This window comes from Streptomyces sp. NPDC059452, from assembly GCF_042750035.1.
In the GTDB taxonomy this organism is placed as follows: domain Bacteria; phylum Actinomycetota; class Actinomycetes; order Streptomycetales; family Streptomycetaceae; genus Streptomyces.
This window is the reverse complement of sequence record NZ_JBHYVE010000014.1, coordinates 1-112,943: the sequence shown is the minus strand read 5'-3', so window position 1 is coordinate 112,943 and position 112,943 is coordinate 1. Positions and strand designations below refer to the sequence as shown.

At 72.3% G+C, this 112,943-nt stretch carries 98 protein-coding genes, 1 tRNA gene and 1 riboswitch (1 of these 100 running past the window's edge); of the genes, 38 read left to right on the top strand and 61 right to left on the bottom strand.

Features of this window, described 5'->3' with window-relative positions; translation table 11 throughout:
• Both ACFW9Z_RS19935 and ACFW9Z_RS19930 read right to left on the bottom strand, forming a co-directional pair.
• Window positions 1–1,060, bottom strand: partial view of an MFS transporter gene (locus ACFW9Z_RS19935; protein ID WP_384642353.1) — the 5' portion only. It extends 263 nt beyond the left edge of the window; the window shows 1,060 of its 1,323 coding nt (coding positions 1–1,060); it begins with the start codon at window positions 1,058–1,060; its stop codon lies off the left edge, out of view.
• 42 nt (window positions 1,061–1,102) lie between these two features.
• Window positions 1,103–1,996: a tyrosine-protein phosphatase gene (locus ACFW9Z_RS19930; RefSeq protein ID WP_384642351.1), complete on the bottom strand. Its 894-nt coding sequence runs from the start codon at window positions 1,994–1,996 to the stop codon at window positions 1,103–1,105.
• Between the two features lie 159 nt (window positions 1,997–2,155).
• Between ACFW9Z_RS19930 and ACFW9Z_RS19925 the strand changes: the two genes are divergently transcribed.
• Entirely contained in the window at window positions 2,156–2,938 is a 783-nt protein-coding gene (locus tag ACFW9Z_RS19925; protein WP_384642348.1) for a GntR family transcriptional regulator, read from the top strand.
• A gap of 158 nt (window positions 2,939–3,096) precedes the next feature.
• On the opposite strand, the gene ACFW9Z_RS19920 is transcribed toward ACFW9Z_RS19925, so the two are convergent.
• Window positions 3,097–3,306 carry a DUF397 domain-containing protein gene (locus ACFW9Z_RS19920; protein ID WP_384642345.1) on the bottom strand — a complete coding sequence of 70 codons (210 nt, stop codon included), beginning with the start codon at window positions 3,304–3,306 and terminating at the stop codon, window positions 3,097–3,099.
• On the bottom strand, window positions 3,303–4,160 hold the full coding sequence (locus tag ACFW9Z_RS19915) for a helix-turn-helix domain-containing protein (protein WP_384642342.1): 858 nt from the start codon (window positions 4,158–4,160) through the stop codon (window positions 3,303–3,305). Before ACFW9Z_RS19915 ends, ACFW9Z_RS19920 begins: the two co-directional genes overlap by 4 nt.
• A gap of 227 nt (window positions 4,161–4,387) precedes the next feature.
• Here ACFW9Z_RS19915 and ACFW9Z_RS19910 point away from each other — a divergent pair, with 227 nt between their 5' ends.
• Entirely contained in the window at window positions 4,388–4,828 is a 441-nt protein-coding gene (locus ACFW9Z_RS19910) for an ATP-binding protein (protein WP_384642339.1), read from the top strand.
• A complete protein-coding gene (locus tag ACFW9Z_RS19905; RefSeq protein WP_384642336.1) occupies window positions 4,825–5,160 on the top strand; it encodes a hypothetical protein in 336 nt (111 codons plus the stop codon). The genes ACFW9Z_RS19910 and ACFW9Z_RS19905 overlap by 4 nt, the downstream gene beginning before the upstream one ends.
• A gap of 78 nt (window positions 5,161–5,238) precedes the next feature.
• Here ACFW9Z_RS19905 and ACFW9Z_RS19900 read toward each other — a convergent pair whose 3' ends face one another.
• The 13 genes from ACFW9Z_RS19900 to ACFW9Z_RS19840 all read right to left on the bottom strand — a co-directional run bounded on the left by ACFW9Z_RS19900 (window position 5,239) and on the right by ACFW9Z_RS19840 (window position 20,857).
• Complete coding sequence (locus tag ACFW9Z_RS19900; RefSeq protein WP_384642333.1) at window positions 5,239–6,210, bottom strand: exopolyphosphatase; 972 nt, start codon at window positions 6,208–6,210, stop codon at window positions 5,239–5,241.
• A complete protein-coding gene (locus tag ACFW9Z_RS19895) occupies window positions 6,207–6,818 on the bottom strand; it encodes a DUF501 domain-containing protein (protein ID WP_384642331.1) in 612 nt (203 codons plus the stop codon). Before ACFW9Z_RS19895 ends, ACFW9Z_RS19900 begins: the two co-directional genes overlap by 4 nt.
• 138 nt (window positions 6,819–6,956) lie before the next feature.
• On the bottom strand, window positions 6,957–7,436 hold the full coding sequence (locus tag ACFW9Z_RS19890; protein WP_384642328.1) for a septum formation initiator family protein: 480 nt from the start codon (window positions 7,434–7,436) through the stop codon (window positions 6,957–6,959).
• A gap of 117 nt (window positions 7,437–7,553) precedes the next feature.
• Window positions 7,554–8,834, bottom strand: a complete 1,281-nt coding sequence (gene eno, locus ACFW9Z_RS19885; RefSeq protein WP_384642325.1) for a phosphopyruvate hydratase — start codon at window positions 8,832–8,834, stop codon at window positions 7,554–7,556.
• Window positions 8,835–9,192: 358 nt separating this feature from the next.
• Window positions 9,193–9,918, bottom strand: a complete 726-nt coding sequence (locus tag ACFW9Z_RS19880; protein ID WP_384642322.1) for a transglycosylase family protein — start codon at window positions 9,916–9,918, stop codon at window positions 9,193–9,195.
• Between the two features lie 4 nt (window positions 9,919–9,922).
• A riboswitch (cyclic di-AMP (ydaO/yuaA leader) is annotated at window positions 9,923–10,122 on the bottom strand.
• A 292-nt stretch (window positions 10,123–10,414) separates the two neighbouring features.
• Window positions 10,415–11,542, bottom strand: a complete 1,128-nt coding sequence (locus ACFW9Z_RS19875) for a transglycosylase family protein (RefSeq protein ID WP_384642320.1) — start codon at window positions 11,540–11,542, stop codon at window positions 10,415–10,417.
• 223 nt (window positions 11,543–11,765) lie between these two features.
• A complete protein-coding gene (locus ACFW9Z_RS19870) occupies window positions 11,766–13,073 on the bottom strand; it encodes a cytochrome P450 (protein ID WP_384642318.1) in 1,308 nt (435 codons plus the stop codon).
• A gap of 64 nt (window positions 13,074–13,137) precedes the next feature.
• The gene (locus tag ACFW9Z_RS19865; protein ID WP_384642315.1) at window positions 13,138–14,106 is read right to left on the bottom strand and encodes a nucleoside triphosphate pyrophosphohydrolase; all 969 of its coding nucleotides are present in this window, start codon (window positions 14,104–14,106) and stop codon (window positions 13,138–13,140) included.
• 197 nt (window positions 14,107–14,303) lie between these two features.
• Entirely contained in the window at window positions 14,304–15,119 is an 816-nt protein-coding gene (locus tag ACFW9Z_RS19860; protein WP_384642312.1) for a DUF6042 family protein, read from the bottom strand.
• Window positions 15,120–15,241: 122 nt separating this feature from the next.
• Window positions 15,242–15,898 (bottom strand): SurA N-terminal domain-containing protein, encoded by a 657-nt coding sequence (locus ACFW9Z_RS19855; protein ID WP_384642309.1) that lies wholly within the window; start codon window positions 15,896–15,898, stop codon window positions 15,242–15,244.
• Window positions 15,899–16,139: 241 nt separating this feature from the next.
• On the bottom strand, window positions 16,140–17,711 hold the full coding sequence (locus ACFW9Z_RS19850) for a protein kinase (RefSeq protein WP_384642561.1): 1,572 nt from the start codon (window positions 17,709–17,711) through the stop codon (window positions 16,140–16,142).
• A 56-nt stretch (window positions 17,712–17,767) separates the two neighbouring features.
• The gene (locus ACFW9Z_RS19845) at window positions 17,768–18,406 is read right to left on the bottom strand and encodes a hypothetical protein (protein WP_384642306.1); all 639 of its coding nucleotides are present in this window, start codon (window positions 18,404–18,406) and stop codon (window positions 17,768–17,770) included.
• A 102-nt stretch (window positions 18,407–18,508) separates the two neighbouring features.
• Entirely contained in the window at window positions 18,509–20,857 is a 2,349-nt protein-coding gene (locus ACFW9Z_RS19840; protein WP_384642303.1) for an N-6 DNA methylase, read from the bottom strand.
• Window positions 20,858–21,056: 199 nt separating this feature from the next.
• Between ACFW9Z_RS19840 and ACFW9Z_RS19835 the strand changes: the two genes are divergently transcribed.
• Window positions 21,057–21,776, top strand: a complete 720-nt coding sequence (locus ACFW9Z_RS19835; protein ID WP_384642300.1) for a hypothetical protein — start codon at window positions 21,057–21,059, stop codon at window positions 21,774–21,776.
• 124 nt (window positions 21,777–21,900) lie between these two features.
• On the opposite strand, the gene ACFW9Z_RS19830 is transcribed toward ACFW9Z_RS19835, so the two are convergent.
• Window positions 21,901–22,647 carry an N-acetyltransferase gene (locus tag ACFW9Z_RS19830; RefSeq protein WP_384642298.1) on the bottom strand — a complete coding sequence of 249 codons (747 nt, stop codon included), beginning with the start codon at window positions 22,645–22,647 and terminating at the stop codon, window positions 21,901–21,903.
• A 191-nt stretch (window positions 22,648–22,838) separates the two neighbouring features.
• Between ACFW9Z_RS19830 and ACFW9Z_RS19825 the strand changes: the two genes are divergently transcribed.
• The gene (locus tag ACFW9Z_RS19825; RefSeq protein ID WP_384642295.1) at window positions 22,839–23,510 is read left to right on the top strand and encodes a hypothetical protein; all 672 of its coding nucleotides are present in this window, start codon (window positions 22,839–22,841) and stop codon (window positions 23,508–23,510) included.
• Between the two features lie 15 nt (window positions 23,511–23,525).
• On the opposite strand, the gene ACFW9Z_RS19820 is transcribed toward ACFW9Z_RS19825, so the two are convergent.
• The 4 genes from ACFW9Z_RS19820 to mfd form a co-directional block, all read right to left on the bottom strand.
• Window positions 23,526–24,293, bottom strand: a complete 768-nt coding sequence (locus tag ACFW9Z_RS19820) for an HNH endonuclease family protein (RefSeq protein ID WP_384642292.1) — start codon at window positions 24,291–24,293, stop codon at window positions 23,526–23,528.
• Between the two features lie 116 nt (window positions 24,294–24,409).
• A complete protein-coding gene (locus tag ACFW9Z_RS19815; protein ID WP_384642290.1) occupies window positions 24,410–25,195 on the bottom strand; it encodes a GntR family transcriptional regulator in 786 nt (261 codons plus the stop codon).
• Window positions 25,192–25,728, bottom strand: a complete 537-nt coding sequence (locus ACFW9Z_RS19810; RefSeq protein ID WP_384642287.1) for a GntR family transcriptional regulator — start codon at window positions 25,726–25,728, stop codon at window positions 25,192–25,194. Before ACFW9Z_RS19810 ends, ACFW9Z_RS19815 begins: the two co-directional genes overlap by 4 nt.
• A 113-nt stretch (window positions 25,729–25,841) precedes the next feature.
• Window positions 25,842–29,375 carry a transcription-repair coupling factor gene (mfd, locus tag ACFW9Z_RS19805; RefSeq protein ID WP_384642284.1) on the bottom strand — a complete coding sequence of 1,178 codons (3,534 nt, stop codon included), beginning with the start codon at window positions 29,373–29,375 and terminating at the stop codon, window positions 25,842–25,844.
• A 344-nt stretch (window positions 29,376–29,719) separates the two neighbouring features.
• On the opposite strand from mfd, the gene ACFW9Z_RS19800 reads away from it, so the two are divergent.
• Complete coding sequence (locus ACFW9Z_RS19800) at window positions 29,720–30,715, top strand: helix-turn-helix transcriptional regulator (protein ID WP_384642281.1); 996 nt, start codon at window positions 29,720–29,722, stop codon at window positions 30,713–30,715.
• Between the two features lie 149 nt (window positions 30,716–30,864).
• On the opposite strand, the gene ACFW9Z_RS19795 is transcribed toward ACFW9Z_RS19800, so the two are convergent.
• Together ACFW9Z_RS19795 and ACFW9Z_RS19790 are read right to left on the bottom strand one after the other, a co-directional pair.
• Entirely contained in the window at window positions 30,865–31,119 is a 255-nt protein-coding gene (locus ACFW9Z_RS19795; RefSeq protein ID WP_384642278.1) for a hypothetical protein, read from the bottom strand.
• A complete protein-coding gene (locus ACFW9Z_RS19790; protein ID WP_384642276.1) occupies window positions 31,116–32,528 on the bottom strand; it encodes an amidohydrolase in 1,413 nt (470 codons plus the stop codon). Before ACFW9Z_RS19790 ends, ACFW9Z_RS19795 begins: the two co-directional genes overlap by 4 nt.
• A 243-nt stretch (window positions 32,529–32,771) precedes the next feature.
• Here ACFW9Z_RS19790 and ACFW9Z_RS19785 point away from each other — a divergent pair, with 243 nt between their 5' ends.
• Complete coding sequence (locus ACFW9Z_RS19785) at window positions 32,772–32,948, top strand: thiazolylpeptide-type bacteriocin (protein ID WP_384642273.1); 177 nt, start codon at window positions 32,772–32,774, stop codon at window positions 32,946–32,948.
• A 95-nt stretch (window positions 32,949–33,043) separates the two neighbouring features.
• Here ACFW9Z_RS19785 and ACFW9Z_RS19780 read toward each other — a convergent pair whose 3' ends face one another.
• From ACFW9Z_RS19780 to ACFW9Z_RS19720, 13 genes are all read right to left on the bottom strand, one after another.
• Window positions 33,044–35,020, bottom strand: a complete 1,977-nt coding sequence (locus ACFW9Z_RS19780; protein ID WP_384642558.1) for a TOMM precursor leader peptide-binding protein — start codon at window positions 35,018–35,020, stop codon at window positions 33,044–33,046.
• 5 nt (window positions 35,021–35,025) lie between these two features.
• Window positions 35,026–35,781 (bottom strand): ABC transporter permease, encoded by a 756-nt coding sequence (locus tag ACFW9Z_RS19775; RefSeq protein WP_384642270.1) that lies wholly within the window; start codon window positions 35,779–35,781, stop codon window positions 35,026–35,028.
• Between the two features lie 133 nt (window positions 35,782–35,914).
• A complete protein-coding gene (locus ACFW9Z_RS19770; protein WP_384642267.1) occupies window positions 35,915–36,871 on the bottom strand; it encodes an ABC transporter ATP-binding protein in 957 nt (318 codons plus the stop codon).
• Between the two features lie 62 nt (window positions 36,872–36,933).
• Window positions 36,934–38,064: a site-2 protease family protein gene (locus ACFW9Z_RS19765; protein ID WP_384642264.1), complete on the bottom strand. Its 1,131-nt coding sequence runs from the start codon at window positions 38,062–38,064 to the stop codon at window positions 36,934–36,936.
• On the bottom strand, window positions 38,061–39,164 hold the full coding sequence (locus ACFW9Z_RS19760) for a lantibiotic dehydratase C-terminal domain-containing protein (RefSeq protein WP_384642260.1): 1,104 nt from the start codon (window positions 39,162–39,164) through the stop codon (window positions 38,061–38,063). Before ACFW9Z_RS19760 ends, ACFW9Z_RS19765 begins: the two co-directional genes overlap by 4 nt.
• Window positions 39,161–41,986, bottom strand: a complete 2,826-nt coding sequence (locus ACFW9Z_RS19755) for a lantibiotic dehydratase (RefSeq protein ID WP_384642257.1) — start codon at window positions 41,984–41,986, stop codon at window positions 39,161–39,163. Before ACFW9Z_RS19755 ends, ACFW9Z_RS19760 begins: the two co-directional genes overlap by 4 nt.
• 14 nt (window positions 41,987–42,000) lie before the next feature.
• Window positions 42,001–43,653, bottom strand: coding sequence for a nitroreductase family protein (locus tag ACFW9Z_RS19750; protein ID WP_384642254.1), 1,653 nt, complete (start codon window positions 43,651–43,653; stop codon window positions 42,001–42,003).
• A gap of 108 nt (window positions 43,654–43,761) precedes the next feature.
• Complete coding sequence (locus ACFW9Z_RS19745) at window positions 43,762–45,738, bottom strand: TOMM precursor leader peptide-binding protein (RefSeq protein WP_384642251.1); 1,977 nt, start codon at window positions 45,736–45,738, stop codon at window positions 43,762–43,764.
• A gap of 85 nt (window positions 45,739–45,823) precedes the next feature.
• Entirely contained in the window at window positions 45,824–48,124 is a 2,301-nt protein-coding gene (locus ACFW9Z_RS19740; RefSeq protein ID WP_384642248.1) for a TOMM precursor leader peptide-binding protein, read from the bottom strand.
• A gap of 5 nt (window positions 48,125–48,129) precedes the next feature.
• Window positions 48,130–50,136 carry a BTAD domain-containing putative transcriptional regulator gene (locus ACFW9Z_RS19735; protein ID WP_384642554.1) on the bottom strand — a complete coding sequence of 669 codons (2,007 nt, stop codon included), beginning with the start codon at window positions 50,134–50,136 and terminating at the stop codon, window positions 48,130–48,132.
• Between the two features lie 18 nt (window positions 50,137–50,154).
• Window positions 50,155–50,421: a hypothetical protein gene (locus tag ACFW9Z_RS19730; RefSeq protein ID WP_384642246.1), complete on the bottom strand. Its 267-nt coding sequence runs from the start codon at window positions 50,419–50,421 to the stop codon at window positions 50,155–50,157.
• A 401-nt stretch (window positions 50,422–50,822) separates the two neighbouring features.
• Window positions 50,823–53,408 carry an ABC transporter permease gene (locus ACFW9Z_RS19725; RefSeq protein ID WP_384642243.1) on the bottom strand — a complete coding sequence of 862 codons (2,586 nt, stop codon included), beginning with the start codon at window positions 53,406–53,408 and terminating at the stop codon, window positions 50,823–50,825.
• The gene (locus ACFW9Z_RS19720) at window positions 53,405–54,193 is read right to left on the bottom strand and encodes an ABC transporter ATP-binding protein (protein WP_384642240.1); all 789 of its coding nucleotides are present in this window, start codon (window positions 54,191–54,193) and stop codon (window positions 53,405–53,407) included. The genes ACFW9Z_RS19725 and ACFW9Z_RS19720 overlap by 4 nt, the downstream gene beginning before the upstream one ends.
• A gap of 470 nt (window positions 54,194–54,663) precedes the next feature.
• Here ACFW9Z_RS19720 and ACFW9Z_RS19715 point away from each other — a divergent pair, with 470 nt between their 5' ends.
• Both ACFW9Z_RS19715 and ACFW9Z_RS19710 read left to right on the top strand, forming a co-directional pair.
• Window positions 54,664–55,287 carry a histidine phosphatase family protein gene (locus ACFW9Z_RS19715; RefSeq protein ID WP_384642238.1) on the top strand — a complete coding sequence of 208 codons (624 nt, stop codon included), beginning with the start codon at window positions 54,664–54,666 and terminating at the stop codon, window positions 55,285–55,287.
• Window positions 55,288–55,371: 84 nt separating this feature from the next.
• Window positions 55,372–57,045, top strand: a complete 1,674-nt coding sequence (locus ACFW9Z_RS19710) for an MFS transporter (RefSeq protein ID WP_384642235.1) — start codon at window positions 55,372–55,374, stop codon at window positions 57,043–57,045.
• 30 nt (window positions 57,046–57,075) lie between these two features.
• Here ACFW9Z_RS19710 and ACFW9Z_RS19705 read toward each other — a convergent pair whose 3' ends face one another.
• Window positions 57,076–57,423: a VOC family protein gene (locus tag ACFW9Z_RS19705; protein WP_384642232.1), complete on the bottom strand. Its 348-nt coding sequence runs from the start codon at window positions 57,421–57,423 to the stop codon at window positions 57,076–57,078.
• A gap of 169 nt (window positions 57,424–57,592) precedes the next feature.
• Here ACFW9Z_RS19705 and ACFW9Z_RS19700 point away from each other — a divergent pair, with 169 nt between their 5' ends.
• The 3 genes from ACFW9Z_RS19700 to ACFW9Z_RS19690 are packed head-to-tail and all read left to right on the top strand — an operon-like array spanning window position 57,593 to window position 59,122.
• Window positions 57,593–57,982, top strand: coding sequence for a VOC family protein (locus ACFW9Z_RS19700; RefSeq protein ID WP_384642228.1), 390 nt, complete (start codon window positions 57,593–57,595; stop codon window positions 57,980–57,982).
• A gap of 55 nt (window positions 57,983–58,037) precedes the next feature.
• Complete coding sequence (locus ACFW9Z_RS19695) at window positions 58,038–58,853, top strand: phosphotransferase (RefSeq protein WP_384642225.1); 816 nt, start codon at window positions 58,038–58,040, stop codon at window positions 58,851–58,853.
• Entirely contained in the window at window positions 58,805–59,122 is a 318-nt protein-coding gene (locus tag ACFW9Z_RS19690; RefSeq protein WP_384642222.1) for a hypothetical protein, read from the top strand. Before ACFW9Z_RS19695 ends, ACFW9Z_RS19690 begins: the two co-directional genes overlap by 49 nt.
• 36 nt (window positions 59,123–59,158) lie before the next feature.
• Here the strand turns inward: ACFW9Z_RS19690 and ACFW9Z_RS19685 are convergent, their stop codons facing one another.
• The 3 genes from ACFW9Z_RS19685 to ACFW9Z_RS19675 form a co-directional block, all read right to left on the bottom strand.
• Window positions 59,159–60,058: a cellulose-binding protein gene (locus ACFW9Z_RS19685; protein ID WP_384642219.1), complete on the bottom strand. Its 900-nt coding sequence runs from the start codon at window positions 60,056–60,058 to the stop codon at window positions 59,159–59,161.
• A gap of 239 nt (window positions 60,059–60,297) precedes the next feature.
• Window positions 60,298–63,051 (bottom strand): SUKH-4 family immunity protein, encoded by a 2,754-nt coding sequence (locus ACFW9Z_RS19680; RefSeq protein ID WP_384642216.1) that lies wholly within the window; start codon window positions 63,049–63,051, stop codon window positions 60,298–60,300.
• Between the two features lie 5 nt (window positions 63,052–63,056).
• Complete coding sequence (locus ACFW9Z_RS19675; RefSeq protein WP_384642213.1) at window positions 63,057–64,034, bottom strand: SMI1/KNR4 family protein; 978 nt, start codon at window positions 64,032–64,034, stop codon at window positions 63,057–63,059.
• Between the two features lie 236 nt (window positions 64,035–64,270).
• On the opposite strand from ACFW9Z_RS19675, the gene ACFW9Z_RS19670 reads away from it, so the two are divergent.
• Together ACFW9Z_RS19670 and ACFW9Z_RS19665 are read left to right on the top strand one after the other, a co-directional pair.
• The gene (locus ACFW9Z_RS19670) at window positions 64,271–64,894 is read left to right on the top strand and encodes a YwqJ-related putative deaminase (protein ID WP_384642211.1); all 624 of its coding nucleotides are present in this window, start codon (window positions 64,271–64,273) and stop codon (window positions 64,892–64,894) included.
• A gap of 10 nt (window positions 64,895–64,904) precedes the next feature.
• Window positions 64,905–65,429 (top strand): SUKH-3 domain-containing protein, encoded by a 525-nt coding sequence (locus ACFW9Z_RS19665; RefSeq protein WP_384642208.1) that lies wholly within the window; start codon window positions 64,905–64,907, stop codon window positions 65,427–65,429.
• Between the two features lie 362 nt (window positions 65,430–65,791).
• Here ACFW9Z_RS19665 and ACFW9Z_RS19660 read toward each other — a convergent pair whose 3' ends face one another.
• Entirely contained in the window at window positions 65,792–67,141 is a 1,350-nt protein-coding gene (locus ACFW9Z_RS19660) for a sensor histidine kinase (RefSeq protein WP_384642206.1), read from the bottom strand.
• Between the two features lie 156 nt (window positions 67,142–67,297).
• On the opposite strand from ACFW9Z_RS19660, the gene ACFW9Z_RS19655 reads away from it, so the two are divergent.
• The 7 genes from ACFW9Z_RS19655 to ACFW9Z_RS19625 all read left to right on the top strand — a co-directional run bounded on the left by ACFW9Z_RS19655 (window position 67,298) and on the right by ACFW9Z_RS19625 (window position 73,041).
• Entirely contained in the window at window positions 67,298–68,170 is an 873-nt protein-coding gene (locus ACFW9Z_RS19655; protein WP_384642203.1) for a hypothetical protein, read from the top strand.
• 11 nt (window positions 68,171–68,181) lie between these two features.
• Window positions 68,182–68,252 (top strand) — tRNA-Gln (locus tag ACFW9Z_RS19650).
• Window positions 68,253–68,360: 108 nt separating this feature from the next.
• On the top strand, window positions 68,361–69,809 hold the full coding sequence (gene glmU, locus ACFW9Z_RS19645) for a bifunctional UDP-N-acetylglucosamine diphosphorylase/glucosamine-1-phosphate N-acetyltransferase GlmU (RefSeq protein ID WP_384642200.1): 1,449 nt from the start codon (window positions 68,361–68,363) through the stop codon (window positions 69,807–69,809).
• Between the two features lie 119 nt (window positions 69,810–69,928).
• Window positions 69,929–70,906: a ribose-phosphate diphosphokinase gene (locus ACFW9Z_RS19640; protein WP_018492778.1), complete on the top strand. Its 978-nt coding sequence runs from the start codon at window positions 69,929–69,931 to the stop codon at window positions 70,904–70,906.
• 207 nt (window positions 70,907–71,113) lie between these two features.
• Entirely contained in the window at window positions 71,114–71,698 is a 585-nt protein-coding gene (locus ACFW9Z_RS19635) for a 50S ribosomal protein L25/general stress protein Ctc (protein WP_384642197.1), read from the top strand.
• 194 nt (window positions 71,699–71,892) lie between these two features.
• Window positions 71,893–72,486, top strand: a complete 594-nt coding sequence (pth, locus tag ACFW9Z_RS19630; protein WP_384642194.1) for an aminoacyl-tRNA hydrolase — start codon at window positions 71,893–71,895, stop codon at window positions 72,484–72,486.
• An 84-nt stretch (window positions 72,487–72,570) separates the two neighbouring features.
• Complete coding sequence (locus tag ACFW9Z_RS19625; RefSeq protein ID WP_384642551.1) at window positions 72,571–73,041, top strand: hypothetical protein; 471 nt, start codon at window positions 72,571–72,573, stop codon at window positions 73,039–73,041.
• Between the two features lie 73 nt (window positions 73,042–73,114).
• On the opposite strand, the gene ppc is transcribed toward ACFW9Z_RS19625, so the two are convergent.
• Entirely contained in the window at window positions 73,115–75,844 is a 2,730-nt protein-coding gene (gene ppc / locus ACFW9Z_RS19620) for a phosphoenolpyruvate carboxylase (protein ID WP_384642191.1), read from the bottom strand.
• Window positions 75,845–76,240: 396 nt separating this feature from the next.
• Here ppc and ACFW9Z_RS19615 point away from each other — a divergent pair, with 396 nt between their 5' ends.
• The 3 genes from ACFW9Z_RS19615 to ACFW9Z_RS19605 all read left to right on the top strand — a co-directional run bounded on the left by ACFW9Z_RS19615 (window position 76,241) and on the right by ACFW9Z_RS19605 (window position 78,604).
• The gene (locus ACFW9Z_RS19615) at window positions 76,241–77,224 is read left to right on the top strand and encodes an acyl-CoA desaturase (RefSeq protein WP_384642189.1); all 984 of its coding nucleotides are present in this window, start codon (window positions 76,241–76,243) and stop codon (window positions 77,222–77,224) included.
• The gene (locus tag ACFW9Z_RS19610) at window positions 77,221–77,901 is read left to right on the top strand and encodes a TetR family transcriptional regulator (protein ID WP_384642186.1); all 681 of its coding nucleotides are present in this window, start codon (window positions 77,221–77,223) and stop codon (window positions 77,899–77,901) included. Before ACFW9Z_RS19615 ends, ACFW9Z_RS19610 begins: the two co-directional genes overlap by 4 nt.
• A gap of 100 nt (window positions 77,902–78,001) precedes the next feature.
• On the top strand, window positions 78,002–78,604 hold the full coding sequence (locus ACFW9Z_RS19605; RefSeq protein WP_384642184.1) for a Uma2 family endonuclease: 603 nt from the start codon (window positions 78,002–78,004) through the stop codon (window positions 78,602–78,604).
• A gap of 3 nt (window positions 78,605–78,607) precedes the next feature.
• Here ACFW9Z_RS19605 and ACFW9Z_RS19600 read toward each other — a convergent pair whose 3' ends face one another.
• Together ACFW9Z_RS19600 and ACFW9Z_RS19595 are read right to left on the bottom strand one after the other, a co-directional pair.
• Window positions 78,608–78,994 carry a VOC family protein gene (locus ACFW9Z_RS19600; protein WP_384642181.1) on the bottom strand — a complete coding sequence of 129 codons (387 nt, stop codon included), beginning with the start codon at window positions 78,992–78,994 and terminating at the stop codon, window positions 78,608–78,610.
• Window positions 78,991–79,803, bottom strand: a complete 813-nt coding sequence (locus ACFW9Z_RS19595; protein WP_384642178.1) for a trans-aconitate 2-methyltransferase — start codon at window positions 79,801–79,803, stop codon at window positions 78,991–78,993. The genes ACFW9Z_RS19600 and ACFW9Z_RS19595 overlap by 4 nt, the downstream gene beginning before the upstream one ends.
• A gap of 89 nt (window positions 79,804–79,892) precedes the next feature.
• On the opposite strand from ACFW9Z_RS19595, the gene ACFW9Z_RS19590 reads away from it, so the two are divergent.
• Window positions 79,893–80,390, top strand: coding sequence for a MarR family winged helix-turn-helix transcriptional regulator (locus tag ACFW9Z_RS19590; protein WP_384642175.1), 498 nt, complete (start codon window positions 79,893–79,895; stop codon window positions 80,388–80,390).
• Here the strand turns inward: ACFW9Z_RS19590 and ACFW9Z_RS19585 are convergent.
• Window positions 80,349–81,137, bottom strand: a complete 789-nt coding sequence (locus ACFW9Z_RS19585) for a LuxR C-terminal-related transcriptional regulator (RefSeq protein ID WP_384642172.1) — start codon at window positions 81,135–81,137, stop codon at window positions 80,349–80,351. The two genes, ACFW9Z_RS19590 and ACFW9Z_RS19585, sit on opposite strands and share 42 nt — an antisense overlap.
• A gap of 258 nt (window positions 81,138–81,395) precedes the next feature.
• Between ACFW9Z_RS19585 and ACFW9Z_RS19580 the strand changes: the two genes are divergently transcribed.
• Window positions 81,396–81,836 (top strand): GNAT family N-acetyltransferase, encoded by a 441-nt coding sequence (locus tag ACFW9Z_RS19580; RefSeq protein WP_384642169.1) that lies wholly within the window; start codon window positions 81,396–81,398, stop codon window positions 81,834–81,836.
• A 121-nt stretch (window positions 81,837–81,957) separates the two neighbouring features.
• Here ACFW9Z_RS19580 and galK read toward each other — a convergent pair whose 3' ends face one another.
• From galK to ACFW9Z_RS19545, 7 genes are all read right to left on the bottom strand, one after another.
• Window positions 81,958–83,139 (bottom strand): galactokinase, encoded by a 1,182-nt coding sequence (gene galK, locus ACFW9Z_RS19575; RefSeq protein ID WP_384642167.1) that lies wholly within the window; start codon window positions 83,137–83,139, stop codon window positions 81,958–81,960.
• Window positions 83,136–84,116 carry a UDP-glucose 4-epimerase GalE gene (gene galE, locus ACFW9Z_RS19570; protein ID WP_384642548.1) on the bottom strand — a complete coding sequence of 327 codons (981 nt, stop codon included), beginning with the start codon at window positions 84,114–84,116 and terminating at the stop codon, window positions 83,136–83,138. Before galE ends, galK begins: the two co-directional genes overlap by 4 nt.
• Before the next feature lie 50 nt (window positions 84,117–84,166).
• Window positions 84,167–85,213 carry a galactose-1-phosphate uridylyltransferase gene (gene galT / locus ACFW9Z_RS19565; protein WP_384642164.1) on the bottom strand — a complete coding sequence of 349 codons (1,047 nt, stop codon included), beginning with the start codon at window positions 85,211–85,213 and terminating at the stop codon, window positions 84,167–84,169.
• A gap of 165 nt (window positions 85,214–85,378) precedes the next feature.
• Window positions 85,379–86,086: a LuxR C-terminal-related transcriptional regulator gene (locus ACFW9Z_RS19560; RefSeq protein ID WP_384642162.1), complete on the bottom strand. Its 708-nt coding sequence runs from the start codon at window positions 86,084–86,086 to the stop codon at window positions 85,379–85,381.
• Window positions 86,087–86,499: 413 nt separating this feature from the next.
• A complete protein-coding gene (locus tag ACFW9Z_RS19555; protein ID WP_384642159.1) occupies window positions 86,500–88,587 on the bottom strand; it encodes a PQQ-binding-like beta-propeller repeat protein in 2,088 nt (695 codons plus the stop codon).
• Window positions 88,588–88,717: 130 nt separating this feature from the next.
• Complete coding sequence (locus ACFW9Z_RS19550) at window positions 88,718–90,718, bottom strand: PQQ-binding-like beta-propeller repeat protein (RefSeq protein ID WP_384642157.1); 2,001 nt, start codon at window positions 90,716–90,718, stop codon at window positions 88,718–88,720.
• 408 nt (window positions 90,719–91,126) lie between these two features.
• Complete coding sequence (locus ACFW9Z_RS19545; protein ID WP_384642154.1) at window positions 91,127–92,950, bottom strand: ABC-F family ATP-binding cassette domain-containing protein; 1,824 nt, start codon at window positions 92,948–92,950, stop codon at window positions 91,127–91,129.
• A gap of 196 nt (window positions 92,951–93,146) precedes the next feature.
• On the opposite strand from ACFW9Z_RS19545, the gene ACFW9Z_RS19540 reads away from it, so the two are divergent.
• From ACFW9Z_RS19540 to ACFW9Z_RS19525, 4 genes are all read left to right on the top strand, one after another.
• Complete coding sequence (locus ACFW9Z_RS19540) at window positions 93,147–94,310, top strand: hypothetical protein (protein ID WP_384642151.1); 1,164 nt, start codon at window positions 93,147–93,149, stop codon at window positions 94,308–94,310.
• The gene (locus ACFW9Z_RS19535) at window positions 94,307–95,389 is read left to right on the top strand and encodes a hypothetical protein (protein ID WP_384642149.1); all 1,083 of its coding nucleotides are present in this window, start codon (window positions 94,307–94,309) and stop codon (window positions 95,387–95,389) included. The genes ACFW9Z_RS19540 and ACFW9Z_RS19535 overlap by 4 nt, the downstream gene beginning before the upstream one ends.
• Window positions 95,390–95,519: 130 nt before the next feature.
• Window positions 95,520–95,771, top strand: a complete 252-nt coding sequence (locus ACFW9Z_RS19530) for a type II toxin-antitoxin system Phd/YefM family antitoxin (RefSeq protein ID WP_384642146.1) — start codon at window positions 95,520–95,522, stop codon at window positions 95,769–95,771.
• Window positions 95,768–96,028 carry a Txe/YoeB family addiction module toxin gene (locus tag ACFW9Z_RS19525; protein WP_097869852.1) on the top strand — a complete coding sequence of 87 codons (261 nt, stop codon included), beginning with the start codon at window positions 95,768–95,770 and terminating at the stop codon, window positions 96,026–96,028. The genes ACFW9Z_RS19530 and ACFW9Z_RS19525 overlap by 4 nt, the downstream gene beginning before the upstream one ends.
• Here ACFW9Z_RS19525 and ACFW9Z_RS19520 read toward each other — a convergent pair.
• Window positions 96,022–97,473: an acyltransferase family protein gene (locus ACFW9Z_RS19520; protein WP_384642143.1), complete on the bottom strand. Its 1,452-nt coding sequence runs from the start codon at window positions 97,471–97,473 to the stop codon at window positions 96,022–96,024. The genes ACFW9Z_RS19525 and ACFW9Z_RS19520 overlap by 7 nt on opposite strands.
• Before the next feature lie 336 nt (window positions 97,474–97,809).
• Here ACFW9Z_RS19520 and ACFW9Z_RS19515 point away from each other — a divergent pair, with 336 nt between their 5' ends.
• A complete protein-coding gene (locus tag ACFW9Z_RS19515; protein ID WP_384642141.1) occupies window positions 97,810–98,550 on the top strand; it encodes a hypothetical protein in 741 nt (246 codons plus the stop codon).
• On the opposite strand, the gene ACFW9Z_RS19510 is transcribed toward ACFW9Z_RS19515, so the two are convergent.
• From ACFW9Z_RS19510 to ACFW9Z_RS19490, 5 genes are all read right to left on the bottom strand, one after another.
• Window positions 98,528–99,514 (bottom strand): 4-(cytidine 5'-diphospho)-2-C-methyl-D-erythritol kinase, encoded by a 987-nt coding sequence (locus tag ACFW9Z_RS19510; protein ID WP_384642138.1) that lies wholly within the window; start codon window positions 99,512–99,514, stop codon window positions 98,528–98,530. The genes ACFW9Z_RS19515 and ACFW9Z_RS19510 overlap by 23 nt on opposite strands.
• Entirely contained in the window at window positions 99,511–100,413 is a 903-nt protein-coding gene (gene rsmA / locus ACFW9Z_RS19505; RefSeq protein ID WP_384642135.1) for a 16S rRNA (adenine(1518)-N(6)/adenine(1519)-N(6))-dimethyltransferase RsmA, read from the bottom strand. Before rsmA ends, ACFW9Z_RS19510 begins: the two co-directional genes overlap by 4 nt.
• Entirely contained in the window at window positions 100,410–101,681 is a 1,272-nt protein-coding gene (locus ACFW9Z_RS19500; protein WP_384642545.1) for a ubiquitin-like domain-containing protein, read from the bottom strand. The genes rsmA and ACFW9Z_RS19500 overlap by 4 nt, the downstream gene beginning before the upstream one ends.
• Before the next feature lie 251 nt (window positions 101,682–101,932).
• Complete coding sequence (locus ACFW9Z_RS19495; RefSeq protein ID WP_384642132.1) at window positions 101,933–102,799, bottom strand: TatD family hydrolase; 867 nt, start codon at window positions 102,797–102,799, stop codon at window positions 101,933–101,935.
• Between the two features lie 114 nt (window positions 102,800–102,913).
• Window positions 102,914–103,279, bottom strand: coding sequence for a hypothetical protein (locus ACFW9Z_RS19490; protein ID WP_384642129.1), 366 nt, complete (start codon window positions 103,277–103,279; stop codon window positions 102,914–102,916).
• Window positions 103,280–103,799: 520 nt separating this feature from the next.
• Between ACFW9Z_RS19490 and ACFW9Z_RS19485 the strand changes: the two genes are divergently transcribed.
• The 5 genes from ACFW9Z_RS19485 to ACFW9Z_RS19465 are packed head-to-tail and all read left to right on the top strand — an operon-like array spanning window position 103,800 to window position 107,739.
• Entirely contained in the window at window positions 103,800–103,976 is a 177-nt protein-coding gene (locus ACFW9Z_RS19485) for a hypothetical protein (RefSeq protein WP_019762097.1), read from the top strand.
• Window positions 103,977–103,986: 10 nt separating this feature from the next.
• Window positions 103,987–104,691, top strand: a complete 705-nt coding sequence (locus ACFW9Z_RS19480) for a hypothetical protein (protein ID WP_384642126.1) — start codon at window positions 103,987–103,989, stop codon at window positions 104,689–104,691.
• Window positions 104,688–105,749: a DUF6895 family protein gene (locus tag ACFW9Z_RS19475; protein WP_384642124.1), complete on the top strand. Its 1,062-nt coding sequence runs from the start codon at window positions 104,688–104,690 to the stop codon at window positions 105,747–105,749. The genes ACFW9Z_RS19480 and ACFW9Z_RS19475 overlap by 4 nt, the downstream gene beginning before the upstream one ends.
• The gene (locus tag ACFW9Z_RS19470; RefSeq protein WP_384642121.1) at window positions 105,746–106,687 is read left to right on the top strand and encodes a DUF6895 family protein; all 942 of its coding nucleotides are present in this window, start codon (window positions 105,746–105,748) and stop codon (window positions 106,685–106,687) included. Before ACFW9Z_RS19475 ends, ACFW9Z_RS19470 begins: the two co-directional genes overlap by 4 nt.
• Window positions 106,684–107,739, top strand: a complete 1,056-nt coding sequence (locus ACFW9Z_RS19465; RefSeq protein ID WP_384642119.1) for a serine hydrolase domain-containing protein — start codon at window positions 106,684–106,686, stop codon at window positions 107,737–107,739. The genes ACFW9Z_RS19470 and ACFW9Z_RS19465 overlap by 4 nt, the downstream gene beginning before the upstream one ends.
• A 28-nt stretch (window positions 107,740–107,767) precedes the next feature.
• Here the strand turns inward: ACFW9Z_RS19465 and rsmI are convergent, their stop codons facing one another.
• Entirely contained in the window at window positions 107,768–108,640 is an 873-nt protein-coding gene (rsmI, locus tag ACFW9Z_RS19460) for a 16S rRNA (cytidine(1402)-2'-O)-methyltransferase (RefSeq protein ID WP_384642116.1), read from the bottom strand.
• Window positions 108,641–108,693: 53 nt separating this feature from the next.
• On the opposite strand from rsmI, the gene ACFW9Z_RS19455 reads away from it, so the two are divergent.
• Window positions 108,694–110,463 carry a dolichyl-phosphate-mannose--protein mannosyltransferase gene (locus ACFW9Z_RS19455; RefSeq protein ID WP_384642113.1) on the top strand — a complete coding sequence of 590 codons (1,770 nt, stop codon included), beginning with the start codon at window positions 108,694–108,696 and terminating at the stop codon, window positions 110,461–110,463.
• A gap of 188 nt (window positions 110,464–110,651) precedes the next feature.
• Window positions 110,652–112,289: a penicillin-binding transpeptidase domain-containing protein gene (locus ACFW9Z_RS19450; RefSeq protein ID WP_384642110.1), complete on the top strand. Its 1,638-nt coding sequence runs from the start codon at window positions 110,652–110,654 to the stop codon at window positions 112,287–112,289.
• A gap of 48 nt (window positions 112,290–112,337) precedes the next feature.
• On the opposite strand, the gene ACFW9Z_RS19445 is transcribed toward ACFW9Z_RS19450, so the two are convergent.
• Window positions 112,338–112,661: a hypothetical protein gene (locus ACFW9Z_RS19445; RefSeq protein WP_384642108.1), complete on the bottom strand. Its 324-nt coding sequence runs from the start codon at window positions 112,659–112,661 to the stop codon at window positions 112,338–112,340.
• Between the last annotated feature and the right edge of the window lie 282 nt (window positions 112,662–112,943).

The window sequence follows — 112,943 nt, the reverse complement described above, 5'->3', positions numbered from 1 at the left end:
CGTAGAAGGCGCCGAGCCCGATCCCGGCCAGCGCCGACGCCACGTAGACGGGCCACACCGACGCAGCGGTCATCTTGATGAGCATGGACCCGGTCAGGAGCAGCCCGGAGCCGATGATGAAGGCCCGGTACGCCCCCGTACGGGAGGCGAGCTTGCCGCACACCGCCGCCGACACCACGTTGCCGACCAGGGAGAACAGCCCGGTGACCGACAGCAGGGCGGCTGCCTCGGAGGTCGACATGCCGAGGCGGGCCATGAAGAAGTAGAGGCCGAACGCGCCGATGAGGGAGTTGGCGAACTGGAGCAGGAAGCGCTGGCCCCAGACGATGGTGAAGGCCGGTGACTTCCGCGGGTCGAAGGTCAGGCTGGTGAAGACGGAACGCACGCTGACCGGCTCCCGCTCGGCCGGGTCCAGCGGCCGTTCGCCCCGCAGCAGATACCAGGCGAGCGCTCCCCCGACGGCGGCCACCGCGGCCGGAAGCAGGAACAGCAGCACGGTACGGCCCGGCAGCAGGCCGACCAGGACGAGACCGGGGACCACCCCGGCGAACCCGGCGGCCCCGAACAGCCCGGAGGCGGTCGCCTGGCGGTCGGGCGGGATCCGGTCGGCGATGACGGCGGAGAGCGCGGCGAGCGCGGCGTTGTACGCGGCCTGGGCGAGGAGCCAGCCGATGGTGAGCTGGGCCGTGGTGGTGGCGGTCGCCATGACCAGGGCGGCGGGGAAGCCGGCGAGCAGCCCGCCGATGATCCACGGCCGACGGCGGCCGAACCGGCTGACCGTGCGGTCGGAGAGGTGCCCGAACACCGGGTTCAGCAGAAAGGCGGCGACCGACCCGACGGCCGCCACCAGGCTCAGCACGCTCGTGCGCTGGTCGGGGGCGATCTCGTTGACCTTCAGGCTCAGCGTGGCGACCAGCGGGGTGGCGAGCGCGAAGGACAGCAGCAGCTCGGTGACGACGAGGGCCGCGAGCGTACGGCGTGGGGCCCGGTCGTTCTCCGTACCACCGGAAACCACGGGGCCAGGCGGGGCCGGGACCGCCGCTGCGGGGGCTTCGGACATGGACGTACTCCTGGGGAGGGAGAGGAAGAAAAGGGAGCGGGGTCAGCGGCTGGGGGTGGCGGCCGGGGCCCGGCCCGCCTTGGCCCGGAACTCCTCGATCACGCCGTCGAGGACCCCGCATCCGCGCAGGAACGCGCCCGCGCCACCGTGGCGTTCGCCGGTCAGGCGGAGGAAGGTCAGGATCGCGACGCGCGGCGCGGCCAGCAGCGGAGCGGGGATCACCGGGCCGTCGGGCATACCGGCGCCACCGCCCGGCGTACCGACACCCTCCTGTGTGCCGCCGCCCGGCAGCCGGTTGAGCGGCCCGGCGCCGACGCGCTCGGCGAGGGCGGCCAGGATCAGCGGCAGTTCGTCCGCCGTGCGTACGTAGTCGTCGGCGATGGACTCGTCGGGTACGCCGAGCAGTTCGAGCAGCAGGGCGGTCAGCAGGCCGGTACGGTCCTTGCCCGCCGCGCAGTGGACGAGCGCCGCACCGGGACGGGCCGCCGCGCCCACCGCCGCCACGAGGGCGTCGGGTGCCGCCTCGGCCAGGGAAGCGTAGAACCGGCCCAGATCGGCATCCGTACGCAGCGCGGCCAGCTCACCCGCGACCGCCTCCCCGACCGCTTCGAGGGGCGCTTCGACGATCTCGATCCCGGCGCCCCGCAGGGCCTGCCAGTCCTCGGGGCGGCGCTCCTCGGCGCTGCGGAGGTCGATGACCGTCCGTACGTCGGCCGCGCGCAGCCCGTCGGCCGTATGGGAGTCGGCGGCGGGGAAGGGCTGGGCCGACCGGTAGAGGACACCGCGCCGGACCCGGGTGCCGCCGGGGTCGGCGGCCAGGGCGGCATCACGGAAGTTGAGCAGACCTACGGCAAGCGGATTCAACGACTTGAGCGGATCCAGCGGATTCGGCGGGTTCGGCGGGTTCAGCGGGTTCAGCGGGTTCAGCGGATTCATGGGACGGAACCTCGGTTCGATCGGAACACCTGCACAGACATCTAGATGTTTAGATGTCTGTGCGGCGCCGTCCGGACCGCCCGCAGGCCGGTCGGTGTACGCGAAATGAACAACATCTCCTCGCTCCGGCGGGCCCGTCGAACTCCCTAGGATCGAGCAGTGCCGAGAAACCAGAGATCCGCCCCGGTCTACCTCCAGCTCGCCCGCAGCCTCCAGCGCAGGATCGACGCCGGAGAGCTGCCGGCCGGGACGCGTCTGCCCAGCGAGCCGGAGCTGTCGGCGGAGTTCGGGGTCAACCGGCTCACCGTGCGGCAGGCGATGGCCGAGCTGGAGCGGGCGGCGTCCATCGAGGTCAGACGGGGCATCGGCACCTTCGTCCGACCCCCCGTCACCCGGGTGTCCATCACTGTCGATCCGCGCAGCCAGCGGGTGGACATAGGCAGCACCCAGTCCATCCCTCTCGGCGACGGCCCCGTGGCGGGGACCGACTTCGACAGTGAACGGATCGTGGCGGTCCGGCCGGGCCCGTCGGGCCGGTACGACCAGGAGGCCTCGGCCCATCTGCGCCGCCCGGTGGACGAACTCAGCCGGGTGGACTCGGTGTTCCTCCAGGGCTCGTCGGCCTGGGTGGTCAGCTCCTACTGGCTGCTGTCGGCCAGGCTCCCCGCCGACCTGGGCCCCTCCGACCGGATGGGCAACGTGGTGCGCAGGCTGAGCGACGCCATGGGCATCACCCTCGAATACGACTGGCGCGCCTTCTCGGCGGTGGGCGCGGACGTGGACGACGCGGACGCCCTCGGGGTGCCGACGGGCAGCCCGCTGCTGGTGCGCGAGGGCGTGAGCTGCGACGCGACGGGCGCGCCCGTGCTCTACGTACGCCGCCGGATCAGGGGCGAGAGCGCACGGTTCGTCCTACGCTTCCGCGACCAGGCGGAGGCCTAGACGGAGAGCCAGGAGGGCAGCAACCGGGGCACGACCCTGACGTAGAGCACCATCCCAAGAACCTCCACCAGGGTCGCGACCATCAGCAGCTCGCCCGGATGTGAACGCGCCCTCTCCCGCACGGCGCGGAAGAGGGCGCGTTCGTCGCGTCCGGGGACCTACAGCGTGCCGCCCGCGACCGCACCGACCATGGCGGTGAGCGCGTCACGGCCGAAGACCAGGGCAGGACCGGTGGGCATCTTGCTGTCGCGGACGGCAACCGCGTCGCCGCCGAGGAGGCCGCACTCCACACACTGCGCGCCCGTGTCGCTGCGCGACGACTTCCACCAGGTCACGGGGAGGGTCGAGGCATCGAGGATCGTGGTCATTTGCTATCCCTTATCTCTGCAATGAGTTTCGTGGATTCACCAGGTGGCAGAGCAGCGGCACGCAGCCGCGCGACCGCGTCGTGGTACACAGCCACGTCGCTCTGGTCTTCCACGTAGAGGGCCGAGGTCAGCGACTCGATGTGTGCCACGGCCAGCCCGGAGTGCGCACCGTAACCGAGGAGCGAGAAGGCTCCCATCTGCCCCACGTGCGGCGCAGCCGTGACCGGCAGCACCTGGATCGTGATGTTGGGAAGCCTGGCCAGCGAGAGCAGCCGGGCAAGTTGGTCGGTCATGATCCGTTCGTCTGCGCAGCGGGCACGCAGGGCGACCTCACCGATGATGGCCCAGAGAGTCAACGGGGTCTCGCGGGTGAGCACCATCTGCCGGGCGAGGCGCACCTCCACCAAGGCGTCCACACGGTCTTCGGCCGCCTCGGTCATCGCGGTGGCAGTGATGATCTCTCGCGCGTACTCGGCTGTGTGGAGCAGACCCGGAATGGCGCTCGGCTGCCACGTACTGATCGTGTCGGCCTCGCTCTCCAGGCTGATCAGGTCCTCGTACGCGGGCGAGAGGACGGACCGGTACGACTGCCACCAGCCACGCCTTGCCCCCTCGCGTGTGAGCTTCAGCAGACCGGACCGGAGGGCTTCGTCACTGACGCCTATGGCATCGAGGATGAGCGTCACGTCGGCCGCGCTCGCCGCAACCTTCGCGTTCTCGACTCGGCTGACCTTGGCCCCGTTGAGCCTTCCGCCGGACCGAGCGGCGACATCCTCCTGCTTGAGCCCGAGAGACTCGCGGAGGGCCCGCAGCGTACGGCCGAGCTGCCGCCGTCTCACCGTGGGTGCGCTCACGTATCCCGTCCCTCTCGCCTGGTGGTCAGGATCAGTCTGCCGCGCGTGCCGCCCCGATGTCACCTTTGGGTCCCCTCCCTACAGCCGCTTTCCTCAACATGTGTAAATTTACATTTTAGTTTCGATCCACTTGCAGAGTGCTCAGCAATTTGGGCACTCTACTTCCTACGTTTACATCGCCGTACCAACGCGAGTGATGAGTACGGCCATAGGGTCAAGGGGTCCGCATGACGACCGTGCGTCCACACGCCTTACCGTCCGCGCAGCACAGCGAGCGCCCCGCTGTGCCGCCACAGCTGATCTGCGCCGCCGAGCCCGAAGCGGTTCGCCCCGCGCGCCGCTTCGTACGCGAGGCGACCGCCCACCAGGAACCGGGCACCACCGGCGACGCGCTCGACACGTTGGAGCTTCTCGCCAGCGAGCTGGTGACCAACGCCGTGCGTTACGGCACGGAGCCGGGCGACTCCATCCGGGTGGTGGTCGACGCCGGTCCGGGCCGGTGCCGGATCGAGGTGCACGACACTCGTCGGAAGCGGCCGGTGGTCCGACCGGCCTCGGACGAGCGTGGGCGGGGCCGCGGCCTGCACCTGGTCGGCCTGTTGGCCGAGTCCTGGGGCACCGCCGACCGCGAGTTCGGCAAAATCGTGTGGGCGGTGGTGACGTGGTGACCGGACCCGTCACGCGGTGGCGCCCCGTCACGGACGACATGGTGTTGTACCGGGCGGTGACAGACCACACGGCGGCATGCGAGGTATGCCGGGCCCAGGCAGGCAACTGCCCCTACAGCTCCCGCCTGTCGGAGATGGCCAGGGTGGCGCGGGACATCGTCCGCGAGGAGCGCTCGATCGGCGTCAGGGTGGGCGCGGACACCGGTCGGCCGACGGGCCCCCACTGCCGCGCCGCCGTCCTCGACCACCGGACGGCACTGCACATGGAGTGCGTCCGCCCCTCAGGGGGCTGCGCGTGCTACTGCCACCAGGACGGGCCACCCACGCAGTAGGGCGGCCACAACAGCGCGCCCCCGGAGCGGCCAAGGCTCCGGGGGCGCGTGCTTCAACAGGCTATGCCACGCCGCTGATCAGGCGAGCGGTCCGTCTTCCGCCAAGTTCTGCGCCGCGCTCCAGGCGATCCCGTCCAGGATGTCGTGCTCGCTGACGACGACCTCGTGCGCGCCCGTCCGTTCCATGATGGCCAGCAGGACGAGGGCGCCCGCGGCGATCACGTCGACGCGGCCCGGGTGCATCACCGGGATCGCGGCGCGTTCCTCGTGGGTGGACTGGAGGAGGTGTTCGGTGATCGCGCGGGCCTGGCCCCGGGAGACCCGGGAGTGATGGATGGCCTCGGAGTCGTACTCCGCCAGCTCCAGCGCGATCCCCGCGATCGTGGTGACCGTGCCCGCCAGGCCGACGAGCGTCGCCGCCTCGGTCAGGGGTACGGTCGCGGCGGCCGCGTCCAGGGCGGCTTCGATGTCCTTGCGGATCGCGGCGACCCGGTCGTGGGTGGGCGGGTCCACCACGGTCCCGTCCGCGGTCAGGTGACGCTCGGTCATGCGGACGCAGCCGATGTCCACGGAGCGGGCCGCCTCCACCCTCTCCGAGCCGAGGACGAACTCGGTGGAGCCGCCGCCGATGTCGACGACCAGGTACGGCTTGGCCAGGTGGTCGCTGCCGGTCAGCTCCTTGGTGGCGCCGTCGAAGGAGAGCTGCGCCTCCTGGTCGCCGGTGATCACCTCGGGCTCGACGCCCAGGATCTCCCGGACCCCGGCCACGAAGTCCGCGCTGTTCTCGGCGTCGCGGGAGGCGGAGGTGGCGACGAAGCGGACGCGTTCGGCGCCCAGTTCCGCGATCGCGGCGGCGTACTCACGGCAGGCCGCGAACGTCCGCTCCAGCGCCTCGGGGGCGAGCCGGCCGGTGCGGTCGACGCCCTGGCCGAGGCGGACGATCGTCATCCGCCGGTCCAGCTCGGTGAAGGAGCCGGTGGCGGGGTCCGCGTCGGCGACGAGGAGCCGGATCGAGTTCGTACCGCAGTCGATCGCGGCGACCCGGGTCATGCGCCGGTCCCGTCGGCGGGGCCGTCGAGCGGGCGGAAGGCGAAGTGACCCCCGTCGCCCTCGTCCACGGTCCAGCCGTCCTCCTCCTTCGGCGCGCACGGCGTCACGCACGCGCCCTTGGCCCACCACTCCGGCAGCATCGCGATGGCCTCGTCGCCCAGCGGGTTCACTCCGGGACCGGCGGCCAGCGAGTGGCCGACCAGGACGTGCAGGCACTTCACCCGGTCCGGCATACCGCCCGCGCTCGGGAAGCCCTCCAGGACCTCGATGGCGTCGCGGCGGGTGATGTAGTCCTCGTGCGCGGCCCGGTAGGCGGCGGCCAGCTCCGGGTCGGTCTCCAGACGGGCCGTCATCTCCTTCATGACCCCGTTCGCCTCCAGCGTGCCGATCGCCGAGGCCGCCCGGGGGCAGGTCAGGTAGTACGTCGTCGGGAACGGCGTGCCGTCCTCCAGACGGGGCTGGGTCTCCACCACGTCCGGGTTGCCGCACGGGCAGCGGTGCGCGATGGCGCGCAGGCCGCGCGGCGGGCGGCCGAGCTGCTGCTCGAACGCGGCGATGTCCGCGTCGGTGGGCTTGGTGGACTCGGTCTGCGGAGGGGGCGTTTCCATGCCTGCCTTGGTTCTGCTCGGAAGCTCGTGGAAGTGGACGGGACGGGACGGGTCGGGGTGGGGTCGGGTCGGGTCGGGTCGGGTCGGGGTGGACGTACGGGGAGTCGTGGAGGTGGACCGTACAGGGGGCGGTCCCGGTCAGTCGCGGTCGTTCCGGTCGGCGCCGTCCACGCCGTCCCAGAGGTTGGAGTGCCAGGGCCGGTGGTTCGCGCCTGGCTCCCCGCGGCGCTCCCGCGCCGCGTCGGGGTCGGCCACCGTGTAGCCGGTCTCCCCGGGGAGGACGTAATGGAGGTGCTGGCGGGCCAGCCGCATGATGTACGCGTCGTCCTGGAGCCGCGCCTTCTCGTCCCGCAGCTCCTCGGTGCGCCGCTCCGCCTGCTGCGAGAGCCGCTCCTGCTCGGCGATCTCGTCGCGCTGGGAGACGTACTGGCGCATCGGGTAGGCGAGCGCGACGACCAGGGAGCAGACGACCAGTGCCAGGAACGCGGCCCGGCCGGTGAGCCGGGAGCGGCGGGCCTGGCGGCGGTTCTGGGAGCGGTAGACGCGGGCGGCGGTCTGCTCGCCGAGCAGTCGCAGCCTGGTCGCGGTGGAGAACCGGTCCCGGTCCTTCCCGGCCATGTCTCCCGCCTCCCCATCACGCACGTCCGTCCCCGCACACGGTACGGGACCGAGTGCGGGGACGGACGGAGGCCACCGTCTTGACGGCTACGGGTCAGCCTTTGAAGCGGCTACGGGTCAGCCCTTGAAGCGCGGGAAGGCGGAGCGGCCCGCGTACACCGCGGCGTCGTCGAGGATCTCCTCGATGCGCAGCAGCTGGTTGTACTTGGCGACGCGGTCCGAGCGGGCCGGGGCGCCGGTCTTGATCTGGCCGCAGTTCACGGCGACGGCGAGGTCGGCGATGGTGACGTCCTCGGTCTCGCCGGAGCGGTGCGACATCATGCACTTGAGACCGTTGCGCTGGGCCAGCTCGACGGCGTCCAGGGCCTCGGTCAGCGAACCGATCTGGTTGACCTTGACGAGCAGGGCGTTGGCGGAGCCCTCCTCGATGCCACGGACCAGGCGCTCGGGGTTGGTGACGAAGAGGTCGTCGCCGACGATCTGGACCTTGGCGCCGATGCGGTCGGTGATGGTCTTCCAGCCGTCCCAGTCGTCCTCGTACAGCGGGTCCTCGATGGAGACCAGCGGGTACGCGGAGACGAGCTCCTCGTAGTACTCGGTCATCTCGGCGGCCGAGCGGGACTTGCCCTCGAACTCGTAGACGCCGTCCTTGTAGAACTCGGACGCGGCGGCGTCGAGCGCGAGCGCGATGTCACGGCCCGGGACGTAACCGGCCTCCTTGATGGCCTCGACGATGAGGTCCAGGGCGGCGCGGTTGGACTCCAGGTTCGGGGCGAAGCCGCCCTCGTCGCCGAGTCCGGTGGACAGGCCCTTGGCCTTGAGGACCTTCTTCAGCGTGTGGTAGACCTCCGCGCCCCAGCGCAGGGCCTCGGAGAAGGACTCCGCGCCGATCGGCGCGATCATGAACTCCTGGATGTCCACGTTGGAGTCGGCGTGCGAGCCGCCGTTCACGATGTTCATCATCGGAACGGGCAGCAGGTGCGCGTTCGGGCCACCGAGGTAGCGGAAGAGCGGCAGGTCGGACGCCTCGGAGGCGGCGTGCGCGACGGCGAGCGAGACACCGAGGATGGCGTTCGCGCCGAGCGAGGCCTTGTTCTCGGTGGCGTCCAGGTCGAACATCGCCTGGTCGATGAGGCGCTGCTCGGTGGCGTCGTACCCGACGAGCTCCGGGCCGATCTGCTCGATGACGGCGAGGACGGCCTTCTCGACGCCCTTGCCCTGGTAGCGGTTGGGGTCACCGTCGCGAAGCTCAACGGCCTCGAACGCTCCGGTGGAGGCGCCGGACGGAACGGCAGCACGGCCCGTGCTGCCGTCGTCGAGGCCAACCTCGACCTCGACCGTGGGGTTGCCCCGGGAGTCGAGGATTTCCCTGGCTACGACGACGTCGATGGACGGCACGAGGCATCTCCTTCTGGGATCTGACACTGGTTGTGCAGGGTCACTGTGGCCTTGCGACACGAGCCTAACCGGCCCGGCCGCATCAGTCGGACGACCGCCCGTCTCCTGGGACGAAAAAGGACCCAAGGGCCTGCATGACGGGACAAAACTCCAAAAATCTACTGGCCGGTAACACGCGCTGGCGACAAGAGGTGAACGAATCCCCCCTCATTCTCATCCGCCGGTGAACGCATCCCCCTGGGCTTCCTCGCGGAAAGACCCCGGCCCGGCGCGCACGGGGGGTGAGCGCGCCGGGCCGGGGAGCCGTGCGAGGGAGGGAGCCGCCGGACCCCCTCCCTCCGGGGAGGAGAGCCGGCTGCTACTTCAGGTGGAGCTGCTGACCCGGGAAGATCAGGTCCGCGTCTTTGACGATGTCGTCGTTGAGCTCGAAGAGCTTGGCCCAGCCGCCCTTGACGCCCTCCTTCTCAGCGATCTTGCTGAGGGTGTCGCCGGCCTTGACCTTGTACTCGCCGTCGCCCTTCTGGACCTTCTCACCGGTCGGGGTGGTGACGGTCTTCTTGGAGCTCTCGGCCTTGGGGGCGGCCGGGGCGGTGCGCTGCTCGCTGCGCGTGGTGGGCTGCTCGGCCTTGCGCTCGGGCTGCGCCTGCGGGGCCTGCTGCGGCTTGCTCGCGGACTGGCCGGAGCCGGTGTTCACACCCGGGTCCACACCGTCGTTGGTGAGACCGCCGGCACCGGCACAGGCCCAGGCGCCCGGACCCTGCATGTCGAGAAGCCGCTCGGCGGTGGCGATCTGCTGGTCCTTGGAGGCCAGGTCGGCGCGGGGGGCGTACTGCGTACCACCGGCGGCGGCCCAGCTGGACTGCGAGAACTGGAGCCCGCCGTAGTAGCCGTTGCCGGTGTTGATGGACCAGTTGCCGCCGGACTCGCACTGGGCGACGGCGTCCCACGTGGAGACGGAGGCGGCGGAAGCGCCGGTCGCGCCCATCAGCGGGATGGCGACGGCGGCACCCGTGACGCCCGCCAGGGTGGCAAGACGGGTGGCCTTGGACGGGCGGCGGTGCTTGCCCTTGCTGTTCAGCAGCATGGAACGATCTCCTCACCGACGCCTGCGAGGTGAGCTGTCGGGTTCGGGCCAATGAGTTGCCCGGCCGCGTGACCTTGCACGCGGCTTCACCCCTAGCCGGTCCCGTACGTCCCCGTCTTCGACTTCGACTTCGACTTCGAAGGGGCCGTGCGGACCCGGCGGCTTACCTGGGTCCCCCGCTCCTGCCTACGGCGCTTTACGCGTCTGTTCCCTTCGACCGACGGCAGGATTCGGCGTGACGGTCGACGGGGCCCGCGGTGCGAGCGGTTCCGACCGTAAACACAGGCGACCCCCACATTCAAAGACGGACATACTGGGCCAATCGGCGCTTACTTGCTTACCCTGACGGATCGTTTCCGCAGGTCGGAGGGGATCTGCGCCGATCGAGCGGACGCAACACGCCAGTTGAAGCAAAGAGACCCATGTCTCACTTACGCATAAGTGGACATAGGCCTCTGAACTACCCGTGATTTTGGGGGTGTTTTTCCTAATTGAATCAGTTGGCGGAAGGCTCCTCGACGCTCTCCGCAGCACCCTTCCCGGCACCCTCGCCCGCGCCCTCACCCGTGCCCTTGTCCGCACCCTTTTCCGCGTCCTGACCCAGACCCAGATCCAGGCTCTGACCGGGCAGGATCAGGTCCGGATCGGAGCCCAGAAGGTCCTTGTTGGCCTCGTACAGGCCGGTCCAGCCCTGGGGGAGCTCCTGGGCGTCGGCGATCGCCCAGAGGTTGTCCCCGGGCTGCACGGTGTACCCGCCCGCCGTGACCGCGCCGGAGTCCCGCGCATCGCCTTCGCCGCGCGAGGCGTGCCGGCCGGACTCCCGGGGGCCGTCCTCCTGGCCCACCGCACCGGCCTCCTCGGGGGCGGGGGCGCCCCGGTGCTTGCCGCCGGTGCGGTCGGCGCCCTGGGAGGCGGAGGGCTGCGAGGCGTCGGGGGAGCCGGTCCCGCCGCTCTTCCCGGCGGTGGGTGACGCGGAGGGCTTCGCCGAGGGGTCGACCGTGTCACCCTTGCCGGACTTGCCGGACTTGCCGGACTTGCCACCCTTGTCGACTCCGCCGGTCTCGCCTGCCTCGCCGGACTTACCTACCCCACCCGTCTTACCTACCTCGCCCGTCTTGCCCGACTTATCCGCCTCGCCCGAAACCTTCGACTCGCCCTTTTCATCCGCCTCGTCCGCCGGGGCGGTCGTCGGAGCCTGGGTGGGGTCGGTGGAGGGTGCGGTGCCGGGGTCGACGCCGGGCAGGCTGCCGTCCACCGCGAGGCCCGAGATCACCGCACAGCTCGGCCACGCCTGCGGCCCCTGGTCGGCCAGGACCTTCTCGGCCACGGCTATCTGCTGCGACCGGCTGGCCAGGTCGGCCCGGGTCGCGAAGTCGGTGCCGCCGTACGCCGACCAGGTCTCCTGCGAGAACTGGAGCCCGCCGTAGTAGCCGTTGCCGAGGTCGGCGCTCCACATGCCGCCGCTCTCGCATTCCGCGACCCGGTCCCAGGTGGTGGCCTCGGCCGCGCTCGCGCCTGTCGCGCCGAGGAGCGGGATGGCGATGGCCGATCCGGTCACGCCTGCGGCGACGACGATGGCGGGTGCCTGACGAGGGCGGCGGTGTCTGCCGTTCGCGGAGCCCATGGGGTTTGCCTTCCGTGCGACTGACAAGCAGGAACTGAGGAGCATGAAGCTGTTGAGCACTCAACGTGACGCTGCCGGGCGCAGGAAACTCCGTCGCGCCCAGGAAGCCGTTGAGCAAGTGACGTGTGAGCAACCGGTGAAGCGGCGGCCGACGCGTCGAACCGTGAACCTAGCGGGACTCGAACGCATGTCACAAGTCGATGCAGCGCAGATCACGTGAAAGTCACAGAGGTGACAGCGTGTCACCTTCCCCAAGGCGTCGTCCGGGCTCGAACTCCACCGGCAAGGTGCGCAATCCGCGCATGATCAGCCCGCCGCGCCAGCGCAAATCGGCAGATTCTCCGGCAAGTCGCAGGCCAGGAAGGCGTTTCAGCAGCGTCGCCACGGCGGCCTGACCCTCCAGCCGGGCGAGCGGTGCTCCCAGGCAGTAGTGGATTCCGTGACCGTAACCGAGGTGCTGATTGTCACTCCGGGAGAGGTCGAGCGCGTCCGGGTCCGTGAACCGTTCCGGGTCCCGGTCGGCCGCCGCCAGCACCACCAGCACCGGGTCCCCGGCCGCGATCTCCTGCCCGCCGAGCGTCAGCGCCTCGGTGGCGTACCGCCAGGTCGCGAGCTCGACCGGGCCGTCGAACCGGAGCAGTTCCTCGATCCCGGTGGCCAGCAGCGCGCTCTCCCCCGCCGCCAGGGACGCCTCCAGCCGGGCGCGCTGTTCGGGGTGGCGCAGCAGGGCATACGTACCGTTGCCGATGAGGTTGACCGTCGTCTCGAACCCGGCGAACAGGAGGATGAACGCCATCGCCGCCGCCTCGTTCTCCGTGAGGTGCTCGCCGTGGTCGCTGGCCTTGATCAGCCCGGAGATCAGGTCATCGCCCGGATTCTCCCTTTTACGGTGGATGAGTTCGGCGAGATAGCCGCGCATCTTCTTCACCGAACGGGCCACCCCGCCGCGCGGCCCGCCACCGTGGCGGATCATCATGCCCGCCCAGTCCCGGAAGTCGTCCTGGTCCTCGCGCGGGACGCCGAGCAGGTCGCAGATGGCGTAGATGGGGAGCGGGAAGGCGAAGTCGTGGATCAGGTCCGCCTCCCCCTTCTCGATGAAGTCGTCGATGAGGCGGTCCGTCAGCTCCTGCACGCGGGGCGCGAACTCCGCGACCCGGCGCGGGGTGAACGCCTTGGAGACGAGCCGGCGCAGCCGGGTGTGGTCCGGCGGGTCGATGTTGAGCAGATGAGTCATCAGCTCCGCCTTGCGCTCCCCCGGGATGCCCGTCTTCCCCTTGGCGGCCGCGGAGCCCGCGTGGTGCGCCGGGTTCTTGGAGAGCCGGGCGTCGGCGAGCGCCTGCCGGGCGTCCCCGTACCGGGTCACGAGCCAGGCCTCGACCCCGCTGGGCAGCTCGGTGCGGTGCACGGGGCTGTGCTCGCGGAGCCAGGCGTACGCGGGGTACGGGTCGGTGGCGAACTCCCAGGTGAAGAGTTCGGGGGCACCTTCGGAGGAGGAGGCGGCGGCGTGGGGGCAGGCCGGGCTGTCGTTCACTCCTCGACGTTACCGGGCGGCGTGCGCCGGTCCGTACGCGGTGCGGGACCGGCGCACCCCCCGCCTACCGGCCCTCCGCCGCCACGATCGCGTCGCGGTAGGCGCGGGCCGCCGCGCGCAGGGCGGCCTCCGGGTCGGTGCCCGCCGCCTCGGCGCGTACGGCGAGGGCGAGGAGCTCGTAACCGATGGTGTCGCCGGACGGGAGGGGGACGTCGAGTCCGGCCGTACGGACGCGGCTGCCGAGCTTCGCCGCGAGGGCCAGGCCCGGCTGGCCGAGGGGGACGCCCTCGGTGACCGAGGTGCGCTGCTTCTCGATCGCCTTCGTGCGCAGCCAGTGCGCGTGGACGTCCTCCGGGGTCTCGGCGGTCTCGTCGCCGAAGACGTGCGGGTGGCGGTGGATCAGCTTCTCGACGAGCCCGCCCGCCACATCGTCCACGTCGAAGGGCTCCTCGGGATCCTCCTCCGCGATGCGCGCGTGGAAGACGACTTGGAGCAGTACGTCCCCGAGCTCCTCGCGCAGCTCGTCCCGGTCGCCGTCCTCGATCGCCTCGACCAGCTCGTACGCCTCCTCGATGGCGTACTTGGCGAGGCCCTTGTGCGTCCGCCGCGAGGTCCAGGGGCACTCACGGCGGATCCGGTCCATGACCTGGACCAGGTCCAGGAGGCGGGCGCCGGGCAGGTCGTACGAGCCCGGGAGCAGCTCCAGGTCCGGCATGGCCACCCGGCCGGAGCCGCCGAGCCGGGCCAGCCCGTCGGTCAGCCGGCTGTCGCCCTCGCCGCCGACCAGGACAACGACCGTGCGGCCGCCCGCGCAGGCGTCCACCAACTCGTCGGCGGAGGGCGCCGCGTGCTCGGCGCGGACGCCCGCCTCGCGGAGGTAGGGCAGTTGCGGGTGGTCCGGGTCGGCGGTCAGGACCTGGTCGGCGGCGTGCAGCGTCTGCCAGGCCGACCAGGACAGCAGCCCGGGGGCGACCCGGTGGCTGGCGGTGAGCAGGACGATACGGCCGGCGTCGCCGGGGGCTTCAGCGTTCACCCGGCGAACCTACCCGGAGCGCCGGACACCGTGCTCGCGCGGGCGGCGGCGCCCCCTCCCTTCCGGCACGGGCCCGGTTCAGTCACGGGCCGCCGGACTCAGTCACGGACCGCTGGACTGAGTCACGAGCCGCTGGGCTCAGTCACGGGCCGCTGAGCTCAGTCACGGGCCGCTGAGCTCAGTCACAGCCCCTGGACTCACTCACCGGCCGCCGGAGCTGCGATCAGCCTCACCCGGTTCTCGTAGAAGTGATCCCAGTCCATGATCAGGCGGAAGCGCCGGTGCGCCTCCAGCCGTTCCGCGTCGGCCTGTTCCTCCCCGCGCCGCACCTGGGCGTCACCGGACTCCACGAGCTCCGCGAGCGCGATGCGTACATCGTCGGCATCGAGGCCGGTGGCGGCCGCCAGGCGGTCCAGGGAGGTGAGCGTCTCCTCCGGTCCGCCGAGCTCCTCGGCCAGGTGGTGGACGAGCCCGTCGACGAGCGGGCCGGTGCGCGTCGTCCACCGGATCCGGTCGAGCCGCTCGGTGACCTCGGCGTCCAGAGGCAGCAGGTCACCGGGGAGCGGCAGCACGTCGGGCATCGACCACCGGGTACCGGCCGGTGTCTCCTCGCGGCTCGCCAGGCCCAACATCAAGTAGAGCTCGGACAGCTCCCGCACGGTCCTGGGCACCGGGAAGCCTGCGGCCGTGAGCATGGCGCCGAACTTCTCCCACTGGTCCGCCTCGTATGCCTCGCGCCCCTCCGGCGCCTCCTCGTAGTCCCATTCCGTATCGGACCACGAGAACGTGAGCGGGCCGTCGAGATCGCCGCCGATCATGTGCCAGTGCCCGTCGAAGGCCTCCTGGAGGAGGTCGTCCAGGGAACCGGTGAAATCAGGCTGGCTCGCGGTGCCGATCAGCATCGTCAGCGGGAAGCCCTGACGAGGCAGGACGTGTTCCCAGCCCGCGTCCCACCAGCCGTTGTGCATCGCCAGGTCCCGGCCCGAGCCGGGCGCGGGCGGGTTCTCGGTCATTCACAGCTCTTTCTCGTTCTCAGCCGCTCACGGCTCTGTCTCGTTCTCAGCCGTTCACGGCTCTTTCTCGAAGCTCGAAGAACGGCTGTTCCTCGGAGGACGGCCGAAGGCTCCACGCCTGCTCAGGCGCCCGCCTGCGGATCCTGCGGGGCGAACTCGGTGACCTGGCTGATCCAGGGCGCCTGGTAGTTGCCGAGCTGCATCTTCTGGTCGTCCCAGGTGCCGAAGCGCGGGTTGACGTCGATGTCCAGCGCCTTCGACGCCTTGGTCAGCGCCTCGCCGACGGCCTGCTGTCCGGCCGGGGTGCCGAGGTCCACGCCGAGCGCCTCGGCGAGCTTCGGCAGCTGGACCTCCTGGCGCATGTCGCCGTCGATCTGGTCCGGGGCGACCCAGCGCTGCTGGAGCATCATCGCCCGCAACTGCTCCTCGCCGCCCGCCTGGGCGCTGCTCGCGGTCCGGGCGTCCTGGATCTCCTTGCGGGTGACGGTGACCCCGGCGTCCTCGGCGGCCTTGTCCAGGACGCGGCCGAAGATCAGCCCGTGCAGCTTGGCGCGGTTGAGCTGGCCCGACTTGTTGACCAGCTGGGCCGCCTCGGGCGAACTCTCCTGGGCGGTACGGACGTCGGCCGCCCGGGCCTGGACCGCCGAGACCTCGATCCGCTCGCCGCCCACGACGGCCGCGGCACCGGGGTGGGCCTCGTTGCCGCAGGCGGCCAGAAGTGGGGCCGCGAGCAGGGTTGCGGCGGAGACGGCGAGCGCGGTGCGACGACGGCGGTGCAAAGGAGCCTCCCGGGGAGAGTTTGTGCATCGGTGCACAAGCCTTGCGGTGATCGATGGTAGGCAGTGGATGTGATCGGTGCCACTGATTCGCCCAACTGATTCGACCAACGATCCGGGAGGAGTTGGGGATGTGGGGCAGTCGCCCGGGACCCTGATCAGCGACCGGAACCCTGATCAGTGACCGCGACCCTGATCAGCCGCCGGGACTCTGATCACCCGCCCCGCCCCTCCGGCCCCGTGGTCAGCCGCCCCGCACGTCCTGTTGGTGGCTGAGGCGGCGGCGCAGGTCCGCCGGGAGCGGGTGGTGCGGCCCGTACGTGCGCTCGGCATCGTACAGCAGCGCCTGGAGCTGGGCCCGGCCCGCCGTGTGTTCCCCGACCGCGAGCAGGAGCTGTCCGATGCGGTGGCGGATGTCGAGCGCCCGGCCGGGGTCGGTGGTGACGGGCCCGTAGGCGTTCTCGTAGAAGGGCAGGACCGCGCGGTACTCCCCCAGCGCCGCCGCTGCCTCGCCGAGCTGTTCCAGGCACTGGGCGGCGTCGTAACGGAACTGGAGGACCTGGCCGTCGGCCGGTCCGGCCTCGGCGGTGCGGTCCTCCGCGAGGCGGCGCAGCTCCGGGAGGGCACGGCGGTACTGCCCGTCGTCCATCAGCGTCGCCGCGTACTGCTTGCGCAGGATGCGGACCACCGGTGAGTGCTCACCGTGCTCGGCGGCGGCGGCCGGGAGGATGGAGCCGAGGATGTCCACGGCCTGGGTGATGCGGCCCTCGCCGAGCAGCTTCTTGACCTCGTCCACGGCCCGGGCGACATCCGGCCGGGCGGGCGGCGGCGGGGTGAAGGAGGTCGGCGCCGGGAGCGGCGGGGCCGGGGAGAGCAGCGAGGCGACGGCGGGCCAGGGCGTCGCACCGGGCTGGGCCTGCGGCGGTACGGGGACGGGCGCGGTGGCCGGGGTGGTGGCGGCCCGGTCCGGCCAGGGGGCGTGCGGGCGCAGGAAGGGACGGGTCGGGTCGAGCGGTCCGGCGGGAGTGCCCTGCTTGGGCAGCAGCGGGGCGAGCTCCTCGTACACCTCCTGCGCGGAGGCGGGCCTCTCCTGCGGGTCCTTGGCGAGCAGCCGCAGCACGAGGGCTTCCAGCGCGGCGGGGATCTCGGGGCGGGCGCGGCGGACGGGCGTCGGGGCCTCGTAGAGGTGGCGGTGCAGCACGCCGAGCGCGGTGGACCCGGCGAACGGCACGTCCCCGCTGAGCAGTTCGTGCAGCAGCACCCCGAGGGCGTACAGGTCGGTGTACGGGCCGACCGCGCCGCCCATCGCCTGCTCGGGGGCCATGTAGGCCGGGGAGCCGATCGGTGAACCGGTGTGGGTGAGGCGGGTGGTGTCCGTGTCGAGGACGGAGGCGACGCCCAGGTCGAGGACGGTGACGGTGCCGTCGGGGCGGACCATCACGTTCCGGGGCTTCAGGTCGCGGTGGACGATCGGCACGGCGTGCACCGCGCAGAGGACGGCACAGAGCTGCCCGGCGACCGCGACGGCCCAGGGCCAGGGGTACGGGTCCTGCTCGGCCAGGTGATCGGCGAGGTCGGCGCCCTCCACGTACTGCATGACGAGGTAGAGGTCGTCGCCGTCGCTGCCCGCGTCGTGGACGGTGACCAGGCCGGGGTGGTCGACCTGCGCGGTGACCCGGCACTCGCGGACGAACCGGCGGCGCAGCTCGTCGGCGGCGTCGCTGCCGGTGGGCCCGGCGACCCGGTCCGGGCGCAGCAGCTTCACGGCGACGCGGCGGTCCAGGCGCTGGTCGTACGCGGTCCAGACCTGGCCCATGCCGCCCTGGCCGAGGATGGTGGCGAGCTCGTACCGGTCGGCGATGATCCGCCCGCTCACCGGCCCTCGCCCTCCTTGCTCTCCTTGTTCTCCTTACGGAGGTAGTCGCTGAGCTCGTCCAGCTCGGCCCGCACCTGGTCGAGCCGCTGGGGCGCGGGGGTGGGGGGCGGGGCCTGGACGGTGTACGGGTTCGGGGTCGGGGGCTGGACCGGGGCCGGGGTGGTGTGCTGCGGCCGGACGGGCGCCTGGTGGTGGGCGGGCGCCTGGTGGGTGGCGGACGGCCCGTACGGGATCACGTTGGGCACGGGGGTCCGGCGCAGGCTGTCGTACGGTCCCTGTACCGGCGCCGAGAAATGCCGGATGTCCATGACCAGGTAGTACGTGACGACGCCGGCCAGCAGCACGAAGAGCCAGACGGCACCGATCCCCGCCTGGGCGTCCGTCAGCTCCTCCTCCCCCTCGGGGAGGGAGCCGAAGTAGGCGAGCAGGCCGACCGTGAGGACGAACACGACCCCGAGCAGCCACCAGTCACGGGCCTTGCGGGTGACGATCGCGAGCCTCAGCATCGCCGCCCACCCGAGGAAACCGCAGCTCAGCACGGTCAGCGCGACAAAGATCACGCGCAGCCAGGTGAGCGTTCCCGAGGACGGCCGGGACGTCGGCGGCTGCTGCGGCGGGTAGCCGTAGCCGTGCATGTGCTGCTCCTGGGAGGCGAACGTGAGTCGGACGTGTGCAGTGAGCGTATACACCGCTGCCGACAGACCGTCCCCGGTTGTGCCCAACCGTTGCCTATGAGGTCACCGGGGCGTGACCGTACCGTCCGTCAGACCGTCGTACATCCCCCGGACCAGCTGCCCGCCGAGCCGTCCCGCCGTGCGCAGGGCGTCCTCGAACGCGGCGAGGGCGCGGAACTGTTCCCCGTACCGCTGCTGTTCGGCCAACGGCAGCCGGGGCAGCTGGAGGCGTCGGGCGTCCAGCCGGGCGGCGGTGGAGGCGTAGCTGCTGGCCTGCCGGTTGTTGGCGGTGCCACGGAGGAACCCGGCGAGGAACCAGGGGTCGATGGCGGCCGGGTCGGGGCGCAGGAGCTGGAGGTTGCGGCCGAGCGCGGCACCGGCGGTCGCCTCGTCGACGACCCGGGCGACGGAACCGCCACCGAGGACGGGCACGACGACGTCACCGGGCTGAAGGAGGACGGGGGCGTCGGGGGCGGGGGTGGTGGGGGCAGGACTGGAGGACGCGGGGCTGGTGGGGGCTGTGCCGGTGGGGGCCGTGCCCGCGAGGACGTCCTGTTCCGTGAGGACGGGGCCGGGTCCCGTACCCGTACCGGCGCCGACGCCCGTACCCGTCCCCGTCCCCGTCCCCGTACGCAGCAACAGTGCTCCGGCGCGGGCGAGTTCGCCGACGGTGGTCAGCGGCCAGCGGGCCGGGGCGGAGAGCTCGGCGGGCGGCGGGGTGAGGTCCGCGGTGAGGCGCAGGGTGTCGGCAAGACGTTCCCGTACGTCACCGAGACCGGCCGCCCCTCCCCCGGCGGCGGGGCGCGGCAGATGGCGGGCCGGGGCCAGGTCCACATCGTCGTCGAGGAGTTCGATGACGGGCACGACGCGGCTGACCCCGGGGTGGTCGGCCCGGTCGCGCCAGGCGCCGAGCACGGCGGCGCGCACGGCGGGCCAGTCGAGCTTGTCGCGCCCGCCGTGCGTCGGCGTTCCCGTCGTACCGGGTTCGGCGGGGTCCGTGGTGTCGACCAGGAGGAGTTCGGGTACGGGGCGGAGCTCGCCGCCCGGCTTGCGCAGCACCCAGAGGTGGAGCGGGATGCCGTACGGGGGTGCGGCCCCGGCCGGGAGGGCGATCACCGCGCGGAGGGCGCCCCGGCGCAGGAGGTCGGCCCGGATGCGCCGGCCGGAGCGGCGGGAGGCGGCGGCGGGCGGCATCAGCAGGACGGCGGTGCCGCCGGTGCGCAGGCGGGCCAGGGCGTGCTGGACCCAGGCCAGTTCGGACTCGGTGCGGGCGGGGAAGCCGTACTCCCAGCGCGGGTCGTAGGCCAGTTCGTCGTGGCCCCAGTTGCGTTCGTTGAACGGCGGGTGGCAGAGCACGGTGTCGGCCGCGAGGTGCGGGAAGGCGTCGGCGCGCAGCGAGTCGCCGGTACGGACGGTCCGGGCGGGGGTGCTCTTCGCCGGGCCGTCGCCGTGCAGGGCCAGGCGCAGGGCGGTGAGCGCGGCGAGGGAGGGGTCGGCCTCCTGGGCGAGGAGCTCGGCGGGCCCGGCGACCGCGCGCAGCAGGGTCCCCGTACCGGCGGCCGGGTCCAGGACGCTGCGGACGGGCCTCCTGCCACCGCCCGGCGGGTCCGTCTCCTTGCCGCTCTCCGCGAGGGCGGCCATCAGCTCGGCGAGGCCGGGGGGCGTGAGCGTGTACTGGCGCGGGTTGGCGTCGAGCTGCCGGCCGAGCAGGAACTCGAAGGTCTGCCCGGCCCCGATCCCGGCGGCCAGCTCGGCGGCGGCGCGGAGGAGCGGGACGGAGGGGAGGAGGGCGTCGGCGGAGGGGGTGCGCACGGGGCGGAGGGTGTGAGCGGAGTGGGCGGGGCGATCCGTGTGACCCGTATGACCTGTGTGACCCGTGTGACCCATGTGACCCGTGTGCTCGGCGGGCCCGGTGCGAGGGGCGCGAGGGGTGTGATCGGCGGGAACAGGGCGTGCGGTGTGAACAGGAGGAGCGGTGTGAACAGGGGCCCCGCTGGGGGGCGGCGCCCCCGCGTCCGCTCCGAGCCGGGCACCGAGCACCTCCTCCATGGCATGCGGCAGCACGGGGGCCATCCGCTCGTCGTCGACGGCGGCGAGCTCAAGCCAGGTGGTGGGCCGGTACCGGACGAGCAGCAGGGCGCAGCCGGTGTGGATCAGGGCGGTGACCGCGCCCTCGGGGTGGCCGGCGACCAGCTGCCAGACCCGTTCGCGGAGCGGGACCTCGGCGAGTTTGCCCTGGTCGCGGAGCCACTGCTCCACCTCGGGCAGCGCGAAGGACGGGCTGGTCTCGGTGCCTCCGACGGGCTGGGGGAAGTCGGCGTGGCGGCGCCGCCAGTTGCTGACGGCGGCCCGTCCCACACCCGCGAGACGCGCGATCCCCGCCGCGGTCACCTCTGTCGCCTGCTCCGGCACTGACTTCTCTCCCCGCTTCGCCCGCGCTGCTCGGTCTGCCCCGCACCGCGAGCATAGCGACTCACTCGGACGACACCCAGGAACAGCGTTGCCCGACCCATCACGCGTGAACCATGTTGACTCGGTTCACAGGCTCTGCTGTTATTACTTCGCTCACCCATCCGATCATCACCCTCACCGATTCACGGGAGCCTCCGTCATGCGTCTCGTCACCCGTATCGCCGTCAACACCTCCTGTGGGCTGGCCCTCCTGGCCCTCGCCGCCTGCGGGTCCGGCGCCAGCGGCCCGTTCGGGGACCTGTCGGGCCCCGAAGTCGCCAACAAGGCGCTCGCGACGACCAAGAAGGCTCAGTCGCTGCGGCTCTCCGTCGACATGACCACCAAGGACGGCCCGTTGAAGGCCGATTTCTCCACCAGCACGTCCGGGGAGTGCACCGGAACCCTCGCCAAGGGCGCGGAGGGGTCCATCGAGATCATCAAGACCGGTGACACCGTCTACGCCAAGTACGACGAGGCGCTGCTGCGCACGGAAGGGAAGGGCGAGCCCAAGGAGGAGGTCGACGCGACGGTGGAGATGCTGGCAGGCCGCTGGATGGCGCTGGAGGCGTCCGACCCGGACGTCAAGGACATGACGGAGTTCTGCGACCTCAAGGGGTTCCTGAAGGACTTCGAGGCGAACGACACCGAGGCGCGCAAGGCGGGTCGGACGGAGATCGGCGGCAAGCCCGCCCTGCGGCTGACGGAGAAGGACGGCAAGGAGACCTTCACGCTCCTGGTGGCCACCGAGGGCGCCCCGTACCTCCTCCAGATCGCGTCCGAGGGCGGCAAGGAGCCGATGACGATGACCCTGTCGGACTTCGACAAGCCGGTCGTGGCGAAGAAGCCCGCCGCAAAGGACATCATCGACCTGGAGCAGTGAAGTCCACTTCGGCGGCGGGCAGTACCCGGACGCTCCGCCCCGGGAAGCGCAGGTTCCGGCGCACCGGAGTTACGCGCCCGCGGCCGCACCCCACAGCAACGGCCTCATTGCGAAGGCGCGCCCCTCACACCCGGTGCCGCACCCACACGTTGGGCTCGGTGTAGACCGCGTACCCGTGGGCGGGCGAGCAGTGCACCGGCACCAGTGCGCCCGGCACCTCCACCGGCCCCTCCGCGTCGAACGGCAGCCCGGTCCACTCCCGCCACTGCGCGAGCGTCCCGCTCACCGTCATCGAGACCGGGGCCACCGAGTCCACGACCCCGCCCGCCCGGACGTGGACCCGCAGCCACGGGTCCTCCGGGAGCCCGTCCTCGGCGCGGGTGAGCCGGACGTACTCCTCCATCGGCAGCGCGGCCCGCAGGTGCTTGCCGCTCGGCCGCACCGGGGCGACGACCTCACCGAAGCCGAGCCGCCCGGCGTTCTCCCGCAGCGCGGCCAGCATCCGGCCCGAGAACCCCTTGCCGTGGTGGCCGGTGGCGACCGTGATCTCGATCGCGCTGACGGTGTCGGGGGTCCGCCCTCGCCGCAGGTCCGAGAAGGCCCACAGCAGCACCCGGTCCCAGCCGCCGACAGGGAGCTCCCCGCGCCCGGGGGCGTTCAGCTCGAAGGGCACGCTGTAGGCGCGGGCGACCACGGTGCCGTCCGGGTCGGTGGCGACGAGCACGTACTGCGGGAACTCGACGGCGATCCGCCCGAAGTTCGCCCAGCCGACGATGTCCTCCAGGACGAACTCCGGCCAGGTGTCCGGCATCCGGTCCAGGGCGGCGGCGAGCTCGGGGCGTTCGGCGAGCGTGGTGATGTGCAGATCCATGCGACGGACCCTAACCACACCACACCCCCGTGACCAGGCATTTTCGGTGCGGCGGGAGCCTACGGGCGGGCGTCCCGCAGGGGGCCGCCGACGGGCCGGAACCATGAAGTGTCCATGCCGCGTCCCCAGCCGTGACATCCGCCCGTCCGGCCGGGGAACCGCCCGCGCCCGGTCCCACGAGGAGCAGTTCCATGAACCCGAACGGCAGCACGCCCCGCCCCGCCCGGAGAGGCGCGGGATGTCTGCAGAGTCTGCTGGTGATGGCGGTGCTTCTCGGTCTGAGCTACGGCGCGTTCAAGATCTTCGGCAAGGAGCCCTCCTCGTCGTCCTCGTCCTCCTCCGCCTCGGCCTCCCCCTCCTCCGCCGCGGACGGCAAGGGCGGTTCGTGGCAGGTGGGCGACTGCGGCGGGCCGGACCCCGAGAACAAGCCGGACGGCTACCGGGCGTACGACTGCGACGACTCCGGGGCGACCTTCAAGGCCCTGGAGATCAAGAGCGCGAGCATCCTGCCCAACGCCATCCAGTGCCCGGCCGGAACGGACCTGATCATCCAGGTCTCCCGGGTCTTCGGCTCCGGCGGCGACAAAAAGGGCGGCGGCATCCCCACCAACACCGTCTGCGGCCGCAACCTGAGCGATGACCACCCCGGGGACGCGGGCGCCGGAGGCGGCCAGTTGGTGAAGGGCGACTGCATCACGTCGACCGCCAAGGAGATCGCCTGCGCCGAGGCGGGGTCCGACGCCTTCAAGGTGCTCGACCTCGTCGAGGAGAAGGAGGAGTGCCCGCCGGGGACCACGGAGCCGATGCAGCTGATGATGGCGATGGGCCGCCCGTACAACGTGATCTGCGGCGGCAAGGTCTAGGAGCAGCCCTCCGACTCACCCCCCGCACTGGGCGAGCATGGCCCGCTTGTCCGGCGCGGTGACGGGGAGTTCGTACTTCAGCGCGACCTGGGCGAACCGCACCGCGTACGAGCACCGGACCGGCTTGTACGGCGGCAGCCAGGAGGCCGGGCCGGAGTCACCCTTGGCGTTGTTGGCCGGACCGTCCACCGGCAGGAGATTGAGCGGGTCGTTGGCGATCCGCTGCCGCTTGGCCGCGCTCCAGCGGGCGGCGCCCATCTGCCAGTTGTACGACAGCGGCACCACATGGTCGATCTGCACCCGGTCCGCCTGCCGCTTGCGCCAGTCGATGGACTCGCCCGTGTAGGGGTCCTTCAGCTTCATCGAGACGACGACGCAGTCGGAGCCCGGCCGGTGCTCGATGCCCTTCCCGTCCCGGGCGAGGAGATCGTTTCGGGTGTCACAGCCGTTCCGGGCGAACGGAATGCCGTCGACCTCGTCCTTCCACGCCGGACCGAACCTGCTCCGTTCGTACCCGGTCTTCGGGCCGCGCCCCTTGGTGGCGACCTTCTCGATGACCGCCCGCGCGGCGGCCCGCTCCCCGTCCGCCACGATGGGCGCGAGCCCCGGCCCCGTACCGTCGGGATTGCCCAGCGGACTGACCCCGAACCCGTCGACGGACTCCCCGCCACCGCTCCCGCCCGCACGCCCGTCGGGGCCGCACCCGGCCAGGGCGAGCACGGTGAGGGCTCCGAGGGCGGACAAGGCCGCTGCTCGGGCCCGGGGCGTACGGGGAGGGAGCACGAGGAGCCGTCCTGACGGGGAGAGAGCGGAACGTCCAGAATCCTAGGGCCGCCCTTCCCCTCGGGCGCTCGCCCATGGGCGGCTCGCAGCCGGTCGGCGGCTCGGCGCCCATGGGTTCAGCCCGATCCCGGGGTGAACTCGTACTGCACCTCGTACAGATGCCCCGCCTTGACCATCACCGTGGCCTCGATCGGCCGGTCATGGTCGCTGAACACCACGCGCAGGGTGCGTAGGACCGGCAGGTCGCCGGGGAGGCGGAGAAGGCGGTACTGGTCCTGGGTGGCGACCCGCGCCGAGACCCGGTCCACGCTGAGCCGGGGCGGGTACCCCAGGGAGGCCAGGAGGGTGGGCGTGCCTCCCGGGATCCGGCGGCGCCCGGTGATCGCGGTGCCTTCGGCGATGTCCAGCGGGTAGTAGGACGACACGAGTTCGGCGGGCTCGTCGTCGATGGACAGCAGTTGGTGGCGGAGGATGGCCGTACCGCCCGGCCGGAGCCCGAGCGCGTCGGCCACATCCGCCGGAGGGGCTGCCTCGGTGACGTCCAGCAGCGTGCTGTGGGCACGTGCGCCGGAGTTCGCCGCTTCGGCCAGCCAGCGGTACGGCTCTCCCGATGGTGACGGTGCCATGTACGCGGCGGGCCGTATCGTGCGCTGGCGGTGTTCGCGTACGGTCACCGATGCGCCTGCCCGTCCGACCACCAAGCGCTCGCTCTTGAGGCGCTGCACAGCCTTCTGGACCGTGGCGTTCGCGGCGCCGAACCTCTCCTTCAGCTGTGCGGTCGAAGGAAGACTGTCCCCCGGAGTCAGCTCCCCGGACATGATGTCGTCCCGCAGATCGGCCGCGATCCGCTCGTGCAGGGGGCGACCGTCCGCCTCTTCCGTCTCCGGTCCACGCACCGTCATCCGATCCTGATCTCGTACCGCAGTCGCTGGCCCCGGGGAGGCAGGACCATCACGTCGGCCTGGATCGGCCGGTCGTGCGCGTCCAGGGTGAGCCGGGTCAGTTCAAGCACCGGCTCGTCTGCCTTGAGCGACAGTGACGCCCGCTCATTTTCGGACGGCATGCGGGCTGCGACATCCTCCTGCGCCCGGGTGCCGACGTAACCGAGTTCGGCAAGCAGCCGGACGGCCCCGCCCCGGATCTTCGCCGTGCCCGCCAGCCCTGTGCCCCGGGCGATCCCCACGGGGTAGTAGGTGTCGGTCAACTCGCAGGGTTCACCGTCGAGATACATGATGCGACGCCGCTCGACGACCTGCCCGCCCCGCTCCACGCCGAGCAGGTCGGCCACCCGGTCCGGGGCGGCCACTTCACCGGCGCGCACCACCTTCTGCGTACCCCGCCGTCCTGCCGCCGCCGCCTCGGCTCCCCAGGCATCACCCGGGATGGACGGCGCCAGGTATCGAGCGGATGTACTGATCAGCTCATCTTCCCCCATGGCCTTCTCCTTCACCTACGACGACCCCGCCCCGGATCTCTGACAACCCCCGCAAGCACGTCGGCCCCGCCGGTCAGCCCGGCGGGGCCCGATCGTTAGCGAAACCCCGGGCGCTACGACCCCAGGATCGTCGCCAGGAACTCCCCCGTCCACGACAGCAGTTCCCGCCCCACCACCGGCTTTCCGCCGATGCGGCCCGTCGTCGGGCGCGGGACCAGGATCTGGTGGGCGGCGGGCTTGATGACCGTCTTGGGGTGGAGGCGCTTCAGGCGGAGCTCCTGGGACTCGCGGAGCTCCACCGGGGCGAAGCGGATGTTGGAGCCCTGGAGGACGATCTCGCCGACTCCGCAGGCGCGGGCCAGCATGCGGAGGCCGGCGACCAGGAGGAGGTTCTCCACCGGTTCGGGCAGAGGGCCGTAGCGGTCGGTGAGCTCCTCGCGGACCGCGCGGATGTCGTCCTCCGAGGTGGCCGAGGCGATCGCGCGGTACGCCTGGAGGCGCAGGCGCTCGCCGGGGGCGTAGTCGTGCGGGACGTGCGCGTCGACCGGGAGCTCGATCTTGACCTCCAAGGGGGCCTCCTCCTCCGTCCCGCCCTCCATCTGGGCCCGGTAGTCGGCGACCGCCTCGCCCACCATGCGTACGTACAGGTCGAAGCCGACGCCCGCGATGTGGCCCGACTGCTCGCCGCCCAGCAGGTTGCCCGCGCCCCGGATCTCCAGGTCCTTCATCGCCACGTACATGCCCGCGCCCATCTCCGTGTGCTGGGCGATGGTGGCCAGGCGCTCGTGGGCCGTCTCCGTCAGGGGCTTCTCGGGCGGGTAGAGGAAGTAGGCGTAGCCCCGGTCGCGGCCTCGGCCCACCCGGCCGCGCAGCTGGTGGAGTTGGGAGAGGCCGAAGTTGTCGCCGCGCTCCACGATCAGGGTGTTGGCGTTGGAGATGTCGATGCCGGACTCGACGATCGTCGTGGAGACCAGGACGTCGAACTTCTTCTCCCAGAAGTCCACCACCACCTGTTCCAGGGCCTGTTCGGACATCTGGCCGTGGGCCGTCGCGATGCGCGCCTCGGGGACGATCTCGCGGAGGCGGGCGGCGGCGCGGTCGATGGACTCGACCCGGTTGTGGATGTAGAAGACCTGGCCCTCGCGCAGGAGTTCACGCCGGATCGCCGCGCCGATCTGCTTCTCCTCGTACGGGCCGACGAAGGTCAGCACCGGGTGGCGCTCCTCCGGCGGGGTGGTGATCGTGGACATCTCGCGGATGCCGGTGACCGCCATTTCGAGCGTACGGGGAATGGGGGTCGCGGACATCGTGAGCACGTCCACGTTGGCGCGGAGCTTCTTCAGCTGTTCCTTGTGCTCGACGCCGAACCGCTGCTCCTCGTCCACGATGACCAGGCCGAGGTCCTTGAACTGCGTCTCGGAGGAGAAGAGGCGGTGGGTGCCGATGACCAGGTCGACCGCGCCGTCCTTCAGGCCCGCGAGTGTCGCCTTGGACTCGGTCTCGGACTGGAATCGGCTCAACGCCCGTACGTTGACCGGGAATTGGGAGTAGCGCTCGGTGAACGTGCCGTAGTGCTGCTGGACGAGAAGAGTCGTGGGGACCAGGACCGCCACCTGCTTGCCGTCCTGCACCGCCTTGAAGGCCGCCCGGACCGCGATCTCCGTCTTGCCGTAACCCACGTCACCGCAGATCAGCCGGTCCATCGGGACCGTCTTCTCCATGTCCTCCTTGACCTCGGCGATCGTGGAGAGCTGGTCGGGCGTCTCCGCGTACGGGAACGCGTCCTCCAGCTCCCGCTGCCAGGGGGTGTCCGGGCCGAAGGCGTGGCCGGGGGCCGCCATCCGGGCCGAGTACAGCTTGATCAGGTCGGCGGCGATCTCCTTGACCGCCTTCTTCGCCCGCTGCTTCGTCTTCGTCCAGTCGGCGCCGCCGAGCCGGTGCAGGGTCGGGGCCTCGCCGCCCACGTACTTGGTGACCTGCTCCAGTTGGTCGGTCGGGATGTAGAGCCGGTCGCCGGGCTGGCCCCGCTTGGCGGGGGCGTACTCGACCAGCAGGTACTCGCGGGTCGCGCCCTGGACCGTGCGCTGCACCATCTCCACGTACCGGCCGACACCGTGCTGCTCGTGGACGATGTAGTCCCCGAGCTCCAGCGTCAGCGGGTCGATCGTCTTCCGGCGGCGGGCCGGCATCCGGCCGAGGTCCTTGGTGGCGGTGCGCTGGCCGGTGAGGTCGGTCTCGGTGAGCACCGCGAGCTTCAGCGCCGGGTCGACGAAGCCCTGGTCGATGGCGCCGCAGGAGACATGGACGACGGCCGGGGCGATCTCGGTGAGGTCCGGCACGAAGCGGGCCGGGATGCCCTCGCCGCCCAGCACCTCGACCGTACGGGAGGCGAGCCCCTGGCCCTCGGTGACGTACACCGTGCGCCAGCCGTCGGCCAGCCACCCCTTGGTGTCGGCGAGCGCCCGGGCGGTGTCGCCCCGGTACGCCTCCGGGGCGTGCATCGAGAGCTTGAGGGTGTCCTCGTCCAGGTCGGCGTCGTCGGCCGCGAACGGGGAGGTCGACCACCACATCATCCCCAGCTCACGGGCCCGGTCCCGGACGTCCGCGATGCTCCACAGCGAGGCCGCGCCCACATCGATCGGGGCCTCCCCGCCGCCCGCCGTCGCCGCCCACGACGCCTGAAGGAACTCCTGGCTGGTGGCGACCAGGTCGGATGCCCGGGTCCGGACCCGCTCCGGATCGCAGACCAGTGCCATCGCGTCCTTCGGCAGGACGTCGAGCAGCAGCTCCATCTCGTCCACCAGGACCGGGGCCAGCGACTCCATGCCCTCGACCGCGATGCCCTCCGCGATCTTGCCGAGCAGTTCGCCCAGCTCCGGGTGCGCCTCGGCGAGGGCCGCCGCCCGCTCCCGTACCTCCTCGGTCAGCAGCAGCTCACGGCAGGGCGGCGCCCACAGCCCGTGCGCGGCCACCTCCAGGGACCGCTGGTCGGCGACCTTGAAGTACCGGATCTCCTCCACGTCGTCGCCCCAGAACTCCACCCGAAGGGGGTGCTCCTCGGTCGGCGGGAACACGTCCAGAATCCCTCCGCGTACGGCGAACTCGCCCCGTTTCTCGACCAGCTCCACCCGGGAGTACGCGGCGGCCGCCAGCGCCTCCACGACCTCCCCCAGGTCCGCGTTCTGCCCGCCGGCCAGCGCCACGGGCTGGAGCTCGCCGAGCCCCTTGACCTGCGGCTGGAGCACCGAGCGGATCGGCGCGACGACCACCGAGACCGGGCCCGTCTCCGGGTCGTCCTCGCGCGGGTGGGCCAGCCGCCGCAGCACGGCGATGCGGCGGCCCACGGTGTCCGAGCGCGGCGAGAGGCGCTCGTGCGGCAGGGTCTCCCAGGACGGGAACTCCGCCACCGTGTCCGGCGGCAGCAGCGTCCGCAGGGCGGCGGCCAGGTCCTCGGCCTCCCGGCCGGTCGCGGTGACGGCCAGCACGGTCCTGCCGGTCTGCCGGGCCAGCGCGGCCACGGCGAACGGCCGGGCGCCGGGCGGACCCACCAGGTCGACATGCATACGGTGGCCGTCGGCGGCGGCTTTCACCGCCTCGGCGATCGCCGGGTCCGTTACGACGACATCCAGCAGACCGTGCAGGCTCATAGGGGCATCCGTCCGGGTCATGAGGTGTTTCCGGGTCATGAGGTGCTGCTGACAGCCGGCTGCTGCCAGGGGCAACGCGAAGGGCCCGACACGTGGGACGGGCCGGGGGTTCCAGACTACGACCCGCCGGTGACAGCCGCTCCCGCGAGCCACGGGTGTCAGCCACTCCCGCCGGCGGGGCGCGGGCAGAGCGGCGGGGCCGTCCGTCGTTCCGCCGCCGCCGTTCGTCGCCGGTCGCCCACCGTTCATCTCCGTACAGCACACAGTTGTGTCCGGGGCCCTCACAGGAGTGATCCCAGCGTCTAGTCTGTGGCCGACCATGGCACCAGGTATCGGGGGCGTACGTGGGCGAGAACGAGATGGCGGTCTTCGGAGTCTCCGATGCCGAGGAAGAGGTCTACCGCCACTTCCTGCGCAACCCCGGCACCACCGCCGACGACCTCCACCTCCTGCTCCACACCGATCCCGGGCAGGCCCGCGCCCGGATCGGGCGGCTCCAGGAGCTCGGGCTCCTCCAGGCGGAGGACGACGCCCGCCGGATCACCCCCGTGGACCCGGAGACCGCCCTCTCCCGCCTCATCGATCTGCGGCTCCACGCGCTCCACCAGGAGCTGCAGCGCATCACCCGGTCGCGCCACGTCATTGACGGTCTACGCGCGGAGCAGGGGGCCCGGACGCCCCCTCCGCAGGGCATCGAGCAGTTGGAAGGGCTCGCGCAGATCCGCAACCGGATCGACGACCTCGCCTTCTTCGCCCGGGACGAGATCCTCTCCGTGGAGCCGTACACCCGGCTCTCCCCGGAGAACATCGCCCGCTCCCGGCCGCTGGACCTGCGCTGTCTGCGGCGCGGGGTCAAGATCCGCAACATCGTCTCCAGCGTCGCCCTCCAGGACCCGCCGACCGCCGCCTATCTGCGGGAGCTGTCCGAGCACGGAGCCTCGATCCGGGTCACGGCCGACACCACGGAACGGCTGCTGGTCTACGACCGCCGGGCCGCCCTCGTGCCGCTGGACCCCCGTGACACCTCCCGGGGCGCGCTGCTCGCCCACCGCAGCGGACTGGTCTCCAACATCATCGCCCTGTTCGAGAGGATCTGGGACCAGGCCGAGGAGCTGCCCCCGGCCGACGGCGAAAGCGGCTCGGCCCGCGACAGCCTCTCCGCCATGGAGCGGCGGGTGCTGGTGGCGATGTGCACGGTCGGCAAGGACGAGGCCGGGGCCAGGGAGCTGGGGGTGTCGGTACGGACCTACCGGCGGCATGTCGCCGAGCTGATGCAGGGCCTCGGCGCCGCCAGCCGCGCCCAGGCCGCCCTGCTGGCCCGCGAACGGGGCTGGATCTGATCCGCCTGCCGGGGGGGAGGGGGCGGGGAGCGTGGTCGGACCTCTTCCGGTCTGATCCGGATGTGATTCCGGTCCGATCCCGAGCCGACTCCGGGCCGATCCCGAGCCGATTCCGGTCTGACGGACCGCCTCCGCCCGGCCCGCGCGGATCAGACCTCCTCCGCCCAGCCCCGCAGCGCCGTGTCCGCCAGGACGCAGGAGACCGCCCGCCGCACCGCCGGTCCGTCCGTCGCCCCGGCCAGCTCGACCCGCAGCACCACCCGGTCCTGGCCCACCACCGGGTGGCAGCACCAGTGGCCGGGGAGCAGGCCCAGCAGCCGTACGACGGTGGTCCACCCGGTGGGGGCGGCGCGGTCCCGGCGTACGAGGACGACATCGGCGATCCCGCCCCGGCCGGGCGTCATGACGGCGCCTCCCCGCCGCCACCGTCCGGACCGGCGGGCGGCGAGGCGGCGTCACCCGCCGGACCGGTGGCCAGCACCTGCCTCGCCGCCACCGCCATCGCCGTGATCCCGGCGGGCAGGGCGGTACGGGCGTCGGGCGCGAAGCCGGGTGCGTGGTTGGGGGGCACGGGCTCGCCCCCGGACCGGGCCGCGCGCCACTCCCGTACGCCCGTGGTGCCGAGCAGCCAGTACGCCGTCGGCACCCCGCCCGCCGCGAAGTGCGGGAAGTCCTCGGTGGCCGTCGTGGGGGCGGCGGCCAGCACCCGGTCCGCGCCGAGCGCTGCCGCGTGGGCGCGGCGGACCGCCTCCGTCAGCGCCGGGTCGGGGAGCAGGGCGGGCGAGCGGGCCGTCACCGTGAGGACCGGTTCGCGCGGGGCGCCCGACGCGGCGGCCTGGGCCCGTACGACGCGTTCGGCGGCGGCCAGCAGGCGGTCGAGCGCGGAGTCGGTGAACGCCCTTGCGGTGAGGGAGAGTTCGGCGGTGTCCGGGGTGATGTTGCCGCGCTCGCCCGCCCGCACCGAGCCCACGGTGAGCACGGCCTGTTCGGCGGGGGCGGTTTCCCTCGCCACCACCGGCTGGAGGCCGAGCACGGTGGCGGCGGCCATCAGGACCGGGTCGACGGTGAGGTGCGGGGTGGCCGCGTGGCCCCCGCGCCCGTACAAAGTGACCTCGGCCGCGATGCTGCCCGCCATCAGGGGCGCCCCGCCCGGTGCGTGGGCGAGGGTCCCGGCGGGGAGCGGGGCGGCGTGCTGGGCGAGGGCCGCGTCCGGGGTGCCGAACCGCTCGTACAGGCGGCCGTCCGCCAGCATCGACCGGGCCCCGCTCAGTGTCTCCTCGGCGGGCTGGCCCACCACGAGCAGCGTGCCTCGCCAGGTGTCCCGGGAGGCGGCGAGGAGGGCCACCGCCCCGGCGACCGCCGCGATGTGCAGGTCGTGGCCGCAGGCGTGCATGACCCCGGGCACCTCGCTCGCGTACGGCAGGCCGGTCGCCTCGGTGACGGGGAGCGCGTCGAGTTCGGTGCGCAGCAGCACGGTGGGGCCCGATCCGTTGCGCAGGACGCCGACGAGTCCGTGGCCGCCGCCGACCGCGCGGGTGACCGTGAGGCCGTGCTCGGCCAGCCATCCGGCGAGGAGGTCCGCGGTGCGGTGCTCGTGGCCGGAGAGTTCGGGGTGGGCGTGCAGGTCGAGGTAGAGGCCGAGGGCGGCGCGCAGGAGGGGGCGCGGCAGCGGTCCGGCTCGCCGCGCCTGTCCCCGTACCTCTCTGTCGGCCGCCACGGGCCCGTCGTCGGTCGCGTGCCTGTCGTCGGTCGCGTGCTCCCCGGCCGCCACGGGCCCGTCGCCGTCCGCGCCCACGCCCGCGTCCGCGCCCACGCCTGCGTCCTTCGCCGCTCTCGCCGCTCTCGCCGCTGTGACCACTGCGCACCTCATCTCTCTCAACGAGCCTGATCCGTGGGGCTGTCAGACGCCGGGCCGTCGCACTGTCACCGGATGACAGTGAAGTGACAGCGAAAGCACGGCCGATGTGACAGCGGCCACCTCTCCAATGGAGCCAGCACCGGGGACACCGGGCCGGAACGGCCGGCCGTCGGTCCCCACGAGACCAGGGAGAACACCATGGCCCCCAAGACCGAGCTCGCCACCCTCGCCGACGAGATCCTGGAGCTGGAGTCGGAGACCTTCGAGATCTCGGACTACTCCGACGCGGCGGAGGTCGTCCTCGCCGGTTCCACGTCGACCTCCTCCACCTCCACCTGCTCCAGCACCACCAGCACCACCTCCTGCAGCGCCTGACGCCGTTCGTCCGGCCCGCTCGCACACAGCCAGCCCCCTCCGTCGGTCGGAGGGGGCTGACGCGTGAGGGGCCGGGCCGCCGCGCGAGGAGGCGGTCACGGGAACGGGTGCGGGACGGCCTTGATCTCCGCCTCCGGCAGGTCGTCCGCCCGCCGCCCCGCCGCCCGCAGCGCGGTCCGCAGCCGGGGCATGGTCAGCGCCCGCTGCCGGGCCCAGCCGAAGTCCATCGGCAGCAGCCCCGGGACGATGGCGGACACGGTGTGCAGGCCCATCCGGCGCTGCTCGGGGGTCGTCTGGTCGACGGCGATGACGTCGTACCCGGCCCCCGTCAACTGGTCGCGCAGCAACCGCAGATCGTCCAGCAGGTCGTCCGTACGGGGGCGCAGCGGCTGCCAGTCCGCGAACGCCTCCTCCAGCGGGAGTACGGCGACGGGGTCCAGGTACTCGGCCGCGTGCCGGGCCATCGACGGCAGCCCGTAGAGCTGGGCGTGGTCCTTGAGGTGCAGGACCTTGCCGAAGTCCCGCTCCATCGCCTCCAGTTCGGTGCGGCGGTCGGCCACCTGGTAGGGCAGGTGGGGGATGTAGGTGAGGACCTCCGACAGGGCCGCCTCCACCGTGTCCGCCGGGTCGAAACCGGCCGCCGCGCTGAAGGAGAGCGTGCCGTCGCCGCCGTCGCGCCGGACCGCGAGGGCGGTCACGACGGGGACGGCCAGATCCATCCGCGTATCGAAGGCGTGCACGTCGTAGCCGTGCAGGGCCGCCCGGTCGATCATGGAACGGACGGCGGGGGCGGTCGCGGTGGTGAGGTCGATCCCGGTGAGGCGGGCGCGGCCGTACCAGGCGAGCAGGAACGCGTCCCGCTCGACGAGTTCGAGGAGGCCGAAGAGGATCGCCTCCTCCAAACTCCCTCCGGTGGCACAGCCGTTGGAGCACTCGAAGACGAAGTTGTCGGCGTCGACCCCGGCGCCGTAGTGGGCGAGCCGGGCCGGGACCAGGACCGGGGCCTCGTCGCGCAGGGAGTGGCCCCAGACCCAGGGGATCGGCCGGTCCGGGTCGAAGGGGCTCAGGAGGGGGTCGGAGGCGTATGTCCCGGGGGCGTAGAAACCGCAGTCGGCGGGGTTCAGGACCCGGGTCCGGCCCTGTGCGGAGAGGCTGCGGTGGCTGTCGACGACCGGGGAGGTGCCGCGTCGGCGGTGGGTGCCCGCGTACCGCTCCAGCCCTTCCAGGTGGGCGAGGGTGCGGCTGGTGGCGTACCGGTTGGCCTGGCCGCTCCAGGTGACGTCGTTCAGTCCGGCGTAGCCGCGGACGAAGTGGGTCCCGGAGGCGGGGGCGGTGGTGGTGGAGGCGGGGTTGATCCAGGTGTCCGAACCGAGCGCCCCGCACACGGGGTTGGCGAGGGCGGCGGTCGGCAGGGGGTAGGAGTCCAGGGTGCGGAGGCGGTAGGTGCCGGGGTCCGGTTTGGGGGTGGACGCCAGCTCGGTACGGGCGGCTTCCGCCGTGTCGGGGACCTCGGACACACAGGCGGGGCAGAGGGGTTCGGGGAGCAGCGGGAAGGTGGCGGTGGCGAGGGTGGCCAGGTCGATACGGGTGACCTGGGGCAACGCGCGGTCGGCGGGGGTGACTTCGGGGTTGGCGGCCTTGCCCGGGAGGACGGCCCGGTACGCCGCCCACACCGCGTCCACCGCGTACTCCGTGAGCACCGGCCAGTGCACGGCCCCCCTCGGCTCGTACCCCAGCTCCAGCGCCTCCCGCTCGGACCGGCTGCGCAGCCGCTGCCACCGCATCGCCAGGCACTGCCCGCAGGCGGCGTCGGAGGGCCCGCCGCCGCCCCAGGGGCCGATCAGGACGGCCCGGGAGGTGAGCTGGACGTTGGCAGCGGGGCGGGTGTCGGCGTACGGGTCCGGGCGGCCGAAGCCGAGGGTGTCGGCGGCCCCGAGCGGGACGACGTAAGGGGCGGGCAGGCCGCCGGGCATCCCGGAGTGGCGGGCCGACAGCGCGGCCTGGAGCTGGGCACGCGCCGCGTCCAGGGGGGTCGGAGCGGTCGCCGTCGTCGTCGCCGTCGTCGCCGTCATCGCCGTCATGACTTGTCGCTCCAGCGGAAGGTCTTCAGCGCCACCGCGCCGAGGACGAGGGCGAATCCGGCGAGTACCGCGCAGGCGACACCGATGTCCTGGAGGGAGCCGCCGCCGGTCAGCGCGCCGGAGACCCCGTCGTTGAGATAGCGCAGCGGCAGGACGAGGGAGAGGTTCTGCATCCACTGCGGCATCGCGTCCAGCGGGAAGAACGAACCCGACAGGAACGCCATGGGAATCATCAGGCAGTTGGCGACGGCCGCGACCGCCTCCGGGGTCTTCGCGTAACTGCCGACGATCACACCCAGCGCGAGGAACGCGGTGATGCCGAGCACCAGCACCGGCAGCGCGAGCGGCCAGCGGCCGTCCAACTGGAGCCCGAAGGAGGGCAGCAGGGCCACGGCGACGAACAGCACCGCCTGTACGGCCCCGATGGCGAGCGCCAGGACGTAACGCGAGGCCAGGACGGCGGAGACGGGGGTGGGCGTCATCCGGATCAGCCGGAGGATGTCGTCGCGCCGCCACTGCATGAGGACGAACCCGACACCGAAGACGGCGGCGTTGCCCACGCCCCAGGAAAGGACGCCGGGCGCGATGTAGTTGATGTAGGGCTTGCCGCTCTCCTCGACCGTCTGGCCGTGGAAGATCAGCCCGAAGACGACGAGGAAGATCAGAGGGAAGGCGAAGGTGAAGAAGAGGGTGGTCCGGTCGCGGGTGTAGGCCCGGTATCCGGCCTGGCTCAGCGCGGTGTAGGCGCTCATCGGGGTGTCTCCGTATCGGTGGTTCGCTGGTCCACTGGACCGCTGGGTCGCTCGGCCCGCTGGGTCGCTCGGCCCGCTGGGTCGCTCGGTTCGCTGGGACGGGCGTGGGATGGAGGCGGGGAGGAGCGGGCTGCTACGGCTGGGGAGTCCCCGTGCCCGTCAGCGCCAGGTAGACGTCCTCCAGGCTCGCCGTCCTGGTCTGTACGCCCTGGAGCCCGGCGATCTCGTCGACGGCGGCGAGGACGCGGCCCGAGGCGAGGGTCTCCAGCACGATCGAGCCGCCCTCCTCCGTCACCCGGTCCACGCCCGGGATGGCCCGGGCCCGCTCGGCCGTCAGGCGGTCCGCCGGGACCAGCAGCCGGGTGGTGGGGCTGGAGGCCGCGATGAGCCGGCCGGGGCTGTCGAGCGCGGCGACCCTGCCGTCCACCATGATCGCGACCCGGTCGCAGAGCGCCTCGGCCTCGTCCAGGTGGTGCGTGGTGTAGACGATGGTGCGGCCCGCGCCCTTGAGGGCCCGGAGCACCTGCCACAGGGAGCGGCGGGCCTGTGGGTCGAGGGCGGCGGTCGGCTCGTCCAGGAAGATCAGCTCGGGGTCGTGGACCAGGGCGGAGGCGATGGCGAGCCGCTGTCGCTGGCCGCCGGAGAGATCGTCGACCCGGGTGTCCCCCTGCTCGGTGAGGCCGACGGAGGCGAGGGCGCGTTCGGCGGCGGCCGCGTCGCACCGGTAGAGGGCGGCCATGGTGACCAGGTGCTCGCGGGCGGTCAGCCGGACGAAGAACGCGGAGCTCTGGGTCTGCACGCCGAGCCGGGGCAGCAGGGCGGTGTTGCGCGGCCAGGGGCTCTCCCCCAGGACCGTCACCGTCCCGGAGTCGGCGCGCCGCTGGCCCTCCATGATCTCGACGAGCGTGGTCTTGCCCGCCCCGTTGGGCCCGAGCAGCCCGAAGAACTCCCCGCGTCCGACGGTCAGCGAGACCCCGTCGACGGCCCGGGTGGCGCCGTACGTCTTGTGCACGTCGGCCAGGGCGACGGCGGGCCCGGCGGACGGTTCCGTCGGGGGGTCCTGCGGGGTGCGGGGGGCGGTGGACGTCATCGAACTCTCCTTGAGGTGGAACACGGGGCCTCGGGACGGGGATCGGCCCCTCGGGTGGAACATCAGGCCGTCAGCAGATGATGGGCGCCCGCGACGGCCGCCGCGACAACAGCGGCGAGAACAAGCACAGTGCCCAACACATAGGCGGGGTAGGCGATCCGGGCGCGGCGCGGGTACCCGGCCGCCTCCGGGGAGCGGCGCAGCACGAGCCGCAGGTAGCCGGAGGCGGAGGCGGCGAGACCGGTGGCCCCGGCAAGCTGGCCCGCGATTCTGTACCCGTCGAGCGGCGGCAGCGGCACCAGCATCGCGAACGCCTGGACGCTGCCCAGGAGCAGCAGCGCGGAGAGCGCGTCATGGGTGGCGTCGTCGAGCGGGGCGAAGAGCCAGAGGGCGCAGAAGGGGAGCAGGAAGAGGAGGTTCATCACCGCGCCCGCGATTGCCGTCGCGATCCGGTGCCAACGGCTGCCGAGATAGAGGTAGTTGTCGACCGTGCAGTACATGATGACGACGGGCAGCCGCCAGCGCAGCCCGATCTCCGCGACCTGCCCGCCGTAGTGCCGGGCCACCACGCCATGGGCCAGCTCGTGGAGGGCGGTGCTCAGCCAGAGCAGGACCGCCGTGCCCGTCAGCAGGACAGGATTGGTCAGCAAATCCCGTACGGCGATGAGTAGTTCACCCGACCGGGCGAGAACCACCGCCTCCATCGCCACGATCAGCACCAGCAGCGGCACCATCACCCACGGGCTGAGGAGGAAGCCGAAGGCCCGGTGGAGGCGGGCGGTGGTGGCATCGGCATCGGCCACCAGGGGGAGGGTGCCGCGCAGGAGGGTGCGCCTCTCCGGTACGGGAGCGGGGCCGGTGCCGGGGGCGGGGGCAGGGGCGGGGGCGGTCTGCGCGGGCGTCCCCGTCAGCAGCCCCCGCGTCCCGAGCATCGTCAGGATCTGCTGCCAGTGCGCGTCCGCCAGCCGCCGCCCGTACTCCCCCGCGTACTCCTCGCCGATCTCCGCGAGGCTCCGCTCCCCGTCCATCCGGGCGATGAGGAAGTACTCCTTGGGCCCGACCTTGAAGGAGTTGCCGCTCTCGGCGTCCTTGATCAGATGGACGGTCGCGGCTCCGTCGAGGAGTGGGTCGCTCAGCAGGACACGGGGGCGCAGGGACGGCCGGTAGGCGGCGAGTGCCCCTGATGCGCTCATCCGTCCCCCTCCGCGAGCTCCACAGACTCCGTGGACTCCGTGGACTCCGCAAGCTCCGCAGACTCCTTGAGAACCCGGCCCAGAACATGGCTGAGATACGCCTCATCCCGGATGGTGACGTGCAGCCGGTTGTTGGTCATGTGCAGGTACGGGGAGAGCAGCAGCGGCAGCGCCACGGCGGGGTCGGTGACCCGCTCGTCCCGCTCACCGTCCCAGGACCGGAAGACCAGGTCCCCGTCGGCGGCCAGCCGCCTTGCTCGGTCGCGGAGTTCGGCGCAGTGCTCGGCCCAGCCCGCGAGGGCTCCGGGCAGCGAGCGGGCACCCTCCGGAGCGGCCGTGGCGGCCCGGATGCGGGTGAAGCGGTCCCGCAGGCCGTCCACCGTACGGGCGTAGTTGCGGTCGTACTCCTCGGTGCCGATGAAGCCGGTGCCGGGGAAGGCGCGGTGCCAGAACTCGTAGTAGCTGTCCAGGTATTGGGTCAGCTCCGCCCGCTGGGGCAGGAACGTCGAGGACATCACCATCATGAGCTGGGCCGAGGTCCCGAGCAGGACCGTGCGCAGGTGGAGGTTCTTGGTGGCGAACGCGTCGATGACCAGGTCGCTGGAGTGCCGGAAGTGCCACTCGGCCAGCTCGATCCCGGCCGGGCCGCCGTACTTCCCGAACTCCGGCTCGTACGCCTCCCGGTGGCGGGAGTTGTTGGGGCGCAGGTTCATCCGGCCCTGCTCGTCCATGTAGTGGCCGCGCTCGCTGCCGGGGAACTCGATCTCGAAGAGGGTGTTGTAGAAGTCGTTGAGGAACCCGGAGTCGACCTCGTAGAGCGCGGGCCGCTCCGCCAGGAACGCGTCCACGGCCCGCTCGGTGCGAAGCGCCACTTCGGGCTCGGCGGCGGGCGAGGACGGCTTCAGACGCAGGCGTACGTGGGGTCCCTCCAGCCAGTAGTTGATGAAGAAGTACCCGGCGAGCAGCCCGTCCGCCTCCAGCTCCGCGACCAGCGGGCGGACGCAGTGCAGGAGGAAGGGGCGGGGGTTGGCGGCGTAGAAGACATGGGTGGCCTGCCAGGCGCCGGTGGTGCTCGCCTTCGCTGGTGCGAGCGGTGTCATGGGGTCCTCCTGCGGACGGGTACGGCCGTCTCCACGGCCAGTTCGGCGACATGGCGGCCGTGGCCGGAGACGGTGTGCAGGGCGTCCTCGTCCGGCAGTGCCTCCCGGAAGACCACCCGGGCCTCCGGGGTCCTGATCAGGGCCTCGAAGGCCGACAGGGAGAGCGGGCTGTCGAAGTCCAGGTACTGCGGCTTGGCCCCGGTCGCGCCCCGGGCCCCGGAGTCGGAGACGGTCGCGAAGACCCGGTCGGGCAGCCCGTGCGTACGGCGGAACGCGTGCCAGTCCAGGAACCAGCCGTCCTCCGAGGCCCCGGCCCGGTGCAGCGGCAGGGCGGCGGCCGGGGCGCTCCAGCTCCGTCGGCTCAGCACGAGCGAGCCGTGCCGCACCCGGGGCCGGGTGGTGACCCCGTCCACACCCCGGGCGCCCTCCGGGACCCCGGCCCACACATTGAGCGGGGCCATCGAGGTCGGGGAGAGGAGGAGCAGGGTGCGGGGCAGTTCGGGGAGGGCGAGGGGGACGAGATAGCCGAGGTAGACGGGGATCACCTCACGGTCCAGGCGGGCCGAGCGCAGGACCAGCCGCCCGGCCGCCGGGTCGTGGACGAGGTGGAGGTCGTCCAGGGAGATCCTGAACTGCTCGTCCAGCGTGCCGCGTTCACCCGGGCAGACGATCTCGTACGGGGTCAGCCGGCCGTGCAGGTTGAGGTTGCTGGTGACCGGCCCGCCGGTGACCTCGGCCAGCACCGCCCCCTCGGGCAGGATCGCCTCCGCGCCCGCGAGCAGCTTCTCTTCGAGCCCGTCGAAGAGCTGGGTGAACCGGCTGAAGGGGAACGAGACACCGCCGTAGGACCGGTTGAGGACGGCGAGCGGGTCGCCGGGGCGGTCGGCGATCTGGAGGTGGTGGCTCATGGGTGCGAAGTCGACTGCCAGGCCGTCCAGTTCACCGGCCACCTCCGCCAGGAACGCGTCGTCCACCCGCACCTCGGCCGCGTCCGGCCCCGCCGCCTCCCACAGCGCGGCCATCCGGGCGGTGAAGGTGCGCCGGGCGGTGTCGAGCGCGCGGAGGCGGTCGAGGCCGAGCCAGTTCACCTCCGGTACGTAGGTGCCGTCGGGGTCGTACGGGGTGCGGGTGGCGGTGAACGTCATGTACTGGTCGAAGAAGTCCTCGTGGAAGTCGTGGACCAGCTTCAGGAGGTCGTCGCACCGGCCCCCGTGCCCGTACCGCGCGAGGAAGAAGCCCTCGAAGGTGATGCGCTGCGGGAGGGTGAGGTCGAAGGCGGGCAGCACCCGCTCGACGGCCGCCAGCGGCCCGGCCACGAGCCCCTGCCAGGCCGCCGGATCCAGCACGACACCCCGGGGCGCCCGGGGAGCCTCGCCCGCCTCGTCCAGCTCCTGCCAGGCGTCGGAGTCCAGCTCAGCCCCCTGACCCCCCTCGCCCTGCCCCTGCCCCGCGAACGCGCCCCCGCCCGCCGCCGCATCCTCGTACAGCAGCGTCTGCGGCACCTTCGCCCGCCCGGCGCCCGCCCCCAGCTCCTCCTCCTGCACCGCCCGCAGCCCCGACCGCAACGCCTCCAACAGCCCGCGCCGCTCGTCCGGCGAGGCGTCCGCGAACTGCTCGACGCAGCGGGCGGGTTCCTCCAGCCGGTCCGCGAGCCGGTCGGCCCAGGGGCGCTCCAGGCCGCGCAGCGCACCCTGGAACGCCCGCAGCGGGTCGGTGTCGTGGACCTCGGTGCGCAGGCACGGCACCTGGACCATGCCGACGTCCAGCAGCGCCCCGACGTACTGTTCGCACTCCTCGCGCGCGGCCCCCCGGTCCCGCGCCAGCCACTCCACCAGCTCGCCGTACCGCAGTACGGTCCCGGTCCCGGCGCGCTCCTCGAAGAGGCCGAGCAGCCGGTCCAGGGTGCCGCTGCGGCGCAGGAAGAACAGCCGGTCCTTCACCGCGTCGAACGTGACGGCCGTGTCGTCGTCGCCCGCCGTCACCCACCGCCGCACATACCGCACCCGGTCGTCGTCACGGCCCCACCCGGAGGCGGGGGCGACCGGCAGATCGGCCCGGCGGACCGGGTCGGCGATCACCGCGTCCGCGAGGCGCCCCAGCGCCACGACGTTGAGCCGGGCCTGCGCCCGCCACTCCTCGTCGACGCGCAGCCGCAGCCCGTCGGAGCCGCCGAGCGTGCCCAGCGCGACGCCCGTGAAGGTGGAGAAGGGGCTCGTCTTGCACGCCGTCCGGTACACGTACGACAGCAGCGACCGCTCGATCTTGCGCTGCTTCTTGTCGGGCCGGGCGCCCGCCGACAGGGTCTGCTTCCGGTACGCGTCGAGCTGGGCGTCCAGGGCCGGTGAGGCGAGCAACAGCCCCCGGCGCAGGCGTTCATGACCGGCGAGCCCGCGCAGCGCCTCCCGGCTGCGGCCGGTCTCGGCGGCGAGCAGCCCGGCGCCCGCCGCGCGCCGCTCGTCCAGTGCGCGGCGGCCGGTCAGCCAGTCGGTGAGGGTGGCGGCGGCGGCCGGGTCCAGGGCGCGCACCCGGGCGAGGAGGCGGTCCGCCGCGTCCACGGCGGGCAGACGGCTGTTGAAGATGTCCCGGCGCAGTTTCAGCAGGGCGCGGCGGAGCGGTTCGTCGTCGCTGCCGCCGATCAGATCGTGCAGCCGGTCACCGGCCTTCTCCGCGAGCAGCCCCAACTGTGCTGCCTCGTCCAGGACTTCATCGGCCCAACGGCGGCTCTCCGGGCAGCGCAGCTCCTGCACGCTCCCGACCGGCAGCCCGGCGACCCGCACCATGAAGGCGGGCCGGATCTCCGCGTGGTTCGTCCGAAGGCTCATGCTCGCCTCCCCGCTCAGGCGATCTCGTAGCGGAAGTCGGCCGGGGCGGGCCGTTCATTGCCGATCATCATGATCAGCAGCGGCGCCTCGCCGGTCCCTTCGAGACCCAGCTCCTCGATGTAGGAGATGTTGTCGAAACCGAGCGCCACTCCGCAGCCCAGATCCACGGCGGATGCGGCGGTGTAGACGGACTGGGCGACGGCCCCGATGGTGGCGTTGACCAGGCGGTATCCCCGGTCGCCGACCGCGTCCAGGACGGCGGTGGTGCGGACGGTCGGGACCAGGACGGCCCCGGCCTGCTCCAGGTTGTAGTTGGACAGGAAGTAGTTCTTCTGGAGGAACTCCCCCGGCCGCCCTTCCTTCACCCGCCACAGACTGCGCCGCTCGGGGTCGTACGCGTACGAGCCCGGCGCCAGCCCCTCGACATGGCTGACGAACGCGTACAGCTTCGCGAGCCGGACGTCTCCGGTGTCCCCGCCGAGCCGCGATCCCGCAGCGGCGGCGGCGAGACAGGCCGCCAACTGCGGCCGCGTGACGGGCTGCTGGGCGTCGAACCGGCCGAAGCTGGAGCGGCGGTCGCGCAGGGCGGTGCGCACATCGGTCTCCAGCGGCCGGGCGGGCGGCAGTTCGACCTCCGTACCCGCCGGGTCGACCGGGTGCGCGGCGGCCGGGGCCAGGGCGCCGGGGGCGGGCCGGGCGGTGGCGTCGGCGGAGGTGGCCGCCTGCATCCGCAGCAGCGCGTCGAAGGTGAGGACCGTACGGGAGCGCTCGATGTCCTTGCGGCGTACGGATACGGGTACGGATACGGAGACGGGGGCTGCGAGGCGCACGGATGCGGAGACAGGGGCTGCGCGGCGCACGGCTACGGGGGCTTCGGAACCATGCGAACCAGCCCCGGAACCAGCCCACTTCAGCGGGACGACGGCGAAGATCCCCTCCTCCGCCGGGTCCACCCCGAGCAGCGCGGCCAGCCGTTCCTCGTCGAACCAGAGCGCCGGTTCGACGGCCAGCCCCCGGGCCGCCGCCCACATCCGCCAGGTCTGGACGCAGGCGCCGAGGTCCATGGAGACGGCGTGGAAGGAGAAGCTGTTGTACTTGAAGGAGTTCTGCCAGTACTTGATGCCCAGCACCAGGTACTGATCGGTCGCGGGCCCCGGCGCGCCCTCCCCGAGCGCGGTCCGCACCTCGCCGGAGACATCGCCCGTGAGCAGCCGCTGCATGGCGTGGTGGCGGGTGGAGTAGTAGTGCACGCCCGGCGGTACGGGGCCGCTCGGCCCGGAGACCCAGTGGATGCCGACCGGGTACAGGCCGCCCCCGGAGGCCGTGCCGCGCGACCAGTTGGCCAGCGGATAGAAGGGCAGGGCGCTCAGGTCGGTGTTGGCCTGGACGCCCAGGCGGCGGCCGGTCAGACCGTAGGAGTCCCGGAGCATGCCGGAGAGCGTCGGGAGGTCGAACTCCCCTTCACGGGGCGCCGGTTCGGTGCACAGACCCCGGTCGAGCGTGGCATCGGCGGGGTACGGGGCGTCGGGCAGCGGGAAGCTGTCGGCGCCCGGGTAGAACTTGGCCTTGCGGGGGCCGTCCTGCCAGTTCGGTACGTGGTCTGTGGGGTCCATCGGGACCCGGCCGCGATGCATGATCGCGGTGGCGTATTCATGGGCGTATCCCATGGCGGGCTCCTTGGTCACGGCGAAGAGGGAGCGAAGGGAACAGAGGAGGCGGAGGGAGCAGAGGAAGCGGAGGACGGGGAGGACGGGGAGAACGGGGAAGCGCGGCGGTCATGGGAACGGGTGCGGGGCCGGGTTGAGGTCCGCGTCGGTGAGATCCGCCGTACGCAGTCCCGCCTCGCGCAGCGCGGTGCGCAGCCGGGGCATGTGCAGGGCGCGCTGTCTGCTCCAGCCGAAGTCGATCGGCAGCAGGCCGGGCACGAGGACGCTGACCGTGGTCAGCCCCAAGGCGCGCTGCTCGGGCATGGTCTGGTCGACCACGACCACGTCGAACCCGGCGCCCGTGACGGCGTCCACGCACCGCTCCAGGTCCTCGCGCAGATCGCCGGAGACGGGGAGGACGGGCCGGCCACCGGGCCCGTCCCCGTACAACTCATCGAAGGAACGCGCCGGTCGGCGTACGGATCCGGGTGTGCCGAGCAGGAAGTCCGCGTGGTCGCCCATCTCCGGGATGCCGTACGCCAGCGGGTGGTCGTGGAGCGCCGCCACCTGGTCGAAGTCGTACGCCATCGCCCGCAGCCGCTCCTCGTCCCGCTCCGTGCGGCCCTGGAGGTTGACGGCGTCCGTGGCGATCTCGCAGAGCGCCCCGGCGAGCGCCGCCTCCGGGTCGAGCCCGGCGCCCGCACCGAAGCACATCCGGCCGAGGCCGCCGTCGGGGCGGACGGCGACCCCCGTGACGACGGGGATCGGGAAGGAGATCCGGGTGTCGAAGAACCGGGCCTCGTAGCCGTACATCTCCAGCCGGTCCACCATCTGCCGGGTGGCCGGGCGGCGGCTGGTGCGCGGATCGATCTCGGGCAGCGCGGCCCGCCCGTACCAGGAGAGCAGGAACGCGTCCCGCTCCACCACCTCCATCAGCCCGAAGTAGACGGCCTCCTCCAACGCCCCGCCCGAGGCACAGCCGTTGGAGCTCTCCTGCACGAACCGGTTCTCCAGGCCGGGCGCGTGGTAGTACGTGAGCACCTCGGGCACCAGGACCGTCTGCCGGTCCCGCAGCGACCAGCCCCGCACCCAGGGGATCTCCCGGTCCGAAGTGAACGGCAGGACACGGGGGTTGGCGGCGTGGAAGGCGTCCGAGTAGAGGCCGACCGTCCGGGGGTCGACCGCCGCCCGGCCCTCCGCCCGCAGCCCGTCCAGGCTCGCGCGCACCTGGGCGCGCTTGGCCCGTGACCGCATGCCCGCGTACCGCTCCAGCCCTTCCAGCACCCCGATCCGCACGCTCTCGGCGAAGGTGTCGGCGTGCCCGCCCCAGAACGTCTCGCGCAGATACGGCCCCGAGCGCATCGAGAAACAGCCGATGGTGGCGGAGGTGGAGGTGGAGGAGACGTCCTGGACGACGGAGGGGCCGAGGGAGCCGCAGACCGGGTTGGCGTACGGCTCGACGGGGAGTTCGTACGTTCCGATGTCCCGGACCCGGAAGCTGCCCGGCCGCAGCTTGGGCGCGGGCTTCAGCGTGATCGTGGCGGCCTCGTCGGTGTCGGGCTCGGGGGTCCCGCAGACCGGGCACTCCGGGTCCGGGACGAGCGGGTAGTGGCGCACCGCCAGGGTCTGGAGGTCGACGAGATGGACGGCGGGGAAGGTCCCGGTCTCCGGGCCGCCGCCGTCCAGCCGGGCCGCGATCAGCCCGGCCAGCGCCTCCGCCGCGAAGAGCGTGATGTACGGGGACGGGCCCGCCGCCCGGGTCCCGGAGCCGAGCTCCAGCGCCTCCCGCAGGGTGACCGACCGCACGGCCTGCCAGCGGCGCTCCAGGCAGCGGGAGCAGGGGAGTTGGGCCGTGGTGGAGCCCGCCGCCGGGAAGGGGCCGACGATGGCGTGGCGTCCGTAGTAGCGCACAGGGACGGGGAGGGGTTCATCCGATGTGGTCGGCCGTCGATCCTCATCCGCCCCGAACGCGTCGCGTACGCCCAGGGGTTGGACATCCAGCGTCGCGGGGGCGGCCGTCGCCCTGCCATGGCGGGTGAGCCCGGCCGTCACCAGCTCCGCGAGCAGTCCGGTGGACTCCTCCAGGACGGGCGGCACGGGTGGCACGGGCTCTACGGTCGGCACGGGTTCTACGGGCGGCACGGGCTCTGCGGGCGGCACGGGCTCTGCGGGCAGTTCGCGCCGGGAGGTCTCAACGGGCATCCGCGCCGCCCTCGCCGTCCACCGTCAGCAGCACCCGGGCCGTGGCGATGGCGCCCGACGCCAGGTCCGCCGGGGTCGTCGCCACATACAGGGCATCGCGCCCGGCGGACCGCAGCCGCTCCAGCACCACGTCGAACGTCGTCTCCGGCCCGTCCACCGCGACGGACTCCCCGTCCACCGCGACCGCCGCAGCCGCCAGGTCCCCCACCAGCGGGTCCCCGAGGTCGACCGCCGCACCCGGGTCCTCGGCGGCGAGCTGCACCTGGCCGAGCAGGTCGCGCAGGGCGCAGGCCGCCGCCGTACGCCGGTCCAGCCCGGCCCCGACCGCCCAACGCCCTTGCGCGGAAGGCCCGTCGGCCTCGCGGGCCAGGACCACATGGGCCGAGGTGCGCTCCGCCTCGCCCAGGTCGAGCAGCTCCACGGCGATGTCCAGGTTGGCGGCGGACTTCAGCAGGAACACCAGCTCGGGGTCCGAGCCGCCGGCCGCGACCGGGCCGACCCGGGTGGCACCCCGCACCGCCCGGACCAGCGCGTCATGGGCGAGCGCCGACAGCAGCCCGCGCCCCACCGCCTCCGCCGCGCTCCCGCCCGCCCCGGAACCGGCCCGGCTCGCCAGGTGCACCCGGTCCCGGTTGTGGGGGCCGAAGGGGCGCAGGGCCGCCGCCGGAACCCGTACGGGCTCCTTGCTGATCAGGGAGGTCGCGGTGGCCCAGGCGGTGGGCTCGGCACCCGTACCGCCCCCGGTGGTCAGGGCGGCGGGCCGCAGGACGCGTACCGGGTCGCCCTGGGCGGCAGCCGCGAGGGGCACCACATGCTCGACGTACACCTCCGCCGCCGCGTACAGCGCCCGCGTCCGCGCCCCCGCAAGATGGTGCACGTCGAACGCGGCGATCCGGCGCCGCACCCCGGCCCCGAGCGCCACCTCCACACGGCTGAGCTTCAGCGGGGTCTGGGTCAGCTCCTCGTCGTCGTACCGGCGGAAGATCCCGGTGTACGGGCGCACCAGCGCCGTACTGACCCGGTTCAACTCCTCGACCAGCGCCTCCGCGTCCCGGGCGGTCTCCACGGTCGGGGCGACGGGCAGCGCGAGGGTGTCCGGCAGGGCGGGGGCGGGCTCCGCCGCGTCGAGGGCGGCGCAGCGGGCGCACCGGGGGTGGGGCTGGACCGGTTCGGTCATCACGTCGAGCGATTCGAGGTCCTGGACGAGGACCTGGCCCGCCGTCTCGGCGGGCAGCGCGCCCGTGGTGAGGCGGAAGATCTCGTAGCCGACGAGGTTGCCGACCATCGCCGCGACCGGCCCGGACAGGGCGTCGCCGGAGCCCGGTACGGCTCCCGCCGCCTCGCTCCACAGCTCGGCGGCGGTGCCGGGGCCGACGTTGGAGCCGAGGCGCAGCAGCGCGCAGGACCAGCAGCCGGTGGAGGCCGCGGTGGAGAGCGGGCCGACGATGAGGCGGCGGCCGAAGAGCCAGGCGGGGATGAGCCGCACGCCCTCGGGCACTCCGGCGGCCAGCAGCCGGTGGGTACGCGCTCCGGCTCCGGCACCGGTGACCACGACGACGTCGTACCCGTCCAGCTCCGGCCAGCCCGCGCCCGTACCGCCGACGACCCTCTCCACCTGGGCCCCGGCCCCGGCGGCCTCGGCGGTGACGTCGTCGTGGGCGGCGGTGGTACCGATCCGGGCGCAGCCGTTGCGCAGCAGGCTCAGCGCACACCAGCGGGCGGTCTCGTCGTCACCGAGGACGGCGACGCGGGTGGTGCGGTAGCGGGCGAAGCGGGCGGGGGCGTCGTCGGTGTAGTGGTCGACGTAGGCGATCTGAGCGGCGAAGCGTTCGGCGATCTCGTCGGGGAGGCCGTGGTCCCTGGCCATGCCCGTGCCGGTTTCGGCCGCCGGGATGTCGCGGGCGAAGCCGCGTGCGTACAGCGTCTTGACCAGCTCGGCGGCCATCGCCCGCTGGGCCGGTCCGAACCCCGCGCACAGCTCGTCCAGCCGGTGGTTCCCGGTGAGGTGAGGGACGACGAGGGAGGCGAAGCGGTAGGCGGTGCGGCCGGTGAGGTGGAAGCCGCCGTCGGCGTTGTGGAAGAGCACCCCGCCGGGGGTCTCGGTGAACAGGACGTCCCGACGGATCCGCGGCCGCGTCCCGGCGAGCGCGTCGAAGGCTCCGGTGGGGGCGGTGGGGGCGGCCGATGTGGGGGCGGCAGGCGCGGTGGGTGCAGGTGCGACGGATGAGACGGGTGCGGCTGGTGTGGCGGGTGCGGGGGCGGGCGCGGCGGGGGTGGCGCTCTCGGCCATGGGGTTCACACCTTCTCTGTGCGGCGGTCGCGGATCCGGACGGTTCTTCGCAGATGGGCGCGGAGCAGGTCATGGATGCGGTACGGGCCCGGCGGCCCGTCCTCCAGGAGTCCGGCGTCGGCGAGCTGTTCCAGTACGTCTTCGGGGACGGGCGGATGGGCGGACGGGCCGGGAGGCCCGGTGTCGGCCCCGCCTTCCGCACCGCCCCGGCATCCGGCCCCGCCTTCCGTGCCGCCCCGGCATCCGGCCTCGCCCAGCAGCTCCGGCGGGCCGGTGCCGATGCGGAGGAGGGCCTCGGAGAGCCGGGGGTCGAGGCGGTCGAGCGCTCGGTCGAAGAGGCCGCTGACCGAGTGGTCCGGGGAGTCGGTGAGGGTGAGCCGGGCGAGCGGGTCGTCGCCCAGCCAGTCGACGGCGTCGCCGAGGCGCAGCCCCGGGCGGGTCAGCAGACGGGTGGTGAGGATGCGCAGGGCGGCCGGGAAGTGGCCGCAGAGCACTGCGAGGCGGCGGGCCGCGCGGGGGTCGGCCTCCACCCGTTCCGTACCGAGGGCGGCGAGCAGCAGCGCGTACGACTCCGCCTCCGTGAAGGCGGTGAGCCGGTGCACCCAGCCGCCGTGGGTGGCGATGAGGCCGCCGAGCCCCATCCGGCTGGTGACGACGACGGCGAGGTCCGGCCCTTCGGCGGTCCCGTCGTCGGCGGGTGCGAGCAGCGGGCGGACCTGGTCGGCGTCGGCCACGTCGTCCAGCACCAGCAGGGCCCGCTCCCCCGCCCGTCCGGTCCCGAGCGCGGCGGCCACCTCGGCGGCGACCTCGTCCGCCGTACGGGGACGGCCGTCCGCCCGGGTCATCCGGACGAGCAGCCGCCCGGCCGGGAAGCCGTCCCGTACGAGGTGGGCGACGTGCTGGGCGAGGGCGGACTTGCCGATGCCGGGGGCACCGGAGACCAGCACGGTGAGCGGCCGCCGGCCGTCGGCGCCCGGGGGCGGGGGTGCGGTGAGGCGGGCGGCCATGGCGGCGGCCTCCGCCTCGCGGCCGGTGAAGTGGGGGACGGCGGGGACGGGGCCGACTCCGCGGACGACGGCCGGGAGGGGGGCGGCGGGAACGGGGCCGACTCCGGGGACGACGGCCGGGAGGGGGACGACCGCACCCTGGATGACCTGCGGGCCCGGACCGGGGTCCCGAGCCGGTGCCGAGCCCGGCCCCGGTCCCGGCGGGATGGAGACGGGTGCGACGGCCCCGCTACCCCCGACGACCCCACTGCCTCCGCCCGCCCCCAGGTCCTCGCCGCGCAGGATCGACAGCTCCAACTGCCTCAACGACGGCGAGGGGTCCACACCCAGCTCGTCCAGCAGGAAACCCTTGACCCTGCGGTACTCGGCGAGGGCCTGCGACTGGCGCCCGGTGCGGTAGAGGGCCTCGATGAGCTGTTCGTGGAACCGTTCGTGCCCCGGGTATACGCGCGTAGCGGTCCACAGGTCGACCAGCGCCTCGCCGCAGCGGCCGAGCCCCAGCAGCAGATCGCAGACCCGCTCGACCACGCGGAGCCGCTCCTCCGCGAGCCCGGGCACCTCGTCCCGGTGCAGGACGTCGGACCGTACGTTGGCGAGCAGCGAGCCCTGCCAGAGCGAGAGGGCGTCCTTGAGGGTGTAGAGCTCCGCCTCCGGGTCCTGGGCGAGGGCCGTGGCCCGGCGCACCTGGTCGCGGAAGCCGAGGAGATCCAGGGTGGGCGGTCCGGCGGTGATCCGGTAACCACCGGGGACCGCCTCGATGGACGTACCGGTCACCCCGTGTTTGGCGAAGAGCCGGCGCAGCCGCAGGACGCAGGTCTGGAGCGCGGCCCGGGCGGTGGCGGGCTGGTCCTCGCCCCACACCGCCCGCTGCAAGTACTCGGCGGAGACGGTGGAGTTGGCGTGCAGGAGGAGCGCGGCGAGCAGGATGGTGGGTTTGGAGGGCTGGAGCACGACGACATCGGGGCCGTCCGCGAGGGCCAGCGGACCCAGGAGCTGAAACCGCATCACGACCGGGCCCGGACCCTAGTCCCAGCCGTTGACCAGCTTGCACACCCGGACGGGCAGCGATTCAGGGGGCAGTTGACCGAGGAGTCCGGCCAACTCCGTACAGACCAGCCGGGCGGCACCCGCAGACGTGGTGGCCGTGGCGGCCGTGGAGCTGGGTGCGGGGGCGGCGGTCGCCGCGGGTGCGGCGAGGAGGGTGACGGCGGCGAGGGCGATGCCGGTGACGAGGGCGGCGGCGGTGCGGGGCGAGCGACGCGGCTTCGGGTGGGGCGAAGTCCTGTACACGTTTTCCCCTTTCGGCGGTGACGTCCGTACCGGGGCTCCCCGGCACGGACGACGATGCCAGCGCCGGGCGGAGAGGAAGAGGTGCGGCCGTGTCAGCTTGCTGCACAGCGCTCCGGCCGCCCCTGCAACAAGCTGTCAGCGCCCGTGGTGACCGGCGGGCGCTGCCGGGGAACGTGTTCGGCCCCAGGGCGTTTGGAGGAACGCCCCGGGACCTGCCGGTCATCCTACGGTCGGCCCCAGCCCTTCAACGGCACGGAGCGCCCTTGCTCATCCGCCCTCGCGATGGCGATGACACACTCACCCGTCGCGATGACGTTGGCTCACCCACCCGTCGCGACGGCGATGGCTCACCCACCCGTCGCGACGGCGATGGCTCACCCATCCGTCGCGATGGCGTTGGCTCACCCATCCGTCGCGATGGCGTTGAGGACGTTCATCCTCCCCGCCCGGAAGGCCGGGACGAGTGCGGCGAACAGTCCGACCAGCGCCGAGCAGGCGAAGACCGTGAGGATCGTCGGCCACGGGATGTCCAGGACCTCCAGCCCCTCCAGGGCCAGCAGCTTCTGGGCGGCGGTGCCCCAGCCCATCCCCAGCCCCAGTCCGAGCAGGGCGCCGAAGAGGGCGATGACCACGGACTCCAGCCGGATCATGCGGCGGAGCTGGCGGCGGGAGAGGCCGATGGCCCTCATCAGGCCGATCTCCCGGGTGCGTTCGACCACGGAGAGGGCGAGGGTGTTCACCACGCCGAGCACCGCGACGATGATCGCGAGGGCGAGCAGGCCGTACACGATGTTCAGGAGCTGGCCGATCTGGTTCTTCAGGTCCTCCTTGAAGTCGGCCTGGTTCTGCACCTTGTAGACCGGGTACTCGGCGAGCGCGCTCTTGAGGCCCGCGTACGCCTCCTTCTCCTTGCCCTCCTCGGCCTTGCCGAGCATCGCCACGTTCTGCGGCATCTTGTCGGCGGCTATGTAGGAGGTCGCCGTGGTCATGTTGATGTACATGGCGCCGCGGTCGATGTTCGTGTCGTCGGAGGTGATGGCGGCGACCTTCAGCTTCGCGCTCTCCCCCGACGTGAACGCGACGGTGAGGGTGTCCCCGACCTTGACGCCGTACTTGTCGGCGTAGTCCTCGCCGACGGACATGGCGTCCTTGTCGTACGCCTTGGCCAGGTCGCCGGAGACGGTGGTGCGGCGGACGTCCTGCTGGTACGTCGGGTCGGCGGCGGTGATGCCCTCGTCGACCGTCTTGCCGTTCGGGGCGGTGATCTTCGCCTTGATGAAGGTGTAGTCGGTCATGTGCTCCAGGCCGGGGACCGCGTGCACGGCCTCGGCGGCCTGGGGCACGATCGGCCGGCCCGCGCCGCTGTCCTGGACGATGAAGTCCGCGCCGACCGACTTGTCGAGCTCGTCGGTGGCCGAGGCCACCATGGAGGACCCGACGACGGAGAGGCAGGCGACCAGGGCGAGCCCGATCATCAGGGCCGCGCCGGTCGCCCCCGTACGCCGGGGGTTGCGCAGCGCGTTGCGCTCGGCCAGCCGGCCGACCGGGCCGAAGAGCCGCAGGACAACCACGCTGAGCGCCCGGACGACGACACCGGCCAGCAGTGGGCCGATCACGATGAAGCCGATCAGGGTGAGCAGCACACCGAAGGCCAGGAAGACCGAGCCCTCGGCCGCCTTGTCGGCCTGCGTCGTCACCCACAGGGACGCGCCACCGGCCCCGGTGAGGACCAGGCCGATCCCGGCCCTGACCCAGCCGGACCGGCCGTCGGCGGGGGTCCCGGCGTCGCGGAGCGCGGCCATCGGGGAGACCTTCCCGGCCCGCCGGGCCGGGATGTACGCGGCGAGGACGGTGACGACGACACCGAGCACGAGGCCGACCACGGGGGTCGTCCAGGCGACGGTGAGGTCCCTGGTGGACAGCTCCATGCCCACCGCGCCCATCAGCTTCATCAGCCCGACGGCGAGCCCGATACCGGCGGCGACACCGAGGGCGGAGCCGACGACGCCGAGCAGGACCGCCTCCAGCAGCACGGACCGGTTGACCTGCTTGCGGCTGGAGCCGATGGCCCGCATCAGGCCGATCTCGCGGGTCCGCTGGGCGACGAGCATCGAGAAGGTGTTGACGATGAGGAAGATGCCGACGAGCAGGGCGATCCCGGCGAAGCCGAGCATCGCGTACTTCATGACGTCCAGGAAGGCGCCCATGGAGTCCTTGTTGGCCTCGGCGGCCTCCTGCTGGGTCTGGAGCTTGTACGCGCCGGAGCCGTCGAGGACCGCGGCCACGTTCTTCTTCAGCTGGGTGTCGCTGACGCCGCTCTCGGCGGTCACCGAGACCTGGTTGAAGAGGTCGGGGGCGCCCAGCAGGTGCTTCTGGGCGGTGGCGGTGTCGAGGTAGACGACGGCCGCGCCCGGGTTGGTGACGGTGAAGGACGCGATGCCGCTGATCTTCGCCCTGATGTCACCGGTGGCGGCTATGGTGCGCAGCTCGTCGCCGATCTTGAGCTTGTGCTTCTTCGCGGTGTCGGCGTCGACCATCACCTCGGTGGGGCCGCGCGGCGCGTGTCCGGAGGTGATCTCCATCGACCGCAGGTCGTTCTCGGTCCAGTTGCCCGCGATGGTGGGGGCTCCGGTCTCCGAGCCCATGTTCTTGTTCTCGCTGTTGACGACGGTGACCGCCATGGAGAAGACGGCGCCCTCGGCCTTCTTGACGCCCTCGGCCTTCGCCACCTGCTGGACGACCGAGGCGGGCAGGGCGACGGGCTTGCCGTTGTCGGGCTGCTCGTCGTTCTCGGTGGCGTCCTTCGGGCTGACCGTGACATCCGGGGAGGTCACGGCGAAGAGCTTGTCAAAGGTCGTGTTCATCGTGTCGGTGAACACGAGCGTGCCGCAGACGAACGCCACGGACAGCAGCACCGCCACCGCGGAGAGGGCCATCCGGCCCTTGTGCGCGAAAAAGTTGCGCATCGAGGTCTTCCACACGGTCATGACGTCCGCCCGCGTGCGTCGAAGTGCTTCATGCGGTCGAGGACCTGGTCCGCGGTCGGGTCGTACATCTCGTCGACGATGGAGCCGTCGGCGAGATACAGCACCCGGTCCGCGTAGGAGGCGGCGACGGGGTCGTGAGTGACCATGACGATGGTCTGGCCCAGCTCGTCGACCGACTTGCGGAGGAAGGAGAGGACCTCGGCCCCGGCCCGGGAGTCCAGGTTGCCCGTCGGCTCGTCGCCGAAGATGATCTCGGGCCGGGCGGCGAGCGCGCGGGCGACCGCGACGCGCTGCTGCTGGCCGCCGGAGAGCTGGGTGGGGCGGTGCTTGAGGCGCTCGGCGAGCCCGACGGTCTCCACGACCTGGCGGAGCCAGTCGGCGTCGGGCTTACGGCCCGCGATGTCCATCGGCAGCGTGATGTTCTCGATCGCGTTGAGCGTCGGGAGCAGGTTGAACGCCTGGAAGATGAAGCCGATCCGGTCGCGCCGGAGCCGGGTGAGCTTCTTGTCCTTCAGCTGGGTGATCTCGGTCTCGTCGAGGAAGATCTCGCCCGACGTCACCGTGTCGAGCCCGGCCAGGCAGTGCATCAGCGTCGACTTGCCGGAGCCGGACGGGCCCATGATCGCCGTGAACTGCCCGCGGGCGATGTCCACGTCGACATGGTCGAGCGCGACGACCCGGGTCTCCCCGCTCCCGTACGCCTTGACGACCTGCCGCGCTCGCGCCGCGACGGCCGTACGCCCTCCAGTACCCCCGTGCCTGGGAATGCTTACAGCCGTTGTCACGGTATGTCTCCTATGTCATTCCATGGCTCGGTGCCATGGGGTACGGTCCGATTCTGGGTCGCGGAGGCGGTCCGGCGTAATGGTGCCCAGCGCAGTCCTGAGATGGGGTTTTCCCCACCCTCCCCCCTGCTGCGTGCCGCAAGCGCGACGTAAGAACAGGCTAAGGAAACGCCCCCGCCCGCCACGTCCTCCGCCGGGAGGAAGGGGCCCTGGCCACTATGAGGGGGTGCCCCCTAGGGGGGCTCGCCCTCCGGAGGGAGGCGGGGTCAGGGTCGGGAGGGAGGCAGGATCAGGGTCCCCTCACCGGAACCGAACGGAACCGGAGCCGGAACAGAGCCGGAGCCGGAGCCGGAACGGAGCCGGAGCCCGAGTCGGAACGGAGCCGGAGTCGGAGCCGGAGCCGGAACCAGCCCCGCAAGCGGTGGCGTCCACCGATGGACAAGATCACCGGCCGACCCGAAGGATTGGGAATGACCGCCACAGCCACCCGATACCTCTACCTCGTCCGGCACGGCGAGGCGACACCGGACGAGAGCGGACTGACGGAGAACGGGCGCCGACAGGCCACCCTGCTCGGCCGACGCCTCGCGGACACCCCCCTCGCGGCCGTCCACCACGGCCCGCTGCCGAGGGCGGAAGAGACCGCCCACCTGATCGGCGAACAGCTGCGGAACGTCCCCCTGCACCGCTCGGAGCTCGCCGGGGACTACGTACCCCACCTCCCGGAGCGGGACGAACTCCCCGCAGAGTCAGCGGACTTGTTCCTCCGCTTCCTCGACGGCGCCGGTACCGAGGAGCGCGAGCACGGCCCCGCACTCGCCCGCCGGGCGCTGGAACGGTTCACCGGCCCGGTCGACGGCGAGGAGGACCGGCACGAACTGGTCGTCACCCACAACTTCCTGGTCGCCTGGCTCGTACGGGACGCCATGTACGCGCCCAAGTGGCGCTGGCTCGGCCTCAACCACGCCAACGCGGCCCTGACGGTCATCCGTTACGCACCCGACCGCCCCGCCGCCGTCCTCCTCTCCAACGACCTGCGCCACCTCCCCGCCGACCTGCGCTGGACCGGCTTCCCGCCCGAACTGCACATCTGACCCCGAACCACGGGAACGCCCCCGCGCCCGCCGCCCGGGATGAGACAGTGCCCCGGGAGGTACGTGCATGGGGAAGGAATACCGGTGGGCGGCACGGAGGCCAGCGACGGCAAGGGCGGCACGCACCGTACGGGAGGCGGCGGCCCGCCCTCCCCGGGCGGCAGCCCCGTAACCCCGTCGTCCGAGCCGCCGCCCGGAGCCCCCGCCGCGCTCACCACCCCCCGTGGCCGCCGCCCCGTCGTCGTGGCCCTCATGCTCTGCATGGCGCTGGTCGCCATCGACGGGACCATCGTCTCCACCGCCGTACCCCAGATCGTCGGCGACCTCGGCGGCTTCGCCGTCTTCTCCTGGCTCTTCTCCGGCTACCTGCTCGCCGTCACCGTCACGCTCCCGGTGTACGGGAAGCTCTCCGACACCTTCGGCCGCAAGCCGGTCCTGATCGCGGGCATCATCCTCTTCCTCGTCGGCTCCCTGCTCTGCGCCGCCGCCTGGAACATGGGCGCGCTCATCGCCTTCCGCGTCGTCCAGGGCCTCGGCGGCGGAGCCCTCCAGGGCACCGTCCAGACCATCGCCGCCGACCTCTACCCCCTCAAGGAACGGCCGCGCATCCAGGCCAAGTTGTCCACCGTCTGGGCCACCTCGGCCGTGGCCGGGCCCGTGGTCGGCGGGCTGCTCGCCGGGTACGCCGACTGGCGGTGGATCTTCCTCATCAACCTCCCGGTCGGCGCGTTCGCCCTCTGGCTGGTCGTCCGCCACCTCCACGAACCCGCACGCCCGAAGACCCGGACCCGACCCCGTATCGACTGGGCGGGCGCCCTGGCCGTCTTCGCGACCGGCACCCTGCTGCTCACCGCGCTCGTCCAGGGCGGGGTCGCCTGGCCCTGGCTCTCGGCGCCCTCGCTGGGCCTGTTCGCGGCGAGCGCGGCGCTGGCCGCCCTGACCGTCGTCATCGAACGGCGGGCGGCCGAACCGATCATCCCGGGGTGGGTGTGGCGGCGCCGCACCATCGCCTCGGTCAACCTGGCCCTGGGTGCGATGGGCCTGCTGATGGTCGCGCCGACCGTCTTCCTGCCCACGTACGCGCAGTCGGTCCTCGGCCTCGGCCCGATCGCCGCCGGGTTCGTGCTCTCCGTCATGACCCTGAGCTGGCCCGTCTCGGCGGCCCTCGCCGACCGGGTCTACAACCGCATCGGCTTCCGGCTCACCGCCATCGTCGGCATGAGCGCCGCCCTGCTGACCCTGCTGGCCTTCCCGCTGCTCCCCTACCCCGGCGAACCCTGGCACCCCGCCCTGATCATGCTGGTCCTCGGCGCGGCCCTCGGCCTCTTCCAACTCCCCCTGATCGTGGGCGTGCAGTCGACGGTGGGATGGGCGGAGCGCGGTACGACGACGGCGTCCGTCCTCTTCTGCCGCCAGGTGGGCCAGAGCATCGGCGCGGCCGTCTTCGGGGCGGTGGCCAACAGCGTGCTGGCCGCGCGCCTCCTGGACGCCCCCGTACCCGGGCTCCCCGACGACCTGGACGCGGTCGCCCGCACCCTGGTGGAGGACCCGGGGACGCTCTCGGAGGCGGCGACGGACTACCTGCGCCGGGCGGTGGACACGGCGGTGGACTACGTCTACATCGGCGCCGCCGGGGCAGCGGCCCTGGCCCTCCTCGCCCTCGTCGTCCTGGCCCCGCGCCGCTTCCCGGTGCTGCCCGACACCACCGACACGGCGGCCCCCTCCCCGGGGCCCGTCAGCGGTGGCCCGGAGCGTTGACCACTCGGCGGTGGCCAGAACGTCGACCGCTCAGCGGTGGCCCAGAACGTTGACCACCCGCCCGCCGGGGTCCCGGACGAAGAACCGCCGTACGCCCCACTCCTCGTCCTGCAAGGGGTGCACGATCTCCGCACCGCTCTCCCGCACGACCGCGTACGCCGCGTCCACGTCGTCCACCTCGATGCTGAGGTCGGGCGTGACGGGCGCGGTCCTGTCACTGCTCATGACGCTGATCTGCGCCGCCGGGCTGGACGGGGAGGCGAGCGTCATGATCCAGCCGTGGTTCATGACCTCCTCGAACCCCAGCAGCCCGTAGAACTCCCGGCTCTCCCGTACGGCCTCCGACTGAAGGTTGGGCACGACACGGCGAACGGCCATCAAGGACTCCAGGCTCCAGGGGGGAACAGACATGGTTCCATGTGCCCCAGGAGTACTACGCCCGGTCCGCTGGCGACACGCACTTTCGCCCCACCCTCGCGTCGGCGCCACCGGGGATGCGTCGTCGGCGCCATGGCCGGCGGCCCGCCGACGCACCGGAGAGCCCCTCATGAGAATCCACCTGACCAGCCTCTTCGTCGACGACCAGGAGAAGGCCCTACGCTTCTACACGGACGTCCTGGGCTTCGTGAAGAAGCACGACGTTCCGATGGGCGGCGAGGACCGCTGGCTGACCGTCGTCTCACCGGAGAGCCCCGACGGCACCGAACTGCTGCTGGAGCCCGACAAGCACCGCGCCGTGAAGCCGTACACGACGGCCCTGTTCGAGGACGGCATCCCGGCCACGGCCTTCGCCGTCGACGACGTACGGGCGGAGTTCGACCGGCTGCGCGGCCTCGGGGTCCGCTTCACCCAGGAGCCGCTGGCGATGGGCCCGGTCACGACCGCCGTCCTGGACGACACCTGCGGCAACCTGATCCAGATCGTGGAGGGCCCGTAGGGCAGGCCCTTCCTACGGCTGACCGCCGGACCGGCCCAGCGGTAGCGTGACCGGCATGACAGCCGAGGACAGGACACCAGAGGGCGAAGCCCTGGTCGGCGGCATGGTGAACGCGGGCGCGGTCTTCCGCCGCGGTGCTCTGGTGGAACGCCCGGCACCGCCCACCGCGCGCGCCCTCCACGCCCATCTCCTCGCGCTCGGAAAGCACGGGTTCGACGGGGCTCCGACACCGGTCCGGCTCACCGGCGACGGCCGCGAGCAGCTGACCTTCCTCCCCGGCGATGTCGCCCTGCCGCCGTATCCCTGCTGGGCGATGACCGAGAGCGCCCTGCGATCGGTGGGCCGCCTGCTGCGGCGCCTGCACGAGGCGAGCGCGCGCATCCCGGTGGAGCCGGGCGTCGCGTGGCCCACGTCCCTGGCCGATCCGGCGGGCGGAACGCTGCTGTGCCACAACGACGTCTGTCCGGACAACGTGGTCTTCCGCGACGGCCGCGCCACAGCCCTGATCGATTTCGACCTGGCCGCCCCCGGCCGGGCGCTGTGGGATGTCGCCATGGCCGCCCGCTACTGGGTTCCGATGACCGACCCCGTGTCCGCGTCGGCGTCCTACCCCGCCGGACTGGACGCCCCGACACGCCTGCGGACGCTCGCCGACGGCTACGGCCTTTCTCCACAGGAGCGCGCCGAACTCCCCGGCGTCATCGAACAAGCCACCGCGACCTGCCGGGCCTTCGTCGCCGGGCGGGTGGCCGACGGGAACCCCGTCTACACCCGGGCCCTGTCCGAGCACGGCGGCTGGCAGCGGTGGGACCGCGCCCAGAAGTGGCTGGCAGCTCACCACGACGTGTTCACCGCCGCGCTGTCGGACTGACCTGGACCGCAACGGACTTACGGGCCTGGGGCCGGGGAACGGCCTCAGACTCCACCGTCGGGCCGCGCCGGACCCGGGACGCCGAGATCCAGCCCGTCCTGGACCACGCCGCCGTCTTCTTCTACCTGGACAACCAGCAGCTCCGCAGCATCCAGATGGTCGAACGGCTCGACGCCCACCGCACGGCGATCCACCAGGCGATCGAGAAGGGTGGCCCGTCCGCGTACGCCGTCCGGCACGATCGCATCGAACGCACCTGGCCGCCGTAGCACCCCGACCGACGAACGGCCCTCTGCGCGGGGCCCTCAGTCCTCCCCCGCCCCCGCCGTCACCCGCCCCGTCAGCGCCGCCAGCGAGCTGCGGACGTGGGCCATGTGGGCCTGGACCTCCTCGCGGCCCTCCTCGTGCTCCCGCAGCACGCGCTCGGTCTCCCGGACGATCCGCTCCTCGCGCACCCGCGCCTCCGACAGGATCTCGACCGCTCGCGCCTCCGCGTCCTCCTGGCCGTGCCGGGCCGCCTCCTCCGTCTGGGCGAGGGCGCGGGCCGCCTCCGCGAGGAGGGCCTCCGCCCGCTCGGTCAGCTCCGTGTGGCGTGCCTCCAACTCCGCCTCGGCGGCGGCGATCTCGGCCTCGGCCGCCTTGAGGCGCTCCGCGTGCTCCTGCTCCTGGTGGGCCAGCACACTCGCCGTACGGCTCCGGGTCTGCGCCATCGCGGCCTCCGCCGCCCCGCGCACCTCCCCGGCCTCCTTACGGGCCGCCGCGAGCACCCCCTCCGCCTCCCGGACCGCCTCCGCGACCCGCTCCTCCGCCGCCGCCACGGCGGCAGCCCGCACCGCGTCCGCCGCCTCCTTCGCCGCGTCCGCCAGCGCCCGGGCCTCGGCGTCCGCCGCGTCCGCCAGCTCCTGGCCCGCCGCCACCGCCTCCGCCCGCAGCGACTCCGCCTGCTCCCGCGCCAGCCCCAGAATCCGCTGGGCCCGCTCCCCCAGCTCCGCGTAGTCCTGCACGGGCAGCGCCGCCGCGGCCTCCGCCAGCCGGGCCGCCTCCGCCGCCAGCTCCCGCGCCAGCCCCTCCAGCCGTACGACCTCCGCGAGCGCCGTGTCCCGCTCGGCCGTCCGGGCCGCCACCGCCCGGTCCACCTGCTCCGGACGGTAACCACGCCCCCGTACGCCGACGACGTCGAACGCGGACACCGGTCCAGCACTCATAGCCTGAAGCCCCTCTACGACATACGGACACGCGAACACACAGACACGCGGGCGCGCACGGGTCTCCCCGCGATACGTCAAGGATGCGGCAATTGGTGCCGGAAGTCGGAATCGATCAGATGCTTTCAGGACGGAAAGCGACCGGCGTCACACACCCACGAGCGCCCGTAACGTGGCGAGGCACCCGATCCGTCCCGGAGCGGGTGCCTCGTACAACGCTTATCGGCCAAAGGTACGGATCAGAGCAGACCGTCCCACATCTGCTCCAGCAGCACCGACCACCAGCTCTCCGGCGACGCCAGCGCCGCCGGGTCCAGCGCCACCAGCTGTGCCTGAAAATCGACGGTCCAACGCCCCGCCTGCTCCGGCGTCAGCCCGAACCGCAGCCGCCACATCCGGCCCAGCAACGCCATCGACCGCACGAACTCCGGCAGCCCCGTGTTCACGAACTGCGGCGCCACCGGCTGACCGCCCGGACCCGCCTCCACCGGCACGGCCACGATGTTCGCCGTCCCGTACTGGACACAGATCGCGCGCCCGAAGTCCGTACCCATCACCAGGTACGACCCCGCGTCCGGCGGCGCCTGCACCTGTCGCTGTGCCGCCACCTCACCCAGCGTCGGCACCACCGGCTGACCCGGCTGCGCCCAGAAGAACGGCCCAAAATCGGCGGGCAGCCCCGCCCATACGAGGGTCCGTGCCACGATCTCCGGCACTCCCTGCCGCGACACCGCACGCTGGTCGAACCGGAGGATCCCCTGCGGACCGAACGCCTGGAGCAGCTCCTCGGCCACCGCCTCCGGCGGCAGCGCGGGCGCGGGCGGCATCTGCGGCAGCGGCGCCCGCACCGGAGCGGGCCGCGCCGGACCGTCCGCCACCTGGTGCAGCTCACCCTGGTGCGTCAGCAGATGCAGCATGCCCTGCTGACGGCTCGCGTGATCGGCACCGTACGGAGCCACGCTCGTGATCCGCACCTGCGGCCAGGTCTCCCGGATCATCCGGGCGCAGTACCCGCCCGGCAGCTCGCACGACTCCAGCTCCGTGTGCAGCTCGATCACCTGCTGCGGCGGCACGTTCATCGCCCGCAGCTCGTGCAGCATCTGCCACTCGGGGTGCGGGGTACCCGGCGCCGAACGCCGGATCAGCTGCTGCTCGCTGCCGTCCGGCGCCCGGAACCGCAGCACCGCCTGGTAGCCAGGACCCACGGTCGGCAGACCGCTGGGCTGCTGCGGATAGCCGTACGCCGGGGGCGGCGGGGTGTGCATACCGGGAGGCGGCGGGGTGTGCGGGCCGGGGGGCTGGGGCGCCTGCGGTACGGGGCCGGGGGCGCCGCCCTGCGGAACCCCGGGCGGACCGGGCGGACCCGGAGGACCCGGCGGGCCGGGGACCGGGATCGGGCCGGAGTTCGCGAACATCGTCTCGGCCTGGTGCACCCCGCCACCGGGAGGCGGCGTGGAGCCGGGCGGCGGGCCAGGAGGACCGGGAGGATGCGGGGCGCCGGGCACACCGGGAGGGCCCGGCGGCAGCGGAGCACCCGGGACACCGGGCGGACCCGGCGGGCGGGGCGCGCCCGGGGCCGGGACGCCCGCACCGATGCTGCTCCCGTCGGCGAGCATCGTCGCCGCGTGGTGGACCCCGCCACCCGGAGGCGGCGTCGAGCCCGGCGGCGGGCCGGGGGGACCGGGAGGCTGCGGAGCGCCGGGCGGGCCGGGCGGCGGCGTGGCACCCGGCGGGGGCGGCGGGCCGAGCTGGGAGACGAGCTGCGTCGGGATGTACCCGCCCGCCGGAGCACCGGGCGCACCCGGGCCGGAGGGGGGCGGCGGCGTCGCACCGGGGCGTACGCCGGGGATGCCGGGCGCACCGGGCGGCGGCGGGGTCGTCGAACCCGCCCCACGCGAACCGCGCGGCGGCACCACGGCCTTGCTCGTGGGCGCACCCGCGATGTCACCGGCGCCGTCCTGGGGGCCCTGGTCGGGCCGGAGCGCGGGCGCCACCTGCGTACGCGGCAACTGGCTGCCCCCCGACATCAGCGCGGTGGGCGCCTCCGCCGACACCACCGGCGGCGGGGCCTCCTCGTCGTCCGTCCCCGAGAGCGGCGGCGCGAACACCGTCGCGGGCAGCGGAACGGACCCGTCGTCGGAGTCGGAGAAGTTGTTGGTGTCCGTACCGGCCCAGGGCGTCGCCCCGGCGGGCACGCCGTCGGAGGCCGTGGGCTCGTAGTCCCCGCCCGGACCGCTGCCGGCACTGCCGCCCGCGGCGGGCCAGGCGGGCGAGGAGCCGCCGCCCGGGGGGCCGGACGGGGGCGGGGTGGCGTCTGCGGGGGTGGGGGCGGGCCGGACGTCGGCCGGGGCATCGGCGGGCGCCCCGCTCGGCCCGGAGGCCGGTGCGGGGGCGTCGGCGGCAGGGGTCGGGGGCGGGGGCGGGCCGGACGGGGAAGCAGCATCAGGAGCGGATCCCTGTCCCGATTCCGATTCCGCTTCCGACCCCGCGGCAGGCGCGGGCACGGATGCGGACGCGGGGCCCTCCGACGCCGACGCCGACGCGGCCTCGGCCGCCCCCGCCCCGGAACCGGCCGAGGCAGCCGCAGCCGCCTCCCGCCGCTCCGCCCGGTGATCCGGAATCCCCAGCTTGTCCGCCGCCTCCTGGAGCCACTCCGGCGGCGTCAGCAGGAACGACGTCTGGTTCAGGTCCACCCGCTGCGGCGGCTCCGGCGCGGCGGCCGGCGCACCCGACGGAGTCCCGTACTCCTCCTCGTACCGCCGGATCACCTCACCCACCGGCAGCCCCGGCCACAACGTCGCCTCGCCGCTGTCCCGGGCGATCACCAGCCGCTGACGGCCACCGTCCGAGACCGGGCCCTCCGCCCGGTCCTCGGCCCACACCACGAAACCCAGCTCGAACTCACGGACCCGGACCTCACGGTGCTGGTACGCGGGCACGTCACCGTTGACCCACTCGTCCGCCCGCTCCTGCGCCTGCGCGAAAGTCACCACCGCGCTCACCCCTCCACCGGGACGGTACGCGCGAAGCCACCGTCCACCATCAGGTTCGCCACCGTCTCCAGCTCCGGCGGATTGCCCGCGAGCCGCTGGAGGAAGGCATCGAAGTCCGCACCGCAGGGCAGCAACAGCCGCTCCACTCGCTCCTGCACGCTCCAGCCGTCCTGGTCCCGGGCATCGTCGTACGGGCAGAACCACACCGAACCGACATCCTGCCCACGCACCTTCACGGCCAGAATCCCGCCCTGGACGAAGGCGACGCCCAGGTAGTCCTTGGTGAAGTGGTCCCGCAGACACTTGTTCACATAGACCAGATCGTTCACCCCGGCCTCGTCACGCACCGTGAAGAACGGCTGATCCACCAGCAGCCCCAGCTCGGCATCCAGCGCGGCACCCACCGGGGCCGAACCACCCGCCGCCTTGAGGAAGGAACGGTAGGCGCCCGGCAGCCGGTAACCGAGGTCCTCCTCGACGCCCTGGATCTGCTGCTCGCTCACCGCGACCGCACCCTTGGGCAGCCGGAAATGTGCCGGACGCGTCTCCTGCAACGGACGCGTACCCCGGCGGTTCTGGTCCACCTCGGTCGTCGCAAGACCCCCGTGATGACGCAGCAGCGCCTTCACCTCGACCGGCACCAGCTCCATCCGCCGGCCACCCGCCACGTGGTGCCAGGTCCAGCCGTGCGGCGTCGCCACCGCCGGAATCGTGCCCCACAGCTCATGACCGGACGCCGCCATCGCCGCGTTCGCCGACACGTAGTCCGTCAGCCGCAGCTCATCGACACCGAACCCCTGCGGCGGATCGGCGATCTCGGCGGCGGCCCGCGCGTACGGCGAGAAGTCCGGGTGGCCGCTGCCGCCCACGCGCACACCTCTGGGGTGGCGGGACGCCCGGACCGGGTCCGGAAAGTGCACGACCTGCCCGGCGTAGGCCGCGTTCGGTGGCGCGGCTTGCTGACCGAGCCGACCTGTCGTCATGGCGGTTGCCCCCTGCTGCGTCTGGTGGTTCCGCACAGCCTAAGCGGTGGGGCAACAGGGGGTCCCGTCCCGCCGGTCCCGTCACGAACGGTCACATCCGCGTGACGGTACGGCGACGGTCTCGCACCTTCGGGCGACACGCAGACACCTTTCCCCGCCCCAGCTTCCCCACCACCCAGCACATTTGGCAGGCTGTCCCCGCAACTCGGGGGATTGCAGGGAGGGACGACAGCACGATGCATTCAGCACAAACCGTCACATCAGGTACGTCAGGCACGCCGGGTACGCCGGGTGCGTCAGGGACATCCGGAGCCGCCGGTACGCCCGGCGCATCCGGAGCGTCCGGCGCGCCCGGAACGTCAGGGGACCCTCGACTCAACTGGAGCAGCACCGAGACCAGCCGCACGCCTCACCTGCTCCACCGCCGCGACGGGATCCTCCCCGCCGTGGCCGCCGCCCTGTCCGTACGCGGAGAGACGCTGACCTGCACCGCGGGCAAGGGGGACCAGCCGCCGGTGCTCCACCCCCTCGTACAGGACTTCCTCGACACCCTCACCAGCGGCCAGCGCGAACGCTTCACCGGCCGCTGCCCCGAAGCCATACTGCTCTCCCGGCAGCTCACCGCCGCCGAAAGCAACCGCTCCAGACGCGCCCAGCGAAAACCCCTGACCAACGGGGAGGCCCGCCGCGCGCTCAAGCACTCCCGGCTCACCGCCCGCCGCATCCGCGAGGACGGCGACCCGCTCCACGGCAGTTACGCACCACCGTGCCGATCCTGTTCGGCACTCCTCTCCCACTTCGGCGTACGCCCCGTCGACCTCACCACCACCGGCGCCGCGACCACCGCCGAGAAGGGCTGACCGCCCACCGATGCACGACCAGCTCCCGCACCTTCCGCAGCAGCACGCCTCCACCACCCGCTTCCCCGTCGCCGTCGACGCCGCCCTCCGCGAAGCGGGGTGGCAGCCCGGGCGCTGGGACATCCGGCAGGCCGAGGAGTGGGCCGACGCCCTGCGCGCCCACACCTCGCCCGCCGGGCACCGGCACGCGGTGTTCCCGGCGGCGGTCGAGGCCTGGGCGGAGTTCGGCGCCCTCCGCATCACCGCGTCCGCACCCGGCCGGCACATCGCGCCCGCCGCCGTACGCATCGACCCGCTGCACGGGCTGCACCTCGCCCGGACCCTGGGCGACCTCGGACGCGCCCTGGAGACGGAGGTCGCGCCGCTCGGGGAGGAGGGGGAGGGACAGGCGGTCCTCGCCATCGACACCGAGGGCCGCGTCTACAGCATCGACCACACGGGGGACTGGTTCCTGGGGCCGGACATCGACGAGGCGCTGGCAACGCTGATCACGGGCACGCAGCCGGCACGCCTGACCAGCCCACCGGGCGCCTGAGCCACGTCTCGCCGGGCCCTGCTGTCCCCTTCCAGCCCGACGCACCCGCCTTCCGGCCCGTGCGCGCGCCCACCAAGCCCGGTCCGGCCGCCTTTCAGCCCGCGTACGCGCCCGGCGCTTGAGGACGGAGCCCGACCCGCCTCCAGCCCGTCCGGCGCTTGAGGACGGAACCGTCGCTCGGGACGAACGGGCACCATCACGTCCCCGGACGCGGAAAGGCCGCCGCTCCCCACCGCAAGGGTTCCGTCCTCAAACGCCGGACGGGCTGGGTGGTGGGCCCGCCCCGCCTCAGACGCCGGACGAGCCGGGGCGGCCAGACAGGCTGGGACGGCCAAGGCGGCCGGGCCGACTGGAAGGGCTGGTCAGACGGTCTCCGCCGGCCCCGCCCCGTCCGGTAGCACCGCCGACACCCGGAACCCACCCGCGTCCGTAGGGCCGGACACGAACACACCCCCCAGCCCCAGCACCCGCTCCCGCATCCCCACCAGCCCGTTCCCCCCGCTCGGCAGCCCCGCATCCGCCACCGCCGCGTCCGACGGACCGTTCTCCACCTGCATCGCGACCTCCGACTCCCGGTGCGCCAGCCGCACCCACGTCTTCGCCCCCGCCGCATGCTTGTGCACGTTCGTCAGCGCCTCCTGCACCACCCGGAACGCCGTCTGCTCGACCTCGGGCGCGTACGGGCGCAGCTCACCGTCCACCGACAGCTCCACCACCATCCCCGCCTGCCGCGACTGCGCCACCAGCGCCTCCAGCTCGCTCAGCCGGGGCCCGTCCTCCGACGCCGCCGCGGCGGCCGCCGCAGCCGCCTGCCCCACCGCCGCCAGCGGAACCGCACCTCCACCTCCACCCCCACCCGCCGCAGCGGGCGCGACCAGCGCGTCCCCGCTCCGCAGCACCCCCAGCATCTCCCGCAACTCCGCGAGCGCCTGCCGCCCCATGTCCCCCACCAGCGCCGCGTTCCGCACCGCCTTCGCCGGGTCCTTCGGCGCCACCGCCTGCAAGGCCGCCGCATGGACCACCATCAGACTCACCCGGTGGGCCACCACGTCATGCATCTCCCGCGCGATCCGGGTCCGCTCCTCCGTACGCGCCCACTCGGCCCGCTCCTCCGCCCGGTCCGCCAGCAGCGACAGCTCCCGCTCCAGCGAGTCCGCCCGCTCCCGCAGGCTCTCCATCAACCGGCGCCGCGCCCCTATGTAGAGGCCGAACAACACCGACGGAGCCGTCAGCCCCACCGCCATGAACACCGACACCAGGGGCACATACCAGTCCCCCGGACCAAAATCGGCCTCCTCGGCCACGGTCTGCCGCAGCCGCACATAGGTGACGATGAACGTCCCCACCAACGACATCCCCGCCAGTACGACGGTGATCCGGCGCGGCACCTCGGACGCGGCCAGCGTGTACAGGCCCACCAGGGCCATCAGGAAGCCCATCTCGGCGGGCGTCATCGCGATCGTCACCAGCACCACGGCGATCGGCCACCGCCGACGCACCAGCAGCACCGAGCCGGCCAGCAGCCCGAACCCCACACCCAACGACACCGGCAACCCGGTGTTCCGGGCGAACTCCACCCCCTCCAGGCCACACTCCAGCGCCGATACCAGCGCCAGTCCCACGTCCAGGGCGACACTGCGCCGCCGCTCCCACCACCAGTAGCCGCGGGTGGTCGATCCCGCCGCCTCCTGGTCTGCCCCCGTTGCGGTCATGGCATCCAGCCTACGGGCGTACGCATCCCATTTTCCGGTGACCGGCAACAGCACGTTCCGCGTTCGAACGAGCACGAAACACACGCCGATCGCCTGAAATGGCGAATCGCCCGCACTTTCGACCCGGGCGTCCGCATATCGGACGACGCTTTCCGTATGACAGAGACCACAAGCAAGTACGCCGACTTCGAGGGCTTACGCGCCCAGGCAGTGGCGCTGCGCCGGGAAGGCCTCAGCCGCCGCCAGATCCGCGACCGCCTCCACGTCGACAACAACGACATCCTCAACCGCCTCCTCCAGGGCGAGCCCGCCCCGGAGTGGACGAAGCGCCCGAACGCCAAGGACGACCTCCGGGAGAAGGCCCGGGAGCTGCGCCTCCAGGGCATGACGTACGACCAGATCCAGGTGGAGCTGGGGTGCTCGAAGAGTTCGATCTCGCTCTGGGTACGGGACCTGCCGAAGCCCGAGCGCAGGCGCACCCGCGAGGAGTCCTCCGCCATCGGGCGGCGCGGCTGGGAAGCGACACTCGAACGGCGTGACGCCGAGCGCCAGGCACAGAAGCAGAAGGCCGCGGACGAGGTCGGCGCGATGACCGACCGCGAACTCTTCCTCCTGGGCGTCGGCCTCTACTGGGCGGAGGGCTCCAAGTCCAAGCCGTACCGCACCCAGGAGCGGGTCACCTTCGTCAACAGCGACCCCGGCATGATCGAGGTCTTCCTCGCCTGGCTCCGCCTCCTGGGAGTGGACGATGAGCACCTTCGCTTCCATGTGCTGATCCACGAGACGGCGGACGTCTCGGCCGCCGAGCAGTTCTGGGCCGCGCTCACCGGTGCCGGGCCTGCGGCATTCGGTAAAACGTCACTCAAGAAGCACACCCCGAAGACGAACCGGAAGAACGTCGGCGAGAACTACCGAGGCTGCCTCGCGGTACGTGTCCTGAAAAGCGCCGAGCTGTACCGTCGCATCGAGGGCTCCTGGTGCGGCATAGTAGGGGCTGCACTTAAGTCCAGCCCATCAAAGCGGACATAGGTGACTTACCATCCCGGGTCGTCTAATGGTAGGACAAATAGTTTTGGTCTATTGAATGAGGGTTCGATTCCTTCCCCGGGAGCACCTCACGCGGGCCCCGACCACACCGGTCGGGGCCCGCCCCCATTCCACGCCGAAACACCCCCGGTATCCTGCGGATGACCACCACCCGAAGCCGAAGGGCACACCCGTGAGCGCAACCAGCCCGGCAGCCGTCGTCGTCCTCGCAGCGGGTGAGGGCACCCGCATGAAGTCGAAGACCCCCAAGGTCCTGCACGAGATCTCCGGGCGCTCGCTCGTCGGACATGTCGTCGCCGCCGCCCGTGAGCTGGACCCCCAGCACCTCGTCGTGGTCGTCGGCCACGCCAGTGAGCAGGTCACCGCGCACCTGAACGCCGGCGACGCCCCCGTGCGCACCGCCTTCCAGGCCGAGCAGAACGGGACCGGGCACGCCGTCCGCATGGGGCTCGACGAGCTCGGCGGGTCCGTCGACGGCACCGTGATCGTCGTCTGCGGCGACACCCCGCTGCTCTCCGGCGAGACGCTCGGCGCGCTCGCCGCCACCCACGCGGCCGACGCCAACGCGGTCACCGTCCTGACCGCCGAGGTCCCGGACTCCACCGGGTACGGGCGCATCGTGCGCGACCCCGCCACCGGGGCGGTCACCGAGATCGTCGAGCACAAGGACGCCACCGACGAGCAGCGGGCGATCCCGGAGATCAACTCCGGGGTGTTCGCGTTCGACGGGTCGCTCCTGGCCGACGCGCTGGGCAAGGTGCGCACCGACAACAGCCAGGGCGAGGAGTACCTCACCGATGTGCTGTCGATCCTGCGCGAGGCGGGCCACCGGGTCGGGGCTTCCGTGGCGGGCGACCACCGCGAGATCCTCGGCATCAACAACCGGCTCCAGCTCGCCGAGGCGCGCCGGCTGCTGAACGAGCGGCTGCTGGAGCGGGCGATGCTCGCGGGCGTGACCGTCGTGGACCCGGCGTCCACGCTGATCGACGCGACGGTGACGTACGAGCGTGACGCCGTCGTGCACCCGGGTACGCAGCTGCTCGGCTCCACCCATCTCGCGGAGGACAGCGAGGTGGGGCCGAATTCCCGGCTCAGGGACACCGTCGTACGGGCCGGGGCCCGCGTCGACAACTCCGTGACGGACTCGGCCGAGGTGGGGCCGGGGGCGTCGGTGGGGCCGTACGCGTATCTGCGGCCGGGGACGCGGCTGGGGACGAAGGCCAAGGCCGGTACGTTCGTGGAGCTGAAGAAGACCGTCGTCGGCGAGGGCACCAAGGTTCCGCACCTGAGCTATGTCGGTGACGCGACGATCGGTGATCACACCAACATCGGTGCGGCCAGCGTGTTCGTGAACTACGACGGGGTCGCCAAGCACCACACGACGATCGGCTCCCACTGCCGTACCGGTGCGGACAATATGTTTGTGGCACCCGTCACGGTCGGGGACGGTGTCTACACCGCCGCCGGGTCGGTCATCACGAAGGACGTGCCCGCCGGTTCGCTGGCCGTGGCGCGGGGCCAGCAGCGGAATATCGAGGGTTGGGTGGCCCGGAAGCGTCCGGGCAGCGCCGCCGCTCAGGCTGCTCAGGTGTCGTCGCAGGAGCACGACAGCGAAAGCTGACCGGAAACAGGTGCGCCGGTGACGGCGTACCGTGATAGATGCTCACCCATTTCGGCTGGCTCGTTGCACATCGGGACCTATGCGTGCAGCGCCAGATACACGTCTGAGGAGACTGTGCTGTGACCGGGATCAAGACGACCGGCGAGAAGAAACTGATGCTCTTCTCCGGCCGCGCCCACCCCGAGCTGGCCGAGGAGGTCGCACATCAACTGGGTGTCGGTCTCGTGCCGACGAAGGCCTTCGATTTCGCCAACGGTGAGATCTATGTGCGGTTCCAGGAGTCGGCGCGTGGTGCGGACTGTTTCCTGATCCAGAGCCACACGGCTCCGATCAACAAGTGGATCATGGAACAGCTGATCATGCTGGACGCGCTGAAGCGCGCGTCGGCCCGTTCCATCACGGTGATCGTGCCGTTCTACGGGTACGCCCGTCAGGACAAGAAGCACAAGGGCCGTGAGCCGATCTCGGCGCGGCTGGTGGCGGACCTGATGAAGGCGGCGGGTGCGGACCGGATTCTCACGGTCGATCTGCACACGGACCAGATCCAGGGCTTCTTCGACGGTCCGGTGGACCACCTGTTCGCGCTGCCGATCCTGGCGGACTACGTGGGCGCCAAGGTCGACCGCTCGAAGCTGACGATCGTGTCGCCGGACGCGGGCCGCGTGCGGGTCGCCGACCGCTGGTGCGACCGGCTGGACGCGCCGCTGGCGATCGTGCACAAGCGCCGTGACAAGGACGTGCCGAACCAGGTCAGCGTCCACGAGGTCGTCGGCAACGTCGAGGGCCGGGTCTGTGTGCTGGTCGACGACATGATCGACACGGGTGGCACGATCTGCGCGGCCGCGGACGCGCTGTTCGCGCACGGTGCGGAGGACGTCATCGTGACGGCGACGCACGGTGTGCTCTCGGGTCCGGCGGCGGACCGGCTGAAGAACTCGAAGGTGAGCGAGTTCGTGTTCACGGACACGCTGCCGACCCCGGGTGAGCTGGAGCTGGACAAGATCACCGTGCTGTCGATCGCGCCGACGATCGCGCGTGCGGTGCGTGAGGTGTTCGAGGACGGTTCGGTGACGAGCCTCTTCGAGGAGCAGGGCTGACATCAGGCCCTGTGGCCTGCTGTTGATCCACTTTGGGGTGCGGCCTCCCCGCCGGGTAGACTCAGTGAGTTGCTCGGCGAGGGAGGCCGTACCTGTGTGTACGGCGAGTCCGTTATCGACGCGCTCTTCGTAGCAGGCCTGTCGTGGGCCGGGTGACCGTTCGAGTTCCGTCACCCGACGGCTCTCCCACCTGACGAGGAGTGCAACATGGCTGAGATCAAGCTCGCCACCGAGGTCCGTACCGAGTTCGGCAAGGGCGCCGCCCGTCGTATCCGCCGTGCCAACCAGGTTCCGGGCGTCGTCTACGGCCACGGCGCCGAGCCGGTCCACGTCACGCTGCCGGGTCACGACCTGCTGCTGGCGCTGCGTACGGCCAACGTGCTGATCGGTCTGGAGATCGACGGCAAGGACGCGCTGGTCATCCCGAAGGCCGTGCAGCGCAACCCCCTCAAGGGCACCATCGAGCACGTCGACCTGCTGACCGTGAAGCGCGGCGAGAAGGTCAACGTGGAGATCGCGGTGCACGCCGAGGGCGACCTGGCGCCGGGCGCCAACCTGCTGGAGTTCGTCCAGAACACGCTGCTCGTCGAGGCCGAGGCCACCCACATCCCCGAGTCCGTGACGGTCTCCGTCGCGGGTCTGGACGCCGGTGACTCGATCGCCGCCAAGGACATCCCGCTGCCGAAGGGCTCCGTGCTCGCCGGTGACGAGGACGCCATCGTGATCCAGGTCGTGGCCGCGCAGGCCGAGGAGCCGTCGGCCGACGCCGAGGCCGAGACCGCCGAGGCCTGAGCCCTCGCCGTTCCCGTTCGACCTGCTTGACGTCGCGCCTGCTCGACGTCGTGCCTGCTTCACGTTTCACCTGCCTGACGTTCCACCTGCTTGACTGACGGGGTGGTGGTTCCCTTCCGGGGAGCCGCCGCCCCGTTCGCCTGCCATCACCTGTACCTGATCCCCCTGTGCCTGTACGAGGAGACCGAGCGCTGATGTCCGACGCCACCGACCCCTGGCTCATCGTGGGCCTCGGCAACCCCGGCCCCGAGTACGCGGCGAACCGGCACAACGTCGGGTTCATGGTGGCCGATCTGCTGGCGACACGGATCGGCGGGAAGTTCAAGCGGGCGCAGAAGGCGCAGGCGCAGGTGGTGGAGGGCCGGATCGGTCCGCCGGGTCCGGGGAGCCGGCGGGTGGTCCTGGCGAAGCCGATGTCGTACATGAACCTGTCGGGTGGTCCGGTGACGGCGTTGCGGGACTTCTACAAGGTGCCGACGGATCATGTGGTGGCGGTCCATGACGAGCTGGACATCGATTACGGGATGCTGCGGCTGAAGCTGGGCGGCGGGGACAACGGGCACAACGGGCTGAAGTCGATGACGAAGTCGATGGGGCCGGACTACCACCGGGTGCGGTTCGGGATCGGACGGCCGCCGGGGCGGATGCAGGTGGCGGACTTCGTGCTGAAGGATTTCGGGTCGGTGGAGCGCAAGGAGCTGGCGTTCCTGGTGGACCGGGCGGCGGATGCGGTGGAGTGTCTGCTGGCGGAGGGGCTGGAGCGGGCGCAGAGCGCGTACAACTCCTGACATTCCTGTTGCTGGTGGGGCGTTTTTCGGCCACGAGTTGACCGGGGGCTGTGCTCTGGCCAAGGATCTGCCCCCATGAACTCCATGAAGCGGAGCTCTTTCCGGCGTGCGGCGCTCGTGGGTCTTCGGGTCGGTATGGGGCTGGTGGCTCTGGTGCTGCTGGTCGCGGGGGTGTGGTCGTCGTGGGGTACCGCGCACCATGTGGTCCTGGCCCAGGGGCGTGAGCACGGCACGCTGACGGTGACGGAGTGCGGTGCGGAGACCTGCACCGGCCGGTACGAGCCGGATGCGTTGTCGGCGGCGCGGGCGCGGGTGACGGTGGAGAGGTCGGTCGCGGCGGCGGAGGGTGACCGTTTTCCGGTGGTGGTGAAGCCCGGTTCCGATGTGGTGGTCCGCACGGGGGTGCCGGGCTTTCTGCATGCGTGGATGCCGCTGGGCGGGGCGATGGTGCTGGCCGGGTTGGTGATCGGCGGCGGGGTGCGGATGACGCGTACGGCGTGGGGGGTCGGAACGGCCGGGGCGGCCCTGCTGGTGGCGACGTTCGTCGCGCTGTAGCAGGGCCGCCCCTTTGACGTACGGGTGACGTACGGGTGACGTACGGCTGATGTACGGGTGACGTACGGCGTACTCAGCCGGTGTTGCGCAGGCCCGCCGCGACACCGTTCACGGTGAGCAGCAGGGCGCGCGCGAGCAGCGGGTCGGGCTCTTCGCCGTGTTCGGCGGCCTGGCGCTGGCGGGCGAGCAGGGATACCTGGAGGTAGGAGATCGGGTCCAGGTAGGCGTCGCGGATGGCGAAGGTCTGCTGGAGCGCCGGGCTGGTGCCGAGGAGTTCGGTGGAGCCGGTGACCTTGAGGACTTCCTTCACGGTGAGCGCGTGCTCGGCCTCGATGGCGTCGAAGACGTGCTTGAGCTCGTCGGGGACGAGTGTGTCGACGTAGTGGCGGGCGATGCGCAGGTCGGTCTTGGCGAGTGTCATCTCCACGTTGGAGAGGAAGTTCCGGAAGAAGTGCCAGTGCTCGTGCATCTCGTCGAGGACGGTGTCGAGTCCGGCTTCGCGCAGGGCCTTGAGGCCGGAGCCGACTCCGTACCAGCCGGGGACGATCTGGCGGGACTGGGTCCAGCCGAAGACCCACGGGATGGCGCGGAGTCCGTCGAGGGAGACGCCTGAGCCGGGGCGGCGGGAGGGCCGGGAGCCGAGGTGGAGGTCGGCGAGCTGGTCGACCGGGGTGGAGGCGAGGAAGTAGGCGGGGAGGTCGGGGTCCTCGACGAGCTTGCGGTAGGCGCTGTGGGCGGCGTCGGAGACGGTGTCCATGGCCGCGTCCCAGCGGGCGAGGGCTTCGTCGGACTGGCGGGGTGCGGTGTGGAGGGCGGAGGCCTGGAGGGTGGCCGCGACGGTGAGTTCCAGGTTCTCGCGGGCGAGGGCGGGGATGAGGTACTTGTCGGAGATGACCTCGCCCTGCTCGGTCACCTTGATCTCGCCCTCCAGGGTGCCCCAGGGCTGGGCGAGGATCGCGTCGTGGGAGGGGCCGCCGCCTCGGCCGACGGTGCCGCCGCGGCCGTGGAAGAGGCGCAGGCGTACGCCGTAGCGGTGGGCGACGTCGCGGAGGCGGCGCTGGGCGCGGTGGATCTCCCACTGGCTGGTGGTGATGCCGCCGAACTTGGAGGAGTCGCTGTAGCCGAGCATGACCTCCTGGACGTCGCCGCGCAGGGAGACGAGGCGTCGGTAGGAGGGGTCGGCGAGCATGGCGTCGAGGATGACGTCGGCGGCCTTGAGCTCGTCGGTGGTCTCCAGGAGGGGGACAATGCCGATCTTGGCCCAGCCCGCGTGGAGGTCGAGGAGTCCGGCTTCGCGGGCGAGGACGGCGGCGGCGAAGACGTCGTCGGCGCCCTGGCACATGGAGATGATGTAGGACTCGATGACTTCGGGGCCGAAGCGTTCGAAGGCTTCCTTGATGGTGTGGAAGACGCCGAGGGTCTTCTCGCCTGCCGCGTCGAGGGGTGCGGGGGTGGGGGCGAGGGGCCGGCGGGAGCGGAGTTCCTTGGCGAGGAGCTTCTGCCGGTAGTCGCGGGGCATGTCGGCGTAGCGCCAGGATTCTTCGCCGAGGCGGTCGAAGAGCTGGCCGAGTGCGTGGTGGTGGGCGTCGGCGTGTTCGCGTACGTCCATGGTGGCGAGCTGGAGGCCGAAGGCGGCGAGGGTGCGGATGGTGCGGTCCATGCGGCCGTCGGCGAAGAGGCCGCCGCGGTGTTCGCGCAGGGAGGTCTGGATGAGGGCGAGGTCGGCGAGGAGTTCGGAGGTGCCGAGGTAGTCGCAGCCGGGGCGGTGGGGGGTGCCCTTGGCGAGGCGCTCGCGGGTGTTGACGAGCTTCTGCCGGATGCAGGTGGCCTTGAGGCGGTAGGGCTCCTCGGCGTTCAGCCGCTTGTAGCGGGGGCTGATCTCGGGGAGGCGTTCCAGGTCGGCCTGGAGGGAGGTGAGGAGCTCGTCGGTGGCTCCGGTGTAGCGGATGGAGTTGGAGAGCAGGCCGCGCAGGTAGTCGATGAGTTCGAGTGCGTCGGTGATGCCGTGTTCGTGCTGGAGGATGAGGACGTCCCAGGTGACGGCGGGGGTCACGTTGGGGTTGCCGTCGCGGTCGCCGCCGATCCAGGTGCCGAAGGTGAGGGGGCGGGTGCCGGCGGGGAGTTCGACGCCGACGCGCTCCAGTTCGGCGGCGAGGTCTTCGAGGACGTCGCCGACGGCGTTGGCGTGCAGTTCGTCGAGGTAGTAGATGGCGTTGCGGGCCTCGTCGGCGGGCTCCGGGCGGACGACGCGGAGTTCGTCGGTCTGCCAGATGAGGTCGATGTTCTCGGCGAGCCGGAGGTCGTGGCGGCGGCGGTCGGCCTCGATGACCGGGGTCTCCAGGAGCTCGGCGATGCGGCGGAGCTTGTTGAGGACGGAGCGGCGGGCGGCCTCGGTGGGGTGGGCGGTGAAGACGGGCCGGACGTTGAGGTTCTTGACCGTCTCGCGCAGGTGGTCGGGGTCGGCGTCCTTGAGCCGGTCGGCGGTGCGGGCCAGGAGCCCGCCCTCGGCGGCGCGGCGGTCGCGCATCTCGTGGGCGCGGTGGACCTGCTCGGTGACGTTGGCGAGGTGGAAGTAGGTGGAGAAGGCGCGCACGAGCTGTGCGGCGGTCTCCAGGTCGGTGTCGCCGAGGAGTTCGGCCGCCGCTTCGCCGTCGGTGCGGGTCAGGGCGCGTACCCGCTCGACGAGGTCGAGGAGTTCCTGGCCTTCCTGGCGTACGAGGGTCTCGCCGAGGAGGTCGCCGAGGCGGCGGATGTCGGCGCGCAGCTCGGGGCTGGCGGCGGGGGTCTGGTCGGCACTGCTCACAGTGTGCGGCTCCTTGCAGTGAATGAGGAGGTGCGTCGCTTCGGCGTCTCCCGGTGGTGGTGATGGCGGTGGGAGGCGCGTGGCGGGGGACGGGGCCCTGCGGCAGGCAGCGGTGCTGTCGCCACGCCCCGACGAGCGGGTGCGGACCGCGCTGTCCGACCCTTCCAGGATAGGTGTCGTCGCCTTCGGCGTGTCCGCGAGCCCTGGTGGGGTCCGCGGGCGGTGCCGTCGGCTTCTGGGGCCTACCCGTCGGGCGGGCGGAGTACCGCGTGCGACGGGCTGGACCGGCCTCTCGTGTTGTGGGGCCCGTCACTGTCATACTTACCAAGCCGTAGGTTACGGAACCGTAGCCACGGCCGTCCCGTACTGCTTCCTCACCCTCCGGGGGACTCCCCTATGCCGTCCACTCCCCATGTGATCGACGAGACCGGCCCATCCGCCACCGCCTCGCCCCTTCCGCCCGCGACGCTCGGCGGGGAGAAAAAGAGGTCGATCGAGCAGCTCGCGCTGCTGGCGTTCATCGTGGTGCCGTTCGTGGCGCTGGTGGCGGCGGTGCCGCTGGCGTGGGGCTGGGGGGTGAGCTGGCTCGACATCGGTCTGATGGTGGCGATGTACTTCATCGGCTGTCACGGGATCACGATCGGTTTCCACCGGTACTTCACGCACGGTTCGTTCAAGGCGAAGCGTCCGCTGCGGATCGCGCTGGCCGTGATGGGTTCGCTGGCGGTGGAGGGGCCCCTGGTGCGGTGGGTGGCCGATCACCGCAAGCACCACAAGTTCTCGGACGCGGAGGGTGACCCGCATTCGCCGTGGCGGTTCGGGGAGAGTCTGCCGGCTCTGATGAAGGGGCTGTGGTGGGCGCATATCGCGTGGATGTTCGATGAGGAGCAGACTCCGCAGCAGAAGTACGCCCCCGATCTGATCAAGGACCCGGCGATCCGGGGGATCTCGCGCCACTTCCTGTCCTTCACGATCGTCTCGCTGGCGATTCCCCCGCTGGTCGGGGGCCTGGTGACGATGTCGTGGTGGGGTGCGGCGACGGCCTTCTTCTGGGGTTCGCTGGTACGGGTGGCGCTGCTGCACCATGTGACGTGGTCGATCAACTCGATCTGCCACGCGGTGGGCAAGCGCCCCTTCAAGTCGCGTGACCGTTCGGGGAACGTGTGGTGGCTGGCGGTGCTGTCGTGCGGCGAGTCGTGGCACAACCTGCACCACGCGGACCCGACGAGTGCGCGGCACGGGGTGATGCGGGGCCAGATCGACTCCAGCGCCCGGCTGATCCGCTGGTTCGAGAAGCTGGGCTGGGCGTACGACGTGCGGTGGCCGGACGCGGCCCGTATCGACTCCCGGCGCACGCCTGTACCGGCCGACCCGGCATGATTGACGACGTGGCGACCGACTCCAGCAGCGAAAAGAGCAGACCGGCCTCCTCCCGGCGGGCCCGGCGGGTCCGGATGACGGGCAAGGAGCGCCGCGAGCAGCTGCTGGACATCGGCCGCGCCCTCTTCGCCGACAAGGGGTTCGAGGGCACGTCGGTGGAGGAGATCGCGGCCCGCGCCGGGGTCTCCAAGCCGGTGGTGTACGAGCACTTCGGTGGCAAGGAGGGCCTGTACGCGGTGGTGGTCGACCGCGAGATGCGCCAGCTGCTGGACATGGTGACGGGGGCGCTCACGGCGGGGCATCCGCGTGAGCTGCTGGAGCAGGCGGCGTTCGCGCTGCTGGACTACATCGAGTCGTACACGGACGGTTTCCGCATCCTGGTGCGGGACTCCCCGGTGGCGCAGTCGACGGGTACGTTCGCGTCGCTGATCAGCGATATCGCCACGCAGGTGGAGGACATCCTGGGCCTGGAGTTCAAGGCCCGCGGCTTCGACCCGAAGCTGGCCCCGCTGTACGCGCAGGCGCTGGTGGGGATGGTGGCGCTGACCGGCCAGTGGTGGCTGGACGTCCGCAAGCCGAAGAAGGCGGAGGTCGCGGCGCACCTGGTGAACCTGTGCTGGCACGGGCTGGAGAACCTGGAGTCGAAGCCGCGGCTGATAGGGCACCGGAAGAGCTGATTACGGCTGAGCACGTAACCCTTCCGCAGTTCGTCACCCGTTGTGATGACGTGTGCGGATTTCCCGCCGTAGTGTGGTCGGCAGGGCAGAGGATTCGTCCATGGGAGGAACCATGACCGCCGCGCTCAGCTCACGCTGGCCGGTGCCCCCGCAGGACGGATACACCGTGGACGATCTGTTCACGCTGCCCGATCTCCCGCCGCACACACAGCTGATCGACGGGAGCCTGGTTTTCGTGAGTCCGCAGCGACTGTTTCACAGCACGGTGATCGATCTGGTGGTGACGGGGCTGCGCGCCACGGCACCTGCGGAGATGAAGGTCCGCCGCCAGATGACCGTCGTGCTGGACCGGCGGAACGGGCCGGAGCCCGATATCTCCGTCGTGCGGACCGAGGCGGTCACCGGGCCGGACGTGACCCGGTACCAGGCCGCCGACGTCCTCCTCGCCGTGGAAGTCGTCTCCCCCGACTCCGAGGCCCGCGACCGTGAGGCCAAGCCGCACAAGTACGCGACCGCCGGTATCCCGCACTTCTGGCTGGTGGAGATGACGGGCACCGACCAGCACCCCGTCGTACGGGTCTACGAGCTGGACCCGGTGACGAAGGCGTACGCGCTGACGGGCATCCACCATGACCGGCTGAAGACGGGCGTGCCGTTCCCCGTGGACATCGACATCTCGGCGGACGCGCTCAAGGAACTGTAGGGCTCACGACCCGGCGGGGTCCGGCTCCAGGAACTCCAGGCGGTTGCCGGCCGGGTCGTGGGCGTAGAAGCGGCGGTGGCCCGGGAGGTTCCCGTCCCATTCGGTGGGGACGCCGTGGGCCTCCAGGCGGGCCGCGTACTCCTCGATTCCCGTCACGCGCAGGCCCGGGTGGGCCTTTCTCGCGGGGCGGAAGTCCTGTTCGATGCCCAGGTGGAGCTGGACCGGGCCGGACTGGAACCAGCAGCCGCCACGGGCGGCGAGCGCCGGGGGTTTCGGGATCTCCGTCATGCCCAGGGCGCCGGTGTAGAAGGCGCGCAGGGCGAGTTCGGAGCCGGGTGGGGCGGCGAGCTGTACGTGGTCGATGGCGGCGAGGCCCACATGCGCGGTCATCGCTTCTCCTTGCGGGCGACGGCGAAGATGCGGCGGAACGGGAAGACCGTGCCGTACGGGCCCGGGGGGTAGGCCTCGCGCAGCAGGTCGCGGTATTCGGTGAGGAAGGCTTCGCGGGCCTCGGGGTCGTCGGCCAGGGCGGTGAGGACGGGGCGCAGGGCGGTGCCCTTGACCCAGTCCAGGACCGCGTCCTCGCCGTGCAGGGTCTGGAGGTAGGTGGTCTCCCAGACGTCCGCCGCGCAGCCCAGGTCGCGGAGGCGGGTGAGGTAGTCGGCGGGGTCCAGGACGGCGGCGGTGCGGTCGCCGGTGGAGTGGAGGCGGGGGCGCCAGCGGTCGGAGTCGCGGAGGCGGGCCAGGAGGGTGTGGCTGGGGGCGGTGAAGTTGCCGGGGACCTGGAAGGCGAGGGTGCCGCCGGGGGCGAGGGCGTCGAGCCAGCGGGGGAAGTACGTGGCGTGGCCGGGAATCCACTGGAGCGCGGAGGTGGAGACGATCAGGCCGTACGTCTCGGTGGGCGTCCAGGTCGCCGCGTCGGCCGCCACGAAGTCGAGCAGGGGCGGGCGGGCGTGGGCGGCGGCCTCGGCGAGCATCTGCGGGGAGCTGTCGTAGCCGGTGATACGGGCCTGGGGCCAGCGCTCGGCGAGGAGTGCGGTGACGTTTCCGGCGCCGCAGCCGAGGTCCGCGATCCGGGGTGCCGGGTGGCCGGGGAGGTCGCCGATCCGGGCCAGGAGGTCCTGGAAGGGGCGGGTGCGGTGGTCCGCGTGGCGCAGGTACTGCCGCGGATCCCAGGTGGGTTCGGGAGTGGGCGTCATGGAGAACAGGATCCCCCGCCCAATATCTTGATGTCAAGACACTTGAATTCAAGAGACTTCACGTCGACAGACCCTCTACACTGATCCACATGGAGGACGAGGTCGACCGACTGGTCGCAGCATGGCGCCGCGAGCGCCCCGACCTCGACGTGGAACCACTCGAGGTGCTCAGTCGCGTCTCCCGCCTGGCACGCCACCTCGACCGGGCCCGCCGCATAGCGTTCGCCGAGCACAACCTGGAGCCGTGGGAGTTCGACGTACTCACCTCGCTGCGCCGGGCCGGTGCCCCCTACCAGCTCTCCCCCGGGCAGCTCCTGACCCAGACGCTGGTCACCTCGGGCACGATGACCAACCGTATCGACCGGCTCACCAAGAAGAACCTCGTGGAGCGGCTGCCCGACCCCAGCGACCGGCGCGGGGTCCTGGTCCGGCTGACCGCCGAGGGGCGGGACAAGGCCGATCAGTCACTGGCCGGGCTGCTCGACCAGGAGCGGGCCATCCTCGGCGAGCTCTCCCGCCACCAGCGCGGCGAACTGGCCGGGCTGCTACGCCAGTTGACTGCCCCGTTCGACAACGTCCCCGGCTAGCCGGGCCGCCCCCACGGGCTCCGCGGGGCCGACCCCCGCCCGCCGGGCCAGCGCCACGGCGGCGAGCGTCGAGTGCACCCCGAGCTTGCCCAGCACGTTCTGCATGTGCGTACGGACCGTGTGCGGGGAGAGGAACAGCCGCTCCGCCACCGCCTTCCGCCCCAGCCCCGCCACCATGCAGCGCAGCACCTCGCGCTCGCGGGGCGTCAGGGACTCCACCAGCTGCTCGCTCTCGGTGCGGTGCTTGCGGGTCGCGGTCAGCTCCCGCAGGACGCCGGTCAGCAGGGCGGGCGGCAGATGCGTCTCGTCGCGCAGCACACCCCGTATCACCGTGAGCAGCCGTTGCAGCGAGCAGTCCTTCGCCACCCAGCCCGAGGCCCCCGCCTGGAGCGCCCGGGCCGCGCGGCGCGGGTCGTCCCGCTCCGCGAGCACCACCGAGCGGACGGCGGGCCGGGCCTCGCGGACCCCGGCCACCAGCGAGATGCCGTCGACGGCACCGGGCTCCTCCTGCCGGGGCAGGGAGAGCGCCGGAGCGCCGCCCCCGGTGGTCAGGGCGCCCAGCTCGGCGTCGACCAGGATCGCGTCGTACGGGCGCCCCTCGGCCGCCGCGCGCTCCAGTGCCCGCAGCGCGGCCGGGCCGCTGCCCGCCGCCGCCACGTCCACGTCCGGTTCGGCCGCGAGGGCCGCGGCGAGGGACTCGGCGAAGATGCGGTGGTCGTCGACCACCAGAACCCGGATTCGACCCACAGAGAAACCCCCATCGGTGGGGGCGGACAGCTGCGGGTACGGCGCCTGGAACGTCCGGGCGGCCCGTGGTGCTCCGACCGCCGTCGTATGCACCGCCTGCCGCCCCGCTCCGGGCGCCGTACCCGACTCTCTCGCCCCCTGATTCGGCACCGGCCCCCACCGGTGCTGGGATCAGCGTACGGGCGGGGGCCGGAGGGGGAAGGCGATTCGCGGAACTGGTGGCCCGGGGTGAATACCCGGGTGCTTATGGTGGGGTTCATGTTCCGTCTTGAGACAGAAGTGGACAAAGAACGTCACCGCCTGTTGAGCAACCGCCTGCAGGAGGACAACGTCGCGGCCTCACCCGCCCTGCACGCCCTGCTCGCCACCTCCGCCGAGCACGAAACCCCGCTGGAGGTCTGGGCCTTGGACGAGGACGGGGCCGTCGCCGGCGGGCTGACCGGGCGGACCTGGGCGTACTGGCTCCATGTCGATCTGCTCTGGGTCGACGCCCGCCATCGCGGCTCCGGCCTCGGTACGCGGCTGCTCGCCGAGGCCGAGCGGGTGGCCCGCACGGAACGGGCCTGCACCCGCTCCCGGCTGGAGACCTGGGACTTCCAGGCCCCGGAGTTCTACCGGAAGCAGGGGTACGAGGAGATCGGCCGGGTCGAGGACTACCCGCCCGGCGTCACCGAGTTCATCCTGACCAAGCGGCTCTGAACAGCCCTTATACGTAAGCCCGTTTCAGCTACGCAAGCCCGGTTGAGCTGCGTAAGCCCGGTTCAGGCGCGTAAGCCCGGTTCAGCTACGCGAGAGGACAGTTCAGCTACGCGAGGGCAGTTCAGCGCAGTCGGCGCGCTCCCGCCGACGGGACCGCCGCGAAGATCCCCGGCGCCGCGTGCCCTGCCCCGGCGAACGCCTTCGTGACGGCCCCGGCCACCGCGTCGGCCGCCGCCGCCTCCACCAGCACGATCGCCGAACCGCCGAAGCCCCCGCCGGTCATCCGCGCCCCGAGCGCCCCGGCCCCCCGCGCCGACGAGACCGCGAGGTCCAACTCCGGGCAGGAGACCCGCAGATCGTCCCGGAGCGAGCGGTGGCCCTCGTCCAGGACCGGGCCCGCAGCCCGTACCTCGCCCGCGTCCAGCAGTGCGATGACCTGCCCGACCCGGCGGTTGTCGCCGACGACATGGCGTACGTAGCGGATGACGGACTCGTCCGCCCCGGCGTCGGCGAGGGTGGCGAGGGCCGTGCCGAGGTCCTCGTACGGGAGGTCCCGCAGGGTGGGTATCCCCAGCAGCCGGGCGCCCTCCTCGCAGCCGGTCCGGCGCTCCGCGTACGCCCCGTCGCCGAGCGCGTGCTTCACCCGGGTGTCGACGACCAGGAGCGTGAGGCCCTGGGCGGCCAGGTCGAAGGGGACCTGACGCAGGGTGAGGTCACGGGTGTCCAGGTGCAGGGCGTGGCCCTCGGTGCAGCAGGCCGAGGCCATCTGGTCCATGATCCCGCAGGGCACGCCGACGAAGTCGTTCTCGGCGCGGCGCCCGATGACGGCCAGTTCGGGTCCGCTCAGGCCGAGGTGGAACAGGTCGTTGAGGGCGAGCGCGGTGACGGTCTCCAGGGCGGCGGAGGAGGAGAGCCCGGCGCCCGTGGGGACCGTGGAGGTCAGGGCGATGTCCGCACCCGTGACCGGGTGCCCGGCCGCGCGGAGCGCCCAGACCACACCCGCCGGGTAGGCGGCCCAGCCATGGCCGGAGTGCGGGGCCGGCTCGTCGACGCGGAGGGAGACGACACCGCCGGGCACGTCGGAGGAGTACAGCCGCAGGACTCCGTCCGTACGGGGGGAGACGGCAGCGCGGGCGGTGTGCGGGAGGGCGAGCGGCAGGACGAAGCCGTCGTTGAAGTCGGTGTACTCGCCGATGAGGTTCACCCGTCCGGGTGCCGCCCATACGCCGTGGGGTTCACCCCCGTACAGCTCGGTGAAGGTGGTGGCGGGGTCGGGCCCGGTCTGTCCGGGGGTCTCGGTCATGGGGTGGTGGACTCCTGTCGGCGGGCGAACTCCCAGGCGTCGGCGACGATTCCGGCCAGATCGGCGCGGGAGGGCTGCCAGCCGAGGCGTTCGGTGGCGGTGGCGGCGGAGGCGACGAGGACGGCCGGGTCGCCGCCCCGGCGCGGGGCCGGGGTCTCGGGGACGGGGTGGCCGGTGACCTTGCGGACGGTCTCGATGACCTCGCGGACCGAGAAGCCGTTGCCGTTGCCGAGGTTGCAGATCAGGTGCTCGCCGGGGGCGGCCGCGTCCAGGGCGAGGAGGTGGGCCTCGGCGAGGTCGGCGACATGGATGTAGTCGCGGACGCAGGTGCCGTCGGGGGTGGGGTAGTCGTCGCCGTAGACGGAGATCGACTCCCGCTTGCCCAGGGCCACTTGGAGGACGAGCGGGACGAGGTGCGACTCGGGCGTGTGGCGCTCGCCGCAACTTCCGTACGCCCCGGCCACGTTGAAGTAGCGCAGCGAGACGGCGGCCAGTCCGTGGGCGGTGGCCTCGCCGCTGATCATGTGGTCGACGGCGAGCTTGGAGGCGCCGTACGGGCTGGTGGGGGCGGTGGGGTCGGTCTCGGTGATGGGGGTGGAGACCGGTTCGCCGTAGGTGGCGGCGGTGGAGGAGAAGACGAGGGTGCGCACCCCGTGCTCGCGCATCGCGGCGAGGAGGGCGGTGGTGCCGCCGACGTTGTTGACCCAGTACTTCTCGGGGTCCACGACGGATTCGCCGACCTGGGAGTACGCAGCGAAGTGCAGGACCCCGTCGTAGGAGGGGTCGAGGTGGCGGGCGGCGTCCTGGATGCGGCCCTCGATGAAGGCGGCCCCGGCCGGGACGCCCGCACGGAAACCGGTGGAGAGGTCGTCCAGGACGGTGACCGTGTGCCCGGCCTCCAGCAGGTGCTGGGCGACCACGCTGCCGACGTATCCGGCACCGCCGGTGACCAGGTACTTCTTGCGGGTCTCGCTCACGTGCCGGGGGTTGCTCACGTTCTGGGGGTTGCTCACGTTCTGGGGGTTGCTCATTCGCTCGCTACCTCTCGCAGTCGCTGGGCCGCGGCCTCCGGCGGCACGTCGTTGATGAACACACTCATGCCGGACTCGGAACCCGCGAGGAACTTCAGCTTGCCGGAGGTCCGGCGAATGGTGAAAAGCTCCAGGTGCAGGGCGAACTCCTCCCGTCCGGGGACCCCGTACGGCGCCTGGTGCCAGGCGGAGATGTACGGGGTCGGCGGCTCGCCGGGTCCGAAGATCCGGTCGAAGCGCCTCAAGAGTTCCAGATAGACCTGTGGGAACTCTGTCCGCGCTGCCTCGTCGAGGGCGGGCAGGTCGGGGACGCGGCGGCGGGGGTGCAGATGGACCTCGTAGGGCCAGTGCGCCGCGTACGGGACGTAGGCGATCCAGTGGTCGGTGGCGAGGACGACCCGGGTGCCGTCCTTCTCCTCGCGGGCGACCACGTCGTCGAAGAGGTTGCCCCCGGTCTCCTCGCGGTGGCGGGCGGCGGAGGCGAGCATCAGCTCGGTGCGGGGGGTGACGAAGGGGTAGCCGTAGATCTGGCCGTGCGGGTGGCCGAGGGTGACGCCGATCTCGGCGCCGCGGTTCTCGAAGCAGAAGACCTGGGTGACCTGGTCGAGCGCGGAGAGTTCGGCGGTGCGGTCGGTCCAGGCGGCGAGGACGAGCGCGGCCTGTCCCTCGGTGAGGGAGGCGAAGGAGGCGTCGTGGTCGGAGGTGAAGCAGACGACCTCGCAGCGGCCGGAGTCCCCGGCGAGGGAGGGGAAGCGGTTCTCGAAAACGGCGACGTCGTAGTGGCTGTCGGGGATCTCGCCGGAGCTGCTCCCCTCACGGCTGGGGCAGAGCGGGCAGGCGTCGGCCGGCGGGTGGTAGGTGCGGGCCTGGCGGTGCGAGGCGATGGCGACCGCGTCACCGAGGAGGGGATCGCGGCGGATCTCCGAGGAGGTCGAAACGGCGTCGAGCGGGCGCCGGTCGACGGCCTCACGGACGGTGTCGTCCGCGGAGTCGTAGTAGATCAGCTCGCGGCCGTCTGCGAGGCGCGTAACCGTCTTCTTCACCAGGGTCCTCCACCCGTTCCCTCCAGCCAACATAAGCGCACACAACAAACCATAATCAAACATGCGCGTCAATGGAGCGGGGCCGGGCGGATGGGGTCGCGTACGCCGACAGTCACGTACGCCGACAGCCGCGTACGTCGATATACGTTGATGTACGCCGATGGGTCAGCCCGGCGTGATGCCCGGCCCCCGCACCGCGCCCGCACGCCCGTCCGCCGCCCGGTCCAGCAGTCCCGTACGGGCCGCGAGGGCGGCCGCCTCCAGCCGGGAGCCGACGCCCAGCTTCATCAGGACGCGCTGGACGTGGGTACGCGCGGTACTCGGCGCGATCCGCATCCCGGCCGCGATCAGCCGGGTGTCCTCGCCCTCGGCGACCCGGACCAGCACCTCCGCCTCGCGCGGGGTCAGCATCCGGAGCAGGCGGCGGCCCTCGTCGTCGGGCTGGGCCGCCGGGTTGAGGAGCTCGGCGAAGGCGGCGCGCAGAAGCTGCGGGGCGATCGCGCTCTCCCCCGCCCGCGCCTTCAGCATCGCCCGCTCGACGCCCTCGATGCGCTCGTCGTGGCGGACGTACCCCGCCGCCCCGGCCGCGAAGGCCGCGGCGATCCCGCGCGGGCTCGGCACCGGGCCGAGCACCACCACCGCCACCTGCGGGCGCTCCTGGCCGATGCGCACGATCGGGTCGAAGACCCCCGGGGCGGCGGGCGACGCCGTACCGAAGAGACAGACCTCCGGGGCCCTGCTGACCACCAGCTCCGCCGACCCGGCCGTCGGGGCGGCCGCCGCGAGCACCCGGTGCCCGCGCAGTTTCAGCGCCGAGGCGAGTGCCTCGGCGAGCAGGCGGTGATCATCGACCACCATGAGCCGCACGCTCATCGATCAAGGGCCTTTCGTTTGGGTCAGGTCGGATCAGGGAGCGGGGTCCGGTGCGTGCAGCTGCAAGGCGGAGGAAGGAGTCGACGCGGAGCGTCGGCGACCGACGACAACGCAGCAGATGTGCGTGCCGGGGCCCGTGAGCCCGGCATGATCCAAACGAAAGGCCCCCACCCCCAAGTGCCCGTAAATGACGCGGATACCGGCCCCCCGGCTTCCTGACCCCGGCAAGCTACACGCTTGTTCGACGTTGTGGGTCCCTTACCGGGGAGAAGCCCCCAGAATGCCGAATTCTGCGCCATTCAGGGCTACTTGAGCGACGGAAAACGATCAGCCCTGCCGGACGGCGACCGTCCGGCAGGGCTGTTCGGGAACGCGGGTGATCAGACGTGATCAGACGTGATCAGACGCGATGATCAGTCGGTGCGGAAGGCCACCGCCAGGTAGAGCTTCTCGTCCGCCTGGCTGTCACGCCGCTCGCTGACCAGCTGCTTCGAGAGGTAGAAGCGCCCCTCGCCGTAGAGGAGTTCGGAGTGGTCCGGGAGGAACCGGGTCTCCGCGTCCCGGACCGAACGGTCGCCCGGGTTCTCCATCAGCAGGGTCTCCTTGAAGTTCTCGCCGTCGAGGGAGACGATCTGGCCGCCCTTGTCGTACGGAGGCCTCTTGTACGCGATCACGCTGGTGCCGTCCATCCGCAGCGGGGTCAGGCTGTAGCGCTCGCCCGCGTCGGCCCGGCCGCCGAGGAGCTTGCCGGTGGCGAGGTCGAAGGCGACGATCTCGTTGGTCTTGCCGTAGTCGCCCGTACCGTCGTGGTCCTCGGTCGGCACATACAGGCGGTTGTTGCCGACGACCGCGCCCCGGCACTTCTCGACGTCGGTGGAGGCGCAGCGCGCCGCGTACTTCTCCGCGTCGGCGGAGATCCGCACGATCAGCTTGCCGGTGGCCGCGTCGATCGAGAAGAAGTCGGAGATGCCGCTGCCGTCGTTGGCGGTGTCGCCGACGTTGGCCGCGACCACCAGCGGCTTGGTGGAGACGATGGACGCGTAGTCGACGCCCGCGGGCATCTGGAACGAGGAGAGCGGGGCGCCGGTGGCCGGGTTGAGCGCCTGGATGGTGAGCTGCGGGCTGTCGTAGGAGCCGCACTTGCGGACCGCGACGAGGGCCTCGCCGCCCGCGTACCCCATGTCGTAGCAGCGGTCGGCGCCGACCTTCGGCTTCCAGAGCTCGGCACCGTTCTCCAGCTTGAAGGCCGCGCCGCCCGAGGTGCCGCCCGCGGCGACGGTGGTCCCGCTGAGCGTGACCTCGTCGAACTGGACCGGCCGGTCGCCGCCGGTCGCGGCGGTGACGGACTTGTTCCACAGGAGCTTGCCGACGCTCAGGTCGACCACGCCGACCTGGTTGCACGCCGGGTACTTCTTCTCCTTGGTCGGCTTGCCCTCCTTGAAGAGGACCGCCGTCTTGTAGTCCTTGGTCATATGGCGCGAGGCGCCGCAGACCTGGCCGGGCAGCGGTACGGACCAGAGCTTGGTGCCCTTGTCCGGGTCGTGGGCGACGATCTCGTTGACGCCGGACTTCACGTACGCCTTGTCGGTGAGCCAGGAGCCGTTGACCGAGGTGATGTCGGTGACCTTCGGCTCCGGGATCTGGAAGGCGACCTTGGACCGGGTGTTGCCGGGCGCCTTCTCGGTGCCCCCGGCCAGGCCGCTCTCGCCGCCCTTGCTCTCGCCTCCCTTGCCCTCGCCGCCTTCGCCGCCCTTGTTCTCGCCTCCTGTGGAGCCGGACGAGGAGGCCTGGTTGTCCTTGCCGTCGCTCTTGGTGGCGCTGTAGACGACGGCCGCGCCGATGATCAGCACCACGGCGACGGCCGCGGCGACGATGATCTGCATCTGGGTGCTGAACTTCTTGCCGCCGCCGCCCGCGCCGGGCTGCGGGGCCCCGGCCCCGACTCCGTACATCGGCTGGGTCGGGTAGCCGTAGCCCTGCTGCGGCATACCGGGCTGGGCCGGGTAGCCGGGCTGGCCGGGGTATCCGGGCTGGCCGACCGGCTGGCCGGGTGCGCCCTGCGGGTAGCCGGGCTGGCCGGGTGCGCCCTGCGGGTAGCCGGGCTGGCCGGGTGCGCCCTGCGGGTAGCCGTAGCCGGGCTGCGGGGCCTGGGGGTAGCCGTAGCCGTTGGGCTGCGGGGCCGGCGGGGTCGGGTATCCGGCCGGCGGCGGGGTGCCGTAGCCCCCGGCGGGCGGAGGCGGTGTGCCGTACCCGCCCGTGGGCGGCGGGGGCTGCTTGGCGAAGGGGTCCGCGGGCGGCGGGGTCGGCTCACCGAACCCACCGGACGGCGGCGGATCCTGCGGGGCGCCGAAGCCACCGGACGGGGGGCCTGCGGGAGGCCCGGCGGGCGGACCGGCCGGGGGCTGGCCCTGGCTCCCGGCCGCGGGCTGGCCCGGGGGCTGGTCCTGCGGCTCGTTCGGGGGCTCGTTGGGTGGCTGCTGCGGCGGCGGAGGCTGGGTCATCGCGTACGTACCTCGGGAGACATGTGGGGGTGGGGTCGCATCCGGCCGGGAGGGGCCGACTGCCTTCGGATGCTGTCGTGAACCGTCACGGAGAGGGCTGTCACGAAGAGGGCTGTCACGGAGTGAGCCGTCACTTGCTGAACACCAGGGCCGTCGTCTGCTCCAGCTCTTCCTTGTCGTTGCTCGCGCTCACGCGCTTGCTGACGATGAAGGAGCGGCCGTCCTCGTACCGGACCACGTCCGAGAAGAAGCCGTTCTCGATCCGGTTGGTCCCCTCCGGGTGCTGGAGGAGGACGCTGGTGGCGCCACCGGTCGACGGGAGCGTGAGGATGGCACCGGCCTTGTCGTACCGCGGCTCCAGGTAGAGCAGCACGTTGCCGCCCTCCATCTGCAGCGGGCGCACCACGCGCTCGGCCGGGGCGGCCGCCGTCCACTTGGGCTTTCCGGTGTTCAGGTCGAAGGCGATGACCTTGTTGGTCCGGTCGGAGCCGGTGCCGGGCTTGGTGGCGATGTAGAAGGTGCTGGCGTCGGCGACGACCCCGCTGCACCCTTCGAGCTTCTGGCCGAAGATGGCGAACGCGCTGCCGCAGTTGGCCGTGAGCGTGTCGTTCTTGGCCGGGGTCATCTGGGAGCGGAGCTTGCCGCTCTCGGTGAACGCGGCGATGGACCACTGCTTCTTCTCGCGGTTGTCGAGCGAGACGATGAGCGGGCTGACCGAGTAGACCTTCTTGACCTCCCAGCCACGCGGCGGCTGGTAGGTCCACTTGGGCTTGCCGGTGGCCGGGTTCAGCTCCTGGATCTGGTGCTGCGGGTTCTTGACGTCGTCGGTACGGCAGCTGGCGGCGGCGATGAGCTTCGGGCCGCCCGCGAAGGCGAAGGTCTTGCAGTTGCCCGTGGGGGTGCCGAACAGCTCCTTGCCGTCGCTGATCCGGTACGCGCTGGAGTAGCTGGTCCGTCCGACGGTGACCGTGTCCCCGCTGATCGCGAGGCCGATGTCGGACAGCATGTCCCAGGTGCCGTTCTTCTTGACCGTGCTCTTCCAGCCGGCCTTGCCGGTGTTGAGGTCGATCATCTGGAGGACGGAGCAGTCGGCGCGGTCCGTGGTGCTGCTCTTGATGCCGATGACGATCTTGCCGTCGGCGGTGGCCGAGTTGGGGGTGGCGCAGACGTCGGCGGGGAGTGCGAGCGTCCACTTCTGCTTGCCGTCGGCGACCGCGTAGCCGGAGATGCCCCGGTACATGGCCTTGACGACCATGTCGCCGACGAACCAGGGGCCGTGCACCTCGGCGCCGTTGCGCGGGAGGTCCACGTCGTTCTTCTGGAGCCAGGCGACCTTCGCCTCGCCCGGCTTGCGCCCGGCGTTGAGGTCGTCGTTCGTCTCCCGGCCGTCGCCGCTGCCGTCGCCCTCGTCGACCGTGGGCGACGCGCTGGGCTTCTCGGACGCCTTGGGGTCGTCGCTCGCGCCCGCGACCGGCTTCTTCGGGTCGTCGCCGCTGTCGCTCACCACGTACCAGGCGCCCGCGCCGACGAGCAGGACGACGGCGACGGCCGCCGCGGCGAGGATGCCGGTCTTCCCCTTGAAGGCACCACCGGAACCGCCGGGTCCACCCGGCACGCCCGGTCCGCCCGGGGCCGGGGCGCCGGGGTACTGCTGCTGCGGGTAGCCGTAGGGCTGGGTGGGCTGACCGTAGGGGCCGGGAGCGGGCTGGCCGTAGGGCCCGGGGGCCGGCTGACCGTAGCCGCCGGGGGGCTGCTGACCGTAGGGGCCGGGCTGCTGACCGTACGGGCCGGGGGCCTGGCCGGGGGGCTGCTGACCGTACGGGCCGGAGGGCTGGCCGGGAGCCTGGCCCGGGGCCTGGCCGGGAGCCTGGGGGTAGCCGTAGCCGGGCTGGCCGGGGGGCGTCTGCGGGTAGCCGTAGGCCGGGGCGCCCGGCGGCGGGGTCTGCGGCGGGCCTGCCGGGGGCTGCGCGGGCGGCGGACCGGCGGCCGGCGCCTGCGGCGGCTGGGCCGGCTGACCGGGCGGCTGGGCCTGGGGCGGCTGGGCCTGGGGCGGCTGAGGAGTTCCCTGCGGCGGCTCCTGCGGAGCCCCGAAGCCTCCCTGCGGCGGTTGCTGGCTGGGCGGCTGGCTCATCAGCACGTCCCCCTTCGTGCGGTCCGGTGCCCGATCCGGTCTCCCCCGCGATTCCGGGAGGGTTCAATTCACCCCGGAAAGGAGCGAATCGGGCATGGCTTCCGCGGTGTTACGACAGTCGGGCGGGGCTTCTTTGTACCACCCGGACTCCATCGAACACCGGATCGGTCCAACCCCTGTTCCCAAGGGAGAACCGCGTCGTGATGCCCTCGTTACGACCCGCGGAAGGTGACGGTCAGTCACCGAAGGCGAGCATGGACAGGATCGGCTTCTCCTCCTTGTCGTCGCCCCCGCCGATGAGCGCCTGCCGTGCCCTTGGACCGCAGCGCGTTCGGATACACGGGCCAGAGGGCGGGCCGGGCGGTGAGGCTGCGGCATCGGTACGTGTCCCCCTCGTACGGTCCCTGCTCAGGCGTCCTCGGCCAGTTCCAGCCAGCGCATCTCCAGCTCGTCGCGTTCGGTGACGAGCTCGCGGAGTTCGGCGTCGAGCTTGGCGACCTTCTCGAAGTCGGTGGCGTTCTCCGCGATCTGCTTGTGCAGCGTGGTCTCGCGGGTCGAGAGCTTGTCGAGCTGGCGCTCGACCTTCTGGAGCTCCTTCTTCGCGGCGCGGGCCTCCTGTGCGGAGACGGCCGGGGCCGCCGGGGCGGCGGAGGTGCCGCGCGCGGGGGCGGGGGCGGCGGAGGGGGTGGCCTCCTCCTCCATCCGCTGCCTGCGCTCCAGGTACTCGTCGATGCCGCGCGGCAGCATCCGCAGGGCGCGGTCGCCGAGGAGGGCCATGACCTTGTCCGTGGTCCGCTCGATGAAGAACCGGTCGTGGGAGATCACGATCATCGATCCGGGCCAGCTGTCGAGGAGGTCCTCCAGCTGCGTGAGGGTCTCGATGTCCAGGTCGTTGGTGGGCTCGTCGAGGAAGAGGACGTTGGGCTCGTCCATCAGCAGCCGCAGGATCTGGAGGCGGCGGCGCTCACCGCCGGAGAGGTCGCCGACGGGCGTCCACTGCTTCTCCTTGGTGAAGCCGAACTGCTCGCAGAGCTGGCCCGCCGTCATCTCGCGGCCCTTGCCGAGGTCGACCCGGTCGCGGACCTGCTGGACGGCCTCCAGGACCCGGAGGTTCGGGTTGAGCTCGGAGACCTCCTGGGAGAGGTAGGCGAGCTTGACGGTCTTGCCGACGACGATCTTCCCGGCGGCGGGCTGCTCGTCGCCCTGGGTGCGGGCGGCCTCGGCGAGGGCGCGCAGGAGCGAGGTCTTGCCCGCCCCGTTGACGCCGACCAGGCCGACCCGGTCGCCGGGGCCGAGCTGCCAGGTGAGGTGGGTGAGCAGGGTCTTGGGACCGGCCTGGACGGTCACGTCCTCCAGCTCGAAGACGGTCTTGCCCAGGCGGGCGTTGGCGAACTTCATCAGCTCGCTGGTGTCGCGCGGGGGCGGCACGTCGGCGATGAGCTCGTTGGCGGCCTCGATGCGGTAGCGCGGCTTGGAGGTGCGGGCGGGGGCGCCCCGGCGCAGCCAGGCCAGCTCCTTGCGCATGAGGTTCTGACGCTTGGACTCCTCGGTGGCGGCGATCCGCTCGCGCTCGGCGCGGGCGAAGACGTAGTCGCTGTAGCCGCCCTCGTACTCGTGGACCGTGCCGCGCTGGACGTCCCACATGCGGGTGCAGACCTGGTCCAGGAACCACCGGTCGTGGGTGACGCAGACGAGGGCCGAGCGCCGGGTCCGGAGGTGCCCGGCGAGCCAGGAGATGCCCTCGACGTCGAGGTGGTTGGTGGGCTCGTCGAGGACGATCAGGTCCTGCTCGTCGATGAGGAGCTTGGCCAGCGCGATACGGCGGCGCTCACCGCCGGAGAGCGGGGCGATGACGGTGTCGAGCCCGTGCTCGAAGCCGGGCAGGGCGAGGCCGCCGAAGAGCCCGGTGAGCACATCGCGGATCTTGGCGCTGCCCGCCCACTCGTGGTCGGCGAGATCGCCGATGACCTCCTGGCGGATGGTCTTGGCCGGGTCCAGGGAGTCGTGCTGGGTGAGGACGCCGAGGCGCAGCCCGCCGTTGTGGGTGACGCGGCCGGTGTCGGCGTCCTCCAGCTTGGCGAGCATCCGGATGAGGGTCGTCTTGCCGTCGCCGTTGCGGCCCACGACACCGATCCGGTCGCCCTCGGACACCCCGAGGGATACACCGTCGAGCAGGGCACGGGTGCCGTACACCTTGCTGACCTGCTCGACATTGACCAGATTGACGGCCATTTCACTCCTGTCCGGGGGGATGCATCGACGTTCCCAGGGTACGGCGCCGTGGCGGGACGCCGGTCGTGCGGCCTCTCCGCCCGGGACCGGAGGGCCGGATGGCCGGATGACCGGACGACCGGATGCCCTCGTCCGGGCCCGCCGCGCGGGGTGCGGTAGCGTGCGGCGACTGATCATGGGGCCGGGGGGCAAAGTGATGGCAGCGTTATGGGAACGGTTCATCGGTCACCGGGTGCTGCCGAAAGCGGCCGTGGCCGTACTCGCCGCAGTGCTGGTGGCCGGTTTCATCCTCGTACGGTCCGAGCGGCGCGACGCCCATAACGCCCGCGTCCTGGACACGGCGTGCGCGGGTGTTCTGCCGGAGGGGACGGTGCGTGGTCTGCTGCCCGGGGACGAGACCTGGGAGCTGCGTACCGACCTGGACCTGACCGGGCCGTCCAGGCGCGGGCCGCGCACCCTGCTGCGGTGCTCGCTGGACTGGGGCGAGCGCGGGGGCCTGGAACTCGCGGCGGTGCCGGTACTGGACGCTCCGCTGCCCGGCGTACGGCACGGGGACATCCTCTCCTCCGCGCGGCGGACGGCGGAGGAGCCCGGCTGGGCCACCGCGTACCGGACCGCCACCACCCAGGTCACCGCCGCCTGCCCGGGCGGTCTGCCCGGCTATCCCCGGACGGTGACCCGCTTCCGCGTCCATGCCTCGTTCCGGGCCGACGGGCCGGAGTACGTCCGGGCGGCCGGGGAGCTGGGCGACGCGGTGGCGGCCGTCGCCAACCATGTACGGGACCGGGGCCGCTGCGGAGGTCCGGCGGTGGAGCCCTCGGACGTACGGCCCCTGCCGAGGTTCGTGGGGGAAGAGCCCGAGGAGTCCGACGCGGCCCCGCCGGCCTGCCGTTGGTTCCGGCCGGAGCTGCTCGGCGGGAAGGACTGGGGGCGCGGCGAGCCGGACAGCTCCGGCGTCACGGGCGACGATGCGGACGCCTGCTCCCTGAAGCTCCGGCGCGCGAAGACGCCGACCCGGGAGGACCAGACCGCCGTGGTGACCTCGGTGAGCTGGCGGGGCCCGTTGCTGCCCGAGGCGCGCACGGAGTACGGGGCCGAACTGGCGGCCCTGTCCCGGGATCCGGCCCCGGAGCCGGAGGTGCAGTCGAAGCCGAAGTGGAAGTCGGATCCCGGCAGGAAGCGGTACCGGATGGCCGTCTGGGCCGACGCCTCGTGCTCGGGGCGCCGGACCCTGAGCCGGGTGACGGTCAGCATGGCCCCCGCCCCCCTCGCGGCCGCCCGCGCCGACGGGGTCCTCGACGCGTATCTGGACGCGTCCGGCTGCCGTGCGGTGAAGGTCCTCGGAAAGGTGTGGAAGTGAGCGACGACGTCCGCTTCTGGCGCAGGCGATGGGTGCGCCGCACGACGGCCTGGACCGTGACCGCGGTGGTGCTGGCGGGCGGGTTCTTCTGGGTCTCCGGCGGCTACGAGTCCTGGCGCGACGACCGGGCCCTGGATACGGCCTGCGACGGTGATCTGGCGGCCGGGGCGGTACGGGAGCTCTTCGGCGGTATCTCCTTGACCTCGTCGGGCAGCTGGACCGACCGGCGGCGCTGCACGGTGAGCGCGGCCGACGCCGACACGGACGCCGGTCTGGTGCTGTGGGCCCGGGAAACGCGCGGCCTGACGGTCCTGGAGGACGTCGGCGGGTTCGACGCACCCCTGGGGCACAACTGGACCGGCTCGTTCCGGTTTGATCCGGACGGCAAGCGCGGGCACGAGGCGAGGGCCGTGCTGCTGCTGAACTGCGGCGAGGGGTCCGGTCACGGACGGGTGATGACGGCGGACGCCGACCTCGGCCGGGGTGGCTTCGACGATCCGGTGGCCCGGGCGTGGCTCGTCGCCGTCCTCACGGAGACGGCGACGGCGTACGCCCGGCGCACCGGCTGCGCGGCCACGTCCGGCGGGCGGGTGAAGAACGTCGGCGCCACGACGACCCGCAGGGACCACAAGCCCTTCGCCACGGCGACGGGGAGCTGTGCGGGCGTGCTGGACGGGAGGACCGCCGCCCGGTGGGGCGTGCGCACGGTGACGGAGATACCCACGGAACCGGCACCCATGGAGAACTGCGCCCTGGGCGGTCTGCGCGGTGCGCACCTGTACGAGTTCACCGCGTCCTACGGACCGGCTGCGCGGCTGGACCTCATCAGGCTGGACGAAAGGAGGGACAGCGCCACCGCCCGCACGGGCCCGGACGCACCGGACGGCAGGTACGCGCTGACCGCCCGGTGCCCCGGCGCGGGCGGGACCGCCCTGTTCGAGGTGGACACCCTCCGCGACGAGGACGCCGCCGGCTACACGGCCCTGGCCGTGGACCACCGGGAGCTACGGGCAGCGCTCCAGCGCTTCGCCGAGCGCTCGGCGAAGCGCCACGGCTGCACGACACCGCGCCCGGCGTAGGCCCCCCGGGGGGGCAGGGGAGGGAGGGCGGCGGAGCGGCACGGTTCGTTCCGCTTGTTGCACCCCTCCGAGAGCGAGACATGTACACTATCCTGTACGTACAGGATGATGTACATATACGGAGGCGACCATGCGGACCATGACCTACACCGAGTCCCGCGCCAAGTACGCCGAGACCCTGAGCGCGGTCGCGGACGATCGCGAGGAGGTCGTGGTCACGCGTGCCGGGCATGAGCCGGTGGTGATAGTGGCGCTCGATGAGTACGAATCCCTCAAGGAGACGGCGTACCAGCTCCGGAGCCCGGAGAACGCGCGTCGGCTGCTGGCCTCGATCGACCGTCTGGAGAGCGGCGGCGGCTCGGTACGGGAGCTCGCGGAGTGAAGTTCGTGTGGGATCAGTCGTCGTGGGACGACTACGTCTGGTGGCAGAACCAGGATCGCAAGATCCTCAAGAGGATCAACACACTGCTCCAGGACATCGCCCGGAACGGCAACGAGGGAATGGGCAAGCCGGAACCCCTGAAGCACGGCTTCCACGGGTACTGGTCGCGCCGCATCACCGATGAGCACCGGCTGATCTACAAGGTGGTCGACGACGAGGTGCGCGTCGCCGCCTGCCGTTACCACTACGGTCACTGACCCCGGGCCCGCAGAGGCCCCCGTCCCGCCCGCTCCACCAGCAGCCAGCCGCACAGGGTCATCGCGACGGCGGCCGGGGCGGTGACCGGGAGGGCGATCAGCAGGGCCGAGCGGCCCTCCAGCAGACCGGCGAAGCCGACCATGGAGAGGCCCAGCACGCCGAGCAGGCAGAGGGCCGCGCCGAGGGCGGCCAGTGGGGCGGAGCCCGTATCGGGCTCGGAGCCCGTACCGGATGCGGAGCCCGTACCGGTCGCGGAGCCCGTACCGGTTGCGGAAGCGGTCGGGGAAGCGGGCGCCGGGCGTTCGAAGGTACGGAAGGCCGCGACGAGCCCGGCGGTGAGGGCGGCGGCGACCGCGAGCCGCAGCGGGGTCTGGGCCCACCACGCGGCGGTGGCGGGTTCGGGGAGCGGGACGTCCAGGGCGAGCATCGCCCCGTACACCCCGAGCATCCCAGTGAGGTGCCAGAGGAACGCGGTCATCGCCACCCCGTTGGCGGCCACCACCGTGCGCCAGACGCGGGGGCGGGCCAGCAGCCGGGCGGCCGGGGCGCGGAGCAGCTCGACCGCGCCGACCAGCCAGAGGCCGTGGCAGAGCAGGGCGAGGGTGGGCGGGGCCATGTTGCTGACCTTCTCGCCGGGCATCCCGACCATGGACAGCGGGTAGGGCCCGAACGCCACCAGGGCCACGGCGGTGACCAGGCCGGTCCCGGCCAGCAGCGCGGGGCGGCGAAGGCCGGGGCCACCGCCAAGGCCTCGGCCGGATCCGGCGCCGGGGCCGACACCCAGGCGGCCGTCGGCGCGCAGGAAGCCGAGCTGGTGGACGGCGAGCCAGACGAAGGCGAAGTTGAGGAACTCGACGTACGGGACTCCGGCCGCGAACCGGAGGATGTCGACGACCGCCGCCGCACCCGCCAGCCCGGCGAACGCGCCCCAGCCGTACCGCTCGTGCAGCCTCAGCAGCGGCGGGGTGAACGCCACCATCGCCAGGTAGATCCCGATGAACCAGAGCGGCTGGGTCACCAGCCGCAGGGTGGTGCCGGTCAGCCCGCCGCCCCCGCCGAGCAGCTGGATGAGGAGGGCCGCGACGCCCCAGACCAGCACGAAGACCATGGTGGGACGCAGCAGCCGCTGGAGCCGGGCCCGCAGGAACGCCGCGTAGACGGAGCCGCCGGAGCCCTCGGGGCGTTTGCGGAGCTGGGAGCGGTAGGACAAGGCATGGGAGAAGCCGCCGACGAAGAAGAACACCGGCATGACCTGGAGCAGCCAGGTCAGCGGCTGGAGCGCCGGAACGACGGCGAGCAGGTTGCCGACCCCGTCCGGGGTGACGGCCGCCATCATCCAGTGGCCGAGGACGACCACGCCGAGCGAGGCGACGCGGAGGAGGTCGACATAGCGGTCCCGGCTCGCCGGGGTGGCCTCGGCGAGTACGCGAACTGGTGATCCCATAGGCATACAGTCGCGGCGGACGCGGGTGGTGCGACAGGGTGCGGGTACTCAATTCGGCTTCTGAGTAAGGGGGGTGACGGAGGAACGCCCGCCTGTCTCCGGAGCGGATCGGGGCAGCCCCGGCTCCGTACCGTGCAGTAGATCTGGACAGGGCGGGGCCGTACGCGTACAACAAGCACAAAAGCCGCTCCCCGCGGAGACGGCCCCCGCGGCCTCGGCTCCGCCGCGCCCCGGCGGCTCCGGGGTCAACTCGTCCACGTACCAACGGCGTTGGGCCGTCCGGCGATCCGCCGTACCGCTGCCGCTCGCCGTTCCCAGAATCGGAGTACCACCATCGTGCGGATTTCCCGCCGCCTCGCCCCCGTAGCCCTCCTCGGCGCCCTCGCCCTGGCCGGATGCTCGGGCGGCAGCGGCACCCAGGCCGACGCCACCGCCCCGGCGACCTCGCCCGCCGCCACGGACACGGTCACGCACTCGGCCACCCCCGCTCCCGCGGAGACCCCCGCGGCCACCGTGAGCGCCACGCCCGATCCGGTCATGCCCGCCCTGCACAGCCGGACGTACGAGGAGGCGGAGGCGGAACTCACCCGCCAGGACATATCCGCCGCACGCCTGACATCCGCCGCCCAGCACAAGGACGTCACCCTCCCCCGGGACCACGACGACTGGTACATATGCGCCACCAGCCCCCGGCCCGGCGCGACGCTCACGGCCGCCGCCACGGTCACCGTCAGGCTCGCGGAGAACTTCTCCGACTGCACGACCAGCTTCCACGGCTATCTGCACCAGAAGAACGACCCGGCCTACACCCCGCCCGCCCCCAAGCCGAAGCCGCCCGTCACCCACGCTCCCGCCCCGGACCCGGCCCCGACGAAGGCCGCGCCGCAGCCCGGCGGCGGCGCGATGACCACCTGCCCCGACGGCAAGCAGGGGTACGCCTGCACGTCCAACGGCCACCCCGTCGTCGACGGCCAGTTCTGCCCGAAGGCCGACCGGGGCCGCACCCTCAAGGCCACCAACGGGACGATGGTCACCTGCTCCTACGACCCCAGCATCACGCCGTACCGCTGGCAGTGACGCCCGGAGCCGCCGTGGCCCCTGGTGCCGCCGTGGCCCCCGGTGCCGGGGACACCGCCACGCGCGCCTCGCGGCACGTTCCGGAGGCCATCAGCGCGGCGGCCACCTTGCGGGCCGCCGCCTCGTCCGCCACCAGGAACGCCGTCGTCGGCCCGGATCCGGAGACCAGGGCGGCCAGCGCCCCCGCCTCCGTGCCTGCCGCCAGGGTGTCCGCGAGGGAGGGGCGCAGGGAGAGCGCGGCGAGCTGGAGGCCGTTGCTCAGGGCGCCCGCGAGTGCGCCGGAGTCGCCGGAGCGCAGGGCGGCCAGCAGCGCGGGCGAGGCGGTCGGCTCGGGAACGTCCGCCCCGGCCGTGAGCCGGTCGAACTCCCCGTACACCGCAGGCGTGGACAGCCCCCCGTCCGCCACCGCGAAGACCCAGTGGAAGGACCCGCCCACCTCGATCGGGGTCAGCTTCTCGCCGCGTCCGGTGCCGAGCGCGGCCCCGCCGACCAGGCTGAACGGCACATCGCTGCCGAGCTCCGCGCAGATGGCCAGCAGCTCGTCACGGCTCGCGCCCGTCCCCCACAGGGCGTCGCAGGCGACCAGCGCGGCGGCCCCGTCGGCGCTGCCGCCCGCCATGCCGCCCGCCACCGGGATGTCCTTGGCGATGTGGAGGTGGACGGCGGGTTCGATGCCGTACCGCTCGGCCAGGGCCACGGCGGCGCGGGCGGCGAGGTTGGTGGCGTCCAGCGGGACCTGGGCGGCGTCCGGGCCTGAGCAGGTGATGCGCAGCTCGTCGGCGGGGGTCGCGGTGACCTCGTCGTACAGGCCGACGGCGAGGAAGACGTTGGCCAGGTCGTGGAAGCCGTCGGGGCGCGCGGCACCCACGGCGAGCTGGACGTTGACCTTGGCGGGGACGCGGACGGTGACGCCCGTACGTACAGCACTCACAGGGACGGCACCTTCGGCGTGTGCGCGGCTCATTCCGACACCTCCGGCGTGTGCGCGGCTCCCCCGGACACCTCCGGCTTGTGCTCCGCGATCGCCGCGAACTCCTCCACCGTCAGCGCCTCCCCGCGCGCCTGCGGCGAGATCCCGGCGGCGGTGAGCGCGGCCTCGGCGGCGGGCGCGGAACCGGCCCAGCCGGACAGGGCGGCCCGGAGCGTCTTGCGGCGCTGGGCGAAGGCCGCGTCCACGACGGCGAAGACCTCGGCGCGGGTCGCGGTGGTGGCGATGGGCTCCGTGCGGCGGACGAGCGAGACGAGCCCGGAGTCGACGTTCGGGGCGGGCCAGAAGACCGTACGGCCGATGGATCCGGCGCGCTTGACCTCCGCGTACCAGTTGGCCTTCACCGACGGCACGCCGTAGACCTTGTTCCCCGGGCGGGCGGCCAGCCGGTCGGCGACCTCGGCCTGGACCATGACGAGGGTCCGCTCGATGCTGGGGAAGCGCTCCAGCATGGTGAGCAGGACGGGCACGGCCACGTTGTACGGGAGGTTCGCGACGAGCGCGGTGGGCGCGGGGCCCGGCAGCTCGGTGACCAGCATCGCGTCGGAGTGGACCAGGGCGAACCGGTCGGCGCGCTCCGGCATCCGGGCCTGGACCGTGGCGGGCAGGGCGGCCGCGAGCACGTCGTCGATCTCGACCGCGATCACCCGGTCCGCCGCCTCCAGCAGCGCCAGGGTCAGCGAGCCGAGCCCGGGGCCGACCTCGACGACCACGTCGTCCGGGCGGACCTCGGCGGTGCGCACGATCCTGCGGACCGTGTTGGCGTCGATGACGAAGTTCTGACCACGCTGCTTGGTCGGGCGTACGCCCAGCTTCGCGGCCAGGTCGCGGATGTCTGCGGGGCCCAGGAGGGCGTCGGGCTCTGTGCTGCTCACCCGGTAAGCCTACGGCCGCAGTGCGGCCACGGACTCGCCCCCCGCTGTACGTAGAGCTTCTTCGCCCGGTGCGTCTGCTCGGCGGCGGGCGCGTCCTGGGGGCGCCCGGCGCCGCCGAGGGACTGCCAGGTCTGTACGTCGAACTGGTACAGGCCCCCGTACGTCCCGCTCGGGTCGACCGCCCCCGCCCGGCCGCCGGACTCGCAGGCGGCGAGCGCGGACCAGTTCAGCCCGTCCGCCCCGGTGACGGCTGCGGGCCGCTGCCGGGTGCCGGTGCGCACGACGCGGCTGACCGGCAGGTGGACCAGCTCCTCGGCGGTCCTGCGGGGCTTCTGCCGTACGCCGTTGACGGTCCGGACGGCGTACGTGACCCGGCGTACGCCGTTGCGTCCCGCCCGGTCCACCACCTCGGTGCCCCGGAACAGCTCGGGGTCCTCGCTCCGTTCGACGGCGTACGGGACCGTCTCCTCGCGCACCTCGCGGGTGTCGGTGATCCGCATGACGGAGACCGTCTGGCCGTCGCGCGGGAAGCTTCCGGGGCCGACGGAGGTGGTGTCCTGGCCGTGCAGGGTGATGCCCGCCTGGGCGAGGGCCTCGTGGACGGTGGCGGCGTTGGTGCGCAGGGTGCGTTCCTGGCCGTCCGCCATGAAGGTCACGGTGCGTTCGGTGCGGACGGTGAGGGTGAGGCCGGTGCGGGCGATGGGGGCGGAGAGGGCGGTGGAGAGGTACGCCCCCTCGGCGCGCACGCCGTACTGGCGCAGGGCCTCCTCCACCGTGTCGGCGGTCGTCCAGACCCGGCGGTGGTGGCCGTCGAGCGTGAGGTCCAGGGGGCGGCCGTAGCGGACGGTGACCTCGTCGCCGTGGTCCAGGTCGGTGCCGGGGGCCGGGGTGATGAGGTCGTGGGCGCCGATGGTGACGCCTTCGTCCGCGAGGAGTTCGGTGACGTCGTCGGCGAAGGTGTGCAGGGTGCGGGGCGTGCCGTCGACGTCCAGCCGGATCGCCTTGTCGTGGGCGACGAACGCGGTGGTGCCGCCGGCCAGGAAGGCGAGGACGAGGGCCCGGGGGACGAGGCGGCGGAGGCTGTCGGGGTTCCCCGCGAACGTACGGCGGCGCTTGGCGGCCCGCCGGGCGTCGGCGCGGGTGGGGCGTGGCCGGGGCACCACGAACGGGGCGTCGACCACCGTCGGGGCGTGGGCGGCAGCGGGACCTTCCGCGAAGAGCCCGTCGGCGACGGTCAGCTGATCGTGGAAGCCACCGGGGAAGGCCATCAGCACCGGGGCGGGCCCAGGCACGGCCCCGCGAACGGCCCCAGCCACAGGCAGCGGGGCAGGAGGCGGCGGTGCCAGTGCCGTACGGCGTCCGCCGCGTACCGCCCGGTGACTGCCCTGCGAAGTGCTCACGCCGCTCCCGAAGATCCGCCTGCTGCCGCCCCCGTCGTGCGCGGGGACGATAGCGGAGCTCCGGTCACTCTCCAAAGCGGCGCGACTGCACATGGCCACGGAGAGCGTGCGGTGCGGGCTCAGAAGTCGAACGCGCGTGCCGTGTTGTCGTAGATCGCGGCGGCCAGCGTGTCCTCTTCCAGCCCCTTCACCCCGGCCATCGCGCGGAGCGTGACCGGAATGAGATACGGGGCGTTGGGCCGTCCGCGGTACGGGGCGGGGGTGAGGAAAGGCGCGTCCGTCTCGACCAGGACCAGCTCGGTCGGGGCCACGGCGAGGGCATCCCGCAGCGGCTGGGCGTTCTTGAAGGTCACGTTGCCCGCGAAGGACATGAAGTACCCGGCCCGCGCGCAGATCCGGGCCATGTCGGCGTCGCCGGAGTAGCAGTGGAACACGGTCCGCTCGGGGGCGCCCGCGTCCGCCAGGACCCGCAGGACGTCCGCGTGCGCGTCCCGGTCGTGGATGACCAGGGCCTTGCCGTGCCGCTTGGCGATCTCGATGTGGGCCCGGAAGGACTCCTCCTGGGCGGCGATGCCCTCGGGGCCCGTACGGAAGAAGTCCAGGCCCGTCTCCCCGACCCCGCGCACGTGGTCCAGGGCGGCCAGCGCGTCGATCTCCGCCAGCGCCTCGTCGAGCGCCGCCTTGCCGCCGGGCTCCCGGGCCCCCTGCCGCGCGGTGCCCTCGACGTCCCCGTGGACGATGCGCGGGGCCTCGTTGGGGTGCAGGGCGACCGAGGCGTGGACGGCCGGGTGGGCGGCGGCGGTCTCGGCGGCCCAGCGGGAGCCGGCCACGTCGCAGCCCACCTGGACCACCGTCGTCACGTTCACCGCGGCGGCCCGGGCCAGGGCCTCCTCGACGGTGGCGTCCTGCATGTCCAGGTGGGTGTGGGAGTCGGCGACCGGGACCCGGAGGGGTTCGGGCAGCGGCGGGGCTTCGGTACGGCTCATGCGGACGACTCTACGAGGGCCCGGTGCCACCGGCGTACGAGGACCGGGTCCTCACGCGGGGAGGCGCACGCCGATGGCGCCGGGCCCGGCTCTCACGCTCGCGTCACCCCCGTGTCACCTGCGGTGGAACGGGTGCAGCAGGTCCGACAGCCGCCAGTGGCGGTCGGAGGAGCGGGCGGCCGGGACCTTCTCGGCGTCCCGCTCCGTGCTCCGCGGAGCGGCCTTCGGCCGCAGGATCTGCTGGGCACCGGCCACCCGCCCGGCCCGCATGATGCGCACCACGTGTCCGTCGCAGTTGGCGCAGGTGGGGGTGGAGAGCGGGGACGGCACACGCTCACCGTCGGCCGTGTAGACGACGAACACATGGCCGTGGACGTCCGTGTGGTGCTCTATCTCGTAGGACTGCTCCCAGCCGTACCCGCACCTCATGCAGGCGAAGGCATACGCCTCGTGGACGGTGGTCGCTGCGATCTCGCTCATACCCGCTCCTCTTGTCCGCCGGTCAGGCCGTCGGTAGGCACTCCGGGGACGGCCGGCCCGCCCGAGGGGTTCGAACAGGTGGCCCGTCCCTTCCAGTGGACACCCGCGCACGGACGGACGCACCAGCTCAGAGCCGATATTGGTGCGTTCTTGGCGTCCTTTTGCCGCCCTTTGCCGCCGCATGGCCCGGGACAGGGCGGCCCGTGACCGGCAGACGGGACAGCCCGTGACCGGCAGACAGGACAGCCCCTGACCGGCGGACAGGACAGCGCGTGACCGGCGGACCACCGAGCGCCCCGAACGCGCTCGCCACCCCTTGCGAGTGCGCCCGCGCACCACCCCTGTTCCACCCCCGGCAATTCCCCGAATCGAGGCGGCCGACTCACTCGTTCGGCCCATGAATTCAGCATTCAATTGAATACGCTATTTCCACAACTCACGCTCTCCGATTTGCGGAGCCCCCATTCCTCCTTTTCACTCGTTACGTCCACCCCATTTCCCACAGGACGGGGAACAACCCATGTACACCACGGACACCACTGCCACCGACATCGAGTTCGACCTCGACGCCGCACTCAACCCGGGCGAGATCGACGGCGTGTACCGCGACACCCGCGAATGCGCCTACCTCGCGCTTCTCGCGGGCGGCGGCGCCCTGCTGCTTTCGCCTCCGACCCCGCGCCCGAAGAAGGGCTGAACGTCGGAACATGGACCAGACACATGCGTCGTCCCCGCTGGCGGGTGCCGTGCATGACCTGGCAACAGAGGTGGTCCTCGCTCTTCGGAGCGGGGACCACCTCGCCACGGTATGCGGCGCGGCAGGAATCGACGAGGAAAACCGGACCGGAATTGCGGCAGCGCGGGTCATCGGTGGAGACCTGCTGTTGCCGAGCGTTCTGTACGGCCGTCATCCGCATCCGGGAGATGTCGCCGTGCTCGACCGGGCGGTACGGGAATTCCCGCCCAAACCCGATGCTCCGGCCGCGACGGCCTGGAGCCACTGGCACATGATCTCCACGCTCCAGCGCATCGCGCCGCCGCCCCCGGGAACCTCGGTCAGCGGCTACGAGGAGCCCGACGCCGCCTGGCTGGAGGAGGCCCCCTGGCAGTCCTTCACCCACCAGCTCTCGGTGCTCGCCCCTCTCGCCGTACCGGCGGCCCCCTCGGCCGTGCGGCGGGCGGCGGCGGACCGGGCGGTGGACCTCTCGCGCGGCTTCGTCCGCGCGGTGCGGCGGCGCGACTGGCTCCAGGCGGCGGGCGCGGGCCGCTGGCTCGCGGCCATCGGCGGCGAACCGGCGACCCTGGGCCTGGAGCGCGGCCTGGACTTCGTCGAGCTGATGGGCGGCCACGACCCCCGCGTCACCCTCCACGTACGGGCGGCCCGGCTGATGGCCGAGGCGAGGACGCGATGACGACGACCGCGGCGCAGGACCCGGAGGGGCCCCCGGGCCCCGACGGCCGCACCCGGTCACGCCCGGACCAGGCCCTCCGGGAGCACGCGCGCACCTCCCCCGGCGCCGCGCTCGCCGTCCTCCCGCACGTCCTGCGCGGGGCCCTCGCCTGGACCGACGCGCACCGCACGGGCTTCGCGCTCCCCGACGACGTCCTGGAACCCCACACCCAGGTCAACGCCACGCTCAAACCCCTCGGCGAACTGGCCCAGCTCTGCTCCACGGTCCGCCGCGCCACCGCCCCCGGCAGCCCGGAACACGAGGTGGCCGGGGACCTCGTCACGTACGCCTGGCAGGAGGTCGCGCGGGGCGAACTCCTGCTGGAGCTGCTCCGCGCGGAGCCGTTCGCCGCGTACCCGTACGAGATCTACGCCGCCTTCGCCGGGTACGGGCTGCGCCACGAGGGGTTCGAGGCCCTGGCCCGCCCGCTCACCGCGACCCGCGCCTGGGCCCACACCGAGCAGCACGCCAACCGGCAGCTCGGGCTGATCAACTCCGAGCGGCGGGTGGGGGTGGTGACCCACACGGACGCGGGCGGGGTGCTCGCCCGGACCTGGCTGGGTGGCCTCTCGGAGCCGTGGATGTTCGAGGGCCCGTCCGGTTACGCGCTGACCCACACCGTCTTCCACCTCACCGACTGGGGCCGGATGCCCGACCGGGTGCCGGAGAAGATCGACGCGTACCTGCGGACCTGGCTGGCCCCGTGGGCCGACGGCTGTCTGGAGAGCGGTCAGTGGGACCTCACGGGCGAGCTGCTCGCGGTGGCCGCCTCGCTGCCGGGCCCGGCGCCGCTGGAGCTGCTGGACGCGGTCTGGCCGGTGCTCGCCGACGTACAGCATCCCAGCGGCTGCCTCCCCGAGACCGGCCCACCGGCCCGGGCGGACGGGGAGCCGGACCCGTACCCCTTCATGGACTGCTACCACTCCACGCTGGTCACGGCCTTCGCGGCGGCCCTGTCCCTCAGGTCCCTGCGGCAATCAGGCGAAACGGCTCCCGGCCGGGAAAGGCACACCCCATGAGCAGCGGCACCACCACCGGCATCCAGCAGATCCACGACGTCGGGGCCAAGGCCCTGGACTGGCTGTACGAGCACCGGGAGGGGTTCCGGCTGGAGTCGGACCCGGCGCCGGAGGCGGGCGTGCTGGACCGGTTCAAGCCGCTGGGCGAGCTGGCGCTGATCGGGAAGGTCATCTTCCGGGAGGGCGTGGCGGGCTCGCAGCAGTCGGCGCTGGCCCACAAGCTCCTGGACCACGCCTGGCACGAGCTGCTGGGCTCCGGGGCGCGGCTGCTGGACGGCCAGCGGCGCGAACCGCTCTCGCCGGTGCCGCTGGAGGTCTACGTACCGTTCCGGGAGCTGGGCTACCGGCAGCCGGACCTGGAGTCCGCGATCCGGCTCAACCACCGGCTGACCAGCTGGGCGGGGCTGGAGGTGCTGCCGGTGCGGCGGCTCGGGCTGAGCGCGATCGAGCGGCGGTTCGGGGTGGAGCCGAGCGTTCCGGAGACGGCGGCGCTCGCGCACACCTGGCTGGCACGGCGGGCCGAGCCGTGGACGGTGGAGGGCCACATCGGCTACGACATCACGCACACGGTCTTCCACCTCACCGACTGGGGCGAGAAGCCCGCGGGCCTCCCCGCCGACATCGCGGAGTACCTGGGGCTGTGGCTGCCCGCCTGGCTGGACGACTGGCTGGACCTGAAGCGCTGGGACCTGCTGGGCGAGCTGCTGGTGGTGGACGCGTGCCTGCCGTCGCCCACCCTGGACGCGGCGGCCTGGCAGGGGTTCGCGCAGGCGCAGCAGCCGGACGGGGCGATGCCGGTGGTGGGCGGGATGCCGGAGGGGGACGAGGAGGCGGTGTTCGACCTGGTCTACCACCCGACGCTGGTGGCCGCGTTCGCCTCGGCGCTGGCGATGAGCCGGGCCCTGTCCGGCCTGAGCGCGGAACCGGCCCCGGCATGACGGACGTGACGATGCCCCAGGTGGCCGCCCCCGGCTCCCCGGCCACCGCTCGTCTCCTCGCGGAGGCGGCCCGCGCCGTCGACGCCCCGGACGTGGTGCTCGCGATCAGCCGGGGCGGGGTCCGTACGGTCCACACGGGCGGCGGCGCGGAGCCGGGCCCGGTCGCCCGCGAGCGCCTGCACTACGAACTCGGCTCGGCCTCCAAGCCGTTCGCGGGGCTGCTGCTGGCCCGGCTGGTGGCAGAGGGGAGGGTGCGGTACGAGGACCGGGCGGCGGACCTGCTGGCCCCGGGCCTCCCGGTGCACCCGTCGGTCCGCCGGATCACCCTGCGCCATCTGCTCACCCACACCTCGGGGCTGCCGGGGCTGCCCGCCGACTTCTATCCGCAGGCGGTGCCTCGCTGGTCGACGGACCCGTACGGGAACTATCCGGCGGACCGGGTGGTGCGGGCCTTCCTCCGCGCCCGCCCGCGCCACCGCCCCGGCACCCGCTGGCACTACTCGAACTTCGCGGTCTCCGTCCTCGGCCACACCTTGGCGGCCGCCACCGGAACCCCGTGGGAGGTGCTGCTGCACCAGCAGGTACTGGCCCCGCTGGGTCTGGAGGCCACGCTGCTGCGCCCGGGCCCCGACGGCACCGACGCGACGGGCCACCGCCGCGACGGGACCCCGCTGCCCGCCCTGGACACGGGGGGCTTCACGGCGGCGGGGGCGCTGCGGTCGACGCCGCTGGACCTGCTGACGTTCCTGGAGGCGCATGTGGGGGCCACCGAACTGCGGGACCCCTCACTGGCCGCCGCGCTCACCGAGGTGACCCGCCCGGTGCTGCGGCGGGGGTGGCGGCACGCGCACACCCACACGCTGACGTGGTTCCAGCACCCGTCCCCGTACGGCCCGGTCCTCTTCCACGCCGGAGCCACCCTCGGCCAGCAGGCGTTCCTCGGCTTCCGCCCGGACACGGGCCTCGCGGTGGCGGCGACGGCGACGAGGCGGGTGCACCGGAAGGACACGTTCGTGGCAACGGCGTACGACCTGCTGACGGAAACGCCGTAACCCCGTAACTTACGGGGCCTTCTCCGCACTACGGGGCCTTCTCCGCGTTCTTGGCGGCCACCACCGCGTCGAACACCTCCCGCTTGGGCAGCCCGGCGGCGGCGGCGACGGCGGCGATGGCCTCCTTGCGCCGCTCCCCCGCCTCCTCGCGCACCCGCACGCGCCGCACGAGCTCCTCGGCGTCCAGCCCCTCGTCACCGGAGTCGGAGGCGCCTTCGACGACGACGGTGATCTCACCCCGTACGCCGTCCTCGGCCCACACGGCCAGCTCACCGAGCGGACCGCGCTTGACCTCCTCGTACGTCTTGGTCAGCTCCCGGCAGACGGCGGCGCGCCGCTCGGCGCCGAAGACCTCGGCCATGGCGGCGAGGGTGTCGTCGAGCCGGTGCGGGGCTTCGAAGAAGACCATCGTGCGCCGCTCGTCGACGTTCTCCCGGAGCTTGGAGAGCCGCTCCCCGGCCTTGCGCGGCAGGAACCCCTCGAAGCAGAACCGGTCGACGGGCAGCCCGGAGAGGGCGAGGGCGGTGAGTACGGCCGACGGCCCCGGCACGGCGGTGACGCGGATGTCCTTTTCGACCGCGGCGGCGACGAGCCGGTAGCCGGGGTCGGAGACGGACGGCATCCCCGCATCCGTGACAAGAAGCACGCGAGCGCCACCGACCAGGGCTTCCACGAGCTCCGGTGTCCGGGCGGACTCGTTGCCCTCGAAGTACGAGACGACACGCCCCGAGGTGTGGATGCCGAGCGCCTGGGTGAGGCGGCGCAGCCGCCGGGTGTCCTCGGCGGCGACGACGTCGGCCCGCTCCAGTTCGGCGGCCAGGCGTGGCGGGGCGTCCGCCACGTCACCGATGGGGGTCCCTGCGAGCACGAGCGTTCCAGTCGTTCCAGTCACATCAGCCATCCTCGCAGCACGGGCAGCACCCTTCGCACAGATGCGTTCCCTACGATGGCGCGGTGACGAGTACCGCACCCGAGACCCAGCGGGGCCAGGACGCCGGGGACCCGCTCGGCGAAGAGCCGACCTCCTGGCAACGGCGGCTGCGCCGCTTCGGCCATGTCCCGCGCCCGGAGACCTCGCTCCGCGACCGGCTGGACCCGCCGTACACCCGGCCGGGACGGCAGGTGTGGTCGGTCTTCGCGATCCCGCCGCAGATGGCCGACCGCCTGGTGCGGTGGTCCGGCTGGGGCGGACCGCTCCTGGTCACGCTCGTCGCGGGGGTGCTGCGCTTCTGGAAGCTGGACCAGCCGCGCGCGGTGATATTCGACGAGACGTACTACGCGAAGGACGCGTGGGCGCTGGTCAACCAGGGGTACGAGGGATCGTGGCCCAAGGACGTCGACAAGCTGATCCTCAAGGACCCGTCCTCCGTGCCGATCCCGACCGACCCGGGGTATGTGGTGCACCCGCCGGTCGGCAAGTGGATCATCGGGTTCGGCGAGCAGATGTTCGGCTTCACGCCGTTCGGCTGGCGCTTCATGGTGGCGGTGCTGGGCACGATCTCGGTCCTCCTGCTCTGCCGGATCGGCCGACGGCTGTTCCGCTCGACGTTCCTGGGCTGCCTGGCGGGCCTGCTGCTGGCCGTCGACGGCCTGCACTTCGTGATGAGCCGGACCGCGCTGCTCGACCTGATCGTGATGTTCTTCGTGCTGGCCGCGTTCGGCTGCCTGGTGGTGGACCGGGACCGTTCACGCCACCGACTGGCCTCCGCCCTGCCGGTGGACGAGGAGGGGGTGCTGCGCCCGGACGCCCGGATCGCGGAAACCTTGCGCCTGGGGTGGCGGCCGTGGCGCATCGCGGCGGGCGTGATGCTGGGCCTGGCCTTCGCGACGAAGTGGAACGGCCTGTACGTCCTGGCCGCGTTCGGCCTGATGACGGTGTTGTGGGACGTCGGCGCGCGCCGCACGGCGGGCGCGGCGCGCCCGTACACGGCGGTGCTGCGCCGGGACCTGCTCCCCGCCTTCCTCTCCACGGTCCCGGTGGCGATCGTCACGTACCTCGTCTCCTGGACCGGCTGGATCGTCACGGACAAGGGCTACTACCGCAACTGGGCGGCCACGGAGGGCAAGGACTCCGCCTGGAGCTGGCTCTTCCCGGACTGGCTGCGGAGCCTGTGGCACTACGAGACCCAGGTGTACGACTTCCACGTGGGCCTGACCTCCGGCCACACGTACGAGTCGAACCCCTGGAGCTGGCTGGTGCTGGGCCGCCCCGTCTCGTACTTCTACGAGGAGCAGACGGGCTGCCAGGAGTCGGCCACGGGCAAGTGCGCCGCCGAGGTCCTGGCCATCGGCACCCCGCTGCTCTGGTGGGCGGCGTGCTTCGCCCTCGCGTACGTGGTGTGGCGCTGGCTCTTCCGCCGCGACTGGCGGGCCGGCGCGATCGCCTGCGGCGTGGCGGCGGGCTGGGTGCCCTGGTTCTTCTACCAGGAGCGCACGATCTTCCTGTTCTACGCGGTGGTGTTCGTTCCGTTCCTCTGCCTGGCCGTGACGATGATGCTGGGCGCGATCGTGGGCCCGGCGGCGGGCACGGGCGCCCGCGCGGAACTGGGCCTGACGGCCCACGACCCGACGGGCGAACGCCGCCGCACCCTGGGGGCGATCGCGGCGGGCGTGCTGGTGCTCCTGATCATCTGGAACTTCATCTACTTCTATCCCCTGTACACGGGGACCTCGATCCCGGAGGACCTGTGGCGGGACCGGATGTGGCTGGATACATGGGTGTAGCCGGACACCGGAACGTGCGCGCGCCGACGACACCGACCCTCACTTACCCGCCATCCAGAGAGCGCTTTCCGGCCAAGCGTCCCGGTCCGGTAACAACATCCGCGTCCGTGACGACATCCCCTTAGGGTTCCTCACAGTTGCCCCTTGAACATGCCCGAGGGGCACTCCTGGGGAGGGGGACTGCACGGATGCGCAGTGGAGCGAAGGTCGCCGTGGTCGGCGGAGTGTTCATCCTGGTGACCGGAGGGATCGGTTACGGGGCCTACAGCATGCTCGGGAGCGACGGGGGTGGCGGAGGCGGCATCGCCTCGCGGAACGCGACCCCCGAGGTGAGAACGGGGCCGCCGAGCGCGGAGGAGATAGCCGAGACGTCACAGGGGTTCTTCGACGCCTGGGCGTCCGGGGACGCGGCGGGCGCGGCCCTCCTCACCAACAACGAGGCCGAGGCGGGGCCGGTGCTCACCTCGTACGGCGAGGACGCCCACATCGGCAAGGTGAAGATCACTCCGGGCCCGGCGGTCGGCACGAAGGTGCCCTACACCGTCCGGGCCACCGTCTCCTTCGGGGGGAAGTCGAAGCCCCTGTCGTACGCCTCGGAGCTCACCGTGGTGCGCGGGCTGACGACCGGGAAGGCGCTGGTGGACTGGGAACCCACCGTCGTACACCCGCAGTTGACCAAGGGCGCCACGCTGAAGACGGGCGAGTCGTCGACCGCGCAGATCGAGGCCGTCGACCACAAGGGCGCCGTACTCACCAAGGAGAAGTACCCCTCGCTCGGGCCGATCCTGGACACCCTGCGCCAGAAGTACGGGGAGGTGTCCGGCGGTTCGCCCGGGATCGAGACCTGGATCGAGGCCGCCGACGAGGGGCAGCCCGACACCACCCTCCTGACCCTCGCCAAGGGCACGCCCGGCAAGCTGCAGACCACGCTCGACGCGGGCGCCCAGGCGGCGGCCGAACAGGCGGTGAAGAAGTTCGGGCAGGCGTCGGTGGTCGCGGTCAAGCCGTCCACCGGGGCGATCCGCGCGGTGGCCAACAACCCGGTGACGGAGTTCAACGTGGCGTTGCAGGGCCAGCAGGCGCCCGGCTCGACGCTGAAGATCATGACGGCCGCGCTGCTGCTGGAGAAGGGGCTCGTCACGGCGAACGGGGCGGCGGAGTGTCCCAAGGACGCCATGTACCAGGGGCGTTCGTTCCACAACCTGAACCACTTCGCGCTGCCGGACGGCTCCACGTTCACCCAGAGCTTCGCCCGGTCCTGCAACACCGCCCTCATCAAGCTCATCGACGACACGAAGGATGACGCCGCGCTCGCCAAGATGGCCCGGGACGTCTTCGGGATCGGTCTGGACTGGAAGACCGGCGTCGTCACGACCGACGGCAGCGTGCCGGAGGAAGTGGGTGGAGAGGCGGCCGCCCAGTACATCGGGCAGGGCACCGTCCAGATGAACGTTCTCAACATGGCGTCCATCACCGCCACCGGGATGACCGGCACCTTCCGGCAGCCGGTCATCGTCCCGCAGTCCCTGGACAACCGGCAGTTGGCCCAGGCCTCGCGCTCGCTGTCGCCTGCCGTCACCCAGCAGCTCAACACCATGATGCAAGCCACGGCAGCCTGGGGAACCGGCGCCAAGTCCATGGCCACGGTGGGCGGCGTCAAGGGTGCCAAGACCGGTTCGGCCGAGGTCGACGGGCAGGAGATCTCCAACAGCTGGTTCACCGGCTTCAGCAACGACCTCGCCGCGGCGGCGGTCGTCCAGACCGGCGGCCGCGGCAGCGAGGCGGCCGGTCCGGTGGTGGCGGATGTGCTGAAGGCGGGCGGCTGAGACCGCGATCGGCGGCGTACGGACGGTCAGTGAACGGCGTACGGGCGGTCAGTCGGCGAGCGCGAGCAGCGGGCCCGCGGCCAGCAGGCCGTACTGGAGCCACAACAGCGTCGTCCGGGTCCTGCGGGTGAAGGTACCCCCGGGCGCCACGGCGACCGCGGAACCGGGCACCAGGGAGAGGACGAGCGCCACCAGGCCCGCGAGGGCAGGCCCGCCCATCGCGCCGTCGCCGGGCTCGTAGGCATCGATCAGCATCAGCAGGAAGGTGCCCAGCAGCGCGGGGACGAACAGGGCGAGCCCGGCCAGCGCGGCCACCCGGGTGCCACCGGCGGAAGCGTCTTCGGGGGCGCGGAGCAGGTTCGTCGTGGTCATGGGCCCAGCACACAGGACGGCGGGGGCGGGACCATCCGGGCGGGTACTCACGCCCGTACTCATCGGGTCTGCCGCGTACTCACGCGGTGACTCGGCGGGCGCGTACTCACGCGGTGACGCGGCGGGCCGGGAGCCCCTGACCGGAGGCGGGGTGCAGGGGTCCCGGGTGCGTGGGTGGCGGCTGCCGCTAGGTGTATTGATCACGAGCGTTGTTAACGCTGGTGAGGCTTGATCGTGGCGAGGGCCCCCGTGTGTGGTGGAGGTGTCGAATCTTCACCGCAC

What these genes read in the sequence shown, in the direction of transcription:
- ACFW9Z_RS19930 (WP_384642351.1), bottom strand. Translation starts at nt 1,996, where the DNA reads ATGAATCCGCTGAACCCGCTGAACCCGCTGAACCCGCCGAACCCGCCG.
- ACFW9Z_RS19920 (WP_384642345.1), bottom strand. Translation starts at nt 3,306, where the DNA reads ATGACCACGATCCTCGATGCCTCGACCCTCCCCGTGACCTGGTGGAAG.
- ACFW9Z_RS19910 (WP_384642339.1), top strand. Translation starts at nt 4,388, where the DNA reads ATGACGACCGTGCGTCCACACGCCTTACCGTCCGCGCAGCACAGCGAG.
- ACFW9Z_RS19900 (WP_384642333.1), bottom strand. Translation starts at nt 6,210, where the DNA reads ATGACCCGGGTCGCCGCGATCGACTGCGGTACGAACTCGATCCGGCTC.
- ACFW9Z_RS19895 (WP_384642331.1), bottom strand. Translation starts at nt 6,818, where the DNA reads ATGGAAACGCCCCCTCCGCAGACCGAGTCCACCAAGCCCACCGACGCG.
- ACFW9Z_RS19890 (WP_384642328.1), bottom strand. Translation starts at nt 7,436, where the DNA reads ATGGCCGGGAAGGACCGGGACCGGTTCTCCACCGCGACCAGGCTGCGA.
- ACFW9Z_RS19880 (WP_384642322.1), bottom strand. Translation starts at nt 9,918, where the DNA reads ATGCTGCTGAACAGCAAGGGCAAGCACCGCCGCCCGTCCAAGGCCACC.
- ACFW9Z_RS19875 (WP_384642320.1), bottom strand. Translation starts at nt 11,542, where the DNA reads ATGGGCTCCGCGAACGGCAGACACCGCCGCCCTCGTCAGGCACCCGCC.
- ACFW9Z_RS19860 (WP_384642312.1), bottom strand. Translation starts at nt 15,119, where the DNA reads ATGACCGAGAACCCGCCCGCGCCCGGCTCGGGCCGGGACCTGGCGATG.
- ACFW9Z_RS19850 (WP_384642561.1), bottom strand. Translation starts at nt 17,711, where the DNA reads ATGGGCCAGGTCTGGACCGCGTACGACCAGCGCCTGGACCGCCGCGTC.
- ACFW9Z_RS19845 (WP_384642306.1), bottom strand. Translation starts at nt 18,406, where the DNA reads ATGCACGGCTACGGCTACCCGCCGCAGCAGCCGCCGACGTCCCGGCCG.
- ACFW9Z_RS19835 (WP_384642300.1), top strand. Translation starts at nt 21,057, where the DNA reads ATGCGTCTCGTCACCCGTATCGCCGTCAACACCTCCTGTGGGCTGGCC.
- ACFW9Z_RS19830 (WP_384642298.1), bottom strand. Translation starts at nt 22,647, where the DNA reads ATGGATCTGCACATCACCACGCTCGCCGAACGCCCCGAGCTCGCCGCC.
- ACFW9Z_RS19825 (WP_384642295.1), top strand. Translation starts at nt 22,839, where the DNA reads ATGAACCCGAACGGCAGCACGCCCCGCCCCGCCCGGAGAGGCGCGGGA.
- ACFW9Z_RS19815 (WP_384642290.1), bottom strand. Translation starts at nt 25,195, where the DNA reads ATGACGGTGCGTGGACCGGAGACGGAAGAGGCGGACGGTCGCCCCCTG.
- ACFW9Z_RS19810 (WP_384642287.1), bottom strand. Translation starts at nt 25,728, where the DNA reads ATGGGGGAAGATGAGCTGATCAGTACATCCGCTCGATACCTGGCGCCG.
- mfd (WP_384642284.1), bottom strand. Translation starts at nt 29,375, where the DNA reads ATGAGCCTGCACGGTCTGCTGGATGTCGTCGTAACGGACCCGGCGATC.
- ACFW9Z_RS19795 (WP_384642278.1), bottom strand. Translation starts at nt 31,119, where the DNA reads ATGACGCCCGGCCGGGGCGGGATCGCCGATGTCGTCCTCGTACGCCGG.
- ACFW9Z_RS19785 (WP_384642273.1), top strand. Translation starts at nt 32,772, where the DNA reads ATGGCCCCCAAGACCGAGCTCGCCACCCTCGCCGACGAGATCCTGGAG.
- ACFW9Z_RS19780 (WP_384642558.1), bottom strand. Translation starts at nt 35,020, where the DNA reads ATGACGGCGACGACGGCGACGACGACGGCGACCGCTCCGACCCCCCTG.
- ACFW9Z_RS19775 (WP_384642270.1), bottom strand. Translation starts at nt 35,781, where the DNA reads ATGAGCGCCTACACCGCGCTGAGCCAGGCCGGATACCGGGCCTACACC.
- ACFW9Z_RS19770 (WP_384642267.1), bottom strand. Translation starts at nt 36,871, where the DNA reads ATGACGTCCACCGCCCCCCGCACCCCGCAGGACCCCCCGACGGAACCG.
- ACFW9Z_RS19765 (WP_384642264.1), bottom strand. Translation starts at nt 38,064, where the DNA reads ATGAGCGCATCAGGGGCACTCGCCGCCTACCGGCCGTCCCTGCGCCCC.
- ACFW9Z_RS19760 (WP_384642260.1), bottom strand. Translation starts at nt 39,164, where the DNA reads ATGACACCGCTCGCACCAGCGAAGGCGAGCACCACCGGCGCCTGGCAG.
- ACFW9Z_RS19755 (WP_384642257.1), bottom strand. Translation starts at nt 41,986, where the DNA reads ATGAGCCTTCGGACGAACCACGCGGAGATCCGGCCCGCCTTCATGGTG.
- ACFW9Z_RS19750 (WP_384642254.1), bottom strand. Translation starts at nt 43,653, where the DNA reads ATGGGATACGCCCATGAATACGCCACCGCGATCATGCATCGCGGCCGG.
- ACFW9Z_RS19740 (WP_384642248.1), bottom strand. Translation starts at nt 48,124, where the DNA reads ATGGCCGAGAGCGCCACCCCCGCCGCGCCCGCCCCCGCACCCGCCACA.
- ACFW9Z_RS19735 (WP_384642554.1), bottom strand. Translation starts at nt 50,136, where the DNA reads ATGCGGTTTCAGCTCCTGGGTCCGCTGGCCCTCGCGGACGGCCCCGAT.
- ACFW9Z_RS19725 (WP_384642243.1), bottom strand. Translation starts at nt 53,408, where the DNA reads ATGACCGTGTGGAAGACCTCGATGCGCAACTTTTTCGCGCACAAGGGC.
- ACFW9Z_RS19715 (WP_384642238.1), top strand. Translation starts at nt 54,664, where the DNA reads ATGACCGCCACAGCCACCCGATACCTCTACCTCGTCCGGCACGGCGAG.
- ACFW9Z_RS19705 (WP_384642232.1), bottom strand. Translation starts at nt 57,423, where the DNA reads ATGGCCGTTCGCCGTGTCGTGCCCAACCTTCAGTCGGAGGCCGTACGG.
- ACFW9Z_RS19700 (WP_384642228.1), top strand. Translation starts at nt 57,593, where the DNA reads ATGAGAATCCACCTGACCAGCCTCTTCGTCGACGACCAGGAGAAGGCC.
- ACFW9Z_RS19695 (WP_384642225.1), top strand. Translation starts at nt 58,038, where the DNA reads ATGACAGCCGAGGACAGGACACCAGAGGGCGAAGCCCTGGTCGGCGGC.
- ACFW9Z_RS19685 (WP_384642219.1), bottom strand. Translation starts at nt 60,058, where the DNA reads ATGAGTGCTGGACCGGTGTCCGCGTTCGACGTCGTCGGCGTACGGGGG.
- ACFW9Z_RS19675 (WP_384642213.1), bottom strand. Translation starts at nt 64,034, where the DNA reads ATGACGACAGGTCGGCTCGGTCAGCAAGCCGCGCCACCGAACGCGGCC.
- ACFW9Z_RS19670 (WP_384642211.1), top strand. Translation starts at nt 64,271, where the DNA reads ATGCATTCAGCACAAACCGTCACATCAGGTACGTCAGGCACGCCGGGT.
- ACFW9Z_RS19665 (WP_384642208.1), top strand. Translation starts at nt 64,905, where the DNA reads ATGCACGACCAGCTCCCGCACCTTCCGCAGCAGCACGCCTCCACCACC.
- ACFW9Z_RS19660 (WP_384642206.1), bottom strand. Translation starts at nt 67,141, where the DNA reads ATGACCGCAACGGGGGCAGACCAGGAGGCGGCGGGATCGACCACCCGC.
- ACFW9Z_RS19655 (WP_384642203.1), top strand. Translation starts at nt 67,298, where the DNA reads ATGACAGAGACCACAAGCAAGTACGCCGACTTCGAGGGCTTACGCGCC.
- ACFW9Z_RS19635 (WP_384642197.1), top strand. Translation starts at nt 71,114, where the DNA reads ATGGCTGAGATCAAGCTCGCCACCGAGGTCCGTACCGAGTTCGGCAAG.
- pth (WP_384642194.1), top strand. Translation starts at nt 71,893, where the DNA reads ATGTCCGACGCCACCGACCCCTGGCTCATCGTGGGCCTCGGCAACCCC.
- ACFW9Z_RS19625 (WP_384642551.1), top strand. Translation starts at nt 72,571, where the DNA reads ATGAAGCGGAGCTCTTTCCGGCGTGCGGCGCTCGTGGGTCTTCGGGTC.
- ACFW9Z_RS19615 (WP_384642189.1), top strand. Translation starts at nt 76,241, where the DNA reads ATGCCGTCCACTCCCCATGTGATCGACGAGACCGGCCCATCCGCCACC.
- ACFW9Z_RS19610 (WP_384642186.1), top strand. Translation starts at nt 77,221, where the DNA reads ATGATTGACGACGTGGCGACCGACTCCAGCAGCGAAAAGAGCAGACCG.
- ACFW9Z_RS19605 (WP_384642184.1), top strand. Translation starts at nt 78,002, where the DNA reads ATGGGAGGAACCATGACCGCCGCGCTCAGCTCACGCTGGCCGGTGCCC.
- ACFW9Z_RS19600 (WP_384642181.1), bottom strand. Translation starts at nt 78,994, where the DNA reads ATGACCGCGCATGTGGGCCTCGCCGCCATCGACCACGTACAGCTCGCC.
- ACFW9Z_RS19595 (WP_384642178.1), bottom strand. Translation starts at nt 79,803, where the DNA reads ATGACGCCCACTCCCGAACCCACCTGGGATCCGCGGCAGTACCTGCGC.
- ACFW9Z_RS19590 (WP_384642175.1), top strand. Translation starts at nt 79,893, where the DNA reads ATGGAGGACGAGGTCGACCGACTGGTCGCAGCATGGCGCCGCGAGCGC.
- ACFW9Z_RS19580 (WP_384642169.1), top strand. Translation starts at nt 81,396, where the DNA reads ATGTTCCGTCTTGAGACAGAAGTGGACAAAGAACGTCACCGCCTGTTG.
- galK (WP_384642167.1), bottom strand. Translation starts at nt 83,139, where the DNA reads ATGACCGAGACCCCCGGACAGACCGGGCCCGACCCCGCCACCACCTTC.
- ACFW9Z_RS19560 (WP_384642162.1), bottom strand. Translation starts at nt 86,086, where the DNA reads ATGAGCGTGCGGCTCATGGTGGTCGATGATCACCGCCTGCTCGCCGAG.
- ACFW9Z_RS19555 (WP_384642159.1), bottom strand. Translation starts at nt 88,587, where the DNA reads ATGACCCAGCCTCCGCCGCCGCAGCAGCCACCCAACGAGCCCCCGAAC.
- ACFW9Z_RS19550 (WP_384642157.1), bottom strand. Translation starts at nt 90,718, where the DNA reads ATGAGCCAGCCGCCCAGCCAGCAACCGCCGCAGGGAGGCTTCGGGGCT.
- ACFW9Z_RS19545 (WP_384642154.1), bottom strand. Translation starts at nt 92,950, where the DNA reads ATGGCCGTCAATCTGGTCAATGTCGAGCAGGTCAGCAAGGTGTACGGC.
- ACFW9Z_RS19540 (WP_384642151.1), top strand. Translation starts at nt 93,147, where the DNA reads ATGGCAGCGTTATGGGAACGGTTCATCGGTCACCGGGTGCTGCCGAAA.
- ACFW9Z_RS19530 (WP_384642146.1), top strand. Translation starts at nt 95,520, where the DNA reads ATGCGGACCATGACCTACACCGAGTCCCGCGCCAAGTACGCCGAGACC.
- ACFW9Z_RS19520 (WP_384642143.1), bottom strand. Translation starts at nt 97,473, where the DNA reads ATGGGATCACCAGTTCGCGTACTCGCCGAGGCCACCCCGGCGAGCCGG.
- ACFW9Z_RS19510 (WP_384642138.1), bottom strand. Translation starts at nt 99,514, where the DNA reads ATGAGCCGCGCACACGCCGAAGGTGCCGTCCCTGTGAGTGCTGTACGT.
- ACFW9Z_RS19500 (WP_384642545.1), bottom strand. Translation starts at nt 101,681, where the DNA reads ATGGCCTTCCCCGGTGGCTTCCACGATCAGCTGACCGTCGCCGACGGG.
- ACFW9Z_RS19495 (WP_384642132.1), bottom strand. Translation starts at nt 102,799, where the DNA reads ATGAGCCGTACCGAAGCCCCGCCGCTGCCCGAACCCCTCCGGGTCCCG.
- ACFW9Z_RS19490 (WP_384642129.1), bottom strand. Translation starts at nt 103,279, where the DNA reads ATGAGCGAGATCGCAGCGACCACCGTCCACGAGGCGTATGCCTTCGCC.
- ACFW9Z_RS19485 (WP_019762097.1), top strand. Translation starts at nt 103,800, where the DNA reads ATGTACACCACGGACACCACTGCCACCGACATCGAGTTCGACCTCGAC.
- ACFW9Z_RS19480 (WP_384642126.1), top strand. Translation starts at nt 103,987, where the DNA reads ATGGACCAGACACATGCGTCGTCCCCGCTGGCGGGTGCCGTGCATGAC.
- ACFW9Z_RS19475 (WP_384642124.1), top strand. Translation starts at nt 104,688, where the DNA reads ATGACGACGACCGCGGCGCAGGACCCGGAGGGGCCCCCGGGCCCCGAC.
- ACFW9Z_RS19470 (WP_384642121.1), top strand. Translation starts at nt 105,746, where the DNA reads ATGAGCAGCGGCACCACCACCGGCATCCAGCAGATCCACGACGTCGGG.
- ACFW9Z_RS19465 (WP_384642119.1), top strand. Translation starts at nt 106,684, where the DNA reads ATGACGGACGTGACGATGCCCCAGGTGGCCGCCCCCGGCTCCCCGGCC.
- rsmI (WP_384642116.1), bottom strand. Translation starts at nt 108,640, where the DNA reads ATGGCTGATGTGACTGGAACGACTGGAACGCTCGTGCTCGCAGGGACC.
- ACFW9Z_RS19450 (WP_384642110.1), top strand. Translation starts at nt 110,652, where the DNA reads ATGCGCAGTGGAGCGAAGGTCGCCGTGGTCGGCGGAGTGTTCATCCTG.
- ACFW9Z_RS19445 (WP_384642108.1), bottom strand. Translation starts at nt 112,661, where the DNA reads ATGACCACGACGAACCTGCTCCGCGCCCCCGAAGACGCTTCCGCCGGT.